Source organism: Brevibacillus sp. FSL K6-2834, assembly GCF_038592925.1.
In the GTDB taxonomy this organism is placed as follows: Bacteria; Bacillota; Bacilli; order Brevibacillales; family Brevibacillaceae; genus Brevibacillus; species Brevibacillus borstelensis.
Window position 1 is genome coordinate 4,531,717 of sequence record NZ_CP151945.1, and the last position, 115,343, is coordinate 4,647,059.

Genomic DNA, 115,343 nt, shown 5'->3' on the forward strand with positions numbered 1-115,343 from the left:
CCCAGGACAAAGGCGTTTTTCTTCTTAAAACATTTTTCGTACCGCATCCCGCCCAATCGTTCCGGCGGCAATGCCAAGCTTCTCGGCAGTGAGAGTGACTGACTCCAGCGGAGCGTCCAGCAATTCTTCGATCGTTTTGACACCGACCGCCCGGCCCGCAATAATTTCCCGGCTAGCCAGCTTTTCATTCAACAGACCCACATCCAGGGCTCCGCACATGATATATCCTTTATCCGTCGTAACCGCCAGCAGAGTGGTCTTCGGCAGGCGAACCGTAACAGCGATGGCAGTTCCTTCGGCAAAATGAACAGGCTGTACCTCAATCATCGTGAGTTCCTCCTTCTTTTCAGCTTCACGTAGGCGCGCTACCATCCTATGATATTGCTGGCCGGAAGGTGTCAGTCATCAGTGGATCAGAGAGACGGGCGGACGCTCGTCATCCATCGCTACCTTTCGCTTCATGACTTCAATCATGTAGGTGGCCAGCATATGAAACAGCTCTTCTTCGTCCATCTCCGTCACAAGCTTGATGAGATCCTGATGGGATTGTTCGTCCAGAATACCTACGATAATCGCAACGATGTCTTCCTCGTCGCCGTTGAAGTGCCCTTTGTACATCTCGTATACTTCATCGATAAACCGCATGGGCTGCCGCCTCCTTTTCCCTGTTAGCATGCCCTATTCCACGGCCTGCTTTTCGTCAGGAAGGCGCCAGGGGGAGCCAGCGAGGCTGGAGAGCCGCGGCAATCAGCTCCGTATCAGCCAATGTTTGGGCCAGGATTTCCCGAAGCATTTCCGGGAGGTAAAAACGGACGTCGGCCCCTTCCGCCAGTTCGGGAAACATTCGATTAAACATGAACATATCGATGGTACCTACGCGATAGGTGCGTCCGGCATCCAGCGCTTCTCCGTTGACCTCGACCCTTGAAATTCGCGGGCTGTCCCCCGTTTCATACCATACGTGGAGACCGTCTATTCCCATCCATCCCGTCACCTTGCCGCGGAAGCCGAATCCCCGCAGCTCCCGATTCACGGTCTGCGGCTGGATCGACTGCTGCAGCACTTTGTAAAGCTGCTCGCCGGTTATCGAAACAGCGCACGGGTTGATCGGGTGGGGGACGCAGTGAAGCAAATCCCGATAGCTCACCCTTCCATTTTTCAAAGGAGCGAGCAAAAGGCCGTTGTTGGCCAGGCCCACCTCTGCTTGTGTCCATTTTCGTAGTGATGCGGCCAGAATCGAGCCGAACGCCGTTTCTTCCGTCCAGGAGATATTCAGGTTGACCGAAAGCTCAACCGCCGTCTGATCGAGCCGTTTTTCTGCCGCCTCCTGTTTTTTGGCTAAGAGGGCGTCTAATACCGGTTCAGACGGATACTCGCTGGAAACAAGCAGCTCTGCAGATGCCTCTCGCACTCGTTTCGCCACTCTGTCCCACACCAGCCGCACATGTCCGACGTGGCGGCCAAACACGCCTGTTTGCGCCACCAGTGTGCCGTTGATGTGTTCGCCCCGCTCCAACTGATGATGAGTGTGGGCTCCCAAAATGACGTCCACTCCCTGAAGCTCTCGGGCCAGCCTGCAGTCGTCGGGATAGCCCAGATGAGACAGCAGAACGATAACGTCTACATTCGGACGCAAGGCTGCCACTTGCTCCCGCAAATGCTCGAGAGGCTCTTTGGATTCCCAGCCGAGCAGCTTGTAAAACGGGGGAAAGGACGCCGTGACACCCAAAATGCCGACACGGAGATCGTCCCACTCATGAACGGCATGCGAGGCCGCCCAAGGCGGTATCCTGCCGGTTGCCGGATCGATCAGGTTTCCCAGTACAACTGTAAAGGTCGCCTGCTCATAGAGAGCATCCAGTCTTTCTTTCGGAAAGGTGATTCCCTCGTTGTTTCCTATCGTCACATACTCATAGCCGCTGTGGTTCAGCACTTCTACATTGGCCCGTCCCCATGTGGCTTCTGTCTTCACATCCATCCGGTCAGCGTGATCGCCGATGTCTACTGTCAATACATGCTCTCCCAGCGCTTCCCACCTCTGTCTGTTTTGCCGCAGACAAGTGGCAATGCGGGACATGCTGGAAAAATGGCTGTGCACGTCATTGGTGTGCAAAATATGCAAGGTACAGGTGTCCGCCACGACTTTCCCTCCCTTTTCTCTCTGGTATCTTTTCCGCTATGACGTCTATTGCGTTGGGTTTCCTGCAAGCCCGATTTACTTCGTCACCGCTTCCCCGATCATCTGAATCGCCATGCCCAAAATCAAGATGCGGAGCACCAGCACGATCGTCTGCCCTTTCATCCGGTTAGCCGCCAGTACCCCCAGCTTGCCTCCTGCCCATGCACCCGGAGCCAGCATCGCCGCGTACAACCAGTTCACATGGTCATGCAGGATATTTGTCGCCGACCCGACCATTGCGGAGAAAAAGATAACCAGCATGGACGTGGCAGCGGCAATATGGGGCGGAAATCGAAACAGGATCATCATCGCCGGCACCATCAAAATCCCTCCGCCTACGCCAAACAGCGAGGAGACGATCCCGACCAAAAAAGCGACAAAAACGGCAAGCCAGCGATTGTAGCCGTATTCGTACTCCACGCCTTCCGCATCGACAAATCGCCGCCGGACATCCCAGTTCACGCTGCGCGGCTTCAGTTTGTCCTTTACCATCATCAAGGCAAACATGCTGAGCTGAAACAAGCCAAACAACAGTGAAAATGCCTTTATTGGTAGTAATGTATTAAGATAGACACCGACAATAGCACCGGGAGCACTGCCCAAAAAAAAGAGCAGCGCGGTTTGGATATCCGCTCTTTTCTGTTTGATATAAGAAACGGAGGAGGACAGGGCCGTCACTCCAATCACGATCAATGACGTACCTGCCGCCATCTGCGGGCTGACAGAACCTGGTGCATATACGTTGCCGAGATAAAGCAACGCCGGGACGAAAAACATGCCTCCGCCCAAACCGGCGATGCTGCCGACGACTCCAGCGAACAGGCCGATAATGAGAAACATGCCTGCCAAAGCATAAATCATGTGCTACCCTTCTCTCTGATCTAGACTCCGCCTCCCCGTCCTTCCCGGAACGGGTCAGAAGAGCTCCAATTGGCGGGGATTAAGACCGACAGGGTCGACACCCAGCATTTTCATAAACTGCTTGGCGTTCCCCACTGCGTCTCCGCCGGAGTTGTTGTTAAACAGGATGCATACTTCCTGCGCTTCCTCTGCTACTCTGCGAATGCGCGGGACCCACTCGGCAAGCTCTTCCTCCGAGTACTTGTAGAGGTAGCGGACATCTCGCCATTTCTGTCCCTCGCCCGGATCACGCCATCCCGAGACGTTCCGCCCATGGAAGCGCACCAGAGCCAGGGACGGATTGGTCACCGCCTCTACGATAGGAACAGAGCCTTTCCCCGCTTGCGGCTCGTCGCACAAGACGTGTGTCGCATCGAGATTCCTCAGCAGCTCCAGTGTCTTTTCCCGAAAACGGGGTTCAAACCAGCTCTGGTGACGAAACTCGACAGCAACCGGATAAGCGGCCATCGTCTGACGGCAAGCCCGGAGGTATTGAACATGCTCACGCGTGCAGTCAAACCAAGGCGGAAACTGAAACAGAAGCGTCTTTAGTTTGCCCGCTTCTACCAATGGCTGAATGCTTTCCTCAAACTGGCGAAACAGCTCCCGCCGGTCTGCCGGAGCTTCGCCTCGCTGATGACCGGTCATCGCTTGATAAGGCTTGACGATAAAACCAAATGACTTGGGTGTCTCGCGCACCCATGTTTGATAGTGAGTCTGTGGTAAAATGGCGTAAAAGGAGCTGTCCAATTCCACGATAGGAAAATGACCTGCGTAGACGGAGAGCTTGTCCTGATTGCGCACTCCCTGGGTATACAGATCGTAATGGTCTCCCCAGCCGCACACTCCCACATGAATCGTATTCATGGATAGACAACCTCCAGGAGGTATATTCTATGTTTCCCGACCTGCTAGGCGAACCCTTTGGGTTTAAGCATACCAAAACATGTCTGGACCGAAAAGTAGCGAAACGCCTCCTGGCCGAAGCCAAGGAGACGTTCCCTCTGGAGTATTCTGCTCTGTTGGTGGGCCATAAAGCCAGTATTACCGGCCATATCCCGATGCCCTCCGCCCATCACACCACCGATGCCTTCAGATGGGACGGCTCCGCTTTTTTCCAGGCGCTGCAGATCATCAGACAGCGAGAGCTGCAATGGCTCGGAGTCCTGCACAGTCACCCGACTGCCCCGCCTGTACCCTCCGCGGCCGATCACCGCGGCTGGCATTACCCCCAATTGGGCTATTGGATACTGGGATTGGCGGGTGATGACCCCGAACTGAGGCTCTACCAGTGGGAGGGCGGGTCCTTTTTGGAGCGTACTTTCCAGCTTTATGATTCGCCTCTACTTTAAGCTTCCGGTCTGGTTTTGTGTCTGGTTTTGTGTCTGGTTATGTCCGATCTGGTCTGTTCTGGTTTAGTCCGGTCTGGTCTGTTCTGGTTTAGTCCGGTCTGGTCCAGCCTGGTCAGCTCAAAACCATACTCCATCCTGCTTATGTAGAAATCAGGCTATTTCTCTTGTCCCGGACTTTGTGGTTGGCTGACAGCATCGGGTGGAGCGATTGTCGCAATCGAGCTCGTATCCTCGCCTACAGGAACTTTTTTCGCAGTCTGCACGGGCGGAGCGTATCCGCCGGTCTGATCTGCTTTCATGAAGCTGGAAATGATCTTATTCATATCTACACCGGAGACGTCCTTGAGCATTTCCGGCAGTTGGGCCATCAGCTTGGTGACGTTTCCGCTCAGGCGGTTGACGCCGTCTCCCTGGCCTCCGCCGGCATCGACGATCGTTACCTTGTCGATCGCTTTCATCGGCTCGGCAATCTTGCCTGCCAGCTCTGGCAGCATCTTGGCGATAATGTCGAGGACAGCGGCGTGGCCGAATTTCTCGAATGCTTCCGCCAGCTTCTGTTTCCCTTCTGCCTCTGCTTCCAGCTTCAGGCGGGTTACTTCCGCTTCCGCACTTCCTCGCGCCTTCTCGGCTTCGGCAATCGCAAGCCCTTCCAGACGCTTCTGCTCGGCCTGTGCCTTTGCCTCTGCCTCGATGCGGTACTTGAGCGCGTCCGCCTCGCGGATTTTCTTCGCTTTTTCCGCTTCTGCCGCCTGCTCTACAGCATAGCGGTCGGCATCCGCCTTTTTCTTGACCTCGGCATCGTACTGACGCTCGCGGCGCAGAATTTCCTTCTCTTCCAGCTCGATCTCTTTTTGCTTTCGGACGATCTCGATCTTCATTTCCTCTTCCGTTACCTGCTGCTTGGCGACTGCCTCCTGGAGCTTGTAGGCTTGGTCAGCGGAAGCTTTCGCCTTGTCCTGCTCTTGCTTGAACGCAGCGATTTTCAGTTCCTTTTCTTTTTCCGACTCGGCGATGTGCGTCTCTTTCAACAGCTCTGCCTTGCGCGCCTCCTGCTCGGCCTGTGCCTGACGAATCCGCGCTTCCTTGTCCGCCTCCGCCTGCGAGATCGTCGCGTCCCGCTTCACAGCGGCAATCTGGGGAATCCCCAGCGCTGCCAGGTAACCGTTTTTATCGCGGACATCCTTGATCGTAAAGCTGACCACGGAGAGCCCCATTTTTTTCAGGTCTTTCGCGGCAACGGCTTGCACCTCTTGGGCGAAGCGCTCCCTGTTCTTGTAGATTTCTTCTACCGTCATACTGCCCAGGATGGCCCGCAAATAGCCTTCCAGGACTTCCTGCGCCTCTGACTTGAGGGCGTCATCCGTTTTGCCCATAAACTGCTCGGCTGCTGTAGCGATATCCTCAATGGAGCCGCCTACCTTGATAATAGCCACACCGTCGGCCATGACCGGAACGCCCTGCTCCGTGTACACCTCGGGCGTGGATACATCCAGCTTGTGCGACAGCAGGCTGAGGAAATTGGCTTGCTGGAATATTGGCAAAATAAAGGCGCCGCCGCCGCGGACGATTTTCATTTTGCGTCCGGTTTCATCGCTCATGACGTTTTTGCTGCCCAAAAAGCTTCCCGTCACGATCATCGCCTCATCTGCGCCGACTGTCTTGTAGCGGGCCCAGAATGCGATTCCCAAGACGACAAAGACGGCGACAACAGCGACGACTGGTACGAAAAAGGTCGAATCCATCATACTCATCACACGCTCTCCTTTTCCATTGGATTTTGAAAGGGAGTGACATACAGAACGTGATCCCGGACATCTATGACCACGACGCGCGTTCCCTCGCGAATGGCTTCACGGTCGATGCTGGCCGCCATGTGATTGGTCGTGCCGCCGACCATGGTAATCAATACTTCACCCAGCCCTTCAGCCGGTATGCTCGTCAACACCTCGCCTACCATGCCTTCCAGTTGTTTCATCGAATAGCCGATCGAGCTCTCCGCATTTTCCATCGGTTTGACCCAGACAAAGTAAGCGGCAGCAGCCAGCATTAGCCCAATCGCTACAGCTATCGCAAAGACGAACCATTGTGAAAAGGCAGTAAACCGGGTCAATAAAAAGCCGCTGGCTCCAAATGCTGTCAAGGCGCTGACCAAAAGAATCGGCTGCAGCACCGGGAGATCGATTTGACCTAGCAAGTCCGAAACGGTATCCCCGAAAAAGAGCGTTATCAACGTATACAGAAGTCCCGTACCCATGCAGACAAGATAAATGATGTCCCACGTATCCATCCTGTCACCCCTTTCCATTTATGTCTCTATTGTTCATACGAACCAGGACGGAAAATGTTTCAAAATGGTGAATGTTTTTGTCGGGCGGTGCCGATTCCGAAGGATCACTGTCGCCTGGGGCATTTACGGCGCACTCGCTGGAAGGAAAATCCACGTATGTATATGCATCGTTCCGCTCTACTCCCTCTAGTAAGAAAGACGGACCAAATGGCATTCGGATTCTTGTCTTGTCATGAAACAGCGGCCCTGCTGCAAAACAGGACCGCTGTTTCTATGAAAGCATATTGCCAAGATAGCGAGGCATATAGCCGGTTTCTGTCAAAGCCTGTATCACCTGTTCGCGGCGGCCTGGATGGAACAGCGGCAGGGAGCGGAACTCCTCCAGCGGAACCCAGCCCGCCCATTCAATCTCTTCATCCTCTAGTCCTCCCGGGATTGGCGTCTGGTCCTCCCCGATCAGCCTGGCCAGCACCCCAATGCCAATGGTGTGCTTCCCGTTGCCGGTGCCATCAATTCTCTCGTCCACCCATAGCATCCGGTCAAACTCGACTAGCAAACCGGTTTCCTCCCACACTTCCCGGCGAGTGGCATCCGGGATTGTTTCGAGATAATCGACGACCCCTCCAGGCAAATTGTAGCAGGGATGGCCTGAGCATTTTTCCTTGATCACCAAAATCTCACCCTGATGCTCCACCACGACGGTGACCCGCATACGAATTTCGTTCATTTTTGCTCGCTCCCTTTACATGACAGGGGGACGCATGACATCCAGAGAGTTGACCTCAGCATCCGCAAACTGTCTCTCCAAAGCTGCCAAGCCTTCGCGGCTCAAAAACTCTGCCTCCGACCCGGATATCGCGTGCAGCATTTTGAACCAGACTACATCGCTGCCATTGGTAAAGAGATCAAACCCCTCTACTTCAAAATCAGCGGGGGTAGCGAGGACAAACTGCAGACTCGAGCCCTTTTGGATCGGCTTGCCGAGTGCGAAAACATCCCCGTTTGCAAATCCTCTGCCTGTTTCTTCCCAGCGGCGTGCGACCTCGGCGGCGACCCGACCCAAGTGCGAAATGAAAGCGCCATCAAAATGGTACGAGTAGAGCATGCACTCGACTCCTCCACTCCTGTGCAGCTCCAGCGTAGTGTATGTCCACCAGCCGCGCTCGCGCGTAGGCGGAAACACGGCAAGCAAAGTATCCGCCTTTTCCGTATAATAGAGCTCTCCGTCACTGCCAAACAAGCGGGAGCAGTGGTCGTACAGCTGCCTTGCCACCAACATATGTGCGTCCCCGTTCTTTTTAGTCGTAAAATGATGACTTCATCTGTTACAAGACAAGCCCAGGCTTTCTTTCCAATGGAAAGAACCCACCCGGTCAGCAAATGCTGCACCAGGCGGGACCTCTTGGCAAGACGTGACTGTTTGTACCAAAAGCATGTCTGTTTGCTTGTAGAATTTCTTGATATAGCCAGACTTTTACTTGCAGGCCCTTTTACATTATAACATAGCTTCGAGGCCCATAGCCTCTTCCAAACGCAATTGCTTGCGTGCTTAACAGCCTTCCAATATGATGCCCGGATGATCCCACATCTATGATATGCATCGGACATTCATTGAGTGAAACCGTGACAACCAGAAACCCGCATGAAACCATTTTGAGAATTCCCTGGTTTGCTGTATCGGCTTAAACAAATTCTTACGTTGGTAAGCTTTCATAAAGGCTAAAAGAGTAGCGAATATAAAAAATATTGTTTTATCGTTGAAACGAAACTGTTAGACTTTGGAACAAACCATTATATAACAATAACAAGTCAGGAATGGGGTACCTATTTGGACTCAAAAAAAGCGTCATCGGGCAAGAAAAGCAAAACAAGCGGGAAGAGTGAGTCTTTACAAAATGTAGACGAAGCAAGACTGCTGCCAGACTCGGGTCCATGGATGAACAGTGCTCTCTTCCCCGACAGTTCCATGTATGCCATGGCCGTTACGAAGCTTCGGGCCGCGGGGTGTGTATTTGCTGAAGAGGAAGCCCGGATGCTCCTCTCTGCAGCGCAAACGCCGGCGTCGCTCGCCGCCATGGTAGATCGGCGGGCGGCCGGCTTGCCCCTCGAACATGTCATCGGCTGGGCAGAGTTCTGCGGCCTGCGGATCGCCGTAGACCCGGGAGTCTTCGTACCCCGCCGCCGCACCGAGTTTCTCGTTCATCATGCCGCTGCGCTCGTCCGTCCGGAAGCTGTCGTGGTTGACCTGTGCTGCGGCTCCGGTGCGGTGGCAGCCGCTTTGGCCGCAGCCTCGGAACGAATCGAGCTGTACGCTTCAGACATCGACCCCGTCGCGGTCCGGTGCGCACTCCGCAACGTCACCGCCGCTGGCGGCCAAGTATACGAAGGAGACCTCTTCGAACCTCTCCCAGGCAACCTCCGGGGACGTATCGACGTCCTGGTCGCCAACGCGCCTTACGTCCCCACCGAGGCGATCAGACGGCTACCCCCAGAGGCCCGTATGCACGAGGCATTGCTGGCCCTCGACGGAGGTACAGACGGGCTTGACATCCAGCGGCGTGTAGCGGGCACAGCGCCCCTCTGGCTGGCACCGGGCGGCCATCTGCTGGTCGAAACCAGTCAGCGCCAGGCTCCGTTGACTGTCGAGATCTTCTCTCAAAGCGGACTGATACCGCAGGTAGCTAGCTCCGAGGAGCTGGATGCCACTGTGGTCATCGGAACCAGGCCTGTCCTAACGATTTGAAAACACAGAAGCAGCCCTCCGTCGATAGAACCGCTGGAGGGCTGCTTGTACATTCCTATTATTCTGGACAGGGTTTGAAGGTAAGGAAGTTCCAAGAAGGTTCAATTTTGTTGTTTCAAGTTCAAAAACTTTCTAAACTCAATCCCTTGTGTACTGTTTGGAAGTATCCCGCTCTTTGCATCTGAAGTAAATGGCATCCACTGCCAATCTTCCCCTCCGACAAAGCCAAGTTGTGACCATCTATCAAGCAAGTCAATGAAGTTATTTGCAAGTATGCAGCCATGACTCGTGCATCCATCATGGCTTAGATAAACAATTGGAGGATCTTCCCCCTGGCTTAGGTCAAAGGCAAGAAAATCACCATTCCCTACATCATAAAAAGACAGCTTGTCATGCCATACAGCATCATAAGGATCATGTGGGTCAGGAAATACCACTCTTATCCACTCTAGTCTGTCCTGTTCTAACTCAACTAATTTAGACAGATCCCAATGCATATCTCCGGAAAATATTCCTCTAAACTTTTCCGGTAATGCAATTTCATCAGGGAGAAACCATCTGAAACGGAATCGGGCTGAAAATTCCAAAAGAACTTTTTTGAAACTTCCCGGCAAGCAAACATGTAATTGCTCTTCAATATCCTTGATCTGTTTATCCGAAGCGGGTTGTTTTTTAATGATCTCGTAAACCTCGCCATTCAAGGATTTAATTCGGTCTCCAAATGTATAAATTCGACTCATGAGAACATCGTAGTTCATCTTTACATACTGTCCCTCCGTCTGTACTGAGACTCGCTTCCATCTATTGTATCATCCAATTGTTTAAAAAAGTAAATCCCTAAAAAACTAATGGTTCATTTTTTATCGCTCTTCATCTGGAACGTGAGGATGGTGCAAACAAAAATACGTGCCCACGCAACCAGGCACGCAAGCGTGAGGTCGCAATGGACACGTATCTGTTTGTTACAAAGAAGATTGAAGACGATTCACTCGCACTATATGAGCAATGCGTCCAAAACCAAATATGGGCTAAATGGGGGCAAAGCCCGTTTCGGAAGCCGGAAACCCTTGTGGTGCAAGCGTTAACCGATAGAACCTTCCATCTCGAACTTGATCAGTCGGTTCATCTCGACAGCGTATTCCATCGGCAGTTCTTTTGTAAACGGCTCGATGAAGCCCATGACGATCATTTCAGTCGCTTCGGCTTCGGACAGGCCGCGGCTCATCAGGTAGAAGAGCTGGTCTTCCGATACCTTGGAAACCGTCGCCTCGTGCTCAAGCGTGATGTTGTCGTTCATGATTTCGTTGTATGGAATCGTGTCCGAGGTGGACAGTTTATCCAGAATCAGCGTATCGCATTTGATGTTCGACTTGGAGCCTTCCGACTTGCGGCCGAACTGAGCCAGTCCGCGATACGTTACTTTTCCGCCATCGCGAGAGATGGACTTGGAAATAATCGTGGATGTGCAGTCCGGAGCCAGGTGGATCATTTTCGCACCTGCGTCCTGATGCTGTCCTTTGCCTGCTACGGCGATAGAAAGAACGGTACCTTTGGCACGCGGTCCTTTCATGATCACCGCAGGGTATTTCATCGTCAGCTTGGAACCGATGTTGCCGTCGATCCACTCCATGTTGGCGTCAGCGTATGCAACCGCACGTTTGGTCACGAGGTTGTACACGTTGTTGGACCAGTTTTGGATGGTCGTGTAACGGCAGCGAGCGCGTTCCTTGACGATGATTTCCACGACTGCGGAGTGCAGGGAGTCTGTGCTGTAGATCGGTGCGGTACAACCCTCTACGTAGTGCACGAACGCATCCTCATCGACGATGATCAGCGTGCGCTCGAACTGACCCATGTTCTCCGAGTTGATGCGGAAGTACGCTTGCAGCGGCGTTTCTACCTTGACGCCTTTTGGCACGTAGATGAAGGAACCGCCGGACCATACAGCAGAGTTCAGCGCCGCGAACTTGTTGTCCGCCGGCGGGATGACTGTCGCGAAGTACTCCTTCACGATGTCAGGGTACAGCTTCACGGCAGAATCCATGTCGCAGAAGAGAACACCCAGTTTTTCCAGGTCTTCCTGCATGTTGTGGTACACAACTTCGGATTCGTACTGGGCGGATACGCCGGCCAGGAACTTCTGCTCGGCTTCCGGAATACCCAGCTTGTCGAAGGTAGCTTTGATTTCTTCCGGTACTTCATCCCAACTGCGGCCCGCTTTTTCAGACGGCTTCACGTAGTAGGTGATTTCGTCAAAGTTGAGGTCGTCCAGATCGCCGCCCCATTTCGGCATGGGCAGCTTTTCAAAAATTTCCAGTGATTTCAGGCGGAATTCCAGCATCCATTCCGGTTCTTCCTTGATGCGGGAGATTTCCTCCACGATCTCGCGAGTCAGACCCTTCTTGGTACGGAAAATGGAGACGTCCTTGTCGTGAAAGCCGTACTGGTATTCCTGTATTTCCGGGGCTTTTTTCGCCATGTGATTTCACTCCTTACGATTTATTCATGTCCAGCCTGCTTGATTCCCTGCTCCAGCGCCTTCCAGGCCAGGGTAGCACATTTGATCCGCGCCGGGAATTTCGTTACTCCGGAGAGCGCCTCGATGTCCCCCAGATCGACAGAATCGTCGACTTCTTTTCCCTGCATCAAATCGGAAAAGAGCTGAGCCAGCTTGAGCGCTTCCTCTACAGGCTTTCCCTTGACTGCGTCCGTCATCATCGAAGCGGATGACATGCTGATGGAGCAGCCTTCTCCGAGGAACTTGGCATCCGAGACAATTCCGTCCTCCACTTTCAAAGAGAGCGAAATGCTGTCGCCACAAGTCGGATTGTTCAAATTGACGATGAGTCCTTCCGATTCCTCCAGCTTGCCGCGGTTGCGCGGTTTCTGGTAGTGGTCCATAATCACGCGGCGGTACAGATCATCAAGAGAAGACATTGCCGAAAAACTCCTTCGCCTTTTTCAAGCCCGACAGGAAAACATCCACTTCTTCTTCGGTGTTGTACAGATAGAAGCTGGCACGCGCACTAGCGGTGACATTCAGCCAGCGCATCAGCGGCTGGGCGCAGTGGTGACCCGCCCGGATGGCAATCCCGTGGCTGTCGAGCACTGTGGCCAGATCATGCGGATGAACCTCTGACAGGTTGAAAGTGATTAAACTGCTGCGGTCCTTTTTGGGGCCGTAAACGGAAACTCCGTCCATTTCGAGCATTTGCTCCATCGCGTACGCCACCAGCTTTTTCTCGTGGCGCTCGATTTCTTCCATGCCGATCTCCTGCAAAAAGTCGATCGCCGCGCCGAGTCCGATCGCGCCGGCGATGATCGGCGTGCCGCCTTCAAACTTCCACGGCAGCTCCTTCCAGGTAGAGTCATACAGCTCTACGAAGTCGATCATTTCGCCGCCAAATTCCATCGGCTCGGTTTTCTCCAGAAGCTCGCGCTTGCCGTAGAGCACGCCGATCCCGGTCGGCCCGCACATCTTGTGAGCGGAAAACGTGTAAAAGTCGCAATCGAGATCTTGCACGTCGACCTTCGTGTGCGGCGCTCCTTGCGCCCCGTCGACAAACAGGACAGCGCCGTGCTGGTGGGCGATTTGTGCGATTTCCTTGATCGGCGTCGTATCGCCCAGCACGTTGGAAATATGGTGAATGGCTACGATTTTCGTATTGTCGGTTATGGTTTCCCTGACAGCGTCCAGCGTAATCGTACCGTCCTCTGCCAGCGGAATGAATTTGAAGGTAGCTCCGGTAGCCTTTGCCGCCTGCTGCCAAGGGATGAAGTTGCTGTGATGCTCAACCACGGTGGTCACAATTTCATCGCCTGGCTTAAGAGTAGCGCGGGCATAGCCGTACGCTATCGTATTTACCGCGGTGGTCGTTCCCCGCGTAAAGACGATCTCTGCCGTTTCACGGGCATTCACGAAGGCACGCACTTTTTCGCGCGCCTCCTCGAATTTGTCCGTGGCCCGGCTTCCAAGCGTGTGAACCCCGCGATGCACATTGGAGTTGACCTCCTTGTAATACGCATCGATTGCTTCGATAACCTGAATCGGCTTTTGCGAGGTGGCCCCATTGTCCAAATACACCAGCGGGTGGCCATTTACCTCTTGGTGAAGAATGGGAAAGTATTTCCGAAGCTCCTTGGCATTCATTTAACCCAACTTCCTTTCGAGCGCCTGACGAAGCCGGTTGCGAACCTCTTCAACCGGAATCTCGGCTACGACAGGGTCCAGGAAGCCCAGGATAATCAGGCGTTCTGCATCCTGACGTGTGATTCCCCGAGACATCAGGTAGTAGATGCTCTCTTCGCTGACGCGGCCTACGGACGCTGCGTGGCCTGCCTTTACATCATCCTCGTCGATCAGCAGGATAGGGTTGGCGTCCCCGCGGGCTTTTTCGCTCAGCATGAGAATGTTCTCAGCCTGTACGCCATTTGCCTTTTCGGCGCCTTTTTCGATTTTGGTGATTCCGTTCAAAATGCTGGTCGCTTCATCCGTCATGACGGCTTTGCTGACCATGTCGGACTCGGAATGAGTACCGATATGCTGTACTTGGGATGTCAGGTTTTGACGCTGGGAACCGGTACCTACCGAGATGCTCTTGGTCTCGGCGATAGAACCGACCCCTTGGAGGATGGTCGTGTTGTTTGCCACAGTGTTTCCGTCGTTCATCTCGCCCAAGATCCACTCCATCTTGCCGTCGCGGTCCACGCTGGCGCGGCGGAAGGAGTAGTCGTGCACTTCGGTGGAAAGAGAACGCACGGATGCGACTTGCACGGTTGCTCCTGCGCCTACATATACTTCAACAACGCTGTTTGCTACCATATTTTTGCCTTCGCCGGATACATACGTGTCTACGTAAGTAACCTTGCTGTGCGCTTCCGCAACGATCAGCACGTGCGGACAAACAAGCGCATCATCGCCTGCCACTTCAAATACGGCTTGCACAGGCACGCTTACTTCCACGTTTTTGGGAACGTAGAGGAAAACGCCGCCATTGACCACTGCTGTGTGCAGCGCGGTCAGCTTGTGCTCATCATATTTTACGACAGTGCCCAAGTATTTTTGCACGAGCTCGCCGTGTTCTTTCAGCGCAGTTGCCAGGTCGGTAAAGATAACGCCCTGGTTCTTCAGCTCTTCGTCTGCGGACTGAAAAACGACGGATGCGTTTTTCTGCACGATCAGACTTTTTACGCTATCTGCATCGATTTGTCCTTTGACCAGATCGTCCAGCTCTTGGGCTGTTGCCACTTTGCCGGAGGTTTGGAACGGTACAAACTGATCGATATTCCACTTGTCTATTTTCGTTTTCTCCAAGACGGGCAGTTGCAGCTCGCCCGCTGCCTTCAGACCGGCCAAGCGCTTTTCCAAAAACCATGCAGGTTCAGAATTAGCCTTGGAGAACTCGGTGATCGCTTCGGAATCGAAGCGGAGCTGTATATCTACACTCATCTCACTGCTGCCTCCTTCTCTTACACGTTTGCGTTGACGGTTTCATCGACGATGCCGAGTTCTTCCTTGATCCAGTCGTAGCCTTCCGCCTCCAGGCGTTCAGCCAGCTCAGGACCACCGGACTTCACGATTCGTCCTTGCATCATCACGTGTACGAAGTCAGGCTTGACGTAGTTCAAGAGGCGCTGGTAGTGGGTAATGATCAGGAAGCCGCGATCAGCGGAACGCATTGCATTTACGCCGTTCGCTACCACTTTCAGCGCGTCGATGTCGAGACCGGAGTCGATTTCGTCGAGAATGCAAATGGCAGGCTCCAGCATCATCATTTGCAGAATCTCGTTGCGCTTCTTCTCACCGCCGGAGAAGCCTTCGTTCAGATAACGGTGGGCAAAAGCTTCATCCATTTCGAGGGCGCCCATTTTCTTGTCCAACTCGCGGATGAACTTCATCAGCGAAATTTCATTGCCTTCGCCGCGGCGTGCGTTGATCGCAGAGCGCAGGAAGTCCGTGTTGGTAACTCCGCTGATTTCGGACGGATATTGCATCGCCAGGAACAGACCTGCGCGTGCGCGCTCGTCCACTGCCATTTCCAGAACGTCTTCGCCGTTGAGGATCACTTCCCCATCGGTTACTTCGTATTTCGGGTGGCCCATCAAAGTGGAAGCCAGGGTGGATTTCCCCGTCCCGTTCGGTCCCATGATCGCGTGCACTTCTCCGCCTTTGATCTCGAGGTTGAGACCTTTGATGATTTCCTTGTCTTCAATCTTGGCGCGTAGGTTTTTTATCTGCAAATGCGGTACTGCTGTCATTTTCTTTTCCCTCCATGACACTCAAAAATGAGTTGACTTATTCTCAATCCATTCTCAATACCCATCTTATAATAAGAATAATTATAAATCAAGGAATGAAACATATCTGTAATTTTTAAATCATTATATTTAAAAAGTATCACCTCGTTGACCGGGCATTTGCTTATTTTGGCTAATTTTGGAGAAATCATGCGGATTTCTCTCAAAGTGGCTGCGGATATGTTTTTTGGTGCGGTCCCGGCTTTGGTGGTGGAGATGAACAAGGAGAAAACGGCTGCAGGTTCGGTGGGCCACTGCGAGGGAGCTGAACTGTCCGGCTCCATTCCAAAAGCAAAACCGCGTCCAAAAGCAGTAGACACGATGAGGGGTCTCAGAGTTGGACGCTAAAAGCGTGTTTTGCTTTTTCCATTCCGCCTGGGAGGTGTCCCAAAGACCTTTTCCGTTTTCTCCTTTTTCATCTCTACAGCTTGGTTCTTCGACCGCAACTTATTGCAAGCAATTCAAGAAGGGCTGTTCCCTCTTGCAGCAGTTTGAACCGATGCAAAGGGACAGCCCCAGGAATATCCTATATTTCTCTGTATCGCTTGATAGCTTGATTTCTCGCATGCGATTTCAGGTCGCCTTTGCCTGCACATTGCCGACTCGGCGTTGCCACGCATGTTCGCTATTCATTATTCCCTGTTCCTTGCTCCCGGTCTTACTGAACCTTTGGACCTGCTGCAGCGATTTCGGCTGCATTCGGGAACTTCTTCTGGAAGTTTTCGATAAAGCGGTTGGCCAGATCGCGGGCCTGCTTGTCGTAGGCGTCTTTGTCCGCCCACGTGTTGCGCGGGAGCAGGACTTCCGCCGGGACGTTCGGGCAAGAGGTTGGCACTTGCACCCCGAAAGTCGGGTCTGCCACATAGTCGACCTTGGCCAGCTCGCCGTTCAGAGCCGCGGTGACCATTGCGCGGGTGTAGGACAGCTTCATGCGTTTTCCTACGCCGACCGGTCCGCCGGTCCAGCCGGTATTGACCAGGTACACCTGCACGTCGCGCTCATCGATCTTTTTCCCGAGCATTTCCGCGTAGACGACTGGGTGAAGCGGCAGGAACGGGGAACCGAAGCAAGTGGAGAATTCGGTTTGCGGAGTGGTCACGCCGCGCTCTGTCCCAGCCATTTTGCTTGTATATCCGGACAGGAAATGGTACATTGCCTGTTCTCTTGTCAGTTTGGAGATGGGCGGAAGCACTCCGAACGAGTCAGCTGTCAGGAAAATGATCACATTCGGATGACCGCCGACACCTGGGATTACAGCCCCTGGAATGGCTTCGACCGGATAGGCTGCCCGGGTATTTTCCGTGTATTTGTCGCTGTCGTAATTTGCCTCGCGAGTCTCAGGATCGACTTCCACGTTTTCCAGCACTGTACCGAACTGGATCGCTTTCCAGATCTGTGGTTCGCCTTCTTCGGACAGTCGGATGCACTTGGCGTAGCAGCCTCCCTCGATGTTGAACACGCCGTTGTCAGACCAGCCGTGCTCGTCGTCGCCGATCAGGAAGCGGTCCGGGTCAGCGGACAATGTTGTCTTTCCTGTTCCTGACAGACCGAAGAAAAGAGCCACATCTCCGTCTTTGCCTACGTTTGCTGAGCAGTGCATCGAGAGAACGTTTTGTTCAGGCAAAAGCAGGTTCATTACGCTGAAAATCGATTTTTTCATCTCGCCGGCGTATTCGGTACCGCCGATCAAAACGGTTTTTTGCTCAAAGCTGGTGATGATGAACGTCTCCGAGTTGGTGCCGTGCACTTCCGGATTTGCCTTGAAGGTAGGTGCGTATACTACGGTAAACTCCGCTTTATGGGCTGCCAGCTCTTCCGCGCTCGGGCGAATGAACAGCTGGCGGGCAAACAAATTGTGCCACGCGTATTCATTGACCACCCGGATCGGCAGGCGGTAGGTTTCGTCCGCTCCGGCAAAGCCGTCGAAGACAAACAGTTCTTTTGTTTGCAGATATTCCATGACGTCCTGGTATAGCACCTGGAATTTTTCCGGGGTAATCGGCTGGTTCACAGGGCCCCAGTTTACTTTATCGTGTACGGATGCTTCGTCCACTACGAATTTGTCCTTTGGGGAACGGCCCGTAAACTTACCTGTCAACGCGTTGAGCGCCCCTCTATCTGTCATCATGCCTTCGCCGCGCTGTACCGCCATCTCAACGAGCCTTGCGACTGGCAAGTTTGCATACACCTTTGTATTAGCCAGTACGTCAGCAAGCTTGTGAACCGTCTTGGTTTCCATGTGTGAACGATCTCCTTCCCGTATCTATCCGTTAACATGTTTTCTAATCATCGTTGATTTGCAATTAGTATATCACATTTGATCAAATAAGCTACAAGATTTTAATTTTTAGGTGTGAAGAAAATGTGAAGGCTCGTCCCACAAACGCAAGACTCCCTATATTATATGACATTTGTCGAAAAACAACATTCAAAGAAACAGGGAACCTGCGGAAAATAGCAAAGGATTAGAGCAACAGACCGTCGCTGCCTCCCTAGCCACATCTGCAGCCTTTATTGCTTCTCTGCCAGGTTTGGAGGGTTTTTGGTCCGGACTACATGAACCGCGTACCCATCCGGCTTGATTTCCAGACAGTTCAACTGAGATCCATACACGCAAGCGCCATCAATCCCGATTTTCCTCTCCCCAAACCATACATCCGGCTTTTCGTGCAGCGTACTGCAAGTCGTGTGGCCAAATACAACCGTTCGCGCTTCCTTCACCGGCTGATGATAAAAGGCATCCCTGATCCAGATCATCTCGTAGGGAGGAGTCTCTCTCCAGTCCTCGTACGCCGGATTGATGCCTGCATGCACAAAAATATGCTCTTTCGTCTCATAATAATAGGGCAATTGCTGCAAAAATGCGACTTCCTCCGCATAGTGCTGCAAAATATGCTCCCTGGCACTCTGGAGCTTCTGGTCCGTCACTTCATTTTGAAACCAGTCGGTACCGCAAAAGCTCTCCAGCGTGGCTTTGCCGCCATTGCGCAAATACCGTTCCGTCTTTTGCGGCTCGCCGCTGTAGAGAAACTCGAGGAACATCTCATCGTGATTTCCTTTGATGGCAATCGCTTGCTGCTGCTCTGTCAATGCTTTCACCCGTTGCACGACTTCCTTGCTTTTGCAGCCTCGATCAATGTAATCCCCGAGAAGAATCAGCTTGTCAGAATCGGCGTCAAACGAAATTTGTTCAAGCATTTCACAAAATTCATCATACATTCCGTGAATATCGCTTATGACAAAGGTCCTCACTTGTCCATATCCCCTTTTATCCTTTCTCAATCTCGCAGACTACCCCATCGCCCTGCGGATTTCGGCCTGGATCGGCAAATGATACGGACACGCTTGCTGACAAAGCGGCTGTTCCCTGCACGGCTCGTAGGTCATACACTGCGCAAACTTGTCAGCCGACTGCTGCCACATCAGTTCCCCCGCTTCCAAAAGCCCGTATTTCTGGCGATACCTCGAAGGAATCAGCGTATCCGGAATCCGTATCCCCAAGGGACATGAGCAATAGTTGCAGCGTCTGCAGCCGTGCTCATCCAGCCCCGCTGCCATTTCCTCCAGAGCGGCGCGTTCCTCCGCGTCTACGCTTCTCTCCAGCGCCGCGATGTTGGCATCTACCTCGGCGATGCTCTGCATTCCGGAGAGCACGACATGGGCTGATGATGCGGCTGAATAACGCAGCGACTCCGTTACCTTCGACAGAAAGGGACCGGAGATCGGCTTCATCGCGATCATTCCGACATCCAGCGATTCGGCCATTGGCATCAGCTCCCGTTTGGCAAAGGGCTGTACCATGCTCAGGTGAAACAGCACGGTGGCAAACGGATAATCCCGAAGCCAACGGGCCAGCAGCTCAGGACGATGGCCGGTAATCCCAATATGCCCGATGTATCCTTTCGACTGCAGCTCCTCCGCCGCGCGTATGGCGCCGTCTGCCGCTCTGACCTCCCGGTACTCCTGCGGATAGTTCACGTAGTGAATTTGCAAAATGTCCACATAGTCGGTCCGCAGCAAACGAAGGCTCTGTTCGATCTCCTGTTTTGCCTCCCCGTAGCTGCGCTTCATCGTCTTTGTGGCCAGCACATACTCGGAACGGCGATGGCTGATGGCGCTCCCCAGCTTCTCCTCGCTGTCTCCATAACTCGCGGCGGTATCAATATATGTAATGCCGCGATCCAGCGCATGATTGATCACGCGATCCGCTTCCGTATGGCTAATGGCCCGCAGGCGCATGGCGCCAAAGCCTAGCTTCGATACAGTCAATCCTGTTTTCCCCAGTATGCTTGTCCTCACGCCATGTACCCCTCCCTGGGATATTATAGCATGCCTGAAAAATAAGAAGCGCCGCTTCGCTCACGAGCACGTGAGTCGAAGCAGCGCATCGAGTTTCAATTGGTCCCGCAGCGGCCCTCTTATGGTAACAGACTGTCTGGCACTGATGTAGAGCAGCTCGTCACCGGCAAACAGTCTCTGCAAATCGCGCTCCTGTCCGCTCACCACCAGGTGCACCGGCTCCTGCCACCCTGCCCTGGTAATTCCCCCCGGCGAAAAGCGCAGGCAATGCCGCGATTGTGCATCCTCGGCGACGATTCCCACACATCTCTCCCAGCCGCCTGTGATGCCCTTCAAGTAAGCTTTGCCTTGTATTTGACCAGCCACCCGTTCCAGCAAGGAATCCAAACCTTCTCCATTCATCACCGTCGCCCCCTTCGCCTTCTCCCATCAAGGTTCTGGGCAGCCAGAGTCGAATCCTTTGACGAGAGGTGAGAAGCGCTGTCGGTCTCTGTCAAACGGTTTGCCTTTTTCTCGACAAGCTTTTGCTTGCACGGAAACGCCCATTGGCCTGCGCTTGTCTTGTGGAGCATGCAAAAAAGGCACCTGTTGCGAGACGCTGCAGCATCTCCCAAAGGTGCCTCTCGTATATCTATTCATCCAGCTCGTCTTTATCCAGCCGGACCTCCAGATGATGCCCGTCCGGCGTTTCAAAGTAAAGGTTGAAGCTGGTCGGACGCGTAATCGGTCCGCGGTAGCAGATATTTTCCGCTTCCAGTTTGTCTACCAGATAGTCCAGCTCGGCACGGCTGGTCAGGGAAAAAGCGATATGGTCCACTTGCCCGACACCGTTTTTTCCTTCCTCGCCCTCATAGGCATGGAGACCAATCCGTGTGTAAGTGCCAATTTGAAAGTAGATAGGCGCTCCTTCTTCGATGTCTTCTTCCGGGATGGGGACTTCCAAAATATCCTTAAAAAAACGAGCTACCTTCACCACATCCTGACAATTTAACGCGATGTGATGCACGCCTTTCAAATGAAACATTTACACTGCCTCCCACGTCAACTCAGGTCACGCGCTGCGCTTTGACATTTCCTTCCGTCGGTTGTATTGCTTCAAACGATCACTGAGTCGTTTGAGCCTGAGCATCAGCGCTTCACGCCAGTCGTCGTCTTTCAGTTCTTTTGCGACGCCCAGCAAATCAAGCGATATATCAATCTGTTGCTTCAGCACGTCGGCGAAGCTGCCCGCTTCATCCGTCATGGTACAATTCTCAAACAACTCGGATGTATTGTCAACACTAACGAAATCGGCAAAGTCAACTTCCGGCGCCCGATCCCCTTGTGCGTATTCCACCAAAATTTCGTATTCTCCCTCAATAGCAGGGTGAACCTCTATTCTATCACAAACCGGACAAAACATGATCGGCACGTTGTGAACCAGCGTCTTGTAATGACGAACCGAGCCTATCGAGCCTATCATTCCGGCACCACAGCAAAAACTCATGCCTCTCCCTCCTTTTTGCCAAACAAAACGTATGACCATTCTCCCTCGTCCATCAGAGGAACAAAAGTCCCGACCGCAAAGCATTTCTGTTTCCTTCCCTGTAAAAATCGCAAATGCAACTTTCTCAAAAAAGTTTTGCGGTCTTTTGTCTTTCTTGCATTGTAGCGTATAAGAAGGTGTTGTCTCTAGTCGAAAATCATACCAGTTTGCAAAGGTTGGAACGTATTTCTATTGTAGCGAAAAATGACCGGGATGACCAATGTTTTCTGACTAATTTGAACATTTTACCAACAATAGGCCTATCCTGCCAATTTTGTATAATGGTTAGAGTCGGCGGTTTTAAGCTTCCACAGATTGGGAATAGGATAGAGACGCCTTTTTGAGAGGAGAGGTATCATGTTTCGATTTAAAAGCATTCGTACCCGCACACTAGCTATCATGCTCCCTGTGATCATGGGGACGTTGGCACTCGTGATGGGCGTGTCGGCCTTTACCGCGCATTCCCTCCTAACTGAAGAAATCGGAGAGAAGATGCGCAAAGAGCTTGGCATGGTTAGCGCGCGAATTGAAAGCCAACTGGAATCCCATGGCAAGGTGACCGAGGCTTTGGCAAAGACCATTGAGATCGCCCCTTCCTCCTACAAGCTGCAAGACCTGCACGCTCTGCTGAAAAAGACTGTACCTTTACATGAGACATCATTTGGGATGGGCATCTTTATGGAGCCGTACAAATACGACCCCGCTATCCAGTACTTCTCGACATATGGCCAACGCTCACAAAGCACAGTCACCATGACCGAGGAATACAATGACCCGAGCTTTGGCTATACGGGGCAGGAATGGTACAAAAACGGTGCGTCTACCGACAAGCCCTACGTCTTTTCGCGCCCGTATTACGATGAAAAAATGAAGGCTGCCATGGTCACCGTCACTGCTCCTTTTTACGACCAAAACGGCAAGCTGATGGGCGTGACTACCGATGACCTCGAGCTGGGAAGCATTCAAAAGATGGTTTCTGACATCAAAGTCGGGGAAACCGGCTGGTCGTTCTTGATCGACAGCGAGGGAACCTATCTTTCGTTCCCCGACACCGCCAAGCTGTTGAAAGCGAATATTTCCGCTGACGAGAACGCTTCACTGGCGGCCATCAGCCGTACTTTGCTGGACGAGCCTGAGGGGCAAGCTGCTTTTACCGATCAAAACGGCAGCAATACCGTTTATTTTCACAAAATTCCCCAAACGAACTGGACGCTGGCTCTCGTGATGCCAGACGCGGAGCTATTGGCACCGGTCAACTCGCTTCTCTGGAAGCTCTCTTTGACAAGCGTCGCCGGAATTCTCGTGCTGGTCGTGGTGATTCACTTTTTCAGCCGTTATCTGTCCCGACAGCTCGACAAAACAAACAGGCTTTCACAGTCGCTGGCCTCGGGAGACTTTACTGCAACGATTCAATTGGACACAGCCGACGAACTGGGGCAAATGGCAAACAGATTCAACGAGATGACCGCTACCTTGCGCGAGACGCTGCAGCGCGTCAGCTTTCACTCCGAGCAAGTCGCGGCCACATCCGAGCAGCTGACCGCCAGCGCCCAGCAGACCAGCCAGGCCACCGAGCAGATCGCCGAAGCCGTGCAGGACATCGCCTACGGGGCAGATAAACAAGCGGAAGCGACTTCACGGGGCACAGAAATCGTCACACAGATCGCTTCCCACATTTCGCAAATTGAGGAAGCGGTAAAAACCGTCACCGAATCTACCTCCACGGTGCGGGATCAGGCAGCCGAAGGCAATCAGATGGCCAGCAAAGCCGTTGAGCAAATGCATCTGATCGAGGGCCAGATGACCCACACTTCCGACGTGGTCAACATTCTCGGACAGCGTTCGCAGGAGATCGGGCAGATGATCGCCTTGATCACGGATATCGCCGCCCAGACCAACCTGCTCGCGCTCAACGCCGCGATCGAAGCAGCCCGGGCCGGAGAACAGGGACGCGGCTTTGCCGTTGTTGCCGATGAGGTCCGCAAGCTCGCAGAACAGACGGCGGCATCCGCCGACCAGGTACACCGTATCGTGACAGACATTCAAAGCGACACGACCGCTGTCATCGCCGCCATGCAAAACGGATCTCACGTCTTGCAGGAAGGAATGACGTATGTGCAGACCACGGGACAAGCCTTTGAACAGATTTCACAGTCGACCCGCGTGCTGTTTGGCCAGACCGATGAAGTCTCATCGTATATGGCGGAGATCAGCAAGCAGATGGAGACGATGATCGAGGCTATTCAGGAAATCGCCCGGATCTCGGAGCAATCCGCCGGCAATACCCAGACGGTAGCCGCCGCTGCCGAGGAGCAAAACGCTTCGATGCAGGAAATCTCTGCAGCTTCCGCAATGCTCGCCCGGATGGCGACGGAGCTGTACGATTCGATTCGTTCGTTTAAGTTGTAGGCTTGGTGAGTAGAGGATAGGATGGCTGATGGCTGGCAGTAAAGAAGGTCATGAGGGCGTAAAAGCTCTCATGACCTTTTTGGTTGAGTCTGTAAAATATTTTGTGTAAACTCTCAACCTCTAAACTACAATTAGGAGTAGAAAGGTTGGGAGATTTTTATGATGTCAAAAGAGCAGATCAAGCAGTGGATCAAAGAGAAAAACATGAAGTCAGTGGACGACGTACAGTCAGCGTTAAAGGATCTATTCGCAGACACAATCCAAGAAATGCTGGAAGCTGAAATCGAGTCCTCTCTTGGATACGCCAAGCATGACATGAAAAACAAGCGGACAACCAACAGTCGCAATGGGTATAGCAAGAAAACCGTCCGTTCTGAGTACGGGGATGTCGACATCCAAGTCCCTCGGGATCGAGAGGGTGATTTTGAACCAAACATTGTAAAGAAACATCAATCCAATGTTACAGGGATCGAAGATCAAATTCTTGCCCTCTATGCCAAAGGCGTATCCACACGCGATATCCAAGACCATCTGCAGCAGCTCTATGGCATCGAAGTCTCACCAACGCTCATATCAAATGTAACCAATAAGATTGTACCGATGATCAAAGAGTGGCAAAATCGCCCCTTGCAAGCGGTTTATGCTGTTGTTTTCCTTGACGCCATTCACTTTAAGGTAAAACAGGACGGAGCTATCGTCAATAAAGCCGCCTATATGGTCATTGGTATTGACCTTGACGGTCATAAAGATGTGCTTGGGATCTGGATTGGGGAGAATGAATCGGCAAAATTCTGGCTGCATGTCCTCAACGAACTGAAAAATCGTGGAGTCCAGGATATTCTCATTACAAGCGTCGATAATCTTCGTGGCTTTACAGAAGCCATCTCTGCATGTTATCCGAAGACGGAGATTCAGAAATGTGTTATCCATCAAATCCGAAATTCCATCAAGTATGTTTCCTATAAGGATCTCAAAAAGATCACGTCCGAGCTAAAACCTATCTATAAGGCTCCAACGGAGCAAGCCGCGTTGGAAGAACTCGATCAGTTTGAACAAACCTGGGGCAGTAGATATCCCTTGATGGTTCGTTCCTGGCGGAATAACTGGGACGAGATTGCCACTTTCTTTAAATATCCTCCCGAGATTCGAAAGCTGATTTATACAACTAACGTGATCGAGAGTTATCATCGACAGCTTCGAAAGGTGACAAAAGGAAAAGCCATGTTTCCCACAGATGATGCCCTTTTGAAGATGTTATATCTCGTAACCATGGATGTTCTACGAAAGTGGACGGGACGAGTTCAGAACTGGGGCCAGATTCTCTTACAGCTATCCGTTTTCTTTGAAGATCGGGTACAGCCGTACATCCGTTAACAAATGAAAGGCTTCATCCCCGAAGGGATTATCTTTTTCTCCACCAACGCGTCAAGGGTTCACTTCGCCTCACGCCCTTGACTCTATTGGCTCCGAAAAAGATGTCCCAATTAGGGGGATGAAACCTGTTCATATATCGGTTGATTGAGTTTACACAAAAATCTTGACAGACCCTCTTTAAGTAATTATCCGAAGTACTTTCGGCAGACCAATGTACTCCTTTCCATAGCTTTTGATGTTTGTACCATACCTACCGAAGAAACTTCGTTTTGAAAGTGTATGGTTCAAATTTTATTCTAAGCCGTTAATTTGAAACGCCTTGGCGTTATAAGCATCCGTTAGATAATCTTGTAAGTCCCTCATTGTTTCCACATACAAATCCTTGAAGTCCCCATTTGCTTGAAGTCTTTCAATAAAAGGCTGATACTGACGAGGCTGACCAACAAACTGCTTTACTACTTTTCTAACCAAATCTAAGGAAGCCGACACGTTACTATCGAATTGGCTCTCAAGTTTTTTTCCTTTTTGGTCAGGTAAGAAAATTCCTATGACAAAAGATATCCAATAATGCACCCCCTCACTAACGAGAATATATGGGTTCTTCGATAAATTGCATGTGCGAATGATATCAGTAGCTGTTGTTCGTTTTTTCTGTATGAATCCCTTTTTCATCAGTTGATTCATCATTTTCCCAACAGTCTTGTTTGATAGTCCTGTATAGAGTTCAATCGTTTTTTGCGAAACGCTTCCATAACCATTTTCGTCAAGCCGCCACACTAGTTCCCATAGAACAGACAATTCATTCGGAGAGAGAAAAAAGCATCGCCGCAATACGTTAGGGGTTCGGAGATAATGGCCGAGATTGGCTTCCCAGCAACGGACATAATTACCTTCCTCCCCCTCGGGTATGAGAATCCCTTCCACAGCTCCATCATTACCGACATAATTAAATCGATCAATTGCATCATTTAGCCAATTAAATGCACCCATTCTAACCATCCCTTTTCTGTAAATGATATTGTTCCTACTTTCCTTATACGAGCTTCATAAACGACAGTTAAGACCTGTAGAAAAGGAAAAACCCCGCACAACGGCGGGGAATGGATTAGCCAAACAACGGAAAATATTTACGATAGTAGTCTTTATGATAGTCGGATAGATTCCATCCATACTGATTAAGGAATCGAGTAACTTTCGCTAATACTTGATTCCGATGAATGACATCCTTATGTGTTGATTTGGCGAGGTAGTGAGCTAGGCTTAGTTCGGCTTGCTCCTGCGAGAGAGTGTCTGTAACATGCTTGGCAAAAATGCAGGCAAGTTCGTCCATATCAGAGCCATAACCGAGCACGTTCTCCCGCCGCATTAGGGTTAGGACTGTATCTAACGGCAGTCTTTTCATGCGTTAGCCCTCCCTTCTGCGGCGGCGGGGGCGTGTATCTCTTGTTCGACTCTCCATTTCCGCCATAAGAGATATTGACGCTGTACGTCCTGTTCATCGTAGCCATGCTGTATCATGACATTCAGGATGGCGCGGGGGATGGAATCGGTGTAGCCATACAAGCAACTACGAAATCTTTCCCAAGGAATATCATGCAAAACAACAAACGCCCGATGGGTTAGCCCTAGCTTCTGAATGCATTCTTTTACGGGATGCATCATGATTGATTTCTCCTTTCAAGTTGTCTTCCCTTATTAGGTTAGACACTCTATAGGTAGGAATCACACCAGACATACAGAAGCATGGGGTGCTTTTTGAATCTTGAATTTGTCACATCGGAGTAAATCCGCTCGTTAGGTAACAGGCTCACCCGTAACGGTAGAGCCCGAATGAATTTACAGTACGCAACCGCATCCTGTCACACTAATCAACCAAGTTTAATTCAACCAGTAACCATATAGTGTCGAATTGGCTTGGCTTCGTTATCTCCCACCCGCTAAATTGGCGGTGTATGATGCATATACGGGCGGGAGACTATTTTCAAATTCCCTCATTCGGCACTGGGTCGCCCCGCCAATAACACATAGATTATTTTAGTTTTTCAATTATCTCATTTACTCCGTGCACAATCACACTACTAAGTACATCAGTGTAATTTTTATAATCATCTGACTTGGCTATTATTGTATCAAAAACATCTTTCAACTTGCCATCAATTATTAGTGTAAGCCCTTCTACCTGTTCTTCACTTCCCTTTTTACCGAACATGTCCTTCATTATCGTAAAGGTGTCTTCGCTTTTCATTTTACCCTCCTTGTAAAAATAGATTGTTACCATCGACTATCCAGTAACGATAGTCTTCAGGAATGACCTCAATAAATTGCTCATACTTCCCAAGCCACCCATTCGGTACATATAGTTCATAAGATGCAGGTTCAGGATAGTAGGAAGTCAATTCCTTATCATCAAAATCCACGTATAGGGAAGGTAACATTTCTGAAATATAACTATACGTTCCCTGCTCTAACATTTTCCTTAATTCTTCTGTTCCAACCTCAAAGTCACTAAGCTTTTGGAGGAAGTCTTCCGCCGTGTCCTCGTTTACTACTGCGATATTAAATCTGTCTGAGAAGTCATCAGGATTAGGAATTTCAAATCCTTTCTCAAGATATGAAGAAATTAATTTTTTCAAATCCAAAAACCATATCTCCTTATCTGCTACAAACCATCTGAAAGATTTCTTATATTTGACTAAAACTATTATAGTCTCAGCATACTTTGGCTTGTTGTGCACTGTTCCTCCTCCTCAGTATTCAAGTACCTCTCGATAATCCTATTTTTTTATTTTACCATACTCTTCAAGCCACTGAATCCAAGGGGCAGGGAATTCATATGATGTTCCCGGCGTACTCGGGTCGACCACTTTTGGTGCTGTCCCCCCTTGATTAAGAGGATTTGAATTATATTTGTACTGTGGAATTGCATTTTCTTTAACAAAATCATCAAACCATTTCGGTACTTCAACTTCAACAATTTCTGCACCGTTACCCCTTTTTTGCAAGAAATACTCGGCATGTTCCCTAGTTCCTGCACTAACATTCAAATTCGCTTCTTTGTTTGGGATTACCATTTTTCCATTTTCATCAACCTGTATTCTAACTTGGCTTGCATTTGGCATTTCGCCACCTTGAACTCTGTAGTAAGAAACAGTTTCACCCGTCCCCTAAGTTGTAATCTTAAACTTGGGAATAAGGAAGGTGGCAACTGTTTTACCAATTACCACCATTATATCAACTTGCCTGACGTTCTGTTAGAGTTGCCGCCCGATACTCGGTCTTGTGCTTCATCATACTGTAAATGATGTTTACGAGCCTTCTCATGACGCATATCAGGCCTTGCTTCTTGGTCTTGCCTTCTGCTAGCTTCCGATGATAGTAGTCATAGAAGAGAGGATTCCGTTGTTTTTTATTGTCGCCTTTCGCTACTTGGATTTGCTGAACGGCTAAGTTATGGAAGATGGCGTTTAATACCCGATTTCCTTGTCCGCTTGCTTGGTCTTTGCCTTTGCCGCCCGAACTAAAGCGGACAGGGGCAATACCTGCAAAACGGGCTAATTTGTCAGCGTTGGAGAAGCGGCGAATGTCTCCGATTTCGGCAATCAGTTCCGCCGCTGTAACGGTGCTGATTCCATCCATCGACTCTAGCTTATAGTCCGTCTCACATAAGACCTGACGAAGTTGTTCTTCCGTCTGCTTAATCAGTTCTCTGCTCCGCTTCATGTCCTGAACCATATTGACAATAATAAAGTCTCTGGACGTTTGAAACTTCCTCTTCGTCTCCCCGTCCTTCTTTACCAGTTCCAAGATTTCTTCTGCTTTACGGGTAGAGCAGGTGTTATGGCTTGCTTTGCGAAGATAGGTCGCCAAGTCATCCGCCCCCACCGACTCCAAGTGATGGGGAGCAGGGTACTTCTCCCAGAAGGCAAGGGCGGCTTTTCCATCTACATCACAGAAGAACTTCTTGTAGGACGGATAGTGGTAGCTTAATTGTTGATGCAGTTGATTTTTCAATGAACTGGCATGTTTGACCAGTGCGTTTCGTCTTGCCACCAATTGCCCAATTGTCCAGTAAATGTCCTGCGGATTGGCGTCTGGCAGTTCATCTAGTCTTGCAAGCAACACTTTGGCGATGCAATACGCATCCCAACTGTCGCTCTTTTGGGTGGTAGCGTAACTCTTACGCTCATTGTAGGAGAGGGCAGAGTTGACTTCCTTAACGATTTGTTTCCTCTCGACAAGGTGAACGGCTAATGCTCTGCCGTTGCCGCCCGTATCCTCCAATCCATAGACAGGAGTCATTCCTTTTTTGCAATGCTTCTTGACCGTTTTCATCAGGTCATCGAAACTGTTTGGCTTGTTGTCGATTTGGATTTCATCCAACTTCGTATTCCAACAGTCGATGATAACGGCTGTATGGTGGGCTTTGTGCAAATCAAGCCCGACATAGATGTGTTTTTGCTTGTAGTGCATAAAAGAAATCACCCCTGTGTACGGATTCTTTGATGAATAGGAGTAAAATGGGGGCAACCTCAGTTCAAGCGTTACTCTTTCGAGCCGCAATGGGACGCAAGCCTCTCCATTCACTTCCTGTCACAGAATGGCTTCATGCAAGCCATCTGCCTGTATATCTCCATAGCGATATGTGCCGCTATAAAAATCACGTTTGTCCAAGATTCGTTTCACTTGTACTTTGGTAAACAATCTGCCTTGTTGCGTTGTAAATCCTTCTTGATTCAGTGTTTCAGCTATCTGGGTCAATGACCATGTGGGATACTGTTCCTTGATTTCAAATACTCTGCGGACGGTCTGGGCATGTCTTTCGTCTACTTGGATACATTTATGACCTTTCTTTGCTTTGTATCCGAATGTTGCCCGTCCTCCTGCATAGCCGCCCTGTTGGGCTTTCTTACTACGCCCTCTACTTAATTTCATGGCGATTTCAAGACGTTGGTATGCGTCTAACAATTCCATCAAGCCATTTATCAGGAAGTCATTCGGGTCTTTCTTGTAAATGCTGTAGGTGGGCTGTTCAATGCTCCGAACGTCCACTCCGTACTTCTTAAACTCTCTGTGAACCAGAACTTTCACAATGTCTGACCGCCATAGACGGCTTGTATGGAGGACGACAACTGCATCAATGGTTTTACTGGCTAGGGCGGCTAACATGCTCTGGAAGCCCATTCTGTCTACCTCAAGAGCATCCTCGTTCACCTTCGCCCCACTGATACCTTCGTCAACATATATGTTCATCAAGTTCCATCCTTGCTCCTGACAATAGGAGCGGATTTCGTCTTGTTGATACCCTAAACTGTAGCCATCTTTGGCTTGTCCTTGTGTTGATACTCTTACGTAACCGATGACGTTCATGGTGTTTCCTCCCCCACCGTTACAGAAATTCAGATTCATGTAACGCCACACCGATATAATTGATTATATATCGTATCACCGTTGCATTCAACTAGATTACAATGCTATAGTTGAAGAAAATTTGGTGATTCGCATATATCGGACAAGCGTTATATTTGGAGGGATTATCATTGCCTATTCGGTTGCGGTTAAAAGAAATCTTAGAAGAAAGGGGGATGTCTCAACGGGAACTAGCTCGTTTAATGAACATCCGCCCCAATACTATCAGCCATCTTTGCTCCGATAAAGTAAATACGGCTTACTTCGATACCTTGGAGCAGATTTGTAAGACCTTAAACATCAGCCTGAACGAACTTCTTGTATTGGAAGATGACTAATCTTCCCTGATAGGATTGCACAAGGGAGGGTTACTGCTTCCTGCCACTGCTCCGCCGCTAGTTCATTCAGGTCAATCACATCCTGCGTTTTCATTTGTTCCTGAATTTGCTTACGGTAGTAGGGGGTTGTATCCTGCGGTAGAAGTTCTCCTTGCAGAATCTCCTGAACGAGCCGCCCCACCTTCGGGGCAAACTTGGATAAGTCCGTCAATACAGCACATAGATACTTACTGTTGAACTGCGGCGGAAATTGAACCAGTGAAGCAAGTGGTATCTTCACCTTCGGTGCGTATACGATTTCCATCCTCGTTAGTTCCCCTTTGATTTTCTGCCGCCCTATCTCCAACAACTGACGTTTCTTGTCATACACCCGACAATAGCCATCCTCCTGACGTTGATGCTTGCCGTTATAGTAGCGAGTGCCTTTGAACAGTCGTAGCTTGCGACCCTTCTTAGACATGGTAAACAGGTCATTTATGGAAACGGGGATGTCAAAAGCTATATCACATCGCACAAACAGGATTTGATTGGCGTAATTTCGGATTTGTTCTAGCCAATGACGGAAGTAAACAAGTGACTTCGGATAGACCTCAATCCTCAGCGTGTTCTTACGGGTTTTCGGAGCAATGACCAACTTGTAGGAGATATGCAGGAAATGTTCTCCTGTGTTGATTTTGATGCGGTATTGAAATCCTTTTTCCCCCACCGTCATCTTAACCCCGTAGAAGTGGCAGATTCGTTTATGGAACTCATTGAAGAAATCCCAATACACGTCTGTAAAATCAATGACGATACGGTCGATGGATACACTGACTCCTTCCATGTGCCGCCCCCTCCCGATTTTTTCATGAATTTCGGGCTATATTCGATTTTTTCATGAATTTCGGGCTATATTAGAGGGCAGGTGGCTAGCCTTTCACACATGTCCTTCCCGTTGTAATACTCTCAGTTGATTCCTGACACTCTTTATGGTCGTCTTATCCCACTCAAAAGTTGAGGTCAAATCTCTTTCACCATATCAATCGTCCTATGTACGTACATTGTTGCAATCATATTTGAAAAAACCGCAAGAAAACGAAGATAACAAAAAACAGGTCTTTTATGGTGGTATCTGACCATAATTGACCTGTTCCATGTAACGCTATTGCGTTAAATAAGTATACTTTTTCCAGACATGCAGTACGTACATCTTAATTCATGAAAATATCATATTGATAGAACAAAGGTTATGTTGGTACTGATGAAGTAAAGTTGTTCAATCGTTACTGGGTAGCCCCATACTATATATTCCCTAATTGTTCTTTATATTTTTCAACTCCGTTCATAATTTTCGTAATATCTTCGGATTCTAACTCTTCCTTCAATGACATTGATGCAATATCACTAATCATGATATTCAATTCATCTTTTATATCCTCTCTAAGATAGCCTTTATCGAGACAAAGAAGAGCGATTGTCAGATAAACAACTAACTTTTCAACCTGACTGTTGACAATCCCACGGTGATATTCGACAAGCAATTTTTCCGTTACTTGCGATAAAGATAGCCCCTCATCTAGGAACTCTTCAAAATCATCAATAATATACTGCTCAAGTTCCTTATAACTGCTTAGCATTGGCATCTTCACCTCTCTAATTTTTAAACTCCCCTGAGTAGACATTCAATTTGATATTTGGGTATTCTTGTCTGAACTTCAGAATAATATCGGAACAGCTTCCGCAAGCAGGTAATTCCGTGAATAAATCAATTGTGCCTTTAACTTGCTTGTTATTCCCTAATTGATTTGCTATATCCTCTAAAATTTTGCGTTCAGTGTCATTATCCCTAGGAAAAGCCCCCTCACCGTTAACTTCCCCTTTTTGGTTTACTGATTTTGCAGGGAATTGACCCTCGCCTGTTACTGTTGAAAAACCGTCGGCATTCTCCTTATGAATCCTACTATGGGCTTTAAACTCTGTTTTAAGTCCGGAAATATTCACATCTGCCACCGCAACATTACCGTAATTCTTATACTTGTTTGGCAATGTATCACGAATAGCTTGTGCTCTAGCTTGGAACATTTCAACCTTTTGGGCATAGGTGAGGTTACCCGTCCCCTTAGAAGAAAAATACTGTAAATCCATCGGTAACAAGAATTTTGATCCACTCTGCTCAGTACTGCTCTTCACCACAGCCTGCGCCGTTTCCTGCCCGGTAGAATACGCTTTGTTTAGTCCAATCGATCCGCCGGTCACCAGCAGCGCCCCGATGGCCGCAGCAATTACCGCCTTGCGGTAATTCACCTTTTCCCCGCGCGCCCGGTCATCCATCACACTGACGGCAAAGCCTTCGCCAGCCCCCGCCGTTTTGCTCCGCAGGACCGTCGTTGCCAAACTGCGGGAGATCGCACTGCCGATTTGCCGGAAGCCCTGGCTGATTTGTGTGCCCGCTTTTTGTGTGAAGCCTGCGACAGCCCGGACAGGTGCCGTCTTTTTCACAGTCTGGACGATGGACTGCATTTTGCTGCCCGTCGTCTTCGCTACTGTTCGCAAGCCGCTTCCCACGTTGCTTGCCAGCTTCCCGATGCCTTTCCCCGTATTTCGTCCGAGGCTGGCCACTGCCCGGTACACACTGCTGTTTTTCACGGCATTTCCTGCGCTGCTGGCGGCACTTCTTACATTCTTCGCCACAGACGCTGCGCTCTGGGCCAGGCGCGTTTGCCCGATGCGTGCTGTAACTGCTCTCAGAGCGCCGCCTGCTTGTTTCGCTGTGCTTGCCAGAGCGCTGCGAAGAGCATTCTCCGCCTTGCCTGCCGCGCTCGTTGCCGACCGTACCGCATTTCCTGCTTGGGTCCCCAAGCGGGCTGCGGCACGGCCAACCGAGGTTTGCCGCACCCATCTGGCTGCCGCCCCTGCCGCTTGCGCTCCTTTGCCAACGGCGGTCCGGACAGCGCTGGTAGCCCGGCTCGTCAAGGCGGACGCTTTGCCAAGGGCATTTGCCACCGGTTTGAGGCGAGCGACTGCCGTGGCCGCTTTGCCGATTAAAGCGCCAGCACCAAAGCCCGCTGCCGACAGTACGCCGCCAAGCGCCATTTCCCGCAGCAGCTCATCGCCGCGCATGCCAAAGGCGTACCCGATCACACCGGATATCCCTTCGCCGACCAGGATCGAGACGCCAAACGGCAGCAGCGGCGGAAAGAACACGCCGCCCACGGTGAGGGCGACACCTGCTGTCGTGACCAACACGACCTCCCAGTGGTCCGCAACCCATTTTCCTGCATCGACGACCGCGTCTACGACGGTAGTTACGACGTCCTTCACAGTATCTACAACGGTGTCAATGGCGTCCCTCACTGTTTCCTTTACGCTGTCCACGGTGGACTCCCAAAGCTCCAAGCCTTTGTCGAGCGCTTCGGAGGCTCCGCCGATCAGCCAATCCCAAAAGCCTGGCTTGCCCTCTTTTGCTTTCAGTTCGTCACCTTTCCCATCGGGGTCGCCGCTTTTTGGGTCAAGATCGCTGGCTGTAGGATCAAAAGGAGCGCGGGTGTTTTCATGGGCTGGAGTACCGTGCTCCGGGTCTCCGCCTTTGCCTCGGTCATCTCCACCTTTGCCTAGGTCGTCCGCGCCTTTGCCCAGGTTGTCTCCACCTTTGCCCCGGTCGTCTCCGCCTCTGCCCAGGTTGTCTCCGCCTTTGCCCCGGTCGTCTCCGCCTCTGCCTAGGTCATCCCCATCCCCGCGCAAATGGCCCGGTATCCGCCCGTCCCACATTCCTTCCGCATATGTCGCGTACATGATCCTGAATCTCATCAGCTCGTCGGGAGGTGCCCCAGCTCTTGCTGTTCCGCCCGAAATCGCATCATTTCGCTCATCTGCGCGCAGCATGTTTGGCTTTGGCTTGTCTGCCGCATACGTGGCCAGCGGCAGACAAAGAATCATTGCCAGAATCAATAACAAATAGTGCTTCCGAATCACCAGTGCTCCTCCTTATTTCTCCGGACATTCCTTTTTCTGCAATCGTTTCTTTTCCATATGGTAGTATTTGGATGAAAAGGCCACATGCAGCAAAAGTATGAAAATCCAGTGGGTACAACGGAGCAAGAGGAGGGCTCTTATGCCTGCGAAACAGGAAAAAGGCCGGAGATTAGTCTAACGGGTTCGGTTTTGGGGTGCAAAAATAGAAATGACGTGGCTTTTGGTAATTCATTTGGTAGAATTGTTGGAGTGAATTTAAAGAAAAAAGCTCGGTAAATTGCCGAGCTTTTTGTCATATCAATGAGAGTCAGATAAAAACTCGTTGATTCTTTTCAATACCTTTTCTAAAGTTATGATGGAATTCAAAGTATTAGTTGGTTCAATGTCTAAAGAATGATTAGCATCGGGGATTCTTTCTATTTTAATATTTTGCTTAGTTTCAATTGCTTGGATTTTACTGGTAATAAAATGACTGTCTCTTTCACCTATGACAATAAGGGCAGAATGATTACTCATCAATAAAGCTTCAAAAATTGTATCCAGCTTTAATAATGGCGTAAGCAAAATCAATTTTGAATTCAAATAATTATCGTTTTTCATAAGCTTGTTGATGATAGGAATAGTACCGAGTGATTTTCCTAAAAAAACGGTATTTAGGTATTGTTGACTTTTAAGAACTTCGGTAATGACAGCAATTACATCATCATAAATAATATTTGTAATATCTTCCGTTGAAAGTTTGAATACATCTTGTCCGTAGGAATAATGGACGTGGACAACATCATACTGATTTTGAAGCATTGTCATTGTCGAATAGTAAAATAAAGGTTTCTCATACGTGTAACCTGTTCCAGAAAACATAAAGCAAACCACTGAACTTCCGTTTTCGATATGTGTGTATCGAACTTCTTTTTCATTTACAAATGTCGTTTTTCGATTAACCTTCATAATAGCTCCCCTTTTGTATCCTCTATTTGTTCTATTTTACTGTAAAATTGTATTTTTTCCTAAAAAAACCATCTAAACAATGCAAAGACGGTTTACTTGAAATAGATAATATCCTTCATGGAAAAGCTCTTATTCGTCAAACCCAAGCTTTGAGCAGGGGTTACTCTATTGTCTCCCCATTTATATGTCATACAGAAGTTATAGTACGTTCGAAGGATAGTGACAGCATACTGAGCATATTTCGGATTGAAGTTTGCATAGATATAGCTCTTCCCGTCTCCACGAGCAGTAACCAAAGGGCGTTCAAGGATTGAGATTCTTCTTCGCATCAGTTGCATGAAGTTATTAACTGCATAATCGTTGACCTTCATTAACATGTTGGCAACGTACTTCGTTTCTAATGTTGATATATCCGTTGTACAATCGACCCAACGATACCCTTGGTCTTTCGTGGCGAGGGGATGTTCCAAAGGATTCCTCGCCCAACGATAATAGTCATTACCACCGATATGAACCGTTTCGTGGAAATGATGATGTTTCAGGATTTCCACTAATTGATGATATGCCAATGCTGTAATAGAGCGGAACGTATAGCCCTTGCTTGTCCCCCAAGCCTTTAAGTCACGGATAGATTGTTCATATTCGGTATATGAGTCTCGAAGGCTTTTCCCTCGGTCAATTTTACATAAGAAATGGTGTGTTACTCCTTCTCTTATTTCTTTTGAAAACACTCGATATATGGCAGACATCAGTGAATAATCTTCATCAGTTACAAATCTCCATTTTTTTGTTTTTAGTATTTTTTGCAGATGCCAAAGCTGGGCAATCGCGGTGTATGTTGCGTTCACATGAAGTCCATCAATATACCTTTTTCGATTGTCAAACTCCTGTCGTTGACTCATGTATGCAGACGTTGATTCCGTATCATGCGGAGTGGGCGGTTGTGGTGCACAAGAGAAACGAAGCCGTGCATTTTTGCGAGCAAATTCGTGAAGGTGGTCTTCACATAGCTCTTTCGTATCTCGCTCAATGTCATCTAATGTAATGTCCCAATCATATGCAACATCTGCACGAAACACATATCGAGAGTCAACATCTGCGGTAACGACAATATTGGTTTGAGGCTTTTTCACTTCAATCATGTCGTAAAACTTTGAACCGTGTCCTTTTTTTCGAACATTATTTAGATTGTATTGCAACTTGTCGGTGTTGAGCCAAAGAGAATCAAATTGTTTGTTTTGAAGCGGTACTGATTCGTATCGCTCTAAGAACTCCAAGCACCTGCGATACATCCATTCCAACTTTCGGTAATAGGTATCAGAACTAATTTCTAATATCTCACAAACCCGTTTAACTGGCGTCCTGTTGAGTATGAGAGCTACGTAGGTGGGTAGGATATCGTTTCGCTGTTGATGATACGTTGTTGTTTCTCTACGTTCAGGAAGGACATTAGTTATCTTTTTACACGTCTTACACTGCCACTTCTGTGATTTTCCACTGCTTTTACCTCTACGATAAAAGTGATTGGGAGTGGCGAATGGAGTTATATCGTGTTTTAAGCATGAACCACGATGGAATTCATACTCTGGCTCCCAATCCTGAACACGGTCATGAGTAGCTAATCGTTTAATTTCCTCTGCGATAGACCAGTTGGACAGAGCATTCGTCGTACATTTCCATGTCATTTTTCCAATGGTAGTTGTCGGGTCTGGATTACACACAATAGCATGACTCGTACCTCCTTTTGCTCCTGAAAGTCGGTAACGAGACGGTTTCCCTTTCGCGGACTCGAATCGATGCTGTTCAAGACCAAACCATTTACAGTAGGGGTTGTCACAACGATTCATTTGAATGTTGTGATATTCTCCCTCATAGCCTAATGAAACCGTTCTAAATAAAACGTCCCTATATTTTTTCGCGAAATCAACAGGGGCGAGCAGGGGATAGTCTGCCTGTCTCGAATGTATTTCACTATCGGATATAGGACGTTGAATCTCTATAATACGGTCATCAAGCACCGCGAGACGTTTCAGTTTCGTCAAGTTCTAATTCCTCCGTTTCATCCAATAACAGTACCTTGGACAAGGCTCTCTTGTTTCGCCTTTTGCCATGTATCCAATCGATAAATTGCTCGTCCTTTAGGATGTTTTTCAAGAATTGGTCCACACACTCATCTTCTGAGTAGCCCGTGTATTCAGCATAGTATTTTACGATATCTTTTGTATGCTCTGATACTTTCCAGTTTGCTTTTATATCTAAATTTGGCTTTGGTTTTATAAATTCCATGTACGATTTCTCCTTTTAAAATGACATTCGAATTGACATAGATTTTGACATGAGTATTCCTCTCTTCATAAATTATTTCCAGTTCGTTAAAACTTATACATTTCCCTGCCAATATCCGTGTCATTTTTCAAAAAAATCCTTTGATAACAAGAAAAAAGGCGTGTTCGAACTATTGTCAGTTCGCACGCCATTTTGTGTTATTTTTTTGTTTTTGCACCTAAAAACCGAACCCGTTAAGATTAGTCTCCAGCCTTTTGGCTTGATACACACTTTCAGTTGTTGTTTACTCTTGTACCATCGCTTCGTATTTGTCTGCGTCCATCAGCTTTTTGAGCTCGCTTTCGTCAGACAGCTCCACAACGATCATCCATGCTTGCTCATAAGGAGAAGAGTTTACCAGCTCCGGCGCGTTTTCCAATTCGCCGTTTACTTCTACTACCTTCCCGCTGACAGGAGCATACAGTTCAGAAACGGTTTTTACCGATTCCACGCTGCCAAAAGGTTCGTCCTGTGTAATCGTGCTGCCCACCTCTGGCAGTTCGACAAAGACGATGTCGCCCAGCTCGGATTGAGCAAAAGAAGTAATGCCGATATACGCCTTGTTTCCTTCTACACGAACCCACTCGTGCTCTTCGCTGTAAAGAAGATGTTTAGGAAATTCCATCGTTCACGTATCCTCCTATCAGGTTCAATCAGGTACTCCATATTAATTGGACAGAGGGCCTAGGAATCCTCTTCAATCCCCAAAATTCGGTGGAGACGTTTTTTCACCAGGTTCAAGCCTTTTTCGCCAGCCTGGAAGTGGCGAAGCTGCAGGTTTTCATCGAACAGGTAGAAAGCCGGGACGTACTCATTCTGGAAGGCGTCTACGGTCTTCATTTCGTTGTCGATCGCGATCGGATGTGTCAGCTTGTGCTCGACGATCGTTTCCTTGATCTTTTGGATGTCTGTATCGGCCTCCGAGCGTGGCATGTGGATTCCGATCACCTTCAAGCCGTTCGCCGCGTATTTGTCGCGCCACTCCAGGATTTGCGGCATCGATTCCTTGCACATATAGCAGCTTACGGACCAGAAATGGATCAATACGGGACTTCCTGCCAAATCAGCTTTGCTCACCTGACCGTTTACCCATTCGGTAATCCCCGGGAAATCGGGCAATTCTTCGCGCAAACGCATCAAAAACAACCCCTTTCAAATGATCGTGGAACGAGAAAGACAGCAATCTTCCCGTCTTATTTGCCTCTTTTTTGTAAAAAAAGGGCCTAACAACTGGTTGTGTTAGACCCTTTTTCGTAAAGGGAGCAAGCTTTATATGGCTGCCCCGATCAATCGCGCTCCAATGCGGATGCTTACTTCGCAGTCAGGTGGCTTTGACCTGGACGCCAGTTAGCTGGGCAGAGACCGCCGGATTGCAGAGCTTGCAGAACGCGCAGTGTTTCTTCTACGGAACGGCCGATGTTCAGGTCGGTTACAACTTGGTAACGCAGAACGCCTTCCGGATCGATGATGAACAGACCGCGGAATGCTACGCCGCCTTCTTCATCCAGTACGCCGTAATCGCGAGCGGTTGTTTTCAGGAAGTCGGAAGCGAGCGGGTAGTTCAGGCCGCCCAGACCGTTTTGATCGCGAGGAGTGTTGATCCATGCGCGGTGGGAATGCTTGGAGTCTACGGATACACCGAGAACTTCCGCATCCAGGTCTTTGAAATCTTCGATCGAATCGCTCATCGCGATGATCTCAGTCGGGCAAACGAACGTGAAATCGAGTGGATAGAAGAACAGTACCAGCCATTTGCCACGGTAGTCGGAGAGAGATACCTTTCCGAAATCTTGACCATTGCCCAGAGCTGTTTCCATTGTGAAATCAGGAGCTGGAAGACCTACAAGACGTTGTGCCATATGTAAAACCTCCTTGGAATAAGTTTTTTCACCTACATGTTCCATCATAGCAACCTTGTTGTTTATAGTCAATACAATGTAGGAATCATTTTCAATTGATTGTCGTTTTTGTGGTGCCAGATGTATCCTTTCCGCTTTCACAGCACGATATACATCTGTTTTGCTCTCTTCTGCCGTTCAACAGGCCGCTTTTTGCGATCCGCTTGGCCGCTTCCCGCAGCAGGTCCGGCGGCTGCACCAGCGCGATCCGCACGTACCCTTCTCCCTGCTCGCCAAAAGCGCTTCCAGGCACGACCACGACCCCAGCCTCCTCCAAAAGCGCAAAAGCGAATTCGCGGGAGTTCCAGCCAGACGGAATTTTTGCCCAGACGAACATCGTCGCCTTGGGCGGCTCGATGACCCAGCCTGCCTCTCGCAGGGCTTTGATCAGGACATCGCGCCGCTCCTGATAAATTGAAGCAACCGTGTTGTCCTCCCCCGCTTCCCGGTCGCGCCTGAGCGCGGCAACAGCCATTTTTTGAACCGGCAGGAAGACGCCGTAGTCTACATTCGACTTGACGACTGCCAGCGGCTTGATGATCTCCGCATTGCCGACCACATAAGCGATGCGGCACCCGGCCATGTTGAAGCTTTTGGAAAAGGAGTTGAATTCGATGCCGACGTCCTTGGCCCCCTCCGCCTGCAAAAAGCTGGGCGGCCGGTAGCCGTCAAAGGCCATTTCGGAATAAGCCAGATCATGCACGACAATCACATCGTGCCGCTTGGCAAAAGCGACAGCCTCTTCAAAGAAGGAAAGCGTCGCGACCGCCGATACCGGATTATTGGGATAGTTCAGAATCATGAAGCGAGCGCGTTTGGCCACCTCTTCCGGTATGGCATTCAGATCGGGCAAAAAAGCGTTTTCTGCCCGCAGCGGCATGGGGTATGGCTCCGCACCTGCCAGATGAACGCTGCCGGCATAAATCGGGTAGCCGGGATCGGGCACCAGCACGATGTCTCCGGGATCGGACCAGGCAAGGGCAAAATGAGCCAGACCGTCCTGTGAGCCCATCAGCGAGTGAATCTCCGAGCGCGGGTCCAGCTCGACGCCGAAGCGGTACTGATACCAGCGGGCCACCTCCTCGCGAAACTCCTCTGTTCCGTCGCTCATCGGGTAGCCAAACGCACCCGGCTCCCGGATCGCCTCGGCCAGCGCCTCCACCAGCTCCGGAGCTGGCGGCTGATCAGGGCTGCCGATGCTCAGATCGATCACTGAACGCCCCGTTGCAACGCTCTTTTTTCGTTCGGCCAGTTCGGAAAAGATTGCCGAAGAAAGCTGTTCAAGGCGCCTGGAAGGGGTACGCATCGTCAGCGTCCCCCCCAAGCCTTTTCATACTCCTCTTCCTTGAACCCGACCGTAACTGTTTTTCCGTCAGAGACGAGCGGCCTTTTTAGCAGCTTCCCGTTGGAGGCCAGCAGCTTCAGCATCTCGTCTTCCGTCATCGATGGCAGCTTGTCCTTTAAGCCGAGCTCGCGGTAAAACTGGCCGCTCGTGTTGAAAAACTTGGTCAAGGGAAGTCCGCTTGCCTGCCACATGCTGCGCAGCTCGTCTTCTGTCGGAGGGGCATCCACGATCGGGATCTCCTCGATGGCGACATTGTGTTGGTTCAGCCATTGCTTGGCCTTTCGGCAGGTGCCGCATTTGTCGTACAGATAGGCTTTGATTGTCATGGAGCATATCCTCGCTTTCTTATCAAGCATAATGGTGTCTCGAATACCTGCTTGCTGTATCCCCAGTGTTTTCCTTTATTTTAACGCAGTTCCCGCGTTTATCAAACGGCTCCCTTAACAACGCGACGGCACATCGCCAGTCTGCCGGATCAAGACTTGTCCGTAAGAGCCTGTCTACCGAACAATCGACAATGTTTTCGTAAACTGGACCCCGTCCTTGGCTTCATACGGAATTTCCAACAAAGCGTAATCGTTTACAAACGAGCGGTCTTCACTGTTTGCATAGTCGTACGTCTGGTACTTCACCGTTACTTCCTCTATCCATAGCGAAACATCCTCTACTTCCACCGAATCCGTCGGCGAAGACGACGTTTTGATGAGCACATACGTTTTTTTCCCGTCTCGCAAGTATTCCGTTTTCCATTCCGGTGAGGCAAGCAGCGGCTCCAGCCAGTCCTGCACGTTTTTGGGCACTTCCTCCTTTTTCACCGCCTGATAGAGCGGAGCGACTGAACCGACATCTCCCGGGGACATGCCGTTAAAGCGCTCGACTGTCCAAATCTGGTCATAGGCTGGCCATTTTTTCATCTCGATTTCATACGCGGTGCCATCCGTAGTGGTTGCCAGCAGGATACGCGGGTTCACCGTCCGGCTGGTCGTCTGAAAGGTATTCAGCTTTTTTCCGAGCTTTTTCTCTACAAATGTGCGCAGCACCCATTTGTAATCCCTGCTGCGCGGTTCGGCCATCATTTCCTGCTTGTCTTTTTCCGTGATTTCAAAGCTTCCGCCTTTGTCGTCCGTCCGCCGAAAAGCATCCAGGATTGCATCGTGGTCGATGAAAGCGGGCTCCTTCGCGTTTTGCTCGGCCGCCTCAGCCGGTTGTTGAGCACTGTTTGCCGGAGGGGATGCTTCAGCGGCGGGAGCCTGATTCTGGAGCTTTGACCGCAACGCTTCGTTTTCCGCTATGACCCTGCCTGCCTGTTCCTCGTTTCTTTTGCTTTCCACATCAGTTCCTACCATATACCCGGCCCAAGCGCTTCCACAGATCAGCAACGCTGTCGCGACGGATAATGCCCATGTACGCATGAAGTGCCCTTCCCTTCCCCAATGGCTAGTTATTTGGATAAGAAAAAAGCAGCCGATCATGTCTGGCTGCCTTTTTCCTTCTAGACGTTTTTTATTCCGTTTTTGTTTCTGCCACATTCCCCGTACCCCGCTCGGCAGGATCTGCTTCCGCCCGGGGGTTCGCCTGCCACGTCCTGGCAAGCGGCGAGTAGGGGATGCCCAGCGGATCGGCCTGGGCTGCTTCTGCCAAGGTACCCGTCAACGGTTCCGTATATTCAATGCGCTCCGGTGCCATGCCGATCGCCTCCTCCAGTCTTTTGTTTCAGTCTGGAGGAAAAGCGGCCGCTTTATGCAGAAGCGCTGACTTGCACCTGATAGCCGGCGTGCTTTCTCGCCTGGAAAACGCCGTTTTCAAAAATCAGGTACTGTGCCTTGACACCGATCAATTTGCCGCCGACGCTTTCCTGCTTGTCCAATGTGAGCGAGTTGATCTTGTCCAACGACTCAAGGATCGGATAGGTAATGTCTATCCATTCGTCCTCACGGTAGCGAAAGGCTTTGAACTCATCCGGGAAATGCGCGTACACCTCGTCTCTGAGGCTGAGCAGGTCCACCTCGCGGACATCGCCCTTGAGCATTTTTCTCCAGTTCGTCTTATCCGGCAAAAATTGGCTAAGATGGAATTCAAGCTCACCTGCCATGCGGCGTGTCGGTACCTCTGCGATCGGGATCGCGCGAATGGCTCCCTGGTCGACCCAGCGCTTTAGCTGATTGTTTTTCCTCGTCAGGCCGACTTTTACATCACTGGAAACAGCCAGATAAACGTAGTGCGGAATCATGCAATGAGTCTCGCCAAAGCTGGCATCCCGGCATGTTCCCTGATCATAGTGGCACTCGTGAGGCTTGACGATGCACAGATCGTTCTCCGGAAGCTTCGTAAAACAGGGATAGCAATATCCGCTGTTAAAGGTTTTGTTCGTTTTTCGTCCACAGGCGATACAGTTTTTCTCGCCCAGAAATGAGATCGTTATTTCGCTGCCCAGCAGCTCATTTAACGGCAGTCTCTCTTCGCCCAGCTGCAAATAGTAGTCAACAGGCTGATCCTTGCCGTGATACTGATGGGTCAACCCGTGCAAAATACCGCGGAGTTCCACCGTATTCTCTCCTCTCCTATGTACAGTCCTTTCATTTTACCATATCCCGCTCGCAGGCTGATTGCTGTTTTCTTTTGGCAGGATGATTTGAGTTGTGCGGGTGAAGCTAAAAGATAGTTACTTTGGAAGGAGGGATTGTTCTGCGCTATCGAGCGTTCATTCTGTCTTTCATCGCCTGTCTGCTGTTCGGGGTGGTGCCGACAGATGCGGCAAGAAGCCCTCTTCCTGCCTATGAGCCGATTCACCGGATCGACACAACCAACAAAGTGGTTGCCCTTACTTTCGACGATGGCCCCGATCCCAAATACACGCCCATCATCCTGGAGGTTCTGCACCGCAACAAGGTTCCCGCCACCTTTTTTGTGCTTGGCTCTCAAGTAGACAAGTATCCCAAGATTATGCACTGGATCAAGAAAGCAGGGCATGAAATCGGCAACCACGGCTATCATCATGGCGATTTGAACAAATTGACGGAGCAGGAGATTTACGAAGAAATCAAGCTGGGGGAAAAATCGATTCTCCGTTCTACCGGCGTGCTTGCCCAATATTACCGGCCCCCGGGGGGAGTCTTGACGCATGACGTCATGAATGCAGTCCAGTCCTGCGGCTATGACATCATCCACTGGTCGGTCGACCCGCGCGACTGGTCTTTGGCCCGGACGGCTTCCCACATCGCCAAAAGCGTCAAGAACGACGTGGCTCCCGGAGACATTATCCTGTTCCACGACGGCGGGCTGAATCAGCGGGAAACGATTGCCGCGCTGCAGGAGTTGATCACCGATCTGCGGAGGCAGGGCTATCGGTTCGTTACGGTCAGTCAATTGCTCGATGTGAAAGGAAGCAAGCGAGACGCGAACAAGAAGTAAAAATGCCCCCTGTATCGGGGGCCGATTTTTTTATACCGGTCGCTATGCCGAGGTCTTGCGCAAAAATGCCCGCAACCGCTCGTTTTTCGGATTGGACAACAGGGCTTCGGGTGCTCCCTCCTCCATGATGACGCCTTGATCCATGAAAATCACTCTGTCGCTCACTTCCCGGGCAAATCCCATCTCATGCGTGACGACGATCATCGTCATGCCTTCCTTGGCCAGATTCTTCATCACTGTCAAGACTTCTCCGACCAGCTCCGGATCCAGTGCCGAGGTCGGTTCGTCAAACAGCATGACCTTGGGGTTCATCGCCAAGGCTCTGGCAATCGCCACCCGCTGCATCTGTCCTCCGGAAAGGCGATCCGGATATACATCGGCCTTGTCCTCCAGCCCCACCTTTTTCAGCAGCGCCAGGCCCTGTTTTCTCGCATCCTCGGGGGTCATCTTTTTTACTTTGATCGGCGCGAGCGTAACGTTTTCCAGAACCGTTTTGTGCGGAAACAGGTTGAAGCGCTGGAACACCATTCCTACCTCTTCGCGCACCTTGTTGATGTCCACCCTCGGATCGGACAGGTCGTGGCCGTCAATCACGATGCGCCCGGCCGTCATCTCTTCCAATTGATTCAAGCAGCGCAGAAACGTGCTTTTTCCCGAACCCGACGGGCCGATCACGCATACGACCTCGCGTTCCGCCACTTGTGTCGTGATTCCTTTGAGCACCTGCAGGCTGCCGTAATTTTTTTTCAAATCCGTTACTTGGATAATCACGCTTCCGTACCCCCCGAACATATTCTCTCTTGTCTTATGACCAATTGTACCGCAATTTTTAGAAAATTGCATGAGTTTGTGAAATGACAGGCATGCGTAACCGGAAAGAGAAGAGCAAATGCTACATCTGAGGTGGTTTTCCATGAACCGTAAAAGATGGACGGCACTCTTTCTTGTACTGGCTGTTTTTGTCCTTGGCATCGGCGTCGAAAGCATCTTTGGAGGCATGCGCAATCTGACCGACCATCCCGAGTATGCCTGGGATGAACATGTCGTCTCCGGCTCCGGTACGGCCAAAATCGTACAGCTTTACGTCAATGGCACGATCACCAGTGAGCGCTCCACCGCATCTGTCACACCGATGGCTGACCTGTTGACCGAACAAATCAGGCGCATCGAGGAAGACGAGCAAGTAAAGGCAGTCGTCCTGCGGATCGAAAGCCCTGGCGGAGAGGTAGTCGCTACGGATGAATTGCACCGCCGCCTGCTGCGGCTCAAAGAGCTTCGCCAAATCCCGCTTGTAGTCAGCATGGGCTCGACTGCCGCATCGGGAGGTTACTACCTGGCTACAGCAGGAGATGCCATTTTCGCCAATCCCAATACGCTGACAGGCAGTCTGGGCGTCATTTTTACCCTGACCAACTACAGCAATGCCATACACAAGCTGGGAATCCAGGAGTATGCGATCAAAAGCGGACGCTTCAAGGATATCGGAAGTCCTGCCCGTCCGCTCACAGAGCCCGAGCGGCAAATTTTCCAAACGCTGGTCAACCAAAGCTACGATCGCTTTGTCGATGTAATCGTAAAGGGAAGAAGCCTCCCCCGGGAGCGCGTCCTGCAAATAGCCGACGGCCGCATTTACTCCGGCGAGCAGGCGAAGCGGCTGGGACTGGTGGATCGCTTTGGCGATCTGGAGGATGCTACCCGCTATGCCTTGACCCTGACTGGACTGCCGGAAGCGCAGATTGTTCGCTTTACCGAAAACATATCGCTTGGCAATCTGATCTTCCGCATGCAGCGTTACTGGTCCAACCCTGATCCGCTCGGCCTTGAGCGCATTTTGCAGCAGGGCTCGACGCCCAAGCTGTTGTACCAGTTTATCCCGTAACCATTTCTAATGGAGGTGTCCGCCATGCGGGACCAATCGTCGTCTGAAGCTGATTTTCCCGAATCCCTGCTCTCCGCTGATGCCGCCGCACGGACCGCGCTTGTCCAAGGCTTCGCAGGAGCCGAGCCGTCCGGAAGCGAGGATGCCTCCCAGGAGGCCAGCTATGCGTTTGCCGGCTTCTGGATTCGGGTCGGGGCTGCTCTGCTGGATGGACTTTTTCTCACCGGCATCAGCTTTTTGATCTTCAATCCGCTCCGCCGGGCTTTCACTGCCGGGCCGGACGTCTTTTCGTACATCGACTTGCTGGAAATCGTATTCGACTTCGCCTATGCCATCCTGCTGACCTGGTGGACGGGACAGACACTCGGAAAGCTCATCACCGGCATCCGCGTGGTCAATGCCCGCCAGCACCGCAGCCAGTTGACGCTGGGGCAGGTATTGCTGCGAGAGGTTGTGGGCAAATTTCTCTCTGCCCTGCCGCTGGGACTGGGGTATTTGTGGGCAGGGTGGAACCGGAAAAAGCAAGGCTGGCACGATCTGATTGCCAGGACGTATGTCATCCGCGACAGCAAACGTACGTAAGCCGAAGCAAAAGAAAAAGACTCGCCTTTATGGAAACAGACGAGTCCTTTTTGCCCGGGTTTTACCTGCTTGCATTGTTCACAGTCGGAGCAGGCGTGGATGGCGTGTCATCGGAAAAGAACGGGATCACGATCAGACTGATGATAAAAAACAGAATCCAGATCATTCCCCGCTTGAAAACACAGGGCGTCATCATCAGGCAAACCCCTTTCTGGGAAAGATGACTGTATCCCTACGCTTCCCCTCTCTTCACATTTTTATGCTTATGACGCCACCGCGGTCTCCTGAGAAGAGCGGGTCGTGCGGAAAAACAGGCAAGCAGCGGCAAAACCGAACAGCAAAAGCCCCATCAGCCAGAAGATGCTCCGCGGGTCCCAGACCTGGATCAACAGTCCGTTTACATTGGGGGCCAGGATGCTGGCGACGCCGAAATTCATGCTGGCAATGATCCCGGCTGTAGGGACCATCGCACCCGGCAAAATATCGGTCGCAAAGGCAAGACCGAGCGAGTAAAAGGAACCGACAGCCGCACCTGCAATCGCCAGCAGGAACATCATCATCCAGACGTTGTCGCCGCTGAGCGGGAACAGGATGAACGCCACGGCTCCGACGAGCGCACAGGCAAACATGACCCGCTTCCGGCCGATCCGGTCACTTAATGAGCCCAACGGAATTTGCAAAATGATGCTGCCCACTACAAAGGATGGCAGGATAACCGATACCCACTCGATGGAAATGCCGGTCCGCAAAGCGTAAACCGGAAAGCTTCCGTTTAAAGACGTTTCCATAAATCCGTACAAAAACGACGGGATCAGCGCCAGCCAGCTTAACCGGAATACAGTGGTGTATTTGTTCTGTTTTTTCACACCGGCTTCAGTTGCCTTGATCTCTTCGGGAAAATCATTGCGGATGCGCGCCAGCAGAATAAACGCTGCCGCATACAACACGGTCAGTGCGGCAAACGGCGCCCAAAATCCTATCGGAAGCAGGTTGATCCCCAGCGGCCCTATGCTGAATCCGATGCCGTAGGCCAGACCGTAGAGCGACAAATCCCGTCCGCGCCTCTCCGGAGCGGCGATTTTGGTCACCCACATTTGACTGGCGTAGTGAAGACCGGAGTCGCCGATTCCCATCAGCATGCGGAGAACAAACCAGACCGCCAGATGGGAAAACACCGGAATCAGGACGGTGGCTGCGGTCACCATTAACAGCCCGCACAGAATCGTCGACCGATAACCGATCCGGCGCAGCGGGATTTCCAGCCAGGGTGACACAAGCAATATACCGATATACAAAGCGGCTGCATTCAACCCATTGGCGACCGATGAAACTCCCTGCTGCTCCAGCATCACGGCCAAAAGCGGAATCGTCAGCCCCTGGCTGGCTCCCGCAATGACTACGACCAATATCAGCACCCAAAAGGTAAAACGTGTTGAAGACATGATGTATGCGTTCTCCTCTCCTGCACTCACTCTCTCTATTCATAATCTCCCCTCACCCGGCGGCAAGGTCAAGATCAATCGCTATTGTTCTACTGTAGCAGAGATTTGCCCCTGCTGTAGCTGGTACATTTTTTGATACAGGCCATGCTGCGCCATCAGCTCGTCATGCGTGCCCCGCTCGACGACTTCGCCGCGGGACAGAACGAGAATCTGGTCGGCATGCTGAATCGTAGACAGGCGATGCGCGATGATAAACGTCGTGCGTCCCGCCGAAAGCACGTGCAGCGCCTCCTGGATCGCCGACTCTGTCTCGCTGTCGATGCTCGCTGTCGCTTCGTCCAGGATCAAAATAGCCGGATCGGCTGCGAGCGCCCGGGAAAACGAAATCAACTGCCGCTGTCCGGCAGACAAGGTCATCCCCCGCTCCACGACGGGTTCTTCGTATCCTCCGGGGAAGTGGCGTATAAACTCATCTGCCCTGACTGCCTCCGCCGCCTGTTTTACATCGTCATTCGTAAGCTTGTCATTGTACAAGCGAATGTTGAATCCGACACTGCCGGTAAACAAAAAAGGGTCCTGCAGCACCAGCCCTACATGGCGGCGAAGCGTCCGCGTATCCATTTCGCCCATGTCCATGCCGTCGATCAGGATGCGCCCTTTCGTCACCGGATAAAAGCCGAGCAACAGATTCATCAGCGAGCTTTTTCCCGACCCGGTGTGGCCGACCAGCGCTACCGTCTGTCCCGGCTTGGCCGTGAACGACACATCTTTCAAGACGTATTGATCACCCTGATAGGCAAAAGAAACGCGGTCAAAGACTACCTCTCCGCGCGAGCGCTCGATAGCCTTGCCTCCCTTCTCCTCTTCAGCCGGCGTATCGAGAATGTCAAACACGCGCTGCGAGGAGATGGCAGCCTGCTGCAATTGCGAAAGACGGTTCATAATCATGCTGATCGGCTCGAAAAAGCGTCCCATGTAATCGACGAAGGCAAACAGCGCGCCGAACGAAATGGCGCTGTGAAACGAAGTCGAGCCGAAATACCAGACAATCACCGTGAGAGAGATTTTCCAGATGAGATCAACGGCTGGTCTGAGCAAAAGCGACTCCAGGTTGTTCTCCTTCAGACGAACCCGAAAATACTCTTCGTTTACCTTGGCAAACTCCTCTTGAACCCCCGACTCTCGGCGAAACGCCTGGACGATCGTCACGTTTTGAATCATCTCGTTGATCGTGGCGTTCATATCGCTCAGCCTGCTGCGGATGACCGCATAATAGCGCGAGCTGAAGCGATGGTAAACGATAATGAGCGCGACGATCAACGGCACGCTTAAAAAGCAAAACAGGGCAAGCTGCGGCTGCAGGACAAAAAGCGCGATCAAAATCCCCACGAGGTATACCCCGTTCTGCACAAAAGTTGCCAGAACGCTGACGTACAGTTCACGAATGGCCTCCGTATCGTTGCTCACGCGGGAGACGATCTGACCGACCGGTGTCTTGTCAAAAAAGGAGACCGGCAGCTTCTGCAGGTGGGTGAACAAAATCATCCGCATGCGCTGGATGATGCGTTGAGCTGTCATCTGCAGCGTCAAAATTTGCGTATAGTTGCATGCCGCGCTGATCAGGATCAACAAGGCATAGCCGCCTGCCAAAAGCAATATCGGCGCAATCTCCCTGCTGTACAGCGCCTTCACCTCGTCCGCCGTCAAGCGGATTCCCTCCGCCTGATCAACCTCCTGCCCCGAGCGAACGAGCGTCGCCTTGACCCGCTCCCTTCCCTCGACGGCCGGAAGCGGCAAAAGCTTCGGCTCCCCGTCCTCGGACAACTCACGGTCCAGCATATAGTAGGTCGTTCCCTCGGTCACGACCTGTGTCTTTTTCGCCTTTTGTGCATCGTCCGGAGGCAAGGACGACAGCCAATCCTCCCGGACGTAATACTCATCCGCCAGCCGGATCGCGATCTGGTTTCCTTCAATGGTAAGCGGTTCCTTTTCAAAGCGATACCACGTCTTCTGAACCGCCAGAATGTGATTGTCAATCATCACTTTTGCCAAAAAGGGGCCGGCCAGTTCCGCGGCAGTACCGAGCAGGAGCAGCAGCAGGGCCCCTGCGATCTGTCTGCGAAACGGCATGGCGTACTCTACAAGCCGCTTCCATACTTGTTTGCCGTTCATTACACGTTCCCCTCTCTCCCCTTAACCCGCGACGTCTTGTTCCATCTGCTGCCTGCGGTACTGCTCCGCATACCAGCCGTTTTGCGCCATCAATTCATCATGCGTCCCCCGCTCCACGATCCTGCCCTCGTCCAGCACCAAAATCAACTGGGCATGCTGGACCGCAGAGAGCCGGTGGGCGGTGATGATCGTCGTCTTTCCTTTGCGTTCATCGCGGAGGTGGCGAAGAATGCTTTCCTCCGTCCTCGCATCGACTGCGGACAGACAGTCATCGAGAATGAGGATGTCAGCGTTCATCAGCAGGGCACGGGCAATCGAGATGCGCTGCTTCTGTCCCCCTGAGAGGGTGACCCCTTTTTCACCGACCATGGTTCCGAGCCCTTCCGCGAATTGCGCTACATCGCCTTTCATTTCGGCCAGGGAGAGCGCATGCCACACTTCCTCTGTAGTCGCCTGCGGCGAGCCGAAAGCGACGTTCGCTTCGATCGTTCGGGAAAACAGCAGATGCTCCTGGGGAACGTAGGCGATTTTCCCGCGCAGGGCAGACAGCGAAATCCGTTCTACCGGCTTCCCTCCGACAAACAGGGCGTCCGACTCTACCGGGTACTGATGCAACAGAGTCCGGCAAAGCGTTGACTTCCCGCTTCCCGTCCTGCCCACGATCCCCAGCGTCTCTCCTTCGTGCAGCATGAAGCTGATATCCGACAAGGCGTCCTTCTCTGCCTGCGGATAGCGGAAGGTAAAGCCTCTCGCCTCGACAGTATTGTCCGGAACATCTTCCACCACAGTTTCGCTGTCCACCACGTCAGGCCGTTCGGCGAACAATTCCGACAACCGCTTTTGCGAAGCGCTCCCCCGCTGAAGGATGTTCATCAGCCAGCCAAAGGCAAACATCGGCCAGATGAGCAGCCCGAGGTAAAGGTTGAATGCGACCAGATCGCCCAGGGAAATCGCGCTGGAAAAGACAAGGTAGGTCCCGTAGCCAAGCCCGATGAGAAAGCTGAAGCCGATGATAATGCCGATCGTCGGTTCGAACAGGGCGTCGATCCGGGAAACGCTGATATTCCGCTCCATCGTCTTCTCACTGACCCGGCGAAACGCCTCCACATCCTCTTTTTCCTGTACAAAAGCCCGCAGGACCCGGACGCCTGAGACGGACTGCTGCACATGGTCGTTCATCTCGCCAAACGCTTCCTGGGCCAGGTAAAACCGGTCGTGCAAAAGCTTGCCGTAATAAGCGGTCGCCCAGGCCAAAAACGGCATCGGAATAAGTGCCGCCAGCGTCAACTGCCAGTCGATGGCCACCATCATGACAGCCAAAGTCAACAGCGTGGCGAACAGGGAGTCGACCAGCGTCAGTACGCCCATCCCTGCTGTCTGTTCGATTGCGGGAATGTCGTTGGTAGCCAGCGCCATCAAATCACCGGAACGACGGCGCGAGTAAAAGGACGGCGACATCCGGGTCAAATGGCCAAACAGCCGCTCGCGAAGCGTCCGCTCCAGCATCAGCGAACCGCCGAACAGCAGGTACCGCCAAAAGAAACGGAGCCCGTACAAGATAAGGCCAATCAAAAGCAGCGTGACAATCGTCGTCGCCAATCCAGATGTCGTCAGCGATCCATTGCGGATTTGATCCACCGTTTGCCCGATCAGCCGGGGAGGCCACAGCATGAGCAGATCAATCAAAAACAGAAAAGCAATCCCTACTGTATATCGTTTCCAATATTTTCTGAAAAACCAGGACAATTGCCGCAAAATATACACGCCGTCCGTCCCTCCTTCCTTATCCTATTAGAAAACTTGGCTCCGCCATGATTGTGGCGGAGCCTCCGTAATCCGGTTATCAACAGGGACGACTTTGACCCTGTCGATCAAAAGAAAGGGATGCGATATACGCAATCCCTTTTCCAATATCTTCATGGTAGTTTACACAAAATTTCTTGTCAATCCAGCTTTTTCTATCGGCAGCAAAAAACTGAAGGACTCAACGCCACTCTGACGCCAGCATGCCGTAGACGGCGTGATCGACGTAATGATCGTAGAGAAATTCGTTGCTTCGCAGGATTCCCTCCAGCTTGAACCCGAGGCGCTCCGGAATGGCCCTGCTCTTTTTGTTCTCGGTAGCGGCGTGAATGGCGACCTTTTGCAAGTCCCACTCGCCAAAGATCAAGTGATCCAGATAGGCCGAGACGGCGGCCGTCATCAGTCCGTGCCCGGTGTACTGGGCTCCGAGCCAATACCCGATGGACGTCTTCCGGTTTGTCCAGTCGATATGATGTACGCCCACTGTTCCTGTCAGACGACCGTTGTACCAAATCCCGAAATGGGTGCCCTGCCTGCGGCTGTCCTGATCCAGAGTGGCAGAGATGAACCTTCTGGTATCCGCCACGTTTGTGACGATATCCAGCCACGGAAGCCATTCGCGCAGATGGAGACGATTGGTATCGGTCAGCCAGAACATTTCCTCTGCATCGGCAAGCTCCAAGCGCCTCAACGCTGCATGCTGCGTTATCGGAATAACCTTCATGTCATCTCTCCCCTTCTTCAAAAGTGAAAAAGAGCGCCCGAGGGCGCTTTTGTTATACAGCCACGATTTATTGCTTGGAATTGCGGATATCTTCCGGCTTGAAAATGCCGGTTTCGGTGACGATTGCCGTTATATATTCCGCTGGCGTTACGTCGAATGCCGGGTTGTAGACCTTGATGCCGTCCGGAGCCACCTGCTTGCCCAAGCCGTGCGTGATTTCCTCCGCCGGACGCTCCTCGATCGGAATGTCCGCTCCCGTCGGCGTTTCCAGATCGACAGACGACAGCGGTGCAGCCACGTAAAACGGGATGCCATGGGCTTTCGCCAGCACGGCAACGCCATACGTTCCGATTTTATTGGCGACGTCGCCGTTCGCCGCTACGCGGTCGGTTCCTACGATGACAGCCTGCACTTTTCCCTGCGCCATCACCATGGCCGCCATGTTGTCGCAGATCAGCGTGACGTCGATTCCCGCCTGCTGCAGCTCGTAGGCGGTCAGCCGCGCTCCCTGGAGCACCGGCCTCGTTTCGTCAGCGTATACCTTCAGGTTCCAGCCGCGTTCCTTGGCCAGATAGAGCGGAGCTGTCGCCGTCCCGTAAGCGGCGGTAGCCAGCGCCCCTGGATTGCAGTGGGTCAGGATGCCCATTCCATCCTGCAGCAAGGTGAGGAGGTGTTCGCCTATCGTCCGGCATACTTCGGCATCCTCGCGCTGTATCGCGAGAGCTTCGTCCAAAACCGCCGCTTTCAACGCGTCTACCGGTTTTTCTCCCTCCTGCTGGACGCGTGCTTTGACCCGATCGATCGCCCAGAACAGGTTCACCGCTGTAGGGCGTGCTGTCGCCAGGTAGTCAGCCTGCTCGAGCAATTGATTCCAGAGGGCTGACGAATCTGCCGCTTCGCTGTTCCGCACGCCGAGGTAAAGCCCGTATGCCGCAGCCATCCCGATCGCAGGGGCGCCGCGAACCTGCAGGTGGCGGATTGCCGCCCATACTTCCTCAGACGTATGGAGGGAAAGAAAGACTGTTTCTACCGGTAAACGCGTCTGGTCGAGCAGAAGAAGAGAGTCTCCTTCCCACTTTACAGGTGCGAATGCTTCATGAATTGTGGTCATACCGCTGCTGCCTCCTGATCAAATCTTGTTGTCGCATTGCGAACGATGTCTGTGATGTCGGTCGAATCTTCGATGCCGCCCCGCTTCAGGATCAGCTCCTGACCGATCAGCAGTGCCAGCCGTTCCGCTTCGGCACGGGTTTTTTCGTCGCTGATGCTGTTCAGATCGGCGACACCCGCCAGCCCGATCACGCGGCGAAGGATTTTACAGCCTGCAAACCCGGCCGTATCCTGGATCAACCGCTTCACGTAGCTCTGCCAGAGCCCTTCTACATGTGCGCTGCGCTCTTTCGCCTGCTTGTGCCATAGCTGGACGAACTGGGAGACGAACTCGTTCCAGACGTCTTCGACAGTTGTAAGCAGGTATTCGCGATAAGACTCCCGCTTTCCTCCATCCTTCTCCAGTCCGTGCTGGCCGGCATAATTCAGGAGCAGATTGGCGATTACCGCGCCGATGTCAAAGCCGATCGGGCCGTAGTAAGCGAATTCCGGGTCGATGACCTTGGTCGAGGTTTCGGTGACGAAAATGCTGCCTGTATGAAGGTCGCCATGCAGCAGCGCCTCTGCACGGGTGAGGAAATCGTACTTCAGCTTGGCGATTTCCAGCTTGAGCGGCTTGTTCTTCCAGATTTCCTCCACTTCCCGCCGAATCAGCGGGTTGAAGCTGTTGGTCGGCGCATTTTCGTAAGGATCGGTAAACACCAAGTCTTCCGTAATTTTGCACAATTCCGGATTCAAGAATGTTCCGACAAGCGCTTTTTTCTCGTAGGGATGCGCTCCCAGATCAGACGTGAAAAAGAGCGTGTGGGCCATGAAACGTCCGATTTGCTTCGCGAAATTTGGATAGCGTCGCCCCTCGATCAATCCTTTGCGCATCAGGATGTGATCGCTGAGATCCTCCATGACGGTCAAGGCAAGCTCCTGATCGTAGTGGTACACCTGCGGCACGAGGTCCGGAACGTATTTGTACTGGATGCGCAGCGCTTCACTCTCGATGCGGGCGCGATCAAGCGTCAGCGGCCACGACTCGCCTACGACGCGGGCATAAGGCAGAGCCTGCTTCACAATCACGCTTTTGCCGGTCGCTTCATCGCGGATGTGAAAGACAAGATTCAGGTTGCCGTCGCCTATCTCGCGGGAGGACAGGATAGCCCCTGCTTCAAACAGGCCGGGCAGCTCTTTTACATACTGTACTGCTTCTTGTTCACTCAAAGCACGATAAGCCATAACTTGTTTCTCCCCTCACGTGAATCGATGTGGATCTTTCCAGCGGCTTTCCCGGCCCATTCAGCAGGGGATAATTCCGCACGGTATGTTGCAGGCTGCGCCTCCGATCAAGCCGTTTTTGCAGCCAGACATGCAAAAAGACCTCTTTTCCCGAAGAAAAGAGGTCGTATACGTACGCGGCAGGGCGTGTCGTCTCCCCCTTATCTTCCAGAATACTTTTGCTTCTGCAGGAATTAGCACCGTGCACATCGCTTGCAATCGCGCCGTCAGTCTAGCTGACAGGCAAGCGCTGTGTCGGTTGCCGGGTATCATCGGGCCAGTCCCTCCACCTTCTCTGGATAAGGTATCCAACGTATGCTGTTTTGATTAGTTTGAATCATACACGCGGCTATGCACGCTGTCAACACTCTTTTTTGTTTTTTGCCAGTCGGCTGATCCTCGGCCTTACCAGCTGTTTTGCTGTCCGCTTGCACTCGGACGATTCCAGTTCCACCAGTCAATTTGTCCTACGAATGCGGCGGTGATGGCAGCTTCCTGCTTCAGCTTGAGCAGTTCCTTGGTCGGACCGGTGACGACGATTCCATACGTTTTGATACCGTTTTTCTCCAAATACCGATAGCGCTCGTCGATCTTCAATCCTGATCTGCTGTTGAACAGGCTTTGTCCGATCGATCTGCTCAGCCTCTCCTGCTCGGCGAGGTATTTCATCTCCTCCACGTACGCCCGGGTGCGGCGATCTGCTTCGCCATTTACCTGAATCGGTCCCAGTCCATAGTCCAGCCCATGTTCGGAAAAACCCCAGACGTCACCGGCCGAAAGCAGCAGCACGCCTTCTTTGGCATCCTCATGCAGCACCTCCTGTCCGGTATCCACGGCCAGCCAGGTAAGGTCCAAATTATACGGAGCCAGGAAAGCGTACATTTCCTCCAGGCTCATAAACCGGTCAAAGGAAATCGCCAGTTGCGATACCGTCCCCTCCGGCAGCATTTCAAGCGTCTTCCACGCGGGCTCTCGTCTGAAAGAGGTATCCTCCTGCAGCTTCGTCTGAAGCGGGAACAGGAAAAACAGATTTTTCTTCCGAACGCCGTCGTTCCATACCGGGCGGGAGGATACTTTGGTAAACACATTCGTAGTCTCGAAATACCCTGGCTGCTGACGGTCGCCCCCCACCTTTTCGCGCAGCTCCATTTGAATGCTGCCATAAAAAAGGCCAACCTGCGCGCCGCTGCTGCCTGCTACGATCCCCGGCTGAGTGAAATTCACCAAATCCTTGGAGACGCGAAACATATCTTCATACAGCGACCGGCCAATCCAATAGTTGACAAACAACAGGACAAAGCCGATCAGCAGCGAGATCCCCACCGTGTAGGCGGCGTTGGACAGCCTGCTCTTCCACTTTCCCCAGCGGATGATGGAGCGCTGCTTCTCCTCCGGCAAAAAATCCGCGGCTTTGTCTTCCGGTTCTGTCTGCATCAGCCCGCCTCCCAGCAAAAGCTCCTCCAGTCGCTCCGCATACTCCGGGTCGTCTGCGAGACGCTGCCTCAATCGCGCTGTCTCCTCAGCGCCAAGCTCCCCCCGCAGATAAGCGAGAAGGAGCTGATCGCGCTCCCGGCTTTTTTGCTTATGATCCTCCAGCTTGCCGTTATCCGCCATGTTGACCGTCCCCCCACCATTTTCGCATCTTCAATCGTCCCCGGTAGATCGACCGCTTCACATCGGCCACATCGATGCCGAGGACGTCGGCTATTTCCGCATAGCTGAGCTTTTCCGCATGAAGCAGCAGCACCTGTCGCTGTTTTTCCGGCAGCCCCCGGAGAACAGTCTGCACGAGGGCCGCCGTCTCCCTAGCCAGTGCCGCCGATTCCGGACTGACCGCCGCCTGATCCGCCTGCTCAGGCAAGGTGTCGATCAGTTGAACAGGCCTGCGCTTTTGCTTGCGGTGCCAGTCGATAAACGCGTGGTACGCTACCTTGAACAGCCAAGGACGCACTTTTTCTCCCCGATAGGTATCCAGGTGCTGAAAGGCACGGAAAAAGGTCTCCTGCGTCAGATCCTCCGCCCAGCCTGCATCGCCGGTGAGCTTGCGGAGGTAGCGGTATATGTCATTGACGTGCAGGCGGTACACATCCTCCACTCCTGCCTTTCCCATTCCTTCACACCCTTTCACCTGATACCACGCCTTTTTTTAGAAAAAGTTCCACCTGCAGCAAAATTTTTAATGCTCAAAACAAGGGTTGACTCCCGAAAAGGAACAGCATATCATGGGGTTATCGCAAGTCAAATGCATACTGTACATGAAACTCTTATCGCGAGCTGGCTGAGGGACTGGCCCTATGATGCCCGGCAACCGGCGCTTACCCTGCAAGGGGGGCGAAACGGTGCTAATTCCAACGGTGAGAGTCGAAGCCGCCGACGAAAGTCTGCCACTTCGACCCTGAACCGAGAGATGAGAGGAGACGAAAACGTTATCGGACGAAAGCGCCTCCCCTCTCGAAGGGGAGGTTTTTTTGCGAGAAAAGGAGGTTTCCTCATTGAGCGAACAACGCATCCTCGTCACCTATTTGACTCAGGCAAAGGACTTGCAAAAAAAGGCGGAAGCGATCGCCGTCGGGATGACTGTCGGCAGTTGGACCGATCTGCCCGCAGCCAAGCAGGCAGATTTGAAGCCCTATTTGGGTGAAGCTGTCGGCGCCCAGGTGCTCGATACCCTGGAAAACGGCGAAAGCCGCGGATTGATTACGATCAGCTACCCGGTTCGCAACTTTACCGCTGACATTCCGTCCTTGTTGACAGGCGTCTTTGGGAAACTGTCCATGGACGGAAAAATCAAGCTGATTGACATACAGTTTCCGGAAGCGTTTTTGGCCGCTTTTCCCGGCCCGAAATACGGCATCTCAGGCATCAGAGATCGGCTCGGAGCGCATAATCGCCCACTCTTGATGAGCATTTTCAAATCCTGCCTCGGCCTGCCGTTTGACGATCTGAAAACCCAGTTTCGGGCACAGGCTCTGGGCGGCGTTGACCTAGTAAAAGATGACGAAATTTTCTTTGCCGATGACCGTGCTCCCTTTCTGGAACGAATCCGGGCGTTTAAACAGATTGCCCGGGAAACAGAAGCGGAAACAGGGAAACCGGTTCTGTATGCGGCCAATCTGACCGGGTCGGTCACCGACTTGACCGAACGTGCCAAGAGAGCTGTGGAAGCCGGCGCAGACTGCCTGCTGTTTAACGTGCTTGCCTTTGGCTACGATGCCCTGCACCGACTGGCTGCAGACCCGGATGTTCAGGTGCCGATTATGGCCCACCCGGCGCTCGCCGGAGCCTACTATCCGTCGCCCGTCTACGGTATTGGGACACCGCTGCTCCTGGGCAAGCTGATGCGCTTGGCTGGCGCAGACCTGGTGCTCTTCCCATCGCCGTACGGAAATGTGGCGTTGAACAAAGAAGAAGCGCTCAAGCTGGCGGAGCATTTGACCGAACCGACCGGAACTTTGCGCAAATCATTTCCGGTACCGTCTGCGGGCATCCATCCCGGCCTTGTCCCGCAATTGTACGAGGATTTTGGCCTGGACCAGGTGGTCAATGCCGGTGGGGGCATTCACGGCCATCCAGGTGGTGCGACGGCAGGCGCCCGAGCGTTTGTCGCAGCGATCAACGCAGTCGTGGCAGGACAAACGCTGGAGGACGCTTCCTCCGAATCTGCTGAACTGTCACAGGCTTTGCAGAAATGGGGAACAAAATGATGACCAAGCCACTCGTGCTGTTTTGCGATTTTGACGGAACAATTACGGAAAAAGACAATATTGTCGCGATTATGCGACGTTTTGCTCCGCCTGAGCGGGAAGAGTTGATCGAGCAGATTCTCACCCAAAAGGTGTCGATCCGCGAAGGTGTCGGCGCGTTGTTCAAGCTGATCCCATCCGAGAAAAAGCAGGAGATCATAGACTACATCGTCAAAGAGGCGACGATTCGCCCCGGATTTGCCGAATTCGTCCGCTTCTGCCGGGAGGAAGGCATCGAGCTGTTGATCACCAGCGGCGGCATTGACTTTTTTGTCGAGCCGATCCTTGCCCCGTTTGCACTCGATGTGCCGATCTATTGCAACGGCAGCGACTTCAGCGGACCGCGCATCACGATTACCTGGCCGCATGCGTGCGACGAGCATTGCGACAACAACTGCGGCATGTGCAAAACAGCCATTATCCGCCGCTACGATCCAGAGCGATACTACCGCGTCGTCATCGGCGATTCGATCACCGATCTGGCCGGAGCCAAAATCGCCGACTTTGTCATTGCCCGTTCGCTCCTGGCTCAAAAAAGCGAGGAGCTGGGGCTGCCCTTCAAGTCGTTTGCGACGTTCCACGACGTCATCGCTATCTTGCAGGAGCTGAAACGCAGGCAGGAGGTACCATCATCATGACGATTACACTTGAACAGCGCTTGGACGCTTTTCGCCGCCTGGACGAAGCCAAGCTGACCTTTGCCCGCCGGGACTGGTTTCCCGGCACCAGCGGCAACCTTTCGATCAAATTGAGCGACGAACCCTTGCAATTTGCCGTGACTGCCAGCGGCAAGGACAAGACAAAGCTCTCGCCCGAGGACTATCTGGTCGTAGACGGCAACTCTCAGCCGGTAGAACCTACAGCACTCAAGCCGTCAGCAGAGACGCTGGTCCACGCTGTCGTCTACCGCGTCATTCCTACGGCAAAAGCATGCTTCCATGTCCACACGGTCTGGAACAACCTCATCTCTGAGCTGTACTTCGGCCAGCGAGCCTTTTCCATACAAGGACAGGAATTGATCAAGGGGCTCGGCATCTGGGAAGAAAACGCCCGCATCACCGTCCCGATTGTCGAGAATTTTGCCGATATTCCGACGCTCGCTTCCGCCATCGAAAAAGTCATTACGCCCGAGGTTCCCGGCGTGCTGATCCGCAACCACGGCATTTACGCCTGGGGCGACAGCGACTTTGCGGCGAAGAGGCACCTGGAAGCATTTGAATTTCTGTTTGAATACCACGCGCGCTGGCTGCAGCTTCGCCAAGCCGCTGTGGCTGCTCCATAAACAACCACCCCAAGGAGGCCTGTAACATGGCAAAAGTACGCTTTCACGACAACAACGAGTATTTGACCGGCGAGAGTGTCATCTCGTTTTTGGACACGCAGGGAATCATTTACGAGCACTGGGGCGTTGACCGTCTCGACGAACAGCTCAAGAGCAACTACAGCCCGACCGATGAAGAAAAGCAGCAGATCCTCGACGCTTTTAAACCGGAAATCGATGCGATCAGCGCGCGCCGCGGCTATTTGACCGCTGACATCATTGTCCTGTCCGACAAGACACCGAATCTGGATGAATTGCTGGTCAAATTCAAGAACGAGCATCACCACACAGATGACGAATGCCGTTTTTGCGTAGACGGCCACGGCATTTTTGCCATCAAAGGAAAAGACGACCGCTACTTCGATGTGGAAATGGAGCCGGGCGACCTCATCTCCGTTCCTCCGAACTATCGCCACTACTTTACATTGATGGACGACCGCAAGATCAAGGCGATCCGCCTGTTCGTCACTCCTGCAGGCTGGGAAGCGATTTATTAATTTACGGATAACAGAAAGAGCCCTCTCTTGAGCTTGGCGGATTGGCCGCATCCGGCAATTCCGCCTTGCTCAAGAGAGTTTTTTTATTCCGTAATGCCAATTCCTTTGATAGAGATAACAGGCTTGACCCGCACCTCTGCTTTGGCAAATGCCGCCGGCCAATCATCCTGAACCTTTTTCCATTCCTTGTACTGGTACGCCCGGGCGTACACCCCGAAGCCGACAGGATCTACCTTTTGTTTTTGAAATTGTTTGATCAGGTCGGCGTACTTTTGGGCCAACTGCTTCTCAATCAACTGTTCCAGTTTCTTGTATTGCTTTGCAGGTTCAACCGGGAACATTTGCTCCGCCAGGGAGATTTCCATTTGCAATTCTACATCAAATCGAAAACGGTTGTCGCGGTATCCGGTTTTTACTGTTCTGGTTACATCCTTCACAAAGAAGGAGACCCGCGGCTTGATTACTTTCTGCTGATCTGATTGTCCTGGCAACGGCACTGTCAGCGTCATTTCTCCCTGCAATTTGTGGATGAGAATCTGAAGCAGAATGGTATCTTTGGGAAGGAGCAGCGTAACGTATTTCCCTTGATGGTCCAACAGAGCCGTACCCATGACCTCTACAACGCTATTTCGCTCTCTGAACTCCGTTATGGAGGGCGTCATTCCCTTCTCAGCCATCATGCGGTGAAACTCCTGCGTTGTTGTTTTGACTGTCAGATTTCGGCGGTTCGCTGTATCGAGCAATTGCGTCAGATGAAGGGGCAATCGCGGTTTATCCGCAGGATTCAAATGAAAGACGGAATGCACGGGACCATCTACTACCACGACGCGAGAGTTAACCGTCATTCGCCCGTCCCTGTAGAGAGTGTCGAGCAGCGAAAACCAGTCGGGATGCTGCAGCAGCCGCTTGCCCAGAACGATGAGCTGGATTTTTCCTCCTACCGTCAGGGCCGTCACGAGCGCATCAAACCTTTTGGTCGACTGGCGGATACTATCGGCTCTTACTCCGTACTCCTCTACCTTCTTTTTCGCGTCTTTGCTGAATACAGGACTTGATACGTAGAACAAGAGCTCATTTTTTTCGCTCAGGTCTATCCCCGCCATGAGCGCCAAGGTGACATCCTCCAGATTTCGCAAATCAGCGCACCCCGGCAGTATGGCCAACAGCATTGTCAGGATCAGGAAGTGCAATCGCCGGATCATGGCATCCTCCTCTGCCGGTATTTGTGAAACAGGCGCTCATACCCCCACAAGAAAAAGGGAACAGCATATCCGAAAATCATCCCTGCTTTGCTCCATGTTTCCCCCAGCTTTCGAATATCGAAAAAGGAAGGGGTGTAAAACATTGTCACTGCTACGAGCAAAGCCATAAAGCCAAGCAGGTATTTTTTCTCATTGGACTTTTTGAACAACCGGCCTGCTCCAAAAACCGTAAAGTACATGTACGGCATCCAGGTTGTCGAAATGATAAACAGATAGAAAGCAAGAAACAGGATGTCGATCCTTTCCAGAAACCGGTATTCTACCCCTTTCCACATGCTTAAAACAGGCCAGATAAACTTTGTGATTTGATCCGGGCTGAAGATGACATAAGCAATCAGGGTGACGAACAGAAACAGAAGCATCGATAGCGTATTGGCAATGACAATTCCAACAGCGGCAAACTGTTTCTTTTGCAGATGCGGGTACAGAAAAAAGGCCAGCTCAAAGCCTAAAAAGGAGAGAATCGTGGTTGGCACAGCCTTCAGAACAGGTCCCCAGCCCTCCTTCAAAACGGGCAGAAGATACAGATACTGAGGCTCCTTCAGAGAAACGATCAAAGCGATCGGCACCCATAGGCTTAAGTAAAAAATCAATTCCGCATACCGCGCCAACGTCTTTACTCCTTTGCCGACCAAAAACAGAACAGGAATCAAAAGCAAAATCATGATCTGATAAAAAGGAGTGAGCGGCAGGAGCCAAACCTTCAAGATGCCGCCCGTATTGGCCAACACAGTAGTGGCAGCGTATGCGCAATAGAGCACAATCACCGCGATCAGGCACTTCCCCAGCCATTTTCCAAAGAATAGTGGCATCAGGTCAATGATGGTGCATTCCGGATACCTCTTCATCGTGTTGACAATGATCAAGCTGGCCATAATCGCGGCAAGCCATCCGAGAATAATCCCGATCCATCCATCCGTACCGGCAATTTCCGCTACATCGCGAGGGATGGTCAAAATGCCGATTCCTACCTGGGCTCCATGGATAAAAAAAATGTATTGGAGGACAGTAATCTGTCGGGTCGCGTATGGGTTCACTGTCCTTCCTCCCCCGAGCCGGATGTACCCTGCCTTTTGGTCTGGACCGCTCTGGCGCTGACCGGCCGCTTGTCCATATCCCACAAGGGGATCCGGAGAATCAGGTCCTTCCAATCGGCAAATCTCGCAGGCGCCAGCGGAGCCCCATAGGGGACGCCAAGGCTTTCCAGCGCAATCATATGCCCGATCAATCCCATCAAGCCGATGACAATCCCCACGATGCCGAACATGGCCGACAGCCCCATCATCAAAAAGCGAACCAGGCGGACGGCGGAAGCCATATCGTAATTGGGGATGATAAACGAGGCAATCGCCGTGAACGCGACGACGATTACCATGATGTTGCTGACAATCCCCGCTTGTACGGCGGCTTGGCCGATCACGATCCCCCCGACAATGCCGACGGTTTGCCCGATCGGGGCAGGCAGGCGTATCCCCGCCTCCCTGAGCATTTCCAGCGTAATCTCCATCAGCATCGCCTCCAAAAGCGGCGGAAATGGGACGCGTTCCCTCGACTCCCCGACAGAAAGCAGCAAATCCAACGGGATGATTTCATAATTGAAGGAAACAACCGCGATGTACAAGGTTGGCAAAAAGGTGGCAACCAAAAAGGCCATGAACCGGAGTGTCCGGATAAAGGTAGCGACAGGCCAGCGCAAATTATAGTCGTCCACGTTTTGGAAATAGGTAACGAAGCCGGCAGGTCCAATCAATACTTTGGGCGTCCGGTCCACGACGACCGCAACTCTCCCTTGCAGGATATGGGAGGCAGCCGTATCCGGCCGCTCGGTCGTGATCAGTTGAGGAAACGGAGAGTACCTGCTGTCTTCGATGATTTCCCGCAGTTCCCCTGTGTTTAGGATCGTGTCGATATTGACTTGTTGAAGCCGGTCTACCATCTCTTTGACTACTTCCGGCTTTGCCACGTCAGCCAGGTATAGAACGGAGGCTTTGCTGATCCCTCTACTCCCGAGGGTATACTCCTGAATTTTCAACTCGCGGTTGGGAATATACCGGCGAATCATCGCTATATTTTGTATGCTCGTTTCCACAAAGCCTTGGTGGGCACCCAGGAGCGATGCTTCGGACTGGGGGTCTTCAATAGCCCGCTGCGGCCAGCCGCGCGCTTCGATCACGAAAACCTTGCTTTGCCCCTCAAGGAACAACAAGCTGTTCCCCAACAGAATCGAGGATTCGACGTCATTCCAGTCTGTGATGAAATCCATGTTCCCCACTGTAAGGACATTGAAAATACTGCTTTCTCTCGACCGCCGCTTGTCCAGAAACGGCCGGATGACGTTGTTGTTAATCGCGTTTCTATCCACCAATCCGCTCAGATAAACCAGTATGGCCCGCTCTCTCGTCACAGGATTGTCCATATGGCGAATGATCAAATCTGGTGTTAAGGGAAATCTCTTACGAAGTTCTAGCATATTATCCGACAGACTCGTACTTATGGGCTTTGCTGAAGGTGAGCCAGGTTGTCTAACCTGAGCATCCCCGGCCTGTTGTAAAAACGATTTCTTGCCACGCAGCCAGTCTCGCAGATTTCTCATGAGATCCTACCCTTGAGCAAAAATGTATTCTTTCGTATAGAGTGAGGAAACTGCTGTAAAAATATGCACGTCCTGACAGCGCCCAACCTTCGCCCCCACATGGACGGAACTTTCGGGGGTGCCGTATACTCCCCCATCAATTGCTCATACTTTAGGAGAGATCAGGAAAAGTCTGGCGGGAAACCTATGAAAAATGGCATTTCGTTTATTCAGTTGATCTTTATTCTCATGCTCTCCAACGGATTGATGAACCACGTGATTGTCATTCCGATACTTCTGGATGCAGCGAGACGAGATGCCTGGATCTCTGTTATCGCTGTAGTTCCGCTGTACCTCCTATTGATTTGGATGATTTCCTACGTTTATCGGAAAACCGGGAACGAGCCTTTGCTCGTATGGATGAAAAGGAAGTACGGAACCGGTGTCACACGGTTTCTCTCTCTTTTGTTGGCCTTGTATGTGGTGGGACTGGCCGTAATCACGATAAAAGACACGATTACCTGGGTGAACCTTACGTTCGCTCCACAAGCCCCTATGTTTATTCATGCGCTTTTTTTTGCTCTTGTCTGTCTCATCAACTCTCTCTTTGGCATACGCTCGATCTCGATGGTATCTGTCTTTCTGCTGCCGATCGTCGTTCTTCTGGGTTTTTTCGTGATGAGCACCAACCTGCAGTACAAAGATTATTCTTATCTGTTCCCCGTACTGGAGTATGGGTGGGAGCCCGTCTTGAGGGGAATGGTGTACGCTGGTGCGGGATTTTCGGAATTATTCCTGCTCTTGCTGATCAAGCATCACGTCGGGGTAAAGGTGACGTTCTGGAGGCTGGCCATCCTTGGCCTCATCATGGTATAGCTTACAATCGGGCCGCTTACCGGTGCCATTACCGAATTTGGACCTGCAGAAGCGGCGAAGCTGCGTTATCCCGCTTTTGAGGAATGGCGGCTGGTGAAAATCGGCCTGTATATCGAGCACGTCGATTTTCTCAGTATCTATCAATGGTTTAGCGGAGCTTTCATCCGCGTATCTCTCGCCTTTTATTTGCTCGTCGAGATATTCAATTTTCCGGACGGCCGCAAGCGGGTTTGGGTCCTCGTTTTCGCCTGTCTGGTGAGCATGTGTTTGGCATTGTGGCCCTATGACGATATCGGGTTCTATTTGTCACTGACCAGATTTTTGCTGCCCGGCCTGCTCATTGCCGCCTTGCTCCTGACTTTGACACTTACGTTACTGGCGTTACTCTCCAGCAAGAAGGAGGATCTCCATGAACAATAAGACGCGAGAGCACCCTTCCGATCAAGTGAATTCCCCGGGTGAGATTCCCCATCTGGACAGCCTCCGTCCTGAAGCGATCCGCCAGCTTTTTTCAGGCTGCCACGATGTCTCTGTGGAACACTACGGCATGCTCCCTCATTTGCAAGACGTCACTGTATATCTGATCTATGCGGAAGGCCTTTGTGACAAGCATATCCTCATGGAGTACATCCTCCCGGAAATGAGTGAACTATTTCGCTCCGGAGAGATCACCGAAGAGCAAGATTTGCAGCAGAAACGCCCCTTTTTTCTAAGGAAGTTGACTCAGGCCAATGCAGACGAGATCGTAAACCATGTGTTCGAGGGAAAATTGCTGATCTTGTTCAACGAGTGGGGAGCACTGTACAGCATAGATGCGGATAATCGTCCGCAGCGCTCCCCCGAAGAACCGAATACGGAAGTTTCCATTCGCGGACCTCGCGACGGCTTTACCGAAGATATCACGACGAATGTCGCGCTGATCCGCAAGAGGCTGAAAACTCCGCTCTTGCATTACGAGTCGTACATTCTGGGAAGCCAGACACGGACGAAGGTCGGATTGTTGTACCTTCACCACACGATTGACCAAAAGCTTGTCGATGAAATCCGGCTCAAGCTCTCCTCGATCAAAAGCAATGGGATCGTAACAAGCACCCAACTGGAAGAGCTTTTGCTGGATACCCCGTTTACGATTCTGCCGTTGTATGAGCATACGGGAAGACCCGATTTCGTGGTAAACAGCCTGTTGACCGGGCGCTTTGCCATCTTGGTTGACGGTTCTCCGACCGCATTGGTCGCACCGGCCAACTTTACGTATTTGATCAACACGTCGGAGGATGCCAACACCTCGATCTACATGGTCGTGTTTGTCCGCATCATTCGCCTGTGCAGTGTGTTCGCGGCCTTGTTTTTGCCCGGATTTTGGGTGGCATTGGTAACATACCATCAGGACCAGCTACCTTACACCATGATCGCCACCATGGTGATTTCCCGTCAAGGAGTGCCGCTTCCGGCCGCCTTGGAAGCATTGTTCATGCTTCTGCTTTTTGAGTTGTTTCGCGAAGCGGGTTTGCGTATGCCGATGGCCATCGGACAAACACTCTCTGTCGTCGGCGGACTGATCGTCGGACAGGCAGCCATTTCTGCCGGTTTGACTGCTCCCGGCAGCCTGGTCATTATCGCCATTTCCATTATGGCTACCTTTACCATGGTGAATCAGAGTGTAGTCGGGACCCTCAGTCTCCTCCGCATTGCCGTTCTTATCATTTGTTCGGTCTTCGGGATATTCGGATTCATGATGGCGCTGATTGGCGTACTCCTCTTCTTTGCCAACTCCCGTTCCTTTGGCGTCTACTACCTGACACCGCTCTCTCCCCCTGTCCTGCGAGACATGGCCAAGGTCCTGATTCGCATGCCATGGCGGTTATGGGAAGGAAAAGCAAGCATTTTGAAACGCTCTTCGCGCAAGGAGAACGATTCTTAGGATGGAACGAACAAAGCGGATGATAGCCGTCGTGTTGGCTGCTTCGATCCTGCTGGGCGGCTGCTGGAACGCCCGGGATATCGAACAGCTTATTTACATCGATGCGATTGGAGTCGATTACGTCAATCACAAGGTAGTCGTCTATCTGCAAATTCTCGGCTTTTCCAACATCGCCAAAAAAGAAAGCAATACACAATTGACGAGAGAACCAGTCTCCGTTGCAAAAGGCGAAGGCGACACCTACGTTTCAGCCATCTATCAGATTTATACGACCACTCAGCAGCGGCTCATATGGAGCCACGTGCACTCCATTGTTTTCACTGAACGGGCCTTGAAGCACGGAAAGTTTGATCAGGTCATGGATGCGCTAGACAGGTACCAAGAATTTCGTTATTCCGTATGGTCCTTTGCCACGAAAGAATCGCTTGAGGACGTCTTCAACGCCAGGCCGATACTGGGAATATCCGTCCTTTACTCCCAACTGGCCGACCCCAAAGACATTTACGGCCAATTTTCGTACATTCGGCCCCTATTATTGTTTCGAGTCATTTCCGAGAGAAACGAGCCGAATGGAGCAGTCCGCCTTCCCTTCCTGTCAGTGGAAAAAAAACCGTGGACCGAAAACAAAAAGCCACTTCCGCAGTTGAAGATTAACGGAATCTGCTTCCTGCAAAACAAAGAGCTGAAGGGGTGCTTGCCCCACGAGCAGGTCGCAGGCGTACGGTGGCTGGAGAAAGAGACGCGGCGGACTCTTCTTAAGTCGGGAAAAAAATCGGCTCTGCTGGTGATGGAGTCCCCACGCCCCAAAATAATACCGGGATTGGAAAAAGGCCGTCCCATCTTTCGCATATCCATCAAGACAACGGGCTACGTGACTCAATTGTTTCAGCCAACCCGTATAGCGCTCTTGGAAAAGGATGCAGCCAGACAGATTGAAGCCGAGGTCCGCTCGCTCTATGACCGCGGGCTGAAGCTGGGAATCGATACGCTTGAATTGGGACATTCCTTTTATCGAAAATTTCCCCGCGAGTGGCATCACTTGAATCAGGAGGGCGTGCTTCCTTTGACACCAGACTCTTTGAAATCGATTGAGGTCGAGGTCAAAATAACCGATGGAGGCATTTCGAAAGTGCGTCAGCGGAAAACAGGCGCGGATGACAGGAGATGAAAGGGCTGAGCCGCCGATGGAGCGGCTCGCTTCGGACAGCGGATATATACGCAGAAAAAGTAGCCGGAACATAACAAAGCAGATCACCAGGCCAGGCAGCCTTTCGTGATCTGCTTCTGTTTTGCCAATAGTCGACGTGGTCAGCGCCGCATGTTGTTACATTGAAATGGCCTTCCCCCGACTCTACAGCACATATCCGCCGGCTTCGATGACACGATCAGCGATGACACGCTTCATCTGAACCGTGTTGATCGGAGTGCGCCGCGTCAGCTTTTTCAAAATCGAGAGGCGGATTCTGAGATCGTCGCCTTCCTCCATCGCAGCCAGCGCTTCCTTCGCCCATGCTTCAACCTTGTCAAACGCATCGCTCACGTAAACGGTCGTCAGATCCAGCTTTTGCTGCTCCTTCTCAACGCCGTTTTTGGCAATGGCTTTCTCTGTCCGCTTGACGACGCTGTCCATCGCGTACAGCTCGATCAGCATGTCTGCCGCGAGAGCGAGCAGCTCCTGCTCTTTCGCAATCGCCTGTTGATACTTCATCAAGGCGGAACCGGCCACCATCAGGATGATTTTGCGGGTCATATCGATCAGGTGCTTCTCCTGAGCCAGCGGTGCGTCTTCGATCTCCTCCGGATAGTAGCTCATCAACTCTTCCTGCAGGTTGGCTGCCGCTTGCAGCAGAGGCAGCTCTCCTTTCATCGCTTTCTTGACGAGCATGTCAGGGATCAGCATGCGGTTGATTTCGTTTGTCCCTTCAAAGATCCGGTTGATCCGGGAGTCGCGGTACATGTTCTCGATCTCGTACTCCGACATAAAGCCGTAGCCCCCATGGATTTGCACACCTTCATCCACGCAGTAGTCGAGTACCTCTGTAGCAAACACCTTGTTGATTGAGCATTCGATTGCGTATTCGGCGATTGCCTTCGCCACCTCGCGCCCGTCATCTTGCTTGTCGCCGAGGCTGGAGAGAGCGGTGTCGAACAAGCCGACGGTCCGGTACACGGAGCTTTCCGATGCGTATGTTTTCAGCGCCATGTTGGCCAGCTTGTTTTTGATCAGCGTAAAGTTGGCAATCGGCGTCTTGAACTGCTTCCGCTCTTTTGCGTAGTTGGTCGCCAGCTCCAGCGCCCGTTTCGCGGAGCCGACCGCTCCTACGGCCAGCTTGTAGCGGCCTACGTTGAGGATGTTGAAGGCGATGACATGGCCTCTGCCCGGCTCGCCCAGCAGGTTTTCCACCGGTACCGGAACATCCTCCAGAATGACAGTGCGAGTAGAGGAACCCTTGATGCCCATCTTCTTTTCCTCCGGTCCAAATGACACTCCGGGGAATTCGCGCTCCACGATAAAAGCGGTAAAGTGCTCGCCATCGATTTTAGCGTACACGATAAAGACATCGGCAAAGCCTGCGTTGGTGATCCATTGCTTCTCGCCGTTCAGAATATAATGCTTGCCGTCCTCGGACAGTTTGGCCGTCGTCTTTGCACCCAGCGCATCTGAACCGGAGCCTGGCTCGGTCAGGCAATACGCAGCCAGACGTTTGCCGGAGGCGAGATCCGGCAGGTAGCGGCGCTTTTGATCGTCATTGCCGAAGTAGACGATCGGCAGGGAACCAATGCCCACATGGGCTCCGTAGCTGAGCGCAAAGCCGCGTGCCAGCGAAAACTTCTCTGTCACCAAAGCCGTGCTCACTTTGTCCAGACCCAGGCCGTCGTATTTTTCCGGCACGTCGCCGCCCAGCAGGCCCAGCTCGCCGGCTTCCTTCAGCAGGCGGACCGAGATGTCGAAGTTATGGTTTTCGATCTCTTCCAAATGGGGGCGAACTTCACCGACGACGAACTCTTCTGTCGTTTTGGCGATCATTTTTTGTTCTTCCGTGTATTCCTCAGGAACAAACATCGAGTCGGCGCTGCCTGCGTCAATCAGAAAGCTGCCGCCGCGGATCAATTCTTTGGTATCAGCCATTGCCATTCTCTCCTTTAGCTTTTCGATTGAATAACGTCAATGCGCTTGCCTACACCATTTCAAATACGCCTGCGGCTCCCATTCCGCCGCCGATGCACATCGTCACGACGCCGTATTTGCCGCCGCGCCGTTTCAGTTCGTTCAGGAGGGAGACGGTCAGCTTGGCGCCTGTGCAGCCGAGCGGATGGCCCAGCGCGATCGCTCCGCCGTTTACATTCACCTTTTCCTCGTCAAGGCCAAGCTCTCGGATAACTGCCAGCGACTGGGAGGCGAACGCTTCGTTCAGCTCAAACAGGTCTACATCGGCAATGCTCAGTCCCGCCATTTTCAGCGCCTTCGGAATGGCCACCACCGGTCCGATCCCCATCACGTCCGGCTCGACACCGCCGACCGTAAACGATCTGAACTTGGCGATCGGCTGGACACCCAGCTCTGCCGCCTTTTCTGCCGACATGACCAGAACGGCCGCGGCGCCATCGCTCGTCTGCGAAGAGTTGCCTGCCGTGACGCTGCCTTTGACGTGGAAGACCGGCTTCAATTTGGCCAGCGCTTCCAGCGAAGTGTCTGCCCGGACTCCTTCGTCCGTATCAAAAACGCGCTCTTGCACGTGCAGCTTGTGATTTTCATCGAGATAATGCGACTTGACAGTGATCGGGACGATTTCTCCGCTGAATTTGCCTGCTGCCAGTGCGGCTGCCGCACGCTGGTGACTCCTCAGCGCGAAAGCATCCTGGTCCTCGCGGCTGATCCGGTAGCGCTTCGCCACCTCTTCGGCCGTATGCCCCATGCCCATGTACGCCTCCGGCATGGTCTCGACCAGCGTCGGGTTCAAGGCTACCTTGTGACCGGTCATCGGCAGCAGGCTCATGCTTTCTACACCGCCAGCGACGATTACGTCAGCCCCGCCCACCATGATCTGATGGGCCGCATAGGCGATCGTCTGCAGACCGGATGAACAGAAACGGTTGACCGTAATGCCGGATACGTTCGTCGGAAGCCCTGCCCGCAAACCGATCAGACGGGCCATGTTCATTCCTTGTTCCGCTTCTGGAACAGCGTTGCCGATAATGATGTCCTCGATGTCAGCCGGATTCAGCTGCGGCACCCGGCCGAGCAGATTGCTGACGACTGCAGCGCCCATATCAACGGGATGAACGTCCTTCAGGCTGCCCCGCTTGGCTCTGCCAACAGCAGTGCGGGCACCTGCGACGATTACTGCTTCCTTCATGGCTCTTCCCCTCTTTCTGGCGATCTTCCTGGGATCTTCCCCTTTTGCCTATCACTATTACAGGTGCAGACGCGCTCCCGCAAAAGCTCGTTATGATCAGTTCCGCAGCGGCTTGTTCTTTGTCAGCATGTGCTGCATCCGCTGCTGTGTTTTTGGCGTTTTGATCAGCTCCAGAAACGCCTGCTTCTCCAGCTCCAGGATGTACTCCTCGGACACCTCTGTGCCCGCAGGAACGCTTCCGCCCGACATCACATAGGCGATCTTGCTGGCGATCAGCTCATCGTGGTCGCTGATGTACCCGCTCTTTTTCATCGAGTAAATATTCTGGCGCAGATTGGCGTAGCCGCTCTCTCCAATGACGCGGATTTTGCGCGGCTTGGGCGGCGTATAGCCTTCCCGGTCCATCGCCAGCACCAGTTGCTTGGCATCGTAGAGCAGGTGGTCGGAATTGATGCTGATCCGGTCAGTGGAGCGCAAATAGCCGAGGTTGATCGCTTCCTTGCCGCTGGTCGATACCTTTGCCATGGCAATCGCTTCAAAAGCCCGGGCCACAAACGGGAACGGGTCTACCGGGACAGTGCCGCCCTCCGGTACGTGCTCCATGGCGCGGAACAGCATTTCCTTCGTGCCGCCGCCCCCCGGCAAAAGGCCAACGCCGACCTCGACGAGTCCGAGATAGGTTTCTGCCGACGCCTGAACGCGGTCTGCGAGGTAGCAGATCTCCACTCCGCCGCCGAGCGTCATCCCGAATGGAGCCGCAACGACCGGCCTGTGCATGCTTTTCATCGCATTGCCTACCTTGTGGAAGCGGCTGACCAGCATATCCAGCTCAAACCAGTTTTCATCCTGGGCTTCCATCAGGGCGTAGCCGAGGTTCATGCCGACGCAGAAGTTTTTCCCCTGATTGCCAATGACCAGGCCGAGGAAATTGCGCTGCACTTCTTCCACGGCGTAGCTGGCCAACTGCAGGACATCCATGCCCAAAGCGTTGTGCGGCGATGTAAACTCGAGGCAGGCTACGCCATCGCCCAGATCCACCAGAGCTGCGCCGGCGTTTTTCTTGATCAGCTTGCCTTGCTCCTTGAGCGCGGCCAGGTTGATCTTTTCCTTTTTCTCCTCTATGGCTTTATAGGCGCCGCCGATTGCGAATGCTGCCCGGCGTCCCTCCTGTTTTTGATAGAAAGACGTTTTTCCGCTTGCCAAAAGCTCCTCTACCAGTGCCGGGATGCTCTCTCCTTCTTCGCGCATCCGGGCCACCGATTTTTCCACCCCGATGGCGTCCCAAGTCTCAAACGGTCCCAGTTCCCAGCCGAAGCCCCACTTCATCGCCTGGTCGACAGAGACGATGTCATCCGCGATTTCATGCGCTTTTTCAGCCGAGTAGAGCAAGACCTTTTTGAAGACGCTCCAGACAAATTCGCTTCCCTTGTCTTTTCCGTATACGAGCGCCTTCAGCTTTTCCGGCAGCGTTTTGGCTGTCTTGGCCGCCTCCAGCGAAGCGTATTTTGCCTTCGCCCGCGGGCGGTACTCCATCGTATTGTAGTCCAGCGCAAGGATTTCCTTGCCTTCCGCTGTTTTCACCTGCTTGAAAAAACCTTGTCCGGCTTTTTGGCCGAGCCAGCGTTTCTCCACCATCTCCAGGACAAAGGTCGGGACCTCGAACACGGCGATCTCCTGCGCGTCCGAACTTTTTTGTTTGACGTTGTTTGCAACGTGCACATAGGTGTCGAGACCGACGACATCAAGCGTGCGGAATGTGGCGCTTTTCGGACGGCCGATCGCCGGACCCGTCAACGCGTCTACTTCGTCCACGCCAAGCCCGAGCCGAACCATTTCCTGAATGGAGACCTGGAGGCCGTATGTGCCAATCCGGTTGGCGATAAAGTTGGGCGTATCCTTGCAAAGAACCGTCCCTTTGCCGAGGACAAATTCTCCGAAATGCATCATGTAGTCGACAATCGCCGGATCGGTATCCTGCCCCGGAATAATCTCCAGAAGCTTCAGATAACGAGGCGGATTAAAGAAGTGGGTGCCCAGGAAATGCCGGCGGAATTCCTCGGAGCGACCCTCGCTCATTTCGTTGATGGAGACACCGGATGTATTGGAGGAGACGATCGTTCCAGGCTTTCTATGGGCTTCTACCGTTTCAAACACCTTTTTCTTGACGTCGAGATTTTCGACAACGACCTCGATGATCCAATCCACTTCACCCAGATAGGACAGGTGATCCTCCAGATTGCCGACGGTGATCAGCTCAAGATTGGCCTTGTCGTAGAGCGGAGCCGGTTTTTCCTTCAACAGCCGCTCTTTGCCGCTTTGCGCAATCCGATTCCGAACGGCAGGGTCTGCCAGCGTTTTCCCTTTTTTACTCTCTTCTTCCGTCAATTCACGCGGCACGATGTCGAGCAGATAGACAGGGATACCCACATTGGCCAAGTGAGCGGCGATACCTGCTCCCATCACGCCGGAACCGAGAACAGCCGCTTTGCGAATTTTGCGTTCCATCCAATACCCTCCCTCATGTAAACTAGAATCTCGCGGTAAATACGAAATAGTCTGAACAAAAAATCCTTGCTTTCTGATTTCTACTCGTTCAAAAATATTCCTGTATTCCGCTTTACATGTCTCCTTTGAATGAATGCTCATTCATTTTTGTTTTGTAAAAAAACATCTCACCACTTTTTGCTTGCGCTTTCGTGAGATGTCTGGCAGTTCAGCCGACACTGAATCACCGTTCAGTTTTTATTGTAATCGAAAAGAGAAGCCGTTGCAATCTCCATTTGCCGATTTTTTGCAACAGCAAGACTGTACGCTTTTTCATCTTTTGGGACAATCAATCAAAAAAGGAGGGATGCCGAACGTTTCTGTCGGCTGCTCCCTTCCCTTCTCTTCTTACCGCTCTCTGTACGCAATCGACGTAATCTTATGTCCAAACGGATTGGATTCGTCTTTTTCAAATAGGAACTCCAGCTCATAGGGTCCCACCTGGCGATGCTCGTACTTGCCGGTCACCCATAATTTATCGGAACTGTTTTCGTCCCTTTTGAGCTTCAATTCCGCCATGTAACTATGCAGCGGCAAAGCTGCTTGCAATTTGGTCAGACTCTCTATGGCAGCTTCGCTTACATAGGAAGACAAGCGCTGCTGATCTTTGTCCAAAAACGCCCGATTGGCCGCCGTCAACAGCAGGTTGGCTGCGATCTGCTGCCGCTTCGTGCTTTCCTTGAACTGCTTGCTGGCGTCCCCCTCCAAAAAATGATGCAAGCGGGTGAGCACAACCGCAAACTGGGCTCTGGTCATGTTGGAGTACGGGTCAAAATTTCGCTGCCCGCCAAACAGTTGGAATTCCCGAATCGCTTCCGCATAAGGAGAAACGGTATCGACGTAGCTGCTCTTGTGCTTCCACTGGGAATAGCCGTCATAAAACAGTCTTACGTCATTGATTTTGGGCTCGACGATGCGAAGCTTGTATGGCGACAGCACATGGAACAGGATCATGCTCGCCTCTTCCCTCGACATCGGATATTGCAGGTAAGGCGTAGGCACCCACCATTCGGGATTGACTTTCTGCGGTTTTTTCATCAGCATGCCATTTGATGCGAGATGCAGATTGTAGACCATCAGATCGCCCGGCCTGAAATCGTTGACAAACCCGGTGTTTACATCGAGCAACACCTGCATGTTGGCAACCAGTCCTTCGATTTCCGTTTTCAACGGATAGCGATGATCCAGATACGGCTGGGGGACGGGGGTTGCAAGTCTTCCGTACACATCCTCCAGAACGCGGTTGACCAGTGCCAGCGCTTCTCCGCGCGACACCGTCTTGTCCGGGTTGAAGTGGCGGTTCCCTCCGTGCTTGAATATGCCCCGCTGTTCAAGAAAGAGGATCTCCTTTTCAGCCCAGTGCCCTCTGATATCATCGTAGTAAGTTTCCGCCGCCCCCGCCTGGACAGCAAAAACTGACTGCACCAGGATTGCGACAATGAGTAGGAAAAGAGAATGCCGTTTGCGCATACTATACTCCTTTCAGATTATTTTTAAAGCTAAGCTAATATGTAAGCCAACTATTCCCTCTCCATTTGGCAGGTCCACCTAGCCGAATGGTTGCATTTTCCCTTACTAAAACACTATATGACCCGAGACAAAAATACCAATCATTTCTACAATTGTAAAGATTGCCAGAAAAATTGAACAGATAGAAGTAGTCTTCAGGAACTAAAAATAGTTCCTTTCGCCCATCACCAGGAAAAATAAACGGCTTTATGTACAATCATCGTTAGTTCCAAAGAATCGTTTTGAAAACAGAAAAACCGGAGACCCTGAGGCCCCCGGTGACAGCTTGCAAATGATCAGTCGATTTTTTCCATCCAGCCTGGTCCTTTTTTCATCAATATACGATACAGAATCAGGTCCACGATCACAAACAGGACGCATACAGTGCCGGCAACCATGGAGCTTGCGGCATCTCCCTGGATCACAAAGAAGAAAATCAATCCGGAAACAGCCAGCATGATGATGAGCGGTATGAGCGTGTTCATGTTCTGCTTCACCGCTTTTTGCTCCGAGTCCCAATCCAGCTTGGGCATGTTCAGGTCGATCATGATCCCAATCAGATTGATAAACAGGATTCCCGGGACAGCCGCCACAAAAGACAGGAGCAGAAAGGAGACAGGAGCTTGCAGTGCGATACCCGCCAGAACCTCCATCAATAGCAGGCTGAAAACGCCTAAAATACATCCCGGTACAATTTTTGCCAAGATGATCACCGAAGCGGGAACCGGCAGAAACTTGTTGACGAAAAAGTTCTGTCCCTCCCGAGAAATTGCCGTTACAGAGATGCTCCCCGTGGTCGTAATAAACATGGCTGCGGCCACTGCGATTGCAATGCCGATCCCTGCCGCTGTCTCCGATTGAAGCATCTCCCCGTATGCGGAAAGGCCGGACAAGCCATCTGAGCGTGTCGCCAAGGGCAGAAAAGCAATAAACGGCAAAAAGAGACTGGAAAGCACGCAGTTGAGCAGAAAGGCAGGTGTCCGGAACAGCGTTTTCCACTCTTTGATCGCGTAGGCGAGGAAGGCGGAACGTTTTCCCGTCATGCGGTCAAACTCTTCCGCACTGGCCCGCTGGCGCTTCGCAGCCGTTTCCGAAATGCCCATAACGCCTTTCAAATACAACCGATCACCGAGAATGATGAGCGCTGCTCCGAAGGCTGCGGAGATGAACAGGAAAGCCCCAAGATAGCCGATGCCGACTAACGTGCCTGCTTCTGCCAAAGCCATCGCGCCCAGTCTGCTCGTCGGAAACATCTGTGTGACGAGCGACAAAAACATATTTTTGTCTGACAAAATCATTTCCTGAAGCTGCTCTGCGTTCTCAATCGTACTTGCCCCCCGCTGCACGATTGCCTGAAACCCGATCGCGATCGCGATGGCCACCAATCCGCCGATCAGCCGGAAGCGGTCTTTACTCTTGCCGATGTTGGTAAACCGCATGAACACCATCGCCACAAGCGAGGCTAGGACGACAGGAATGACCGGCAGCACCAAAAAAGTGATCAGCATGTGCAGGTAGTAAAGGACGCCTGCGCCGCTTTTGAATCCGTACGTAATCAAAAGAGGTCCTAAAAGGATCGCCACCGTCGCATACTCGTACAGAAGCGTGACGAGAAACTTCGCGCCGATAATCTGAGCGGGCTTGAGCGGCAGAGGGAGCAGATGCTCAATGTCCTGTGAATAAAAAAAGACGGATAGAACGTAAAAAATGCCGAGAACAAAGATGCCCAAGCAGGCTGCAGCCAGCCCCAACCCCAACAGAACCGTTTCCTGTCCGACCAGCTTCAGGCCGTCATAGAGCGCTGATGCAATCATGACGTAGGCCGACATCAACGGCAACAGGCCGAGACAAGCCAACAGCAGCAGCGCAATCTTTTTCCACCTGTCCTTTGCTTTGCCTCCCAAAAAGCCGCTGCCGTTTTTCAGCATCACTTTTGTCAATTGCCAGGTCTTATTCATGATCGGTCATCTCCAGGAACAAGCGCTCCAGTGATTCATCGGACTGGAAGTGCTCCTGCATCTCGCGGAATGTACCGCAGAACTGCAGGACTCCTTTGTTGATAATGGCTACCCGATCGCACAGCTTTTCCGCCACTTCCAGTACGTGAGTCGAGAAAAGCACAGTCCTTCCGGAGTCGGCGTGCTCCCGCATCATTTCTTTCAGGGTATAGGATGATTTCGGATCGAGACCGGTCAGCGGTTCGTCCATAATCCAGACTTCCGGCTCGTGGATGAGCACTCCCATGATAATGATTTTTTGCCTCATTCCGTGCGAGTAGCTCTGGATGGGATCGGTCAGGGCATCGATCATGTCGAACCGTTTCGCCAGAACTTCGATCCGTTCCTTGCGCAGGCTGTGCGGAACCTCGTACATATCCGCCATGAAATTGACGTATTCCAATCCTCTCAGCCGCAAAAACAGATCCGGGCTGTCGGGTACAAAGCCAAACTGGCGCTTGGCCGCAACTGTATCGGTCAAAATATCCTTTCCATTGATCAGCACCGTTCCCCGGTCAGGACGAGTGATCCCCGTAATCATTTTGATAGTGGTTGTTTTCCCTGCGCCATTTGGCCCCAGAAAACCGAATATCTCGCCTCTCGGAATGGTCAACTGAAGGTTGTCGACCGCTTTTGTCGAGCCGTTGTAGCTTTTGGTAACTCCTTGGAGTTCTATCATCATGTACCTCCTCATATGTGCCGCTGGGAAGGAAGGTCCCCTGTTTAAGTACGTTTTAACCGGCTTATTGGTTGCATATATCGGAATTTGCGCAATTCCCCAAATTTATCAAACAAAACAAAAAGGAGCAGTGAACAAATTCACTCTCCTTTTTGGATGCAACTGTTTGCCGCATTCTGTTCATTAGGCTTGCGGAATGAAGCTTCCGTCTCTGAGCATGGTCAATTCGCCCATGATAAAGGCAATATCTTCATTGTCGCCCAGCACGCCGCGCTCTTCCAGCGCTTCCAGACGGCGCAGCAAAATATTGGCAAAGTCCTGGATTTGCACCGGATGCCCTTCCATGTCTGCCTCGTCCATGACAGTGATGTCCATCATGGCTTCCAGGTGGGTAACCATGCGAAAACCGCCGATCTCACCGAGGTATTCGGGCTTGTTGAAAGAAGAGCGCTCCAATTTTTTCAACATGCTCACAATATCGTTTGCATACATGCTGGGAAAGGCCACCTGATAAAAATTCCGGTTGGCTGCTTCTTCTGTCTTAATGATCAGTACGTCCGTACCTTCCAGCTTTTTCACTTTTTTTCCAAAACCAAACATGATTATCCACCTCAACTATTCGAACTGCATGACTCCCTTCATGATAGCCGTAAATACTGGTTGGAAACAACCCCTATCTGTTTCCTGTTTCTTTCACCTGGTCTTTCTTGCCCTGTCAGGAAAAAGTTAACGCGATTGGCTGTTCTCTCCCGCAGGCATGCTAGATAAAGAGAATCATGTGAGGAGAAGTGAGGTGCTGGCATGAAACGATGGTTGATTCTGTTTGTGGCGGCTGCTCTCTTCGCTGGCTGCAATGCGGGACCGCAGGACGAGAAGGGAAAAGCCAAAACGACGCAAAGACAAGAAAGACAAATCGCTGTACAAAAACTGGGGGAGAGCAAGGCCGATACGGTTATTTTCCTCAACAGGGCTGAACACGTCTGGGAGGAGCTTTACTTTGCGGCGATGGAAAGCAAAAGAAAGCCGATCCGCGAAGACGGCTTGACCTATCGTGCCCTTCCCTCCCGCTTTGACAGCCGGGAGAAAATCGTCTCCTATTTTTCCCGCTACTGGACTCGCCCCTTGGCTGAGCGGATGTACGACAATCTGACTACTAAGGTAGTCAAGGGAAAGGTCTATCTGGCAGGGCCCTCCGCCCTGTATCCGGTATTGATTTCGACCGGCAACACGAGCTTGGAAAAAACGGCAGACGGGCTGCTCGTCACGGTGAACGAGGCCACCTCCCCTTCTTTTGCGTCGGAAAGGACGATTACGTATTTGCTCGTTCGCGACAAAAAAACAAAGCGGTATGAAATCAAATCGAGAACGGGTGCGTACGGCAGCGAACAATTTGAATAACCCTCTTGACATTTTTATCCCTCCATGCGAATAATTATGAATTAATAAGCGCATACGGATTGCAATGACGGGGACTAGTAAAATCGCATGTCCGGACCAGAGAGCGAAATTCAGCGGCTGAGAGATTTCGCCCGCGATACGGTTTGAACCCACCCCCAGAGCTGCCAGGGATGACCTGGACAGGTTTCTTTCACCTGTTATCAAAGAAAGAGAGCTGGACGATATCCGAGCATCCAACGTGCTCCTATCGTCAAGTAAGGTGGTACCGCGAAGGTAAATGAACCCTTTCGTCCTTATGTCGAGGAACGAAAGGGTTTTTTATTTTTCTAGACAAGGAGGCTCTGAGATGAAAAAGGGAAAATTGCGGCTGGTTGTAAAGGTGGGCAGCAGCTCGCTTGCCGCTGCGGGTGGAGGCTGCGACCCGTACAAGATGTCTCTGCTCGTCTCCGCTGTAAGCAAGCTGCGGGAGGCAGGACACCAGGTCGTTTTGGTCTCCTCGGGCGCGGTGGCGAGCGGTTTTCGGGGACTGGGGTATCAGCAGCGACCGCGAACGCTGGCAGCCAAACAAGCAGCAGCCGCGATCGGCCAGAGCCTGCTGATGCAGACCTATACACAGCTTTTCGGGTCCTACGGGATCACAATTGCGCAAATATTGCTTACACGCAGCGACTTTTCTCACCGGGGACGGTATCAACACGCTTTCCAGACGCTGTCGCTCCTTTTGGAGAAAGGCGTGCTGCCGATCATCAACGAAAACGACACAGTCTCTGTGGAAGAGCTTACCTTCGGCGACAACGACATGCTGGGCGCGCTCGTTGCCGGTCTCGTTCACGCCGATCTCTATCTTATTTTGACGGATACGGATGGTCTGTACGACAAAGATCCGCGCAGCCATGACGACGCCGTTCGCATTCCTCACCTGCCTGCGATCACAGAAGACGTGGAGGCGCTTGCCGGTGGCGCTTCCCGGCTCGGTACAGGCGGAATGCGTTCCAAGCTCATCGCTGCCAAAACAGCCCATCATCTGGGCATCTCTACCTTCATCGGGCGCTTGGGAGAGCCGGACGACCTGATTGCCGTGTTGCGCGGCCAAGGGAAGGGCACGTACGTCGGCCACAAGCCGGAAGAACCGCCGCTGCACGCTCTTCCGACCCGCAAGCAATGGATTGCCCTGCACTCCCCTGTCAGCGGCCAGATCACGATTGACTCCGGGGCGGCAGAGGCTGTCCTGGAAAAGCGGAGAAGCTTGCTGATAGCAGGCGTTCTGGAGGTCAGCGGAAGTTTCCTGCAGGGCGAGGTGATCGACGTGTACTGCGACGGCCGCCTGATCGGCAGAGGCGTAAGCCGTTATGACGCGAGCGAATTGCAAGACCTGTTGTCAGCGCATCACCCGGCGAAGCCAAGCGGTACGGTAATCCACCGCGATCAATGGACGGAAGCCGCCTTTTTAACCTAGAAAGACAAATAAACGGCAGTAGCCGCTGACGTATTGGAAAGGGAGATGAGAACCATGGAGAGCGCCCTGAAAGAGAAATTGTATGGGCAAATGAAGCTGGCAAAGGAAGCGTCCCGCCAGTTGGCCCGCTTCAAGCAGGAAGCCAAAGACGCCGCCCTTTGCGAAGCAGGCAGACAGCTGCTGCAAAACCAGACGGCGATCCTGGCGGCAAACGAGCAAGACCTGATCAAGGCCCAGCAGGCTGGTCAGCCCGCCGCCTATCTGGATCGGCTGCGACTGACGCCTGAGCGGCTGCAGGATTTGGTGGACAGCCTGCATCAGCTCGCAAAGCAAACCGATCCGGTCGGTGAAATCATGGAGCGCTGGACTCGTCCAAACGGTCTGGTTATCGAGCAAATCCGCGTCCCGCTCGGCGTGGTCGGCATCGTCTACGAGGCACGTCCCAACGTCACTGTCGATGCGGCGGCAATCGCCCTGAAGACAGGAAACGCGATCGTCCTGCGTGGCAGCCGAAGCGCACTTTCCAGCAACCTCGCGCTCACTGAATGCATCCGCAAAGCGCTGGTCCAATCCGGCCTCCCCGAAGAAGCCGTTCAGTACCTGCCTTATCCGGATCATGAAGCTGTAGATCTATTGTGCACCGCAAACGGCTTGATCGACGTCATCATTCCTCGCGGAGGCGCTTCGCTGATCCAGCGCGTACTGCAAAAGTCGACTGTGCCCGTTCTGGAAACAGGGGTCGGAAACTGCCACGTCTACATCGACAAAACGGCCGACTACGACATGGCCGAAGCGATCATCCTGAACGCGAAGTCAAGCCGCCCGGCTGTGTGCAACGCCGCCGAAACTCTGCTCGTCCACCGCAGCTGGCCGCAAGATTTGCAAAACAGACTGCTTGCCAAGCTGCTTTCAGCCGGAATCGAGCTTCGCGCCTGCGAAAAGACACGGTTGCTCCACCCCGCTCTTGCGAACCGATTGGCAGCAGCTTCGTCAGCGGATTGGGATACCGAATACTTGAGTCTGACCCTGGCAGTCGCCACTGTTGACAGTCTTGATGACGCCATCGGGCATATCGAAAGCCACGGAACGGGGCATTCGGAAGCCATCGTCGCTTCGGACAACGAGAGAGCCGAGTTGTTTCTGTCCCGTGTAGATGCCGCTGCGGTTTATCACAATGCGTCGACCCGCTTTACAGACGGAGGAGAATTCGGCTTCGGCGCGGAGATCGGCATCAGTACTCAAAAACTGCATGCACGCGGCCCGATGGGTTTGACCGCCCTGACGACCAGCAAGTACGTCGTCCGCGGCTCTGGCCAGATCCGCTAATACAAACAAATCAGCTGCAAGTGGGCTCGCCTGCACCGCTGCCCGCCTGGGAAGGCGACTGGCAGGCAGGTCCCCGCGCAGACAGAGGAGGATTCAGCATGAGTAGCATCAACCTTCAAACCGTGCGCATCGGCTTTCTCGGCGCAGGCTCCATCGTAGAAGCCATGCTGGCCGGTATCGTCAAAAACCGATTGCTTTTGCCGGAGCAGGTGCTGATCACCAATCGCTGCAACCAGGATCGTCTTCAATGGCTGTCAGAACAATTTGGCGTATCCGCGTGCTCCAATAAACATACATTGATTTCCCAATCGGACATCCTGATCCTGGCGATGAAGCCGAAGGACGCTGCCGAGGCCTGCCAAAGCCTGAGAGGATTGGTACGCAAGGAGCAGCTGATCATCTCCGTCATCGCCGGTGTCTCTACCGATTGCCTCGGCGAATGGCTCGATATCGACTGCCCGATCGTCAGAACGATGCCCAACACTTCGTCCGCCATCGGCTTGTCGGCGACCGGCATGGCAGCCAACCGCTTTGTCACAAAGGAACAGCTCCAGCTCGCCACCCTGCTGTTTGAAGCAATCGGTTCCGTCTACACCGTTGCCGAGGAAGAGCTGGACATCATCACAGGTCTGTCCGGCAGCGGCCCTGCATACATTTACTATCTGGTGGAAGCGATGGAAGGTGCAGGCGAGAAAGCCGGCCTTTCCAGGGAGATGGCCCGGAAGCTGACGGTCCAGACTCTGCTCGGGGCAGCCCAGATGCTGCTGCACACTACGGACGAACCTGCCCTTCTCCGGAAAAAGGTGACCAGTCCGGGAGGCACCACTCAAGCTGGCCTGGAGGTGCTGGAATCGTTCCGCTTTCAACAAGCGATCACTTCAGCTGTTCTTCGCGCAGCCGAGCGGGCCCGTGAACTCGGTGCCCAGTACCAATAAGCCCTCGGGCTTTTCCGCTGGGGCCCGCTTTCGTGTATACTGGTAGAAATGAACCGAACGAGGAGAACATGCATGGAGATCTACGCCCTTTTTGGAACAAGCGGAACCGGAAAAAGCACGAGCGCCCTCCAGCTTGCCCATCAGCTGGGGATTGACGCCATCATTGACGACGGCATTCTGATCCATCAGGGACGCAAGCTGGCCGGGACTTCCGCCAAATATGAAAAAACAAAAATACAGGCGGTAAAACGGGCCATTTTTCACTACCAGGACCACGCCGATGAAGTGCGCCGGACGCTCGCGCTGACCAATCCGGAGCGCTTGCTGATCCTTGGCACCTCCCGCCGGATGATCTCCCGAATCGTCGAAGCGCTCGGACTGCCGGACCCTGTCCGCTACATCCCGATCGAATCGATCAAGCCCCAGCAGGAGATTGAAGCAGCCCGCTACATCCGGGAGACGCAGGGAAAGCATGTGATCCCGATTCCGCGGGTCGAGGTGGAAAAGGATTTGCTGCAGCGCCTGATCGCCTCCGCCCAACAAATTTTTTCCCCGAAAAAAGAAGTGATCGGCGAAACGACCGTCGTCCACCCTTCTTTTACTGGCGGACGAATCATGATTCATCCCCAGGTTTTGCGAAAAATCGTTCAGGTTACATGCGCCCGATTTCCCGAGGTCACGCAGCTGCAAAAAACAGTCTATACGTTTGAGGATTTGCCGCGTCTGGAGGTTTCCCTGACGCTGCGTCTGCCCTTCGGCACTCCCCTGCAGCCGCTTGCTCACCGGATTCAGCAAGCGCTTCACGAGGAAGCGACGTATTGTCTGAACATCGCACCCGCAAGCATCGATCTGAAAGTGGTTCAACTCGAATTGGAAAAATAAAGGGCTGGGGCAGTTCTCTGCTTCCAGCCTTTTTTTGCTTCCTTCCTGCAAGGATATTCCCCTTTGGCTTGCCCCATGCTAATACGTGTGTATCCCATCATGGTTAATGAAAGGAGAACACCGATGCCTGCAATGATGACTGCTCCGCAGCAAACACAAGTGCCGATTCCCCAGCCTCCCCGCGCAATCACCACAAAGGACTGCAGCTACCTGAAGGATGCCCTGTCATGGCAGCTTTTGGCCTTTAAAAAGCTTCACTTTTTTGCCCAGCAAGCGACCGATCCGGAAGTGAAGCAGGCTTTGGAAAAAGCAGGCCAAATGCACCAGCGGCACTACCAGAAGCTGTTGACCCATTTGCAGGTCAACAACGCCGCGGTGATGGCTTCCATCCCTCAGATACAAGCCCAAGCGCAGCAACAGCAAAACCAGGCCCAGTAAAGGGAGGGGAAACCTGATGCCCAATCAAAATCAGATTGCCAATCCACAAAGCGGACAGCTCCCCCAGGTAAAAGGACCGCAGATGAACGATCGGGACTTTATCAACGATGGCCTTGCCACGTGCAAATACCTGACTGACAGCCTCAATGTTGCCGTACGGGAAGCCAGCCATCAGCAGTTGTACGACGACCTCTTGCAAATCTTGAACGAGACGCACCAGAGCGCTCGGGAAATGTACAATCTGATGTTCCAAAAGGGCTGGTACAAGCTGGAGGCAGAAGAGCAGCAAAAGCTGCAGCAGGCATATCAGCAGTTCAGCGGGTACTCCAGCCAATTTCCTTATCATTGATGGGAGAAACACGAAAGAAGGGACATCCACGACCGGATGTCCCTTTGCTTTGAAATCGATGTACGCAATGCAATACCGCTTGGCGTTAATGACTACAGCACAAAAATATCAGTCTTTTGCCGCAGCTGCCTGATGTGGACTGCTACCTCTTCTGCTTCCCTCGCAACCTGCCGGATATGTTCCCCAACCTCCTGGATCGTAGCGGTGACCTCCTCGGCCGAAGCAGCGGTCTGCTCGGAAACCGCGGTCACGGAAAGGACGTCCTGCCGAATCGACTGCTGGAATCGGCTCATCTCATCCGTAATGACTACGACTTGCTCCAGAGCCATCTGCAAAGCGTCCGTGATGGCTGCCAGACGGGATACTCCGTCAGAAACGCCCTTGATCTTTTCGGACTCCTCTTCGTACTTCGACATCGTCAATTCCAATTCACTTGTCACCCGGTTTACTTCTCCGATGACATCCTGCACATTTCTTTGGATCACCAGGGTCGCTTCGGAGGTTTTCTCGGCCAGCTTTCGCACCTCTTGGGCGACGACAGCGAAGCCTTTCCCCGCTTCCCCCGCCCTGGCGCTCTCGATGGCCGCATTTAGTGCGAGCAGATTCGTCTGCCCGGCAATTTCCTGAATCGTGGTCACGACGCTGCCGATGTCAGCCGACTTTTGCACCAGCCGTTCCATACCGGAATTGACTTGTCTGAGCTGGGCTGACGTTTCTCTGGAATGCGACAGGAAGGACTCTAGCTGCAGCCGGCTTTCTTCTCCTGTCCGCAAAACGTCTCTGCCCAGGCGCTGCATGTCTTGCACCTGTTGATTCACGTTTTGAATCTTATCCGTCAACTCGCCATTGAGCCCGGAGATGGCTTCGACAGACCGGGCCGTCTGCTCGTTCCCCCGCGCGATCTCGCTGCTCGCCGTGCCGATTGCAAGTGCCTGTTCCTCTACGTTTTGCATGCTGCGGGCCATTTCGTCGGTCATTTGATCCATTTGTCCAGCCGCTGTTTTCACATCGCCAATCAGCTCTCTGAGGTGCGCAATCATCTGGGAAAAAGAATCCATAATCAGGCCGATCTCGTCTTTTCTCGAATAGGCAAAATCCGCTTCCGCGAGTTTTCCGGCTGAGACTTCCCCGGCCTTTTCGCTGATTTGGCGCAGAGGACGCAGCCTCCTGCGAATGAACAGCGCCAGACAGATCGCGGCGAGGAAGGAGACAATCAAATTGAGTGAAAGCGTAGCGGGCAGGCTTTCCCATTGGACCTTCGAGATGATGCCTTGGACAGCCGAAGCATCAATATCGACGCCGAGAATGCCTACCACCTTGCCAGACTGGACCAATGGGGCAAATGCAGAAAGGTAGTCCTCATTGTATTTGGCATCATGGACGATCGGCTGACTGGCTGTTCCCCCGTTGAGAACAGGAACCAGCTCCTTGTACGTCAAGGTGGAAGCCTCATCGCCGATCTCGGCTGCATTCGGCTCCCCTTTGGGCAAGCCATCGATCATCAGCTTCACGTTTTCTGCCTCATCTACCTGAATCGTATAAATGTACTTTGCCCCCATTTTCTTGCGAATGTCGTCCAATTGATTCCGGATGCTCCAATAGTCCTCGCCCTCCACAGGGTTTTCCAGGAAGCGTTGATACGTCCCGATGTCCACCTGTGCTGCCGCATTCCGGGCCAAATCCATCCCGAAAGCGGAGATCGACTTTTCTACGGCATTGCTGTTGTGCAAATAAAGACTAAGCGCATTGACAGCCGCCAATAAAAGCATCACCACTCCGATGATGATCACGATATTTGTCACGATGCTTGTCTGTTTTTTTGTTTTCATGGAATCCCCCCAGCAATGGCTTTCCCGACATGTTTTTGTATGGATTTCCCTACCCTTTTTCCCGCCGCGATAAACCCGCTACTTCCGCAATAACTGCGAGAGCCGGTACAGCGCATGCTCCAGGTCCTCCTCGCTTGCGTAAGCGTAGGAAAGACGCATATGCTGACTGTCTGTTTGGTCATACACATATCCGGGGTTCAGCAGGATTCCCTCGGAGAGCGCCCGTAAAAAGAGCGTCCGCATGGATCTCGCCTGCTCTAGGCGCAGCCAGATGTAAAACCCGCCACGCGGCTCCTGCCATTCGGCAATGCCGGAAAACCAGCGAGAAAGAGCACTGCATGTCAGGTTCCTCCGCTCTTTCAGCGACGCTCTTACCCGCTTCAAGTGTTGCTCGTAGCGATTTCCCCGCAGCCACTCTGCCGCAGCCAACTGGGACAGAGCGCTTGCACCGTAATCTGTCTGCATTTTGACATCGGCCAGCCGCTCGATCACCGGCTCCGGCCCGACGATCCATCCGATACGCAGCCCGGGGCTGAGCGTCTTGGACAGGCTCCCGGTGTACAGGACAAGCCCGTTCTGGTCCAGCGCTTTCAGCGGCAGCGGTCCCGGCTCGTCCAGCCACAGCTCGCCGTACACATCGTCCTCCAGGATCGGAAGCCGCTCCCGTTCGCAAATAGCCATGACCTGACGTCTTCTGTCTTCAGACATGAGCGTGCCGGTCGGATTGTGAAAAGAAGGAATCGTATACAAAAGAGCCGCATCCCGGAGCTGCTTTTGCCTGGCCAAAGACTCCGGCCGTATTCCTTCGTCATCCATCGGAATCCCCAGCAGGCGCATCCGGGAAGCTTGGAAAACCGATAGCGAGTAAAGGTAGGAAGGTCGCTCCAGGAGAATACCGGAGCCCTGTCGCAGGATACCTTGCGAGATCAATTGCAGGGCTTGCAAGGCTCCCGACACGATCAGTATCGATGCGGGCGACGCCTCAATCCCTCTTGTCCGCAGATAGCCGCTGACGGCCTTGCGCAGCGGCAGCCAGCCCTTTGGCTCCGAGTAGCCCAGGTGGGTAAGGCGTCCCCGCAGCGAACCGAGGATCTCTTCCGTTTCCCTGAGCGGCAACAGGTCAGGGGACAGCTCTCCCGTTCCCAGACGGATCATGGAAGGATCACTCTCGTATTTGTTGATGTCCTGTATCGTCTGCATATTGGACGGATGATCTCCTGTCTGTACATAGCTCATCCAATCGGGAGGCGCTGCGGATGCGAGAACGGACCATGTATTGTTGCTTACGACCGTTCCGCTTCCCACTACAGACTCGATCAGTCCTTCCGCTTTTAGCTCGTCCAAGGCCGTGACCACTGTACTGCGATTTACCCCCCAAGCCTCCGCCATCGCCCTTTGCGTGGGAAGTCGGGTATGAACCGGCCATTCGCCGCTTGCGATCTTTTCCTTTATATACTGGATGATTTGCAAATAAACAGGCAGGTCAGCATGTTTGTCCGGCTTCCAGTCCAGCTTCAGCATCACAGCATTCCCCTCCTTTTCCGACAGTTCGTTTTGTTGCTATTTTACGAATTGGTTGGTCTCAAAGCAAACCAATTGGCTGGAGACATTCTCCGTTTTTTCACGTACGCTAAAACCTATGAAAAGGATACAAAGGAGGCTCCCGCATGTGGGAAGCAATCGCGCACGGTTTCGCACTCGCACTTGGCTTAATACTGCCGCTAGGTGTGCAAAACGTATTTGTCTTTAACCAGGGAGCACTGCAGCCTACTCTCTGGCGTGCACTGCCAGTCGTCATCACGGCTGCTCTTTGTGATACCGCCCTTATTTTGCTGGCTGTGCTCGGTGTTTCACTGGTCGTCCTTACCTTTGCCTGGCTGAAAATGATCCTGTTTGCAATCGGTGTCTGTTTCCTCGCATATATGGGCTTCATGACCTGGCGCAGCCGCCCGGCTGTGGACAAAGAGGCAGCGGAGCGCTTCACGCCCAAGCGGCAGATCATGTTCGCCGCGTCCGTTTCCCTGTTGAATCCGCATGCCATCCTGGACACGATCGGGGTCATCGGAACGAGCTCGCTTCAGTATACGGGTACGCTGAAATGGGCCTTTTCCCTCTCCTGCATCCTGGTCTCCTGGCTCTGGTTTCTGGCGCTTGCCATCGCCGGAAGAACCGCTGGAAAGCTCGACACCTCCGGCAGACTGCTCCGCGGGCTAAACATCGTCTCCGCGCTGATTATCTGGGCTATCGCATTGTATATGGCCATTTCCTTGATCCGCGATTTTCAGTCTCTTTCCTGACCAAAAAAAGGAGAGCCTCCCCGCTCTCCTTTTTTGCTTCTCTACGTTCCTCTGCGCTTTTCGGCCGCAAACACTTCTCTTGTTTATCCCAAAGAGGTCCAGGGCAGGATAATAGTAACACCTCCAAGAATTCCGCACACGCAAAGGAGCTGAAGGGATATGACTCGTCAACGGTACAGGCAGCTTCGCTATCCGTTAATCGCGTTGGCGTTGATACTGGGGTTACTGGCTATTCATCAGTACCGCCTGTATGCCTCTCCAGTGACTGCCCAACGCGTGCAGACTGTAACCATCTCCAATGCAGGTTTCTTGCCCAACAAGCTATCCGTCAACAAAGGAGAGACCGTCTCCCTGATGATCGTCAATACGGATATTCGCCCGCACAATCTCGTGATCCGCGAATTGAACGTGCAATCCTCCGATCTGAAGCCAAACCAGTCGGCAACGCTGCAATTTTTGGCTGAGCAGGAAGGCCAATTTCCATTCATCTCCAATACCCCCGGCTATCCGGAAATCGGTTACCAGGGGACTTTGATCGTCAATTAGCCTTCACGCTGGATGGCTCTAGCAACGGAAGAGCTTTGCTAGAGGTGGCTGCTTTGGGCAAACCGGGGCTGCTTCCACGGCCCATAGCGGATTACTAGCAAGGGAATCAAGCCTAGAGCAGTCGCAATCCCAAAGAACAAATACGTTTCCAAAATCGACGAGAGGTCCTTGATCCAGCCGCCGACCAGATTGCAGGTCATCGACCCGAGTCCATTCCCGATAGACACAAATAAAGACAGCGCCGTCACTTGCAGAGAAGCCGGTGTGTTGTCCCTGACAAATTGGGAAGCTGTGGCCAAATAAAAGCCGACGGAAAGTCCTTGCAGGAAAAAGAAGGCGATCACAAATGTCGTCCCCGGCGCCGAGCTGTACCATAGCCAGCGCATGGCAGAAACAGTCCCCGCCAAAAGAATCGTCAGCTCCAGGCCGAAGCGGCGGACAAAGAAACTGGCCAGCTTCATGAACGGCGCCTCACTGCCGGCAAAGAGCATAAAGGCAAGCCCGATGCCGGCGACAGAGCCGCCAATATGCTGGTAGTACAGCGAAAACCAGATGTTGTGCGCATTAATGGCTCCGTAGATAAAGAAAGAAGCAATGAGAAAAAGGACATAGCGAGGGAGCTTCATCAGCTCCATCACGCCCTGAAGGAGGCTCCCGCCAATCCGCGGAGCCGATTCGGTATTATCCGGAATATTTCGCAAAAACCAAACAGCGATCAGCGACGCCACACAGTAGGAAACGAAAATGCTTCCCGTACCCCATTGCTCCAGAGCGAGTCCTGTCAACAGCGCTGCCACGGCAAAGCCGACGGCACCCCATAGGCGAATGTCTCCAAACTGGAGGTGATGTTGTTTGGCATAGCCGAGCGCCATGCTGTCCGAGATCGGTACCAGCGCACTTTGGAAAATAGAGAGCAGGACGTACATGAGGAAGACGAGCGCAAACGTCGAAACCGCCGGAAAGAGCAGACCGACCAATCCCGAAGCGACCAGCGCAAGCATCAATACAGGTTTTCGTATCTGAAAACGATCACAGATCATTCCCCAAATCGGCTGGGTGACCATGGAAACAACAGGAGTCACTGCACTGATGATGCCGATTTGGGTTCCCGTGAGCTGAATGGACTGATAATACTGAGTAATCAGCGGATAAAGCGCCCCGTACCCGTAATAGATGAACAGATACAAAGCACACAAGCTCATATGCCGCCCTACCTTGCCCTCCATAGAGTCCTCCTTCTGATTTAAGAAAACCAGGTTTTCGCCAAACTGTTTGGCGGTCGACCAAAGAAAAGACGAGCCAACAGTGCTCGTCTTTTGCAGGTCTTCAGCATCCGCGCCCCATCGACAGGCTCTGGCTCTCCTGCCGCAGTGAGCCAGCCGCCTGACGAAAGCCGGCGCTTTACTTTACCGATGGAAGGATTTTGTTCATATTGACCGTTCTTTTCTTATCCCACGTCTCCGGCTTCGTTTCGTCGTATTGCTCGAGAAACTGGATAACCTCTTTGGTCAGCGGCGTCGGGGTGGACGCCCCGGATGTTACAGCCACCCGCTTTTTCCCTTTCAGCCACTCCAGATCAAGCTCGGACAAGTCTGCGATCCGATATGCCGGCACACCGGCAATCTCTTCCGCTACCTGAGCGAGCCGGTTGGAGTTGTTGCTGCGGGGATCGCCGACGACGATGGTCAGATCGGCCTCGCCTGCCTGTTCGGCAACAGCTTCCTGCCGAACCTGCGTGGCCAGGCAAATTTCATTGTGGACCTCTACTTGCGGATAACGCTTGATGATCGCGTCCATCAGGTGTTTGACATCCCACTGGCTCATCGTGGTCTGATTGGTGACAATCAGTCTGTCGGTCGGCATCGACAGTTTTTCGATTTCGTCTACGGTCTGCACCAAATGCACCCGATCAGGAGCGATTCCTACTGCCCCTTCAGGCTCCGGATGCCCCTTCTTGCCGATGTAGAGGACGTGGTATCCCTCCGCCACCTTTTCACGGATCAAATCATGCGTTTTGGTGACATCGGGGCATGTCGCATCCACGACGGTCAGCCCTTTATCACGAGCTTTTTTTCGCACCTCCGGCGAAACGCCATGCGCGGTAAAAATGACTGTCCCTTCGTCTATTTGATCCAAGAGGGCAAGCCGGTCTTCGCCATCCAGCGTTTTGACCCCCATCTTTTCAAACGATTCAACCACATGGGCGTTGTGCACGATCATCCCAAGAATGTGGATGGGACGGGGCAGATCGAAGTTTTGCGCCGTTTTGAGCGCGAGCACCATAGCGTCAACGACGCCGTAGCAATAGCCGCGGGGGGAAATCTTGATGACTTCCACGTTTACCCCTCCTCCATTTTGCGTATTGCCTTCATTATAACTTATTTGGCCGCTTCACGCTTCAATTCGTACACCTTCAAATTGTTGTAAACAACCTTGAGCATCGGTACGGCAATCCCGAGCTGGTCTGCTTTCTGAATCAAAAATCCTTGCAAGTGGTCGGCTTCCACCGGCAAGCCTTTTTCCATGTCGCGCAGCATGGATGCCTTCATGCGATAGCCTTGCTTCATAAATGTATCCATTTGCTTGTCCTCAACGTCCTCGTCGATCGGAGCTCCCAGCTTGCGCATAACGGCTGCGCTTTCCTCGGCCAACTGGCGTGTCAGCTCCAGTCCGTACACCGCATCGCGGATCGGACCGACTGACGAATTCATCAATGTCGTGATTCCTGACAGCGTGGTGATAAACAAGTATTTTTGCCACATGTCACGCTGAACATCGGCGCTGGCCCGAATGCTCGCTTTCGTACCGGCGAATGCCTGTTTGAGCGCTTCGACTCGTTCGCTTCCTCCACCCTCCCACTCGCCGAAAACCATGTCGTGCGTCTGGCTTGTCTGGACGACATCTCCCTCCGGGTTCAGCGTCGTTTCGATGAAGCACAATCCGCCCAGCACCCGGTCACGACCGAATGTATCCCACAACCGCTCCATGTGAGCGATTCCATTCAAAAGCGGCAGAATGACTGTATTTCCGCCTACATACGGCTCGATCGACTCGATGCTGTCATCCAGGTGATACGCCTTATTGGATAACAAAATGACATCAAACGGTCCTGCCTTTTCTCCCGAGACAATCAATTGGGGCTGCTCCAGGTGAATATCGCCGTGAACGCTTTGTACTCTCAGCCCTCTTTGCTTCAATTGTTCCCGTCTGCGTTCCCTTACGAGAAACGTGACGTCGACCCCTTTTTCAGCGAGCCGGGCACCGAAATAACCGCCTACTGCCCCCGCTCCCAACACCAGCACCTTCACCTAAATCCCTCCACCCTTTTTGTTCGAAATAGTTCGTCTATATTTTACAAAAAAGGAACCGGATACAACACCCGCAATATTATGTTAGAAAAACTAACATTGAATGTCACTAAACCTCTTGACAGCCTCGTTCGTAAACTTTTATAATCCTCAGTATAGAAAACAGAAGAAAGTCGAACGTTTAAAAATGGATTCTTAATAAATATTCGTGAACGGAGTGATTCGAATGGATGCTAAAACAATTCTGTCTCTCATTGAGCTGGAAAACATTGAATATGTGGACTTCCGCATTGTAGATTTGCTCGGTCGCCAACACCATGTCACCATTCCTGCCTATGCTGTCGACGAGGACACTTTTCACAACGGCGTCGCTTTTGACGGCTCCAGCCTTACAGGCTACAAGGGCATCGAGGAAAGCGATATGGTCGCGATTCCCGACCCGGCCAGCGCCTTCGTCGATCCGTTCGTCGAAGCCAAAACATTGAATATCGTCTGCAACATTCACAATCCCGACGGGTCCGCTTATGATCGCGATCCCCGCGGCATCGCCCTGAGGGCGGAAGCGTATTTGCAGGAGCTCGGAGTGGCAACAGATGCCTACTTTGGTCCGGAATCGGAGTTCTTCCTGTTTGACAACGTCCGCTATGCTTCCGGTCCATCCGGCTCTTTCTACCACATCGATTCCGAGGAGGCTTACTGGAACACTGGCGCGGAAGGAAAAAATCTTGGCTACAAGGTCCGCAACAAAGGCGGTTACTTCCCGGTTCAGCCGACGGATTCGCAAGCGGATATCCGCAATGAAATGTGCACCCTGATGTCGCAAGCGGGTCTGAAAGTCGAGCGCCACCACCACGAGGTAGCAACGGCTGGCCAAGGCGAAATCAACTTCCGCTTTGACACGCTGACCCGGACGGCAGACAACCTGCTTCTGTTCAAGTACATCGTGCGCAATGTAGCTGCCAAGCATGGCAAAACTGCCACCTTTATGCCGAAGCCAATCGTCGGCGACAACGGTTCTGGCATGCACGTCCACCAAAGCCTCTTTAACGGCGACACGCCGCTGTTTTTTGAAAAAGGCGGATATGCGAACTTGAGCGAGATGGCCCTCCACTACATCGGAGGCATCCTGCATCACGCGCCGGCATTGATAGCCCTGACCAATCCGAGCACCAACTCGTTCAAGCGGCTGGTTCCCGGCTACGAAGCACCCGTCAATCTGGTGTTTTCCAAAGGAAATCGCTCGGCAGCTGTCCGCATTCCAGTCGCGGCCGTAACACCGAAGGCTTCCCGAATTGAATTCCGCACCCCGGACTCTACAGCCAACCCATATCTGGCGTTCGCCGCCATGCTGATGGCCGGACTGGACGGAATCAAGCGCAAGCTGGACCCTCGCGAGCTGGGCTACGGTCCGATCGACAAAAACATTTACGACTTGTCCGATGCCGAAAAAGTGGATATCAAGAGCGCGCCAGGGTCGCTGGCTGAAGCTCTGGATGCTCTGGAGAGAGATTGTGACTTCCTTCTCGAAGGCGGCGTCTTTACACGCGAGGTAATCGAAAGCTGGATTGCCGTGAAACGCGGCGAAATTCAAGAGGTCGAGCGTACGGTGAATCCGAAGGAATTTGAGTTGTATTACGATCTGTAAGAGGAATGCTCGTATAAAATCCCTTTTGTATGAAGTGTGATCTTGTGTTTCATCTGAAAATTGGGACAGATTGGGGACAAACGGTAAAAAACAACACATAATGATGAAAGGAAGAGAGCCCTTCTCGCTTGAGGAGGGCTTTGTTCATGTATGCGCCCTTTTGGCTATAGAGAGAGTGGCGAAGAGATTGGATAGCGCTTTGATGTCCTGTTTTGCAGAGGATTATTGCGAAAGTCTATCATAAGTTTTCGTCATTTGCGGAATACCTACATTGATCTATGTCTACCAGGGAGGTTTCATCATGGCAACGTTTTACGAAAAATACGGTGGCGAAGAAACAGTTGCTAAAGTCGTTGACTACTTTTATGAGTTGGTTTTAGCTGATGATACCGTGAACCATTTTTTTGCCAACACCGATATGGAGAAGCAGCGGAAGCATCAAACAAAGTTCATCAGCTTTGCCCTGGGTGGGCCAAATCAATATTCGGGCCAATCGATGGCAAAGGCCCATGAAGGCATGAATCTGCAGCCGGTTCACTTTGACGCCATTGTGAAGCATTTGCATGCTGCCCTTGCCCATTTTGGTGTAAGTGAAGAAGATATTGATGATGCGTTGACCAAGGTCGGGTCGCTACGGGATGATATTCTGTACAAATAGGCGTACTGCCACTGTGTTCATCAACTTCCTGGTATTGGTTTGATGAAAAATCCGCGGCTACCATCACGGCACCCAATTTTGATCAATCTCCGCATTCGCCCTTACCCCACACTCTTCTCACGCATAGCTTATTTTGAAGCTTTTTCCAAACCTAGCTAAGGAGTGATTCAGAGTGTCCAGCAGCTGCGGAATTTTTGGCGACAACTTTTCTTTGATTTTGGTTCTGTTCATCCTGTTGGTAATCGTCGGTTGCGACTGTGATTAATTTGCAATGCTTGCGGGCGGCTTTTCCAAGCCGCCCAATGATGGACTTACGAATCAAAGGCAATTATCCTCACGTAAACAAGGAACATAAGAGCAAACAAACCCTTCCCGGGACAAACATTCATGATGCGAACAAGCGAAGCCCTTCTCTGTCGAGGAGGGCTCAGCCTGTAGACAAAGTTCCGTAAGGAACAGGGTCTGCAGGCTTTTTTGTTGAATATAGAACATGTTACGTTTTCAAAAGTTATTTTTTAGAGGTGGCATTATGCTTAATAAGCAAGAGGCCGAAGGGCGTTATCAGATATCTGCATTCTCGCTAGATGAGTTGGTGCCAGAAGATCATCTCGTAAGAAAAATTGAAAATGCAATCGACTTTTCGTTCATCTATGACTTGGTGGAAAGCCTTTACTGTCATGACAATGGCAGACCCAGTGTTGACCCTGTAGTCTTAGTTAAAATTGCTTTCATCCAATATATTTTTGGAATTCGTTCCATGCGACAAACGATTAAAGAGATCGAAACCAATGTTGCCTATCGGTGGTTTATTGGCTATGATTTCAGTCAGCCCATTCCCCATTTCACGACCCTAGGCAAGAACTATGTTCGCCGTTTTCGGGATACTCAACTCTTCGAGTCGATCTTCCTTCGAATATTGGAGGAGGCGGTTCATCATGGATTCGTGAAGCCTGATGTGCTTTTCATTGATGCTACGCATGTAAAAGCCAGTGCGAATAAGCATAAATACGTGAAAGAAATCGTTGAAGAACAAGCGAAGAAATATCAAGAGCTGCTGGACGAAGAAATCAATCAGGATCGTATTGCACATGGAAAGAAGCCCCTTGAAAAAAAGACAGAAACTTCGAAGAAGGAGGTGAAAGTCAGCACAACTGACCCGGATTGCGGATTGTTTGTAAAAGGGGAAAAGGAACGTGTATTTGCTTATAGTTTTCATACAGCATGTGATCGAAATGGATTTGTGCTTGGTGCCAAGGTAACGCCAGGCAATGTGCATGACAGTCAGGTTTTTGAGGATGTTTTGAATCAAGTGCGAAAGACGTTTGCACAGCCTCAAGCTGTGGCAGTGGACTCGGGATACAAGACGCCTTACATCAGTAAAACACTCCTTGATGACCAGATTCGCCCCGTTATGCCCTACACAAGACCACGCACCAAAGAAGGTTTTTTTAAAAAGCACGAATATGTGTATGATGAATATTTCGACTGCTACATCTGCCCGAACGAGCAAATCTTAACATATGAGACAACAAACAAGGATGGGTACCGTATCTATCGATCAAATTCTCAAGTTTGCCGAAGTTGTCCGTTCTTGAAACAATGCACGGAAAGTAAAGACTACACAAAGAGAGTGAGTCGCCACATCTGGGCTGATTACCTCGAAGAGGTAGACCACCTCCGGCATACCGAGGAAAACAAACAAATCTATAGCAAACGGAAAGAAACGATTGAACGTGTATTCGCTGATATGAAGGAAAAGCATGGCATGCGTTGGACGACCTTACGAGGACTGGAGAAGGTCACGATGCAGGCGATGCTTGTTTTCGCTGCCATGAACTTGAAAAAAATGGCGACCTGGCTATGGAAATCAGGTCGCCAAAAGGTGAACGATCAAAACACCTTCGGTATTTTCATCAAATTATTAAACAAACTCCCTCTGCTGTTCGTTCAGCGAGGGAGTTTGTCTGCAACCTGAGCCCTTCTCTGTCGAGGAGGGCTTTCGCTTATAATGGCGCGGATTGTTTCGTCGCGAAGGCAATCGCTGTTTTAGTAACGCAGCTCGTCTGTCAACTGCTCCTCATTTGGGTTCCCGGCCTCATCCTCCACAATCGCCTCCCCCACCCTCACCTGAACATAGCTTCCGTTTGGCAACAAATCAAGGGTAATCACCAGCTTGTTCGCGGAGAATTGAATCGTATCGTCCCGGCCCAAAGATTCGTAAGGGCCTCCATCTACCGAATAACTGATCATACCCTTGACGTCATCAAGATCTCTGCTAAGCGTGACTTCTTCTGCAAACAAAAGCGTTACTTCCAGATGAGGCGCATAGGTCTCGGCTGTCGCCAATTCCGACCGATCATAGCCGCCAGCTACGATGACGCGTCCATCCGGGAGAGGCGCAGCTACTCCTTCCAAGCGTCTGCTGGAAAGCGGAACGGTATACTCCCACGTATCGGTTCGGGGATCATATATTTCCGCCGAGCTCTCCGAAATCCCCCCTGCTACCAGCACTTTGCCATTTTTCAATGCGACTGCTGAAGGCTTGTATCGTTTCTCATACATATCACTTGCATATGTCCACGAATCCGCGTCGGGATCGTAGACTTCCGCGGACTTCAGCTCGTTGCCGGCCGCATCTATACCGCCCATTACCAATACTTCTCCGGTTGGAAGAAGAACTGCGCCAGCACCTTCCCTTCCTGTATTCATGTTTGCAGCGCTGCTCCATTCTTCGGTCTCTGGATCAAATATTTCCGCTGACTTTTGAACGCCTTTCTTTGAAAAACCTCCCACTACGAGAATTCTTCCGTCCTCAAGCGTTGCAGCTGCCGGCTTAAACCGTTCCATTTCCATGGGGATACTTTCGGTCCAGCTATCCGCTTTTGGATCGTACACTTCTGTCGACTTTAAAAATGTACCCCTTCCTTCCGGGTCGCCGCCAACGACCAGTACCTTGCCATCAGGCAGTACGGCTGCAGCCGGACCGTACCGAGGCACGCTCATGTCTTCCAGTTGTGTCCACTTTTCACGACGCGGGTCGTACATGACCACTGTTTTTTTCATACTGCCTCCAGCGACCAGAATTTCACCATCTGGCAAAACCGCGGCTGCTCCACCGATATTCGGCTCCATCATCTTCGCCGTCTCTTCCCATCCTCCAGCTTTTGTCTCGGCATCCTCCGAGACGGGCCCTTCCAGGTCAACAGCAAAAACAATCGGGGTGGGCAGGGAAACAATGCCCTGTTGATCAATTGCATAGAGAACGTATTGTCCTCCATGGGTCAGCTTTGTCTCCCTCGGGGCAATGGTGATCACCGTTTCCGCATCGGCTGCGGTCACATCGGTGCTGCCAACTGCGGCCAGTCGGATCCGGTTCTCATCGCCGGGTATGCCGCTGGGAACGAGATATGCACTGCCAGCCTTCGTGCTTTTCACTACTACATGGAAGCCGTCCTGATATTCCTCCTTGTTTACCCAATGATCTCCACCGGCCGTTTGCTCTGGCATCCAACCGACCACTGGAGGATTGTCGCTATTCTCGCCTTATACCACGCATGGCTTTCGAACGAGCCTACACCGTGCGGGCGCCTTTCAGCGCACACGGCGTTCCATCAACGAATAAGAAAACTTGTACAACGGGCAATGTAAGTCTAGTTCGAAAATCTTGCTCTGTAGACTAACTAAAGTTATAGGGGGGCCGAAATTTCTTTAGACAAAGGCTCTGTTAAAGGCTCTGGCTTGTATCACCTTTAAAATGTCAACAGTCTCCATTCTCGTTTGAAACAATGGATAGACCGCTTTAAAGGCGTGACTACAGCGTATCTCGACAACTACGAAATGACAGAGACATATGACAGTTTGCGACTGTCAAGTTTTACTGTAAATTAGTAAAATTATGGGCGACAAAAATTATTCGTATAACAGAAAGACAGACAAGGTATTTCGGGAGGTATTTTTTTGATAAATAGAGAAGAAATATTTACTTATGTAAAGGAGAAATTTGGCACAGAGCCAGACTACCCTTGGTTCAAGTATCCAGATTATGCGGTATTACGACACAACAAGGATGGCAAGTGGTATGGAGTGATTATGAATGTACCGAGAATCAAATTAGGTGTATCAGGGGAAGGAAGAGTCGATATAATTAACCTGAAGTGCGACCCGGAAATAAATCGTTTATTAAGGAGTCAACAAGGAATTTTGCCTGCATACCATATGAATAAGGAGCATTGGATTACAATTGTTTTGGATAGTCCTTTTCCTAAAGATGAAATCTACGATTTAATTAATTGGAGTTACAATCTAACCAAATAAAACAGAATTCATCTATTCAAATATATAGGCAGTTAGCATAATCCAGAGGCAATATCTGTTAGAGGCGCAGCGTTTTAGTTGCATCTCTTATTTTGATAAAATATCAACACTATATGGCAACGGCAACAGAGCCTAGACAACAAAAACAGCCGGACAAGCATCCGGCTGTTTTTCGCATACAGCAGTTTTCGCTGTATAAAATCAATCATTTTGTCAGCTTTGTCTACGGCCATATGCTGATGAGTATATCACTCGGCCAACAAACACGAGCAAAGCAAAGACGATCAGCAAATTGCTGTAGACGAATGCCGCAGGCTGGCCTACTGTCGGGAGCAAAGGGAAGTCCAGCAGGCTATTCGATAACAAGCCGCCGACAATCGCTGCCCCGATCCCCTCTGACAAGAAGCAAGCCAGGTTGAGCATTCCCATGCCAGCGCCGGCTTCGTGTTCTTCCAGCGTCTCTGCCACACTGGAGGAGATCGCTGTTTTCACAAAGGACAGACCGCCAAATGCCAGCACCAGTGCACCAGTCATAAGCCACGGTGTTTGGTCAGCAAACAGTGCTGTGCCGAGAAAGCTCATAGTGATCAGGAACACACCGAGAGACAATACAAACAGATGCCCTCGCCTATCGGCCAGTCTCCCTCCAACAACACCGAAAAACGCTACGCTCATGGTACCCGGGAACAGAATTCCTCCCCCGATCAAGCCCGTACTCAAATGATGCACGTCTCTCATCATATACGGCACCATGGAAATGAAGCCTGCGGCAGTCCCGAGCAAAATGCATCCCGTCAGAACGCCTTTGACAAACCTCGGTTTCCTAAACAAGGATGGTTCGATAAACGGCTGTTCCACGCGACGAATATAGAAGGCAAACATCCCTAGCAGGAGAAAGCTCCCCGCCAGATACCCCCATTGGTATCCTGTCGTATACAGGGTAAACATCACCATCACAGCCGAAAGCAGCAAAGCGCCCTTCACATCCACTTTCCCTTTGCGAGAAGGCTCGTGCGGCAATACCCGCAGAAAGAAAGGAATGGAGACAAGCGTTACTACCGGGAGCAAAAAAAGGAATGACCAATGAATCGTGTCTGCCACGACACCTCCGATGACGGGGCCGATTCCCTCTCCCATAGCAACCATGGAGCCTACGATTCCAAATGCTTTCCCGCGATCTTCAGGTCCGATATAGCGGGCGATCATGACCATGATCATCGCGGGAACGGCCGATGCCCCTGCGCCTTGAATAAACCGGGCAGCAATGACAGCCGGAAATGAAAATGGCGCGAACAGACCGAGCAGCGATCCTCCGCTGTATATACACAAACCGATGACAAGCAGCCATTTGACGCCGTACATATCGGCCAGTCTGCCATAAATGGCCGAACCGATCCCGAAAGTAATGACAAAGCTGATCGTTACCCAGTTGGCGGTGGATGGCGGTATGCCAAATTGGTTGGCGATGTCCGGCAAGGATACGGTAAATACCGTTTCATTCAATACGCTGAAAAACCCTAGAAAGCCAAGCCACGCCAACACCGCTGGCAAATGGCCGATAGCTCTGGCGGGACCGGCAGCTTCCGCGCCCTCTGTTTGCAAACGATCCTGCTCGTTCCGTTCCTTGTCCACCAAAATGAAAACCCCTTCCCCATTTCAGGGGAAGCTCGCAGTTTACAGGGCAAGTTATGCGTCTTCCCCTTGAATTTGAGCCCTAACCATCATCGTGTACTTCATAAGAACGCCTCCTATGGATTATGTAGAAACCATTATACAAAAGGAATAGTCCAAATTCTAGGTATTTCCAATGAAAAACGAGCCTTGGCAATCACGCCCACAGGCTCGTTGATGTGGTGCAAGTTGGTCCTACGACATCATCCACTGAATGAGTGCAAAGGCCGCTGCTGCGAGACCTCCGGCGAGGGCTCTCCAAACAGCAATATTCTTCATCGCCATTCCCTCCCATCGGCAAGCTTTCCGCTCTTATTAGCTGCATGCCCGATTGGAGTTTAGTGTGCTCCTTTGCCGGTTGAGCTAATCCAATTTGCCCTGTCCTTGCGTCCAGCCAAGCGATGGGAACGCAGACAGAAAAGCAACGCGATCCCTCACAGATACAAGCACAGAACGGTGGCCGTCATCATCACGGCATAGCCGATCTCCGAGATTCCGACGACTTTTATGGACGGCTGCAGCCGGGGCGAAACGATCGCCCGGATCAAAAGCGCGCCGGCCGGCAATAGCAGCCAGGGCGAGAACAGCCAAGCCATCACGGCAATTTGAATGATATGATAGCAAACTGACAGCCAGTAAAACACTTTGTTCCGCTTCTCGCGGATCATCGTTTTGACGTAAAAGACCGTTCCCGCAAAGTAAAGAACACTCAGAGAGAACAGCGACAAAGCGACTCCCCAGTCGTTGCCCCCGCCGATTTTATAGGTGACAAAGACGATAGAGCTGAACAGAAGCACCGCCGCAAAATCGTTCGCAATCGCCCGCTCTTGATTTTTTCGCGCGTAGTAGCAGTTGATCAAGAAGAACGGCAGCAGCGACAGCGCGTACCAGCTCAGTCCCGGCTTTGCCAGCAGCAACGCTCCGGCGAGCGGAGCGAGCAGCACACCATAGAGCATGAGCGGCTTTTTGTAACGGTCTTTCTTGCCGGTGCGAATCAACTGCAGCAGCGGAAAGGTAAACAGATACAGCAGCAGCCAGCCCAAAAACAAAGGGAGGTGAAAAATCACGGGAGCGGACGCAAACACGCCGAACAGAAACGGCACGATCAGCATCGCCCAGGCGCCGTGCTGGTTGGGGATGAACGCTCTCATTTCCGACGCTCTCCTTTCTTTTCCGATTGCACAAAAAATTGCTTACGTCGCTTGGCAAGTTTCTCCGGCATTAGCGCTAATGCCCTCATCATAAGCACAGTAAGGGTCGCTTTCCAGGTAATCGCCCGTTACGCCGTAGGCCCGGGCTCTTGAGCCTCCGCAGATTTCCTTGTATGGACAACGACCGCACTTTCCCTTGAGGAGAGACTTGTCCCGCAACTGCTTCATTACGGGCGCTTCCCGATAGATCTGCCTGAGAGAGCCCTCGCGAACATTTCCCGCCTTTACAGGAAGAAAACCGCTCGGGTAGACATCGCCGATGTGGCTGACAAAGACAAAGCCATCCCCGTCATTGACTCCTTTTGGGGCTCTGCCCAGCCAATCCGGACGCTTCTTCGTCCGCGCATCCCGAGGCATTGTCTCGCGCTGCCTGAGCTGGTTCCAGACACGGCGAAAATGAGGGGCTTCCGTCACTTTTACATCGTACGGCATTTGTTTGTTCACCTGGTACAGCCAGGTCATCACTTCTTCGTGCTGCTCCGGGGTGATCATGTCTGCTTTCATCCCTCTGCCGACCGGGACGAGAAAAAACAGACTCCACAATACAGCTCCCATCTCCCGGACGACCTCTGCAATCAATGGCAAGTCATGAAGGTTGTAGCGCGAGACTGTCGTATTGATCTGGATCGGTATCCCCAGCTCCTGCAAATAGCCGATGCCTCTCTGTGTCATTTCGTACGAGCCTGCCGTCCCGCGAAAGTGATCATGGACCTCGGCAGTCGATCCATCCAGGCTGAATGCCCACCGCGCCAGCCCCGCTTCCTTGGCGCGGCGCACTGCCTGAAAAGTGACCTTCGGCGTAGCGCTGGGGGTCATGGATACGGACAGACCCTTTTCCTGAACAGCGTACTCGGCCAGCTCAAACAAATCTCGGCGCATCAATGGATCCCCTCCCGTAAAAACGAGCAGCGGACGATCCATCTCCGCGATATCGTCAATCAGTCTTTTTCCTTCCTCAAACGTCAATTGCGCCGGATCCGATGCGTACTGCGCCTCAGCCCGGCAGTGCAGGCATTGCAAAGCACACGCTCTCGTCAGCTCCCAGACCACGATAAACGGACTTACAGCGTAATCACGTTCTTTCAACAAGCTCATCGCTCGCCCTCCTGTCCTGCCAATCAGCTTCAGCTGCTCTTATCGTAGCGAAACGGCCGACTGACAGGTGTGAGAAGCGTCACCATGCGTACAAAAAAAGCTGCCTTTTTCGCAGCCTGATTTGCTAAAAGCCATGCGAACGCAGGCCTGCACTTCTCCAATAGTACAGCACCATGAAAATCTGTTCTACTCCAATATTTCAACGACATGAAATCCGTTCTGTCCCAATATTTCAACCACCTGGAGTCTGTTTTTGTTCCGATATTGCACCTGCATGGATGCTGTCTGTACTGCTGCTCCTCCAGCACAAGCGACCGGCTTATGTAATGCAGCTTGCAGCTATTCGCCGCAATCCCGCAGTCAGCTCCTCCACGGACCTCGGCACCCGGGAAGAACCGATCTCTTCCCGCAGGGCGGCAGGCAACGCTTCCCACACATCGAAGACAGCAGGCGTACGAAGCTGCAGCCTCTCCAGAGTATCCCGCCGGGAGAAAACCGCCTCCGGCTCTCCTTCCAGGACCAGCTTCCCTTTTTCCATGACCAGCACCCAGTCGGCCCAGGCAAATGCGAGGTCAATGTCATGCGTAGCCATCAGGATTGTCGTTCCGGCCGCATGGATGCGGTCCAGCTCCTGCACAAAATTTCTCGTCTGCTCTTGATCCAGATAGGCTGTCGGCTCGTCCAGCAGCAGCAGCTCCGGCTCCAGCACCATGACTCCGGCCAATGCCACACGCCGTTTCTGCCCTAGGCTGAGCCGGTGAATCGGCGTTTCTGCCCATTCGGTCATCCCGAATGTTTCCATCGTGCGATACACCTTTTCCCTGACAACGGCTTCCGGCAGCTTTTGATTGCATAGTCCGTAGGAGATATCCTCGGCAACCGTCGCGGCGATCAGTTGCTGCTCCGGGTCCTGAAACACCAGACCGATTTTTTGTTTCAGCTTGAGCAAATGAGCCCGGTCGTAGGAAACGGCCATCCCTTTCCACAGGACTTGGCCCAGATTCGGCCGAAAAATTCCGTTCGCATGCAGAAACATGGTGGACTTTCCGCAGCCATTGTGGCCCAATAGCACACACTTTTTTCCGGCAGGGACACCGAGAGAAAGTCCGTTGAGCGCCGGTTGGGAAGCTCCCGGATACGTGTAGTGAACGAATGAAAATCGCAATATGTCCAAGGCAGCTCTAGCTGTCTGTTCCGCTGCATCTGTCTGTTCTGCTGCATCTGTCGTCACTTCGAATGCCACTCGCGCCTCATCCTCCCATCCACCATTCCAGCATCGCCAGCAGGAGACATCCGGCTACCGCTTCCCATTCGTACCTTTTGGAACGCATATGGGAGGCATGGACCAGGACGCGGAAATCGTCCGTAAACCCTCTTGCCGTCATGCTGATGTACATCTGGCGGTAGCGTGCCATCGTGCGGATAAATAATTGAACGATCAGCCTGCCCGCATCCTTGAGTGTTCCCGCCGTGCCGCGGTGCCCTCCTCTGGCCTTTTGCGCCGTCCAGATTTGCTCGGCTGTCTCCAGAAGAACGAAGACAAAACGGTACATGATCATCATCAGATCAGTCAGAATGGAGGGGATGCCGATCCGGCGGAACACTTGCAAAACCTCGGCAAAGGGAACTGTAAAAAGAATAAAGGAAAAGCAGGAGAGCGCCGCCAGCGAGCGGGCGGCCAGGCTCATGGCCCTGGACAGCCCCTCTGCCGTCACATAGACAACCCAGCTTCCCAACTGCCAGGATGCGATTGCATTGTCATCCCGTGTCCATTCCGCCAGTCTGGATGCCTCCAGGAGCAGCGCCGGGCTTCCGGCGAGCAGGAAGGCGACGGAGGCAGCCACCACGACAAAATAGATCCGCCATGGAGTGCGGGCATAGACGACGATCCAGACGCTCATCCAGACGAACAGAATGCCCTGGACAAGCGGGTGGCTGATCAGTGCCAACAGCAGCATGGCCAGCGAAAAGAGCAGCTTCTGTTCGGGCGGCAGCCTCTTCAGCCTGTTTTCGTAAGCGAGGGAGTCGATCCGTCCAATCATTCTTGCCTGTTTTTCAGGCGGCCCCGGTACAAGCCGATGGCATACCCGATCACGCCTGCTCCCAGAGCAGCCTGCAGGGCGAACAAGAGGCTTTCTGTCTCACCGCCGGGAGGTTCGAGCAAAGGCTGAAACCACGGCTCGTAGTCAGGAGCCACCTCCATGATCGCTTCCTCTGCCGCTCCATCGGCTCCGCCGAATTCCGAATCTTTTACGACCAGCAATGGCACCACCGCCAGTACCGCTGCCGCCAAAATGAGCAGCCAGTTCGTCCAACGCTTCATCTCTTACCCCTCCCTTTTCAGCAGCTTCAGCTGCGACAATTCTTGCGCGTTGTAGGCTTGAAGCCAATTCCACACGAGCACCGTCAGCAGTCCCTCGCTGATCGCCAGCGGCACCTGCGTCAAGGCAAATATCCCCGCAAACTTGACAAAGGAAGCCATAATCCCGCCAGAAGCAGCCGGGAATGCCAGCGCCAGTTGAACGGAAGTGACCAGATAGGTGCTGAGGTCAGCCAGCGCTGCCGCGAGAAAAATGCCGAGCTTCTGGCCACCTTTCTTTCTGGCCACCAGCCGATACACGCCATATGCGACGAACGGGCCAACAACCGCCATGGAAAACGCATTGGCGCCGAGTGTCGTCAAGCCCCCATGCGCGAGCAGCAGCGCCTGAAACAAGAGCACCAGACTGCCCAGTACAGACATGACCAGCGGACCAAACAAGATCGCGCCCAGCCCTGTTCCTGTGGGATGGGAGCTGCTGCCTGTCACGGACGGAATTTTCAGCGCGGACAGGACAAATGCAAAGGCTCCCGCTACCCCTAAAAGCAGCTTGAATTCGGGCTTCTCTTTGACAATGCGTTGAACCTGACGCAAGCCGAGGAAAAAGAAGGGCAGAAAAACAGCCCACCAAAACAGCGACCACCCTGCCGGCAAATACCCTTCCATAATATGCATGGCATGTCCGGTTTGTGGCGTATTGAACAGCAAGTAAACAAGAAATCCGGTTATCAGAAGACCACTGGCAACGGTGCGTCTACCCCTCATTCAGCAACACTCCTTACTCTGATTCTCTAAAGAACACACGCAAAAAAGCTCACCCGATTTGGATGAGCTTGGCACACGGCAACTAACGATACTGCGAACAGTCGTTTCGTTTGGGCTCACCTCTCCTTTCCTCGAAGGCTCATGGGTGTGGCAGCAAGGTAGGTCTCCTGGCTTCCGGATCAATACGCTCTTTTGCCTTCCCCGTCAAATCGACAAGTGGCTTTCGAAAAAAGAGCATTCCCCTGGTTACAGTGGCGGGACCGCTCGGGAGTTTCACCCGATTCCCTGTTACCCCTTACTATTCATAAGGGCACCTTGCTGCATTTTATTCTTTTCCAAAAATTCGCAGATGATTGTCTATTATATACGATGGGTTGCAAAAGAAAAAGGAGAACGTGCCAGTTCTCCCTTTTCTCTTTGGCAGTTGAAAGCTGCAAACCGCCAGATGCCGAAGCTGCTACTCTGAAAGCTGCAGACTGGCTCGCCTCCCAAGCTTTTATCACAAAATTACCGTGCATCTACGCCGACTGCTTCGCTAATGTGCGAAAAGCCGTCGCGCTTCAGGAATTGGAGCAGCTGCTTGTTGATCATTTTGACAATCCCCGGCCCCTGATACGCCATGCCTGAATAGACCTGGACGAGGCTGGCGCCGGCGCGAATCTTGCGGTACGCATCCTCTCCGGTAAAGATGCCGCCCACTCCGATGACCGGCACCTTGTCCCCGACTTCCTGATAAATCTCCTTGACCCAGGCGGTCGCTCTCGCTTCGAGCGGTTTTCCGCTCAAGCCGCCTGCCTCATTCGCTCTCGGATGGTCTTGCACAGGCTCGCGGGACAATGTCGTATTCGTCGCAATGATACCGGAGATTCCTTCTGCCACGGCAGCCTGCACGACGTCGCGCATCTGCTCGTCTGCCATATCGGGAGCCACCTTCAACAGGATCGGCTTCGCCTTGGCTCCCCGCGATTCCAGCTCGGAAGCCTTGTCCTTGACTGCGCGAATCAAGCTGCGCAAGCTCTCGGCCTCCTGCAAATCGCGCAAATTCGGTGTGTTTGGCGAACTGACATTGATGACAAAGTAATGGCCGTAGCTGTACAGCATGTCCAAACACTTGCTGTAATCGCTGGCGGCGTGTTCATTTGGCGTAATCTTGTTCTTGCCGATGTTGATCCCGATCGGAATATCGGCATAAGCGTAATCGATCAGATTTTGGGATGCCAAATATGCCCCCAGATTATTAAAGCCCATTCGGTTGATGATGGCGCCATGTTCCACTAATCTGAACAGCCGCGGCTTCGGATTGCCCGGCTGGCCTTGCGGCGTGATCGTCCCGACCTCGACAAAGCCAAAGCCGAGCGCTGCCAGGGCGTGGTACACCTCCGCATTTTTGTCAAAGCCCGCGGCGAGCCCAACCGGATTGGGAAACGTAATCCCCCAAAGCTTCGTCTCAAGCCGCTCGTCGCGCACCTGATACATCATCTTTAGAAGACTTTTGCCTGCCGCTGATTTTTCTGCCACTTTGAGGAGATGGACGGTTTTTTCATGCACTTCTTCCGCATCCATCTGAAACAGGAATTTCCGCACTAGCTGATACATCGCTGCACTCCTCACTGCTTTTTTCTGCCTAGTAGCATACCATATTTTTTCGTATGAGGCGCACAAAATGAAAGATTCTTTTTTTTCCAGTGGAAATACGGGTGCCGGGTAGACATTACATAACGCCTTTCCTTTTTGTACATAGTATGGACATCCTTTGAAAAAGGAGTGCACCGGTCCGTGAGAAACCAAACAGGATCTATTGGATTTTCGCAAGCTGTGATGATGATCATGTTGTCTGTCGGGATCACCACTCACGTAACGATCATTCCCCTCTTGCTAAGCAAAGCAGGCCGGGACGCCTGGATCAGCGTTCTGTTGGTAGCCATTCCCTTCATCGGATGGCTTTGGCTTCTTTTTCTCATCTGTCGCCGGATGAACAGGCAGTCGCTCTCCGATTGGCTGGAAGCCACCGTCGGACACGTCGGGAGCCGCCTTTTGCTTTTCCCGTTCATGCTTCTTTTGTACTTGATGGCATTCGTCAATTTGACGGACACGCAGACCTGGACAACCGTCAACTATTTGCCGAACACTCCGGAAATCGTAACGGGATTGGTCCTCGTCTTGCTTAGTGTAGCTGCCGCGTATGCCGGAATCCATTCGATCGCTATCGCCTCCGGGCTGCTATTGCCGTTCGTCGTCTTGTTCGGCTTTTTAGTCGGCTTTGGCAATATGCCCAAGAAGGATTACCATTTGCTTTTGCCCTTGTTTCAAAACGGAATGACTCCGGTTATAAATGGCATGCTCTATGCGGCTGGAGGCTTCCTGGAAATTGTCCTGATTCTGTTTTTGCAGCATCATCTGAGAACGGAAACGAAGTTCATGTACCTCTTAGTGCTTGGAGGGATTATCATCATTCTCACACTTAGCCCGCTGACTGGGGCTATCGCGGAATTCGGACCGGTAGAAGCGACCAGGCAGCGCTATCCTTCCTATGAGCAGTGGCGGCTGCTGACCATGGGCAGATACATCGAAAATCTCGAATTTCTTTCCATTTACCAGTGGCTGTCCGGGGCGTTCGTCCGCCTCTCTCTTTGCCTCTTTCTTGTGACCGAGCTGTTGCAAATCAGCAAACCAAAACAGCGCTTGGGGGTTCTCTCGTTTCTTGGCGCATCGATGCTCGCCCTGATGAGCTTGCCCTTTTCGGACATGCAGTTTCTCACCTTTTTATCGAGATGGTATTTTCCCATGTCGGCGATCATCGTCCTGGTGCTTACCATGGTTCTTGCCATCGTCGCCTTGGTCGCGGGAAAACAGCAGAAGGGACGTCATCATGAATCGTGAGCAAAAGCCGTTGCCGAGCTACCAATTGAGAAGCGAGCCTGCTCTCGGCGTTCTGGAAAATCCGGGCGAAGACGAACTGCGGCGAGCTTTTGCCCACTGCGCGGATGTCATGATCCAGTCGGTTTCATTAAGAGATGGCTCCGGATTCATTCTCGTTTATTGCGAGGGTCTGATCGATATCAAGCAGATGCAAGATACCATCCTGCCTGAGCTAAAAGAAATGGACGAAGGATCTGGGCTCGACGCTTTTCTCGCAGAACCTTTGCCTGCTGACTTTACGGAGTGGACAAAGCGGCTATTTGCCGGAGAGCTGTTGCTTTTTTGGCGTGGAAAGGGTGCGTATTCCTGCGGTCTTTCCAACCGCCCGCAGCGCTCGACGGAAGAAGCCAATACGGAGGTTTCGATCAAAGGACCCCGCGACGGCTTCGTCGAGGATCTATCGGCCAATGTCGCCCTGGTCCGCAAAAGGTTGAGGACCACTTCTTTGGCCTATGAATCCTTTACCTTGGGCACCAAGTCAAAAACTCGGGTGGCACTGCTTTATATGACTGACAAGGCTCCCGTAGAGCTTATCGGGCTTTTGAGAGAGCGCCTTGTCAAAAACGAATCGCTTGAGGTCGTAACCAGCGCCAATCTGGAAAAAACGATTACCGACAATCCCTACTCTATTTTTCCTTTGACCGACTACACGGGACGGCCCGATTACGTCACCTATCTGCTTTTGCAGGGAAAAGCCGCCATCCTGGCAGACAACTCTCCCATCGCCCTGCTTGTGCCCAGCAGCCTGCCGGAGCTGGTCAAGGCCCCTGAAGACGACCAATACCCCGTGGCCTATATTTGGCTGGAGCGGGTTTTGCGCCTGTTTGGCATCTGGCTGGCGATCTTTCTTCCCGGCTTTTGGGTGGCGCTGTCGGCATACAATGTCGAGCAATTTCCTTTTCAGCTTCTGGCCACCGTGAGTCAAGGCAGAAAGGGACTGCCCTTTTCTTCGCCGATCGAGATGCTGGGCATTCTCTTTGTTTTTGAATTCTTGCGCGAAGCCGGGGCACGCCTGCCCAAAAACGTCGGGCAAACGCTGGCGTTGGTAGGCGGGTTGATTATTGGGGACGCATCCATTCGGGCAGGGCTCACCTCTCCCTCCCAGCTGTTCATCGGCTCGCTGACGATCGTCGCCTCTTTTACGCTGGTAAACCAATCCCTGAGTGGCGCTGTCACGATCACCCGTTTTGCCGTCTTCCTGCTCAGTTCGATTCTTGGCATGTACGGTTTTGTCATCAGTGTCATCGGTACCGTGCTCTACCTGTCCACGCTTTCCTCTTTTGGACAGCCGTATGTCCTTAGCCGCTCCCCCATGATCTTTTCCGATCTGGCGCAGGTGCTTGTCCGCCCCTTGCTTTCTTTGATCACCAACAAAAAAAGATCCGACTGAGGGAGGAGGTTTCATGAAAACCGGGAGGAAGCTTTTCCCGCTTTTGCTGTGTCTGTTCTTGACGACCGGCTGCTGGGACCAAAAGGTCATTCAGAATATGGTGTATTTGACTGCCATCGGCATCGATTATACGGACGGCCAATACGTTTTTTACACGCAAACGGTGGATTTGGCCAGGGTCGCAAAACAAGAGACCCAGGCAGACGAAAGGGAAGCCCCTGCCGTAATCGCCGTAGGCAGAGGAGATACGCCTCAATCGGCCATCGACAACCTGATCAAAAATGCCCAGATCCCGACATTCACCGGATTTGTTTCTTCGCTGATCTTTCACGAACGAATACTGGAAAAGGGGATTCTTCCGGTCTACGATATTTTGAACCGCTCTGGCCTTCTCCGATATACCAAGTGGGTTTTCGGAACACACGACAAGCTGGAGGAGGTACTGAGTGTACAGCCTGTTTTGGGCTTTTCTCCCGAATCCACCTTGCTTCATCAGCCCGTGGATGTTTACAAGCAGCGCTCTTTTATCCAGCCGATCCGCTTTCACGAATTCATCTCCGAATACTGGGAGCCTGCGAATACGATCTTGCTCCCCTCGATCACCGTCGTGAAGAACAAATGGAAAATGGACTCTCAATTTATTACACGCCTGTCGCTCAACGGCGTATTTGCCATCCATCACGGAAAGCTTAACGGCTTCTTTCCCGAAGACGAGTTGCTCGGCTTGCGCTGGCTTACTCCCAGAACCCAGAGTGCCGGAATCGTCATCCGAAAAAACGGCAAGTCGGTCGCGACAGTCCGCTTGCAGCGCCCGGATGTCGTCATTCGCCCGAAAAAGACCAAAGGTCCTGTTCGTTTTGATATATCCATCAGAGTAAAAGGGTACATCCGGGAGTTGATGGAAGACAATCCGTCTTCGTTTATCCGGAAGGAATCGGAGAAGGAAATAGAGCGGCAGATACGGGGAGCTTTTGAGAAAAGCCTGCGTTCGGGGGTTGATCTGCTGCGGCTGGAATACGTTTTGTTCCGTGAGGATTATCAAAGGTGGAAGCAAATGCCCAAATCCCAAGCGTTCCCCTTTCAAGCAAACGCCCTGGCAAAAGTCGAGGTCAACGTCGATCTCGCGGATTCGGGCAAGATGAAGCTGGATTGGTATGACTATCCCCGGTTGATCGAGCAGAACTAATAACTGCCCGCCCCGATCGGCAGGGCAGGCAGTTGATCTGCATGTGTATGAAAAGGGCAAGCCTTAGTTTTTCACCAAAAGCACTTCTTCAAGCGCTACATACGGCAGGTTGTGAGCTTCTGCAACTGCCTTGTAGGTTACTTTTCCGTCGATGACGTTTACACCTTTCGACAGCGGACGATTGTCCAGGACCGCTTGACGGTAGCCTTTGTTCGCCAACTGCACCGCATACGGCACGGTCACGTTGGTCAGTGCCAGCGTGGATGTGCGGGCTACAGCACCCGGCATGTTTGCAACGGAGTAGTGAATGACGCCGTGTTTTTCGTAAGTCGGATTGTCATGTGTAGAGATGCGGTCACAGGTCTCGATGGAGCCGCCTTGGTCGATTGCTACGTCTACGATCACGGAACCAGGAGCCATGGTTTTTACCATTTCCTCCGTTACCAGACGAGGCGCACGCGCACCCGGGATCAGGACAGCGCCTACGAGGAGATCCGCTTTTTTCACGGCATTCGCAATGTTGAAGGAGTTCGACATCAGTGTTTGCACGCGACCTTGGAACAAGTCGTCCAACTGACGCAGACGGTCCGCGCTCACATCGAGGATCGTTACGTTCGCACCCAGACCGAGTGCCATCTTCGCAGCGTTGGTACCTACGATACCGCCGCCGATTACGACGACTTCACCTTTCGGCACGCCTGGTACGCCACCCAAAAGCACGCCTTTGCCGCCATATGGCTTTTCCAGGAATTGAGCGCCGATTTGCACGGACATGCGTCCAGCCACTTCAGACATTGGCATCAGGAGGGGCAGAGCGCCGTTGTCCAACTGAATGGTCTCATACGCGATGGCTACCACTTTTTTCTCTACCAGAGCACGCGTCAGTTCCGGTTCTGGAGCGAGGTGCAGGTAAGTAAACAGGATTTGGCCTTCACGGAAAAAGCCGTATTCGCTCGGAAGCGGTTCTTTTACTTTCATCACCATATCGGCTGCCCAAGCTTCTGCTGCCGTGGCTACGATTTCCGCGCCCACTGCGGTGTAATCTTCATTGGTAAAGCCGCTGCCGAGTCCAGCACTGTTTTCGATCCGGACCGAATGGCCGTTTTGCACGAGTGCTGCTACACCTGCTGGCGTAATGGCCACGCGGTTTTCATTGTTTTTAATCTCTTTGGGAATCCCTACAATCATCGTATAAGTCCTCCTTTTGCAAACGCCGAATGACGAGATTACCTACATTGTACAGCGTTTACAAACCGATTTTCCTTGGGGATTCCCTTAATCTTGCCTTCCTTTTATTTGTGAAAATCCACAAACGAACTACCGTTCGCTGTTTAATTTGTCCAGCTTCAACTCCAGGTAGAGCGCCACCCGCTGATTCATGTCTTCGAGATCGACCTGCATGATCTCTTCGATTCTCTTCAATCGATAGCTAAGCGTATTGATATGGATATGCAGCCGATTGGCGGTAATGTTCACCTTTCCGGCAGCATCCAGATACGTTTCCAGCGTTTCCGTCATCGCGGTCTGATTTTCCGCGTCATACTGCTTCAGCCTGGCGAGCCTTTCATTTTCGTACCCCTGTTCCTCGTCCCATTGCTTCAGCTTGAGCAGATACCGGTAGATCCCCAGCTCGCGATAGCCGTGGATGCCCGCGGTTTCTTGCGGAAACAGCCGCTTGATCTTGACCGCATGCAAGGCTTCCCGGTAGCTTTTCACGAGATCGGCGTAGGCTTTGTAGCTGCGGCCGTAGCCTGCCGTCACCTGCCCCTCGCTTACGTGCGATTCCAGTTTTCCCAAGGAATCGGCCAGGAATTGCTTCACCTTTCGAACCAGCGCCTCATCCTGCTGTTTTCCTGCCCCGGCCTGTCCGATCAACAGGACGATTTGGTTGCCATCCACGACCCAGAGCAGCTTGTCTCTCATCAAAAGCGGGTACAGATACTGCTCCAGGCGCGTCCCCGCCGCCTCAATGATACAGATCAGATACGGCGTGGACAGCTGCAATTGCAAACTTTCCGCCTTCTGGCGAATGAGCGTGTCGCTGCTGTGGTTTCCGAGCAGCAGCTCCCACAAAAATTCTTTGCGCCGTTGCTCCTCCGCCTTCCGCTTGCCCTGCCTTTGAACAAGCCGGGAGACGGCAGCCCGTGCCGCTTGGCGCAAG

112 protein-coding genes, 2 pseudogenes, 3 riboswitches and 1 other annotated feature (1 of these 118 running past the window's edge) are annotated in these 115,343 nt (G+C 52.1%); of the genes and pseudogenes, 34 read left to right on the top strand and 80 right to left on the bottom strand.

Features of this window, described 5'->3' with window-relative positions:
* Positions 1–24 precede the first annotated feature (24 nt).
* The 5 genes from NST96_RS22210 to NST96_RS22230 all read right to left on the bottom strand — a co-directional run bounded on the left by NST96_RS22210 (position 25) and on the right by NST96_RS22230 (position 3,946).
* Positions 25–327, bottom strand: a complete 303-nt coding sequence (locus NST96_RS22210) for a DUF1805 domain-containing protein (RefSeq protein WP_003392376.1) — start codon at positions 325–327, stop codon at positions 25–27.
* Between the two features lie 78 nt (positions 328–405).
* Positions 406–645 (bottom strand): DUF6154 family protein, encoded by a 240-nt coding sequence (locus NST96_RS22215; RefSeq protein WP_003392377.1) that lies wholly within the window; start codon positions 643–645, stop codon positions 406–408.
* 55 nt (positions 646–700) lie between these two features.
* The gene (locus tag NST96_RS22220; protein ID WP_003392378.1) at positions 701–2,140 is read right to left on the bottom strand and encodes a bifunctional UDP-sugar hydrolase/5'-nucleotidase; all 1,440 of its coding nucleotides are present in this window, start codon (positions 2,138–2,140) and stop codon (positions 701–703) included.
* Between the two features lie 75 nt (positions 2,141–2,215).
* Positions 2,216–3,040, bottom strand: a complete 825-nt coding sequence (locus tag NST96_RS22225; RefSeq protein WP_024983062.1) for a sulfite exporter TauE/SafE family protein — start codon at positions 3,038–3,040, stop codon at positions 2,216–2,218.
* Positions 3,041–3,094: 54 nt separating this feature from the next.
* A complete protein-coding gene (locus tag NST96_RS22230) occupies positions 3,095–3,946 on the bottom strand; it encodes a DUF72 domain-containing protein (protein WP_003392380.1) in 852 nt (283 codons plus the stop codon).
* Positions 3,947–3,975: 29 nt separating this feature from the next.
* On the opposite strand from NST96_RS22230, the gene NST96_RS22235 reads away from it, so the two are divergent.
* Positions 3,976–4,431: a M67 family metallopeptidase gene (locus tag NST96_RS22235; RefSeq protein ID WP_003392381.1), complete on the top strand. Its 456-nt coding sequence runs from the start codon at positions 3,976–3,978 to the stop codon at positions 4,429–4,431.
* Between the two features lie 155 nt (positions 4,432–4,586).
* Here the strand turns inward: NST96_RS22235 and NST96_RS22240 are convergent, their stop codons facing one another.
* From NST96_RS22240 to NST96_RS22255, 4 genes are all read right to left on the bottom strand, one after another.
* On the bottom strand, positions 4,587–6,182 hold the full coding sequence (locus NST96_RS22240) for a flotillin family protein (RefSeq protein ID WP_171506383.1): 1,596 nt from the start codon (positions 6,180–6,182) through the stop codon (positions 4,587–4,589).
* Positions 6,182–6,718 carry an NfeD family protein gene (locus tag NST96_RS22245; protein ID WP_024983060.1) on the bottom strand — a complete coding sequence of 179 codons (537 nt, stop codon included), beginning with the start codon at positions 6,716–6,718 and terminating at the stop codon, positions 6,182–6,184. The genes NST96_RS22240 and NST96_RS22245 overlap by 1 nt, the downstream gene beginning before the upstream one ends.
* Positions 6,719–6,989: 271 nt before the next feature.
* Positions 6,990–7,445, bottom strand: coding sequence for an NUDIX hydrolase (locus tag NST96_RS22250; RefSeq protein WP_003392387.1), 456 nt, complete (start codon positions 7,443–7,445; stop codon positions 6,990–6,992).
* A 15-nt stretch (positions 7,446–7,460) separates the two neighbouring features.
* Complete coding sequence (locus NST96_RS22255; RefSeq protein WP_003392389.1) at positions 7,461–7,997, bottom strand: suppressor of fused domain protein; 537 nt, start codon at positions 7,995–7,997, stop codon at positions 7,461–7,463.
* 657 nt (positions 7,998–8,654) lie between these two features.
* Here NST96_RS22255 and NST96_RS22260 point away from each other — a divergent pair.
* Positions 8,655–9,461 carry a putative protein N(5)-glutamine methyltransferase gene (locus tag NST96_RS22260; RefSeq protein WP_342406549.1) on the top strand — a complete coding sequence of 269 codons (807 nt, stop codon included), beginning with the start codon at positions 8,655–8,657 and terminating at the stop codon, positions 9,459–9,461.
* 101 nt (positions 9,462–9,562) lie between these two features.
* Here NST96_RS22260 and NST96_RS22265 read toward each other — a convergent pair whose 3' ends face one another.
* The 13 genes from NST96_RS22265 to NST96_RS22325 all read right to left on the bottom strand — a co-directional run bounded on the left by NST96_RS22265 (position 9,563) and on the right by NST96_RS22325 (position 21,543).
* Positions 9,563–10,219, bottom strand: coding sequence for an SMI1/KNR4 family protein (locus tag NST96_RS22265; protein WP_003392394.1), 657 nt, complete (start codon positions 10,217–10,219; stop codon positions 9,563–9,565).
* Positions 10,220–10,542: 323 nt separating this feature from the next.
* Positions 10,543–11,940, bottom strand: coding sequence for a Fe-S cluster assembly protein SufB (gene sufB / locus NST96_RS22270; RefSeq protein ID WP_003392396.1), 1,398 nt, complete (start codon positions 11,938–11,940; stop codon positions 10,543–10,545).
* Positions 11,941–11,960: 20 nt separating this feature from the next.
* Complete coding sequence (gene sufU, locus NST96_RS22275) at positions 11,961–12,398, bottom strand: Fe-S cluster assembly sulfur transfer protein SufU (RefSeq protein WP_003392398.1); 438 nt, start codon at positions 12,396–12,398, stop codon at positions 11,961–11,963.
* Positions 12,385–13,611, bottom strand: coding sequence for a cysteine desulfurase (locus tag NST96_RS22280; protein WP_003392400.1), 1,227 nt, complete (start codon positions 13,609–13,611; stop codon positions 12,385–12,387). Before NST96_RS22280 ends, sufU begins: the two co-directional genes overlap by 14 nt.
* Positions 13,612–14,910, bottom strand: coding sequence for a Fe-S cluster assembly protein SufD (sufD, locus tag NST96_RS22285; protein WP_003392402.1), 1,299 nt, complete (start codon positions 14,908–14,910; stop codon positions 13,612–13,614).
* Between the two features lie 20 nt (positions 14,911–14,930).
* Positions 14,931–15,719 (bottom strand): Fe-S cluster assembly ATPase SufC, encoded by a 789-nt coding sequence (sufC, locus tag NST96_RS22290; protein WP_003392404.1) that lies wholly within the window; start codon positions 15,717–15,719, stop codon positions 14,931–14,933.
* Positions 15,716–16,078 (bottom strand): hypothetical protein, encoded by a 363-nt coding sequence (locus NST96_RS22295; protein ID WP_141334137.1) that lies wholly within the window; start codon positions 16,076–16,078, stop codon positions 15,716–15,718. The genes sufC and NST96_RS22295 overlap by 4 nt, the downstream gene beginning before the upstream one ends.
* A gap of 338 nt (positions 16,079–16,416) precedes the next feature.
* The gene (pckA, locus tag NST96_RS22300) at positions 16,417–17,997 is read right to left on the bottom strand and encodes a phosphoenolpyruvate carboxykinase (ATP) (RefSeq protein WP_003392406.1); all 1,581 of its coding nucleotides are present in this window, start codon (positions 17,995–17,997) and stop codon (positions 16,417–16,419) included.
* Positions 17,998–18,269: 272 nt separating this feature from the next.
* A complete protein-coding gene (locus NST96_RS22305; RefSeq protein ID WP_003392409.1) occupies positions 18,270–19,010 on the bottom strand; it encodes a metallophosphoesterase family protein in 741 nt (246 codons plus the stop codon).
* 39 nt (positions 19,011–19,049) lie between these two features.
* Complete coding sequence (locus NST96_RS22310) at positions 19,050–20,057, bottom strand: aldo/keto reductase (RefSeq protein WP_003392412.1); 1,008 nt, start codon at positions 20,055–20,057, stop codon at positions 19,050–19,052.
* A gap of 60 nt (positions 20,058–20,117) precedes the next feature.
* Positions 20,118–20,459, bottom strand: coding sequence for a hypothetical protein (locus NST96_RS22315; RefSeq protein WP_003392414.1), 342 nt, complete (start codon positions 20,457–20,459; stop codon positions 20,118–20,120).
* Positions 20,460–20,688: 229 nt separating this feature from the next.
* On the bottom strand, positions 20,689–21,081 hold the full coding sequence (locus tag NST96_RS22320) for a VOC family protein (protein WP_003392416.1): 393 nt from the start codon (positions 21,079–21,081) through the stop codon (positions 20,689–20,691).
* A 27-nt stretch (positions 21,082–21,108) separates the two neighbouring features.
* Positions 21,109–21,543 (bottom strand): hypothetical protein, encoded by a 435-nt coding sequence (locus NST96_RS22325; protein ID WP_003392418.1) that lies wholly within the window; start codon positions 21,541–21,543, stop codon positions 21,109–21,111.
* Positions 21,544–21,939: 396 nt separating this feature from the next.
* Between NST96_RS22325 and NST96_RS22330 the strand changes: the two genes are divergently transcribed.
* Positions 21,940–23,991 carry a methyl-accepting chemotaxis protein gene (locus NST96_RS22330; protein ID WP_024983052.1) on the top strand — a complete coding sequence of 684 codons (2,052 nt, stop codon included), beginning with the start codon at positions 21,940–21,942 and terminating at the stop codon, positions 23,989–23,991.
* Positions 23,992–24,150: 159 nt separating this feature from the next.
* Positions 24,151–25,365 carry an IS256 family transposase gene (locus NST96_RS22335; RefSeq protein WP_251247396.1) on the top strand — a complete coding sequence of 405 codons (1,215 nt, stop codon included), beginning with the start codon at positions 24,151–24,153 and terminating at the stop codon, positions 25,363–25,365.
* A 291-nt stretch (positions 25,366–25,656) separates the two neighbouring features.
* Here NST96_RS22335 and NST96_RS22340 read toward each other — a convergent pair whose 3' ends face one another.
* The 8 genes from NST96_RS22340 to NST96_RS22375 all read right to left on the bottom strand — a co-directional run bounded on the left by NST96_RS22340 (position 25,657) and on the right by NST96_RS22375 (position 30,732).
* The gene (locus NST96_RS22340) at positions 25,657–26,355 is read right to left on the bottom strand and encodes a helix-turn-helix domain-containing protein (protein ID WP_170208417.1); all 699 of its coding nucleotides are present in this window, start codon (positions 26,353–26,355) and stop codon (positions 25,657–25,659) included.
* Positions 26,356–26,470: 115 nt separating this feature from the next.
* Complete coding sequence (locus tag NST96_RS22345) at positions 26,471–26,767, bottom strand: hypothetical protein (RefSeq protein WP_031933660.1); 297 nt, start codon at positions 26,765–26,767, stop codon at positions 26,471–26,473.
* Positions 26,764–27,027, bottom strand: a complete 264-nt coding sequence (locus NST96_RS22350) for a hypothetical protein (RefSeq protein ID WP_031933661.1) — start codon at positions 27,025–27,027, stop codon at positions 26,764–26,766. The genes NST96_RS22345 and NST96_RS22350 overlap by 4 nt, the downstream gene beginning before the upstream one ends.
* Positions 27,028–27,394: 367 nt before the next feature.
* Positions 27,395–27,610 carry a hypothetical protein gene (locus tag NST96_RS22355; protein WP_031933662.1) on the bottom strand — a complete coding sequence of 72 codons (216 nt, stop codon included), beginning with the start codon at positions 27,608–27,610 and terminating at the stop codon, positions 27,395–27,397.
* Between the two features lies 1 nt (position 27,611).
* Positions 27,612–28,100 carry a hypothetical protein gene (locus NST96_RS22360; RefSeq protein WP_031933663.1) on the bottom strand — a complete coding sequence of 163 codons (489 nt, stop codon included), beginning with the start codon at positions 28,098–28,100 and terminating at the stop codon, positions 27,612–27,614.
* Between the two features lie 39 nt (positions 28,101–28,139).
* Entirely contained in the window at positions 28,140–28,484 is a 345-nt protein-coding gene (locus NST96_RS22365) for a hypothetical protein (protein WP_051925700.1), read from the bottom strand.
* A gap of 112 nt (positions 28,485–28,596) precedes the next feature.
* On the bottom strand, positions 28,597–29,835 hold the full coding sequence (locus NST96_RS22370; protein ID WP_031933665.1) for an IS110 family transposase: 1,239 nt from the start codon (positions 29,833–29,835) through the stop codon (positions 28,597–28,599).
* Between the two features lie 120 nt (positions 29,836–29,955).
* Entirely contained in the window at positions 29,956–30,732 is a 777-nt protein-coding gene (locus NST96_RS22375) for a recombinase family protein (RefSeq protein ID WP_031933666.1), read from the bottom strand.
* 170 nt (positions 30,733–30,902) lie between these two features.
* On the opposite strand from NST96_RS22375, the gene NST96_RS22380 reads away from it, so the two are divergent.
* Entirely contained in the window at positions 30,903–31,109 is a 207-nt protein-coding gene (locus NST96_RS22380) for a helix-turn-helix transcriptional regulator (protein WP_081924506.1), read from the top strand.
* Here the strand turns inward: NST96_RS22380 and NST96_RS22385 are convergent.
* The 3 genes from NST96_RS22385 to NST96_RS22395 all read right to left on the bottom strand — a co-directional run bounded on the left by NST96_RS22385 (position 31,072) and on the right by NST96_RS22395 (position 35,060).
* Positions 31,072–31,932: a hypothetical protein gene (locus NST96_RS22385; protein WP_031933667.1), complete on the bottom strand. Its 861-nt coding sequence runs from the start codon at positions 31,930–31,932 to the stop codon at positions 31,072–31,074. The two genes, NST96_RS22380 and NST96_RS22385, sit on opposite strands and share 38 nt — an antisense overlap.
* A gap of 457 nt (positions 31,933–32,389) precedes the next feature.
* Positions 32,390–32,725: an Imm3 family immunity protein gene (locus NST96_RS22390; RefSeq protein ID WP_024984113.1), complete on the bottom strand. Its 336-nt coding sequence runs from the start codon at positions 32,723–32,725 to the stop codon at positions 32,390–32,392.
* Between the two features lie 16 nt (positions 32,726–32,741).
* Positions 32,742–35,060: a deaminase domain-containing protein gene (locus NST96_RS22395; RefSeq protein ID WP_342404673.1), complete on the bottom strand. Its 2,319-nt coding sequence runs from the start codon at positions 35,058–35,060 to the stop codon at positions 32,742–32,744.
* 84 nt (positions 35,061–35,144) lie between these two features.
* Here NST96_RS22395 and NST96_RS22400 point away from each other — a divergent pair, with 84 nt between their 5' ends.
* Positions 35,145–35,336 (top strand): hypothetical protein, encoded by a 192-nt coding sequence (locus NST96_RS22400; protein WP_148040227.1) that lies wholly within the window; start codon positions 35,145–35,147, stop codon positions 35,334–35,336.
* Positions 35,337–35,357: 21 nt separating this feature from the next.
* Here NST96_RS22400 and NST96_RS22405 read toward each other — a convergent pair whose 3' ends face one another.
* The 11 genes from NST96_RS22405 to NST96_RS22455 form a co-directional block, all read right to left on the bottom strand.
* Entirely contained in the window at positions 35,358–36,008 is a 651-nt protein-coding gene (locus NST96_RS22405; protein WP_122957768.1) for an alpha/beta family hydrolase, read from the bottom strand.
* Positions 36,009–36,100: 92 nt separating this feature from the next.
* Positions 36,101–38,050: an insertion element protein gene (locus NST96_RS22410; RefSeq protein ID WP_122957769.1), complete on the bottom strand. Its 1,950-nt coding sequence runs from the start codon at positions 38,048–38,050 to the stop codon at positions 36,101–36,103.
* Positions 38,019–38,294: a hypothetical protein gene (locus NST96_RS22415; RefSeq protein WP_122957770.1), complete on the bottom strand. Its 276-nt coding sequence runs from the start codon at positions 38,292–38,294 to the stop codon at positions 38,019–38,021. Before NST96_RS22415 ends, NST96_RS22410 begins: the two co-directional genes overlap by 32 nt.
* Positions 38,295–38,577: 283 nt before the next feature.
* Positions 38,578–38,958 (bottom strand): glycine cleavage system protein GcvH, encoded by a 381-nt coding sequence (gene gcvH / locus NST96_RS22420; RefSeq protein WP_003391386.1) that lies wholly within the window; start codon positions 38,956–38,958, stop codon positions 38,578–38,580.
* 59 nt (positions 38,959–39,017) lie between these two features.
* A complete protein-coding gene (locus NST96_RS22425; protein ID WP_003391383.1) occupies positions 39,018–39,470 on the bottom strand; it encodes a redoxin domain-containing protein in 453 nt (150 codons plus the stop codon).
* Positions 39,471–39,643: 173 nt separating this feature from the next.
* A complete protein-coding gene (locus NST96_RS22430; RefSeq protein ID WP_003391382.1) occupies positions 39,644–40,192 on the bottom strand; it encodes a peroxiredoxin in 549 nt (182 codons plus the stop codon).
* 91 nt (positions 40,193–40,283) lie between these two features.
* On the bottom strand, positions 40,284–41,537 hold the full coding sequence (locus NST96_RS22435) for an LL-diaminopimelate aminotransferase (RefSeq protein WP_342404682.1): 1,254 nt from the start codon (positions 41,535–41,537) through the stop codon (positions 40,284–40,286).
* A gap of 2 nt (positions 41,538–41,539) precedes the next feature.
* Entirely contained in the window at positions 41,540–41,902 is a 363-nt protein-coding gene (locus NST96_RS22440) for an arsenate reductase family protein (RefSeq protein WP_024985561.1), read from the bottom strand.
* A 174-nt stretch (positions 41,903–42,076) separates the two neighbouring features.
* Positions 42,077–42,988: a hypothetical protein gene (locus tag NST96_RS22445; RefSeq protein WP_003391376.1), complete on the bottom strand. Its 912-nt coding sequence runs from the start codon at positions 42,986–42,988 to the stop codon at positions 42,077–42,079.
* 91 nt (positions 42,989–43,079) lie between these two features.
* A complete protein-coding gene (locus tag NST96_RS22450; protein ID WP_035990993.1) occupies positions 43,080–43,262 on the bottom strand; it encodes a hypothetical protein in 183 nt (60 codons plus the stop codon).
* 52 nt (positions 43,263–43,314) lie between these two features.
* Positions 43,315–44,121 (bottom strand): DUF2797 domain-containing protein, encoded by an 807-nt coding sequence (locus tag NST96_RS22455; RefSeq protein WP_003391373.1) that lies wholly within the window; start codon positions 44,119–44,121, stop codon positions 43,315–43,317.
* A gap of 179 nt (positions 44,122–44,300) precedes the next feature.
* Between NST96_RS22455 and NST96_RS22460 the strand changes: the two genes are divergently transcribed.
* Positions 44,301–44,987 carry a polysaccharide deacetylase family protein gene (locus NST96_RS22460; RefSeq protein ID WP_227278116.1) on the top strand — a complete coding sequence of 229 codons (687 nt, stop codon included), beginning with the start codon at positions 44,301–44,303 and terminating at the stop codon, positions 44,985–44,987.
* Positions 44,988–45,029: 42 nt separating this feature from the next.
* On the opposite strand, the gene NST96_RS22465 is transcribed toward NST96_RS22460, so the two are convergent.
* A complete protein-coding gene (locus NST96_RS22465) occupies positions 45,030–45,758 on the bottom strand; it encodes an amino acid ABC transporter ATP-binding protein (RefSeq protein ID WP_003391369.1) in 729 nt (242 codons plus the stop codon).
* A 142-nt stretch (positions 45,759–45,900) separates the two neighbouring features.
* Between NST96_RS22465 and sppA the strand changes: the two genes are divergently transcribed.
* Both sppA and NST96_RS22475 read left to right on the top strand, forming a co-directional pair.
* Complete coding sequence (gene sppA / locus NST96_RS22470) at positions 45,901–46,866, top strand: signal peptide peptidase SppA (protein ID WP_024985564.1); 966 nt, start codon at positions 45,901–45,903, stop codon at positions 46,864–46,866.
* Between the two features lie 24 nt (positions 46,867–46,890).
* Positions 46,891–47,448 carry an RDD family protein gene (locus NST96_RS22475; protein ID WP_003391365.1) on the top strand — a complete coding sequence of 186 codons (558 nt, stop codon included), beginning with the start codon at positions 46,891–46,893 and terminating at the stop codon, positions 47,446–47,448.
* A gap of 61 nt (positions 47,449–47,509) precedes the next feature.
* On the opposite strand, the gene NST96_RS22480 is transcribed toward NST96_RS22475, so the two are convergent.
* The 9 genes from NST96_RS22480 to NST96_RS22520 all read right to left on the bottom strand — a co-directional run bounded on the left by NST96_RS22480 (position 47,510) and on the right by NST96_RS22520 (position 58,075).
* On the bottom strand, positions 47,510–47,644 hold the full coding sequence (locus tag NST96_RS22480; RefSeq protein WP_255320332.1) for a hypothetical protein: 135 nt from the start codon (positions 47,642–47,644) through the stop codon (positions 47,510–47,512).
* A 67-nt stretch (positions 47,645–47,711) separates the two neighbouring features.
* Entirely contained in the window at positions 47,712–48,890 is a 1,179-nt protein-coding gene (locus NST96_RS22485) for an MFS transporter (protein ID WP_327925993.1), read from the bottom strand.
* Positions 48,891–48,971: 81 nt separating this feature from the next.
* Positions 48,972–51,062, bottom strand: coding sequence for an ABC transporter ATP-binding protein (locus tag NST96_RS22490; protein WP_342404689.1), 2,091 nt, complete (start codon positions 51,060–51,062; stop codon positions 48,972–48,974).
* 21 nt (positions 51,063–51,083) lie between these two features.
* The gene (locus NST96_RS22495; protein ID WP_003391357.1) at positions 51,084–52,826 is read right to left on the bottom strand and encodes an ABC transporter transmembrane domain-containing protein; all 1,743 of its coding nucleotides are present in this window, start codon (positions 52,824–52,826) and stop codon (positions 51,084–51,086) included.
* A 220-nt stretch (positions 52,827–53,046) separates the two neighbouring features.
* The gene (locus NST96_RS22500) at positions 53,047–53,589 is read right to left on the bottom strand and encodes a GNAT family protein (protein WP_003391355.1); all 543 of its coding nucleotides are present in this window, start codon (positions 53,587–53,589) and stop codon (positions 53,047–53,049) included.
* Positions 53,590–53,656: 67 nt separating this feature from the next.
* Positions 53,657–54,700: an S-methyl-5-thioribose-1-phosphate isomerase gene (gene mtnA / locus NST96_RS22505; RefSeq protein ID WP_003391354.1), complete on the bottom strand. Its 1,044-nt coding sequence runs from the start codon at positions 54,698–54,700 to the stop codon at positions 53,657–53,659.
* Positions 54,697–55,926, bottom strand: a complete 1,230-nt coding sequence (gene mtnK, locus NST96_RS22510) for an S-methyl-5-thioribose kinase (protein WP_003391352.1) — start codon at positions 55,924–55,926, stop codon at positions 54,697–54,699. Before mtnK ends, mtnA begins: the two co-directional genes overlap by 4 nt.
* A 197-nt stretch (positions 55,927–56,123) precedes the next feature.
* Positions 56,124–56,271, bottom strand: a riboswitch (SAM riboswitch).
* A gap of 99 nt (positions 56,272–56,370) precedes the next feature.
* On the bottom strand, positions 56,371–57,579 hold the full coding sequence (locus tag NST96_RS22515) for an anti-sigma factor (protein ID WP_342404692.1): 1,209 nt from the start codon (positions 57,577–57,579) through the stop codon (positions 56,371–56,373).
* Positions 57,569–58,075, bottom strand: coding sequence for a sigma-70 family RNA polymerase sigma factor (locus tag NST96_RS22520; protein WP_003391347.1), 507 nt, complete (start codon positions 58,073–58,075; stop codon positions 57,569–57,571). Before NST96_RS22520 ends, NST96_RS22515 begins: the two co-directional genes overlap by 11 nt.
* Positions 58,076–58,226: 151 nt before the next feature.
* A riboswitch (SAM riboswitch) is annotated at positions 58,227–58,379 on the top strand.
* A gap of 78 nt (positions 58,380–58,457) precedes the next feature.
* On the opposite strand from NST96_RS22520, the gene NST96_RS22525 reads away from it, so the two are divergent.
* From NST96_RS22525 to NST96_RS22540, 4 genes are read left to right on the top strand one after another with little or no spacing between them, the layout of a single operon-like run.
* A complete protein-coding gene (locus NST96_RS22525; RefSeq protein ID WP_342404695.1) occupies positions 58,458–59,669 on the top strand; it encodes a 2,3-diketo-5-methylthiopentyl-1-phosphate enolase in 1,212 nt (403 codons plus the stop codon).
* Positions 59,669–60,346, top strand: a complete 678-nt coding sequence (locus NST96_RS22530; RefSeq protein WP_003391343.1) for a 2-hydroxy-3-keto-5-methylthiopentenyl-1-phosphate phosphatase — start codon at positions 59,669–59,671, stop codon at positions 60,344–60,346. Before NST96_RS22525 ends, NST96_RS22530 begins: the two co-directional genes overlap by 1 nt.
* Positions 60,343–60,990: a methylthioribulose 1-phosphate dehydratase gene (locus NST96_RS22535; protein WP_003391341.1), complete on the top strand. Its 648-nt coding sequence runs from the start codon at positions 60,343–60,345 to the stop codon at positions 60,988–60,990. The genes NST96_RS22530 and NST96_RS22535 overlap by 4 nt, the downstream gene beginning before the upstream one ends.
* A gap of 26 nt (positions 60,991–61,016) precedes the next feature.
* On the top strand, positions 61,017–61,526 hold the full coding sequence (locus NST96_RS22540; RefSeq protein ID WP_342404698.1) for a cupin domain-containing protein: 510 nt from the start codon (positions 61,017–61,019) through the stop codon (positions 61,524–61,526).
* An 83-nt stretch (positions 61,527–61,609) separates the two neighbouring features.
* Here NST96_RS22540 and NST96_RS22545 read toward each other — a convergent pair whose 3' ends face one another.
* From NST96_RS22545 to NST96_RS22555, 3 genes are read right to left on the bottom strand one after another with little or no spacing between them, the layout of a single operon-like run.
* Complete coding sequence (locus NST96_RS22545) at positions 61,610–62,728, bottom strand: Ger(x)C family spore germination protein (RefSeq protein ID WP_340701535.1); 1,119 nt, start codon at positions 62,726–62,728, stop codon at positions 61,610–61,612.
* Positions 62,725–63,825, bottom strand: a complete 1,101-nt coding sequence (locus tag NST96_RS22550; RefSeq protein ID WP_003391332.1) for an endospore germination permease — start codon at positions 63,823–63,825, stop codon at positions 62,725–62,727. The genes NST96_RS22545 and NST96_RS22550 overlap by 4 nt, the downstream gene beginning before the upstream one ends.
* Positions 63,822–65,381, bottom strand: coding sequence for a spore germination protein (locus NST96_RS22555; RefSeq protein WP_342404701.1), 1,560 nt, complete (start codon positions 65,379–65,381; stop codon positions 63,822–63,824). Before NST96_RS22555 ends, NST96_RS22550 begins: the two co-directional genes overlap by 4 nt.
* Positions 65,382–65,567: 186 nt before the next feature.
* On the opposite strand from NST96_RS22555, the pseudogene NST96_RS22560 reads away from it, so the two are divergent.
* The 3 genes and pseudogenes from NST96_RS22560 to NST96_RS22570 all read left to right on the top strand — a co-directional run bounded on the left by NST96_RS22560 (position 65,568) and on the right by NST96_RS22570 (position 69,325).
* A pseudogene (locus tag NST96_RS22560) lies at positions 65,568–66,656 on the top strand (endospore germination permease).
* Entirely contained in the window at positions 66,646–68,157 is a 1,512-nt protein-coding gene (locus tag NST96_RS22565; RefSeq protein WP_024985574.1) for a spore germination protein, read from the top strand. The pseudogene NST96_RS22560 and the gene NST96_RS22565 overlap by 11 nt, the downstream one beginning before the upstream one ends.
* A 1-nt stretch (position 68,158) precedes the next feature.
* The gene (locus tag NST96_RS22570) at positions 68,159–69,325 is read left to right on the top strand and encodes a Ger(x)C family spore germination protein (RefSeq protein WP_243014657.1); all 1,167 of its coding nucleotides are present in this window, start codon (positions 68,159–68,161) and stop codon (positions 69,323–69,325) included.
* Between the two features lie 183 nt (positions 69,326–69,508).
* On the opposite strand, the gene NST96_RS22575 is transcribed toward NST96_RS22570, so the two are convergent.
* The 7 genes from NST96_RS22575 to NST96_RS22605 form a co-directional block, all read right to left on the bottom strand.
* Positions 69,509–71,287, bottom strand: coding sequence for an acyl-CoA dehydrogenase family protein (locus NST96_RS22575; protein WP_024985576.1), 1,779 nt, complete (start codon positions 71,285–71,287; stop codon positions 69,509–69,511).
* A gap of 49 nt (positions 71,288–71,336) precedes the next feature.
* Positions 71,337–72,515: an acetyl-CoA C-acetyltransferase gene (locus NST96_RS22580; protein WP_243014658.1), complete on the bottom strand. Its 1,179-nt coding sequence runs from the start codon at positions 72,513–72,515 to the stop codon at positions 71,337–71,339.
* A gap of 96 nt (positions 72,516–72,611) precedes the next feature.
* On the bottom strand, positions 72,612–75,020 hold the full coding sequence (locus NST96_RS22585; protein WP_024985578.1) for a 3-hydroxyacyl-CoA dehydrogenase/enoyl-CoA hydratase family protein: 2,409 nt from the start codon (positions 75,018–75,020) through the stop codon (positions 72,612–72,614).
* Positions 75,021–75,407: 387 nt separating this feature from the next.
* Positions 75,408–76,529, bottom strand: a complete 1,122-nt coding sequence (locus NST96_RS22590; protein WP_003391313.1) for an S-layer homology domain-containing protein — start codon at positions 76,527–76,529, stop codon at positions 75,408–75,410.
* Positions 76,530–76,864: 335 nt separating this feature from the next.
* Positions 76,865–78,526, bottom strand: coding sequence for a hypothetical protein (locus NST96_RS22595; RefSeq protein ID WP_243014659.1), 1,662 nt, complete (start codon positions 78,524–78,526; stop codon positions 76,865–76,867).
* Positions 78,519–79,244 (bottom strand): ABC transporter ATP-binding protein, encoded by a 726-nt coding sequence (locus NST96_RS22600; RefSeq protein WP_003391310.1) that lies wholly within the window; start codon positions 79,242–79,244, stop codon positions 78,519–78,521. Before NST96_RS22600 ends, NST96_RS22595 begins: the two co-directional genes overlap by 8 nt.
* Before the next feature lie 183 nt (positions 79,245–79,427).
* The gene (locus NST96_RS22605; RefSeq protein ID WP_003391307.1) at positions 79,428–79,844 is read right to left on the bottom strand and encodes a hypothetical protein; all 417 of its coding nucleotides are present in this window, start codon (positions 79,842–79,844) and stop codon (positions 79,428–79,430) included.
* 201 nt (positions 79,845–80,045) lie between these two features.
* Here NST96_RS22605 and NST96_RS22610 point away from each other — a divergent pair, with 201 nt between their 5' ends.
* The 7 genes from NST96_RS22610 to NST96_RS22640 all read left to right on the top strand — a co-directional run bounded on the left by NST96_RS22610 (position 80,046) and on the right by NST96_RS22640 (position 86,028).
* Positions 80,046–80,642 carry a DL-endopeptidase inhibitor IseA family protein gene (locus tag NST96_RS22610; protein ID WP_024985581.1) on the top strand — a complete coding sequence of 199 codons (597 nt, stop codon included), beginning with the start codon at positions 80,046–80,048 and terminating at the stop codon, positions 80,640–80,642.
* Between the two features lie 55 nt (positions 80,643–80,697).
* Positions 80,698–80,940: a binding site (T-box leader), on the top strand.
* Between the two features lie 48 nt (positions 80,941–80,988).
* Complete coding sequence (gene proB / locus NST96_RS22615; RefSeq protein ID WP_003391301.1) at positions 80,989–82,098, top strand: glutamate 5-kinase; 1,110 nt, start codon at positions 80,989–80,991, stop codon at positions 82,096–82,098.
* Positions 82,099–82,152: 54 nt separating this feature from the next.
* Complete coding sequence (locus NST96_RS22620; protein WP_338463270.1) at positions 82,153–83,424, top strand: glutamate-5-semialdehyde dehydrogenase; 1,272 nt, start codon at positions 82,153–82,155, stop codon at positions 83,422–83,424.
* Positions 83,425–83,522: 98 nt separating this feature from the next.
* On the top strand, positions 83,523–84,359 hold the full coding sequence (proC, locus tag NST96_RS22625; protein WP_003391295.1) for a pyrroline-5-carboxylate reductase: 837 nt from the start codon (positions 83,523–83,525) through the stop codon (positions 84,357–84,359).
* A 72-nt stretch (positions 84,360–84,431) separates the two neighbouring features.
* Complete coding sequence (locus NST96_RS22630; RefSeq protein WP_003391293.1) at positions 84,432–85,241, top strand: hypothetical protein; 810 nt, start codon at positions 84,432–84,434, stop codon at positions 85,239–85,241.
* Between the two features lie 123 nt (positions 85,242–85,364).
* Positions 85,365–85,679 (top strand): ferritin-like domain-containing protein, encoded by a 315-nt coding sequence (locus NST96_RS22635; protein ID WP_003391291.1) that lies wholly within the window; start codon positions 85,365–85,367, stop codon positions 85,677–85,679.
* Between the two features lie 16 nt (positions 85,680–85,695).
* Positions 85,696–86,028: a spore coat protein gene (locus tag NST96_RS22640; RefSeq protein WP_003391289.1), complete on the top strand. Its 333-nt coding sequence runs from the start codon at positions 85,696–85,698 to the stop codon at positions 86,026–86,028.
* Positions 86,029–86,120: 92 nt separating this feature from the next.
* Here the strand turns inward: NST96_RS22640 and NST96_RS22645 are convergent, their stop codons facing one another.
* Both NST96_RS22645 and NST96_RS22650 read right to left on the bottom strand, forming a co-directional pair.
* A complete protein-coding gene (locus NST96_RS22645; protein WP_003391288.1) occupies positions 86,121–87,857 on the bottom strand; it encodes a methyl-accepting chemotaxis protein in 1,737 nt (578 codons plus the stop codon).
* Between the two features lie 78 nt (positions 87,858–87,935).
* Positions 87,936–89,378, bottom strand: a complete 1,443-nt coding sequence (locus NST96_RS22650; protein ID WP_031931614.1) for a PLP-dependent aminotransferase family protein — start codon at positions 89,376–89,378, stop codon at positions 87,936–87,938.
* A 146-nt stretch (positions 89,379–89,524) separates the two neighbouring features.
* On the opposite strand from NST96_RS22650, the gene NST96_RS22655 reads away from it, so the two are divergent.
* Both NST96_RS22655 and NST96_RS22660 read left to right on the top strand, forming a co-directional pair.
* Positions 89,525–90,154: a LysE/ArgO family amino acid transporter gene (locus NST96_RS22655; protein WP_003391283.1), complete on the top strand. Its 630-nt coding sequence runs from the start codon at positions 89,525–89,527 to the stop codon at positions 90,152–90,154.
* Positions 90,155–90,313: 159 nt separating this feature from the next.
* Complete coding sequence (locus NST96_RS22660; protein WP_003391281.1) at positions 90,314–90,700, top strand: cupredoxin domain-containing protein; 387 nt, start codon at positions 90,314–90,316, stop codon at positions 90,698–90,700.
* A 38-nt stretch (positions 90,701–90,738) separates the two neighbouring features.
* Here NST96_RS22660 and NST96_RS22665 read toward each other — a convergent pair whose 3' ends face one another.
* The 3 genes from NST96_RS22665 to panE form a co-directional block, all read right to left on the bottom strand.
* Positions 90,739–91,926, bottom strand: a complete 1,188-nt coding sequence (locus NST96_RS22665) for an MFS transporter (protein WP_243014661.1) — start codon at positions 91,924–91,926, stop codon at positions 90,739–90,741.
* 175 nt (positions 91,927–92,101) lie between these two features.
* On the bottom strand, positions 92,102–93,037 hold the full coding sequence (locus tag NST96_RS22670) for a 4-hydroxy-3-methylbut-2-enyl diphosphate reductase (protein ID WP_003391276.1): 936 nt from the start codon (positions 93,035–93,037) through the stop codon (positions 92,102–92,104).
* 41 nt (positions 93,038–93,078) lie between these two features.
* Positions 93,079–94,008: a 2-dehydropantoate 2-reductase gene (gene panE / locus NST96_RS22675; protein ID WP_003391274.1), complete on the bottom strand. Its 930-nt coding sequence runs from the start codon at positions 94,006–94,008 to the stop codon at positions 93,079–93,081.
* Positions 94,009–94,234: 226 nt separating this feature from the next.
* On the opposite strand from panE, the gene glnA reads away from it, so the two are divergent.
* The 4 genes from glnA (at position 94,235) to NST96_RS22695 (ending at position 98,286) form a co-directional block, all read left to right on the top strand.
* Positions 94,235–95,653, top strand: coding sequence for a type I glutamate--ammonia ligase (glnA, locus tag NST96_RS22680; RefSeq protein WP_003391272.1), 1,419 nt, complete (start codon positions 94,235–94,237; stop codon positions 95,651–95,653).
* A 301-nt stretch (positions 95,654–95,954) separates the two neighbouring features.
* Positions 95,955–96,311 (top strand): group 1 truncated hemoglobin, encoded by a 357-nt coding sequence (locus NST96_RS22685; RefSeq protein ID WP_003391270.1) that lies wholly within the window; start codon positions 95,955–95,957, stop codon positions 96,309–96,311.
* A gap of 172 nt (positions 96,312–96,483) precedes the next feature.
* The gene (locus NST96_RS22690) at positions 96,484–96,576 is read left to right on the top strand and encodes a YjcZ family sporulation protein (protein WP_024985359.1); all 93 of its coding nucleotides are present in this window, start codon (positions 96,484–96,486) and stop codon (positions 96,574–96,576) included.
* Positions 96,577–96,840: 264 nt separating this feature from the next.
* Entirely contained in the window at positions 96,841–98,286 is a 1,446-nt protein-coding gene (locus NST96_RS22695) for an IS1182 family transposase (protein WP_024985259.1), read from the top strand.
* Positions 98,287–98,357: 71 nt separating this feature from the next.
* On the opposite strand, the gene NST96_RS22700 is transcribed toward NST96_RS22695, so the two are convergent.
* Positions 98,358–99,818, bottom strand: a complete 1,461-nt coding sequence (locus NST96_RS22700; RefSeq protein ID WP_227278706.1) for a hypothetical protein — start codon at positions 99,816–99,818, stop codon at positions 98,358–98,360.
* Between the two features lie 228 nt (positions 99,819–100,046).
* Between NST96_RS22700 and NST96_RS22705 the strand changes: the two are divergent.
* Both NST96_RS22705 and NST96_RS22710 read left to right on the top strand, forming a co-directional pair.
* Positions 100,047–100,199: pseudogene (locus tag NST96_RS22705) on the top strand (IS1595 family transposase); the annotation flags it as partial.
* A 69-nt stretch (positions 100,200–100,268) separates the two neighbouring features.
* Positions 100,269–100,625, top strand: coding sequence for an MmcQ/YjbR family DNA-binding protein (locus NST96_RS22710; RefSeq protein WP_003391266.1), 357 nt, complete (start codon positions 100,269–100,271; stop codon positions 100,623–100,625).
* A gap of 213 nt (positions 100,626–100,838) precedes the next feature.
* Here NST96_RS22710 and NST96_RS22715 read toward each other — a convergent pair whose 3' ends face one another.
* From NST96_RS22715 to NST96_RS22750, 8 genes are all read right to left on the bottom strand, one after another.
* A complete protein-coding gene (locus NST96_RS22715; RefSeq protein WP_174768857.1) occupies positions 100,839–102,185 on the bottom strand; it encodes an MFS transporter in 1,347 nt (448 codons plus the stop codon).
* A 545-nt stretch (positions 102,186–102,730) separates the two neighbouring features.
* The gene (locus tag NST96_RS22720) at positions 102,731–103,447 is read right to left on the bottom strand and encodes a YwiC-like family protein (protein ID WP_003391262.1); all 717 of its coding nucleotides are present in this window, start codon (positions 103,445–103,447) and stop codon (positions 102,731–102,733) included.
* Positions 103,448–103,489: 42 nt separating this feature from the next.
* Entirely contained in the window at positions 103,490–104,602 is a 1,113-nt protein-coding gene (locus tag NST96_RS22725; protein WP_024985362.1) for a TIGR04053 family radical SAM/SPASM domain-containing protein, read from the bottom strand.
* A gap of 319 nt (positions 104,603–104,921) precedes the next feature.
* Complete coding sequence (locus NST96_RS22730) at positions 104,922–105,845, bottom strand: ABC transporter ATP-binding protein (RefSeq protein WP_311068076.1); 924 nt, start codon at positions 105,843–105,845, stop codon at positions 104,922–104,924.
* Between the two features lie 7 nt (positions 105,846–105,852).
* Positions 105,853–106,644, bottom strand: a complete 792-nt coding sequence (cbiQ, locus tag NST96_RS22735; protein ID WP_003391256.1) for a cobalt ECF transporter T component CbiQ — start codon at positions 106,642–106,644, stop codon at positions 105,853–105,855.
* The gene (locus tag NST96_RS22740) at positions 106,641–106,925 is read right to left on the bottom strand and encodes an energy-coupling factor ABC transporter substrate-binding protein (RefSeq protein ID WP_003391254.1); all 285 of its coding nucleotides are present in this window, start codon (positions 106,923–106,925) and stop codon (positions 106,641–106,643) included. The genes cbiQ and NST96_RS22740 overlap by 4 nt, the downstream gene beginning before the upstream one ends.
* 3 nt (positions 106,926–106,928) lie before the next feature.
* Complete coding sequence (locus tag NST96_RS22745; protein ID WP_024985364.1) at positions 106,929–107,687, bottom strand: energy-coupling factor ABC transporter permease; 759 nt, start codon at positions 107,685–107,687, stop codon at positions 106,929–106,931.
* A gap of 139 nt (positions 107,688–107,826) precedes the next feature.
* A riboswitch (cobalamin riboswitch) is annotated at positions 107,827–108,020 on the bottom strand.
* Positions 108,021–108,194: 174 nt separating this feature from the next.
* Positions 108,195–109,283: a quinone-dependent dihydroorotate dehydrogenase gene (locus NST96_RS22750; RefSeq protein ID WP_243015101.1), complete on the bottom strand. Its 1,089-nt coding sequence runs from the start codon at positions 109,281–109,283 to the stop codon at positions 108,195–108,197.
* A 180-nt stretch (positions 109,284–109,463) separates the two neighbouring features.
* Between NST96_RS22750 and NST96_RS22755 the strand changes: the two genes are divergently transcribed.
* The 3 genes from NST96_RS22755 to NST96_RS22765 are packed head-to-tail and all read left to right on the top strand — an operon-like array spanning position 109,464 to position 113,182.
* On the top strand, positions 109,464–110,567 hold the full coding sequence (locus NST96_RS22755; RefSeq protein ID WP_342404722.1) for an endospore germination permease: 1,104 nt from the start codon (positions 109,464–109,466) through the stop codon (positions 110,565–110,567).
* Entirely contained in the window at positions 110,557–111,996 is a 1,440-nt protein-coding gene (locus tag NST96_RS22760; RefSeq protein WP_024985366.1) for a spore germination protein, read from the top strand. Before NST96_RS22755 ends, NST96_RS22760 begins: the two co-directional genes overlap by 11 nt.
* Positions 111,997–112,009: 13 nt before the next feature.
* Positions 112,010–113,182, top strand: coding sequence for a Ger(x)C family spore germination protein (locus NST96_RS22765; RefSeq protein WP_003391245.1), 1,173 nt, complete (start codon positions 112,010–112,012; stop codon positions 113,180–113,182).
* Positions 113,183–113,245: 63 nt separating this feature from the next.
* Here NST96_RS22765 and ald read toward each other — a convergent pair whose 3' ends face one another.
* Both ald and NST96_RS22775 read right to left on the bottom strand, forming a co-directional pair.
* The gene (ald, locus tag NST96_RS22770; RefSeq protein ID WP_003391243.1) at positions 113,246–114,370 is read right to left on the bottom strand and encodes an alanine dehydrogenase; all 1,125 of its coding nucleotides are present in this window, start codon (positions 114,368–114,370) and stop codon (positions 113,246–113,248) included.
* Between the two features lie 129 nt (positions 114,371–114,499).
* On the bottom strand, positions 114,500–115,343 hold the 3' portion of the coding sequence (locus NST96_RS22775; protein ID WP_003391242.1) for a helix-turn-helix domain-containing protein. Its footprint extends 392 nt past the window's final position; 844 of the gene's 1,236 nt are visible here — the last part of the coding sequence; its start codon lies off the right edge, out of view; its stop codon occupies positions 114,500–114,502.

Excerpts from the sequence above, each read along its gene's own strand:
- NST96_RS22215 (WP_003392377.1), bottom strand. The coding sequence starts at position 645 with ATGCGGTTTATCGATGAAGTATACGAGATGTACAAAGGGCACTTCAAC.
- NST96_RS22555 (WP_342404701.1), bottom strand. The coding sequence starts at position 65,381 with ATGAGAAATCTGCGAGACTGGCTGCGTGGCAAGAAATCGTTTTTACAA.
- NST96_RS22225 (WP_024983062.1), bottom strand. The coding sequence starts at position 3,040 with ATGATTTATGCTTTGGCAGGCATGTTTCTCATTATCGGCCTGTTCGCT.
- NST96_RS22725 (WP_024985362.1), bottom strand. The coding sequence starts at position 104,602 with ATGAGCTTGTTGAAAGAACGTGATTACGCTGTAAGTCCGTTTATCGTG.
- NST96_RS22750 (WP_243015101.1), bottom strand. The coding sequence starts at position 109,283 with ATGTATCAGCTAGTGCGGAAATTCCTGTTTCAGATGGATGCGGAAGAA.
- proB (WP_003391301.1), top strand. The coding sequence starts at position 80,989 with ATGAAAAAGGGAAAATTGCGGCTGGTTGTAAAGGTGGGCAGCAGCTCG.
- NST96_RS22605 (WP_003391307.1), bottom strand. The coding sequence starts at position 79,844 with ATGTTTGGTTTTGGAAAAAAAGTGAAAAAGCTGGAAGGTACGGACGTA.
- NST96_RS22480 (WP_255320332.1), bottom strand. The coding sequence starts at position 47,644 with ATGATGACGCCCTGTGTTTTCAAGCGGGGAATGATCTGGATTCTGTTT.
- NST96_RS22340 (WP_170208417.1), bottom strand. The coding sequence starts at position 26,355 with ATGGGTGCATTTAATTGGCTAAATGATGCAATTGATCGATTTAATTAT.
- NST96_RS22565 (WP_024985574.1), top strand. The coding sequence starts at position 66,646 with ATGAACAATAAGACGCGAGAGCACCCTTCCGATCAAGTGAATTCCCCG.
- NST96_RS22685 (WP_003391270.1), top strand. The coding sequence starts at position 95,955 with ATGGCAACGTTTTACGAAAAATACGGTGGCGAAGAAACAGTTGCTAAA.
- sufD (WP_003392402.1), bottom strand. The coding sequence starts at position 14,910 with ATGAGTGTAGATATACAGCTCCGCTTCGATTCCGAAGCGATCACCGAG.
- NST96_RS22440 (WP_024985561.1), bottom strand. The coding sequence starts at position 41,902 with ATGACAATCAAAGCCTATCTGTACGACAAATGCGGCACCTGCCGAAAG.
- mtnA (WP_003391354.1), bottom strand. The coding sequence starts at position 54,700 with ATGACCACAATTCATGAAGCATTCGCACCTGTAAAGTGGGAAGGAGAC.
- NST96_RS22765 (WP_003391245.1), top strand. The coding sequence starts at position 112,010 with ATGAAAACCGGGAGGAAGCTTTTCCCGCTTTTGCTGTGTCTGTTCTTG.
- NST96_RS22585 (WP_024985578.1), bottom strand. The coding sequence starts at position 75,020 with ATGGAACGCAAAATTCGCAAAGCGGCTGTTCTCGGTTCCGGCGTGATG.
- NST96_RS22720 (WP_003391262.1), bottom strand. The coding sequence starts at position 103,447 with ATGAGAGCGTTCATCCCCAACCAGCACGGCGCCTGGGCGATGCTGATC.
- sufU (WP_003392398.1), bottom strand. The coding sequence starts at position 12,398 with ATGTCTTCTCTTGATGATCTGTACCGCCGCGTGATTATGGACCACTAC.
- glnA (WP_003391272.1), top strand. The coding sequence starts at position 94,235 with ATGGATGCTAAAACAATTCTGTCTCTCATTGAGCTGGAAAACATTGAA.
- NST96_RS22635 (WP_003391291.1), top strand. The coding sequence starts at position 85,365 with ATGCCTGCAATGATGACTGCTCCGCAGCAAACACAAGTGCCGATTCCC.
- NST96_RS22620 (WP_338463270.1), top strand. The coding sequence starts at position 82,153 with ATGGAGAGCGCCCTGAAAGAGAAATTGTATGGGCAAATGAAGCTGGCA.
- ald (WP_003391243.1), bottom strand. The coding sequence starts at position 114,370 with ATGATTGTAGGGATTCCCAAAGAGATTAAAAACAATGAAAACCGCGTG.
- NST96_RS22655 (WP_003391283.1), top strand. The coding sequence starts at position 89,525 with ATGTGGGAAGCAATCGCGCACGGTTTCGCACTCGCACTTGGCTTAATA.
- NST96_RS22345 (WP_031933660.1), bottom strand. The coding sequence starts at position 26,767 with ATGAAAAGACTGCCGTTAGATACAGTCCTAACCCTAATGCGGCGGGAG.
- sufB (WP_003392396.1), bottom strand. The coding sequence starts at position 11,940 with ATGGCGAAAAAAGCCCCGGAAATACAGGAATACCAGTACGGCTTTCAC.
- proC (WP_003391295.1), top strand. The coding sequence starts at position 83,523 with ATGAGTAGCATCAACCTTCAAACCGTGCGCATCGGCTTTCTCGGCGCA.
- NST96_RS22450 (WP_035990993.1), bottom strand. The coding sequence starts at position 43,262 with ATGGCACCGGAGCGCATTGAATATACGGAACCGTTGACGGGTACCTTG.
- NST96_RS22485 (WP_327925993.1), bottom strand. The coding sequence starts at position 48,890 with ATGTCTTCAACACGTTTTACCTTTTGGGTGCTGATATTGGTCGTAGTC.
- NST96_RS22210 (WP_003392376.1), bottom strand. The coding sequence starts at position 327 with ATGATTGAGGTACAGCCTGTTCATTTTGCCGAAGGAACTGCCATCGCT.
- NST96_RS22335 (WP_251247396.1), top strand. The coding sequence starts at position 24,151 with ATGATGTCAAAAGAGCAGATCAAGCAGTGGATCAAAGAGAAAAACATG.
- sufC (WP_003392404.1), bottom strand. The coding sequence starts at position 15,719 with ATGACAGCAGTACCGCATTTGCAGATAAAAAACCTACGCGCCAAGATT.
- NST96_RS22540 (WP_342404698.1), top strand. The coding sequence starts at position 61,017 with ATGGCAAAAGTACGCTTTCACGACAACAACGAGTATTTGACCGGCGAG.
- gcvH (WP_003391386.1), bottom strand. The coding sequence starts at position 38,958 with ATGGAATTTCCTAAACATCTTCTTTACAGCGAAGAGCACGAGTGGGTT.
- NST96_RS22430 (WP_003391382.1), bottom strand. The coding sequence starts at position 40,192 with ATGGCACAACGTCTTGTAGGTCTTCCAGCTCCTGATTTCACAATGGAA.
- NST96_RS22350 (WP_031933661.1), bottom strand. The coding sequence starts at position 27,027 with ATGATGCATCCCGTAAAAGAATGCATTCAGAAGCTAGGGCTAACCCAT.
- NST96_RS22650 (WP_031931614.1), bottom strand. The coding sequence starts at position 89,378 with ATGCTGAAGCTGGACTGGAAGCCGGACAAACATGCTGACCTGCCTGTT.
- NST96_RS22235 (WP_003392381.1), top strand. The coding sequence starts at position 3,976 with ATGTTTCCCGACCTGCTAGGCGAACCCTTTGGGTTTAAGCATACCAAA.
- NST96_RS22645 (WP_003391288.1), bottom strand. The coding sequence starts at position 87,857 with ATGAAAACAAAAAAACAGACAAGCATCGTGACAAATATCGTGATCATC.
- NST96_RS22405 (WP_122957768.1), bottom strand. The coding sequence starts at position 36,008 with ATGAAGGTTAATCGAAAAACGACATTTGTAAATGAAAAAGAAGTTCGA.
- NST96_RS22660 (WP_003391281.1), top strand. The coding sequence starts at position 90,314 with ATGACTCGTCAACGGTACAGGCAGCTTCGCTATCCGTTAATCGCGTTG.
- NST96_RS22255 (WP_003392389.1), bottom strand. The coding sequence starts at position 7,997 with ATGTTGGTGGCAAGGCAGCTGTACGACCACTGCTCCCGCTTGTTTGGC.
- pckA (WP_003392406.1), bottom strand. The coding sequence starts at position 17,997 with ATGGAAACCAAGACGGTTCACAAGCTTGCTGACGTACTGGCTAATACA.
- NST96_RS22280 (WP_003392400.1), bottom strand. The coding sequence starts at position 13,611 with ATGAATGCCAAGGAGCTTCGGAAATACTTTCCCATTCTTCACCAAGAG.
- NST96_RS22330 (WP_024983052.1), top strand. The coding sequence starts at position 21,940 with ATGTTTCGATTTAAAAGCATTCGTACCCGCACACTAGCTATCATGCTC.
- NST96_RS22445 (WP_003391376.1), bottom strand. The coding sequence starts at position 42,988 with ATGCGTACATGGGCATTATCCGTCGCGACAGCGTTGCTGATCTGTGGA.
- NST96_RS22415 (WP_122957770.1), bottom strand. The coding sequence starts at position 38,294 with ATGGAATTTATAAAACCAAAGCCAAATTTAGATATAAAAGCAAACTGG.
- NST96_RS22365 (WP_051925700.1), bottom strand. The coding sequence starts at position 28,484 with ATGCCAAATGCAAGCCAAGTTAGAATACAGGTTGATGAAAATGGAAAA.
- NST96_RS22600 (WP_003391310.1), bottom strand. The coding sequence starts at position 79,244 with ATGATAGAACTCCAAGGAGTTACCAAAAGCTACAACGGCTCGACAAAA.
- NST96_RS22385 (WP_031933667.1), bottom strand. The coding sequence starts at position 31,932 with ATGGAAGGAGTCAGTGTATCCATCGACCGTATCGTCATTGATTTTACA.
- NST96_RS22520 (WP_003391347.1), bottom strand. The coding sequence starts at position 58,075 with ATGGGAAAGGCAGGAGTGGAGGATGTGTACCGCCTGCACGTCAATGAC.
- NST96_RS22535 (WP_003391341.1), top strand. The coding sequence starts at position 60,343 with ATGACGATTACACTTGAACAGCGCTTGGACGCTTTTCGCCGCCTGGAC.
- NST96_RS22370 (WP_031933665.1), bottom strand. The coding sequence starts at position 29,835 with ATGCACTACAAGCAAAAACACATCTATGTCGGGCTTGATTTGCACAAA.
- NST96_RS22580 (WP_243014658.1), bottom strand. The coding sequence starts at position 72,515 with ATGAAGGAAGCAGTAATCGTCGCAGGTGCCCGCACTGCTGTTGGCAGA.
- NST96_RS22425 (WP_003391383.1), bottom strand. The coding sequence starts at position 39,470 with ATGCGTTTGCGCGAAGAATTGCCCGATTTCCCGGGGATTACCGAATGG.
- NST96_RS22245 (WP_024983060.1), bottom strand. The coding sequence starts at position 6,718 with ATGGATACGTGGGACATCATTTATCTTGTCTGCATGGGTACGGGACTT.
- NST96_RS22390 (WP_024984113.1), bottom strand. The coding sequence starts at position 32,725 with ATGCTAAGCAGTTATAAGGAACTTGAGCAGTATATTATTGATGATTTT.
- NST96_RS22640 (WP_003391289.1), top strand. The coding sequence starts at position 85,696 with ATGCCCAATCAAAATCAGATTGCCAATCCACAAAGCGGACAGCTCCCC.
- NST96_RS22320 (WP_003392416.1), bottom strand. The coding sequence starts at position 21,081 with ATGTTTCATTTGAAAGGCGTGCATCACATCGCGTTAAATTGTCAGGAT.
- NST96_RS22570 (WP_243014657.1), top strand. The coding sequence starts at position 68,159 with ATGGAACGAACAAAGCGGATGATAGCCGTCGTGTTGGCTGCTTCGATC.
- mtnK (WP_003391352.1), bottom strand. The coding sequence starts at position 55,926 with ATGGCTTATCGTGCTTTGAGTGAACAAGAAGCAGTACAGTATGTAAAA.
- NST96_RS22590 (WP_003391313.1), bottom strand. The coding sequence starts at position 76,529 with ATGCGCAAACGGCATTCTCTTTTCCTACTCATTGTCGCAATCCTGGTG.
- NST96_RS22760 (WP_024985366.1), top strand. The coding sequence starts at position 110,557 with ATGAATCGTGAGCAAAAGCCGTTGCCGAGCTACCAATTGAGAAGCGAG.
- NST96_RS22250 (WP_003392387.1), bottom strand. The coding sequence starts at position 7,445 with ATGAACGAAATTCGTATGCGGGTCACCGTCGTGGTGGAGCATCAGGGT.
- NST96_RS22400 (WP_148040227.1), top strand. The coding sequence starts at position 35,145 with ATGCAGCAAAAGTATGAAAATCCAGTGGGTACAACGGAGCAAGAGGAG.
- NST96_RS22500 (WP_003391355.1), bottom strand. The coding sequence starts at position 53,589 with ATGAAGGTTATTCCGATAACGCAGCATGCAGCGTTGAGGCGCTTGGAG.
- NST96_RS22630 (WP_003391293.1), top strand. The coding sequence starts at position 84,432 with ATGGAGATCTACGCCCTTTTTGGAACAAGCGGAACCGGAAAAAGCACG.
- NST96_RS22240 (WP_171506383.1), bottom strand. The coding sequence starts at position 6,182 with ATGAGTATGATGGATTCGACCTTTTTCGTACCAGTCGTCGCTGTTGTC.
- NST96_RS22315 (WP_003392414.1), bottom strand. The coding sequence starts at position 20,459 with ATGAATGGAGAAGGTTTGGATTCCTTGCTGGAACGGGTGGCTGGTCAA.
- NST96_RS22515 (WP_342404692.1), bottom strand. The coding sequence starts at position 57,579 with ATGGCGGATAACGGCAAGCTGGAGGATCATAAGCAAAAAAGCCGGGAG.
- NST96_RS22530 (WP_003391343.1), top strand. The coding sequence starts at position 59,669 with ATGACCAAGCCACTCGTGCTGTTTTGCGATTTTGACGGAACAATTACG.
- NST96_RS22665 (WP_243014661.1), bottom strand. The coding sequence starts at position 91,926 with ATGGAGGGCAAGGTAGGGCGGCATATGAGCTTGTGTGCTTTGTATCTG.
- NST96_RS22355 (WP_031933662.1), bottom strand. The coding sequence starts at position 27,610 with ATGAAAAGCGAAGACACCTTTACGATAATGAAGGACATGTTCGGTAAA.
- NST96_RS22740 (WP_003391254.1), bottom strand. The coding sequence starts at position 106,925 with ATGAAGCGTTGGACGAACTGGCTGCTCATTTTGGCGGCAGCGGTACTG.
- cbiQ (WP_003391256.1), bottom strand. The coding sequence starts at position 106,644 with ATGATTGGACGGATCGACTCCCTCGCTTACGAAAACAGGCTGAAGAGG.
- NST96_RS22230 (WP_003392380.1), bottom strand. The coding sequence starts at position 3,946 with ATGAATACGATTCATGTGGGAGTGTGCGGCTGGGGAGACCATTACGAT.
- NST96_RS22265 (WP_003392394.1), bottom strand. The coding sequence starts at position 10,219 with ATGAACTACGATGTTCTCATGAGTCGAATTTATACATTTGGAGACCGA.
- NST96_RS22545 (WP_340701535.1), bottom strand. The coding sequence starts at position 62,728 with ATGATCCGGCGATTGCACTTCCTGATCCTGACAATGCTGTTGGCCATA.
- NST96_RS22435 (WP_342404682.1), bottom strand. The coding sequence starts at position 41,537 with ATGCGTACCCCTTCCAGGCGCCTTGAACAGCTTTCTTCGGCAATCTTT.
- NST96_RS22700 (WP_227278706.1), bottom strand. The coding sequence starts at position 99,818 with ATGCCAGAGCAAACGGCCGGTGGAGATCATTGGGTAAACAAGGAGGAA.
- NST96_RS22595 (WP_243014659.1), bottom strand. The coding sequence starts at position 78,526 with ATGAATAAGACCTGGCAATTGACAAAAGTGATGCTGAAAAACGGCAGC.
- sppA (WP_024985564.1), top strand. The coding sequence starts at position 45,901 with ATGAACCGTAAAAGATGGACGGCACTCTTTCTTGTACTGGCTGTTTTT.
- NST96_RS22610 (WP_024985581.1), top strand. The coding sequence starts at position 80,046 with ATGAAACGATGGTTGATTCTGTTTGTGGCGGCTGCTCTCTTCGCTGGC.
- NST96_RS22490 (WP_342404689.1), bottom strand. The coding sequence starts at position 51,062 with ATGAACGGCAAACAAGTATGGAAGCGGCTTGTAGAGTACGCCATGCCG.
- NST96_RS22745 (WP_024985364.1), bottom strand. The coding sequence starts at position 107,687 with ATGAGGGGTAGACGCACCGTTGCCAGTGGTCTTCTGATAACCGGATTT.
- NST96_RS22375 (WP_031933666.1), bottom strand. The coding sequence starts at position 30,732 with ATGAACGTCATCGGTTACGTAAGAGTATCAACACAAGGACAAGCCAAA.
- NST96_RS22260 (WP_342406549.1), top strand. The coding sequence starts at position 8,655 with ATGAACAGTGCTCTCTTCCCCGACAGTTCCATGTATGCCATGGCCGTT.
- NST96_RS22575 (WP_024985576.1), bottom strand. The coding sequence starts at position 71,287 with ATGGCTGATACCAAAGAATTGATCCGCGGCGGCAGCTTTCTGATTGAC.
- NST96_RS22695 (WP_024985259.1), top strand. The coding sequence starts at position 96,841 with ATGCTTAATAAGCAAGAGGCCGAAGGGCGTTATCAGATATCTGCATTC.
- NST96_RS22475 (WP_003391365.1), top strand. The coding sequence starts at position 46,891 with ATGCGGGACCAATCGTCGTCTGAAGCTGATTTTCCCGAATCCCTGCTC.
- NST96_RS22325 (WP_003392418.1), bottom strand. The coding sequence starts at position 21,543 with ATGAGTTTTTGCTGTGGTGCCGGAATGATAGGCTCGATAGGCTCGGTT.